The 114,904-nt window shown below is 63.3% G+C and carries 103 protein-coding genes, 1 tRNA gene and 1 pseudogene (1 of these 105 cut by a window edge); 50 read left to right on the plus strand and 55 right to left on the minus strand.

Annotation, left to right across the window (positions count from 1 at the left end):
* Both AC2TC0_RS13360 and AC2TC0_RS13365 read left to right on the plus strand, forming a co-directional pair.
* Window positions 1–528, plus strand: partial view of a PEPxxWA-CTERM sorting domain-containing protein gene (locus AC2TC0_RS13360; RefSeq protein ID WP_484718005.1) — the 3' portion only. 300 nt of this gene lie to the left of the window's left edge; 528 of the gene's 828 nt are visible here — the last part of the coding sequence; its start codon lies beyond the left edge, outside the window; the stop codon is at window positions 526–528.
* 64 nt (window positions 529–592) lie between these two features.
* A complete protein-coding gene (locus AC2TC0_RS13365; protein ID WP_484718006.1) occupies window positions 593–2,062 on the plus strand; it encodes a lipopolysaccharide biosynthesis protein in 1,470 nt (489 codons plus the stop codon).
* On the opposite strand, the gene AC2TC0_RS13370 is transcribed toward AC2TC0_RS13365, so the two are convergent.
* Complete coding sequence (locus tag AC2TC0_RS13370; RefSeq protein ID WP_484718007.1) at window positions 2,047–2,472, minus strand: CBS domain-containing protein; 426 nt, start codon at window positions 2,470–2,472, stop codon at window positions 2,047–2,049. The genes AC2TC0_RS13365 and AC2TC0_RS13370 overlap by 16 nt on opposite strands.
* Window positions 2,473–2,593: 121 nt before the next feature.
* On the opposite strand from AC2TC0_RS13370, the gene AC2TC0_RS13375 reads away from it, so the two are divergent.
* Together AC2TC0_RS13375 and AC2TC0_RS13380 are read left to right on the plus strand one after the other, a co-directional pair.
* Window positions 2,594–2,890, plus strand: a complete 297-nt coding sequence (locus AC2TC0_RS13375) for a hypothetical protein (protein WP_484718008.1) — start codon at window positions 2,594–2,596, stop codon at window positions 2,888–2,890.
* Window positions 2,890–3,270: an acyl-CoA thioesterase gene (locus AC2TC0_RS13380; protein ID WP_484718009.1), complete on the plus strand. Its 381-nt coding sequence runs from the start codon at window positions 2,890–2,892 to the stop codon at window positions 3,268–3,270. The genes AC2TC0_RS13375 and AC2TC0_RS13380 overlap by 1 nt, the downstream gene beginning before the upstream one ends.
* Window positions 3,271–3,334: 64 nt before the next feature.
* Here the strand turns inward: AC2TC0_RS13380 and AC2TC0_RS13385 are convergent, their stop codons facing one another.
* The 4 genes from AC2TC0_RS13385 to hisS all read right to left on the minus strand — a co-directional run bounded on the left by AC2TC0_RS13385 (window position 3,335) and on the right by hisS (window position 7,658).
* Window positions 3,335–4,153 carry a DUF4167 domain-containing protein gene (locus AC2TC0_RS13385; protein ID WP_484718010.1) on the minus strand — a complete coding sequence of 273 codons (819 nt, stop codon included), beginning with the start codon at window positions 4,151–4,153 and terminating at the stop codon, window positions 3,335–3,337.
* A gap of 285 nt (window positions 4,154–4,438) precedes the next feature.
* On the minus strand, window positions 4,439–5,272 hold the full coding sequence (gene prmC, locus AC2TC0_RS13390) for a peptide chain release factor N(5)-glutamine methyltransferase (RefSeq protein WP_484718011.1): 834 nt from the start codon (window positions 5,270–5,272) through the stop codon (window positions 4,439–4,441).
* Entirely contained in the window at window positions 5,269–6,336 is a 1,068-nt protein-coding gene (prfA, locus tag AC2TC0_RS13395) for a peptide chain release factor 1 (protein ID WP_484718012.1), read from the minus strand. Before prfA ends, prmC begins: the two co-directional genes overlap by 4 nt.
* Window positions 6,333–7,658 carry a histidine--tRNA ligase gene (gene hisS / locus AC2TC0_RS13400; protein WP_484718013.1) on the minus strand — a complete coding sequence of 442 codons (1,326 nt, stop codon included), beginning with the start codon at window positions 7,656–7,658 and terminating at the stop codon, window positions 6,333–6,335. The genes prfA and hisS overlap by 4 nt, the downstream gene beginning before the upstream one ends.
* Window positions 7,659–7,755: 97 nt before the next feature.
* Here hisS and ppa point away from each other — a divergent pair, with 97 nt between their 5' ends.
* The gene (gene ppa / locus AC2TC0_RS13405; RefSeq protein ID WP_484718014.1) at window positions 7,756–8,292 is read left to right on the plus strand and encodes an inorganic diphosphatase; all 537 of its coding nucleotides are present in this window, start codon (window positions 7,756–7,758) and stop codon (window positions 8,290–8,292) included.
* A gap of 90 nt (window positions 8,293–8,382) precedes the next feature.
* Here ppa and metC read toward each other — a convergent pair whose 3' ends face one another.
* Window positions 8,383–9,591: a cystathionine beta-lyase gene (metC, locus tag AC2TC0_RS13410; protein ID WP_484718015.1), complete on the minus strand. Its 1,209-nt coding sequence runs from the start codon at window positions 9,589–9,591 to the stop codon at window positions 8,383–8,385.
* Between the two features lie 68 nt (window positions 9,592–9,659).
* Here metC and AC2TC0_RS13415 point away from each other — a divergent pair, with 68 nt between their 5' ends.
* Together AC2TC0_RS13415 and AC2TC0_RS13420 are read left to right on the plus strand one after the other, a co-directional pair.
* On the plus strand, window positions 9,660–9,887 hold the full coding sequence (locus AC2TC0_RS13415; protein WP_484718016.1) for a hypothetical protein: 228 nt from the start codon (window positions 9,660–9,662) through the stop codon (window positions 9,885–9,887).
* Window positions 9,888–9,889: 2 nt separating this feature from the next.
* Complete coding sequence (locus AC2TC0_RS13420; RefSeq protein ID WP_484718017.1) at window positions 9,890–10,054, plus strand: hypothetical protein; 165 nt, start codon at window positions 9,890–9,892, stop codon at window positions 10,052–10,054.
* On the opposite strand, the gene sseA is transcribed toward AC2TC0_RS13420, so the two are convergent.
* On the minus strand, window positions 10,055–10,897 hold the full coding sequence (gene sseA / locus AC2TC0_RS13425; RefSeq protein WP_484718018.1) for a 3-mercaptopyruvate sulfurtransferase: 843 nt from the start codon (window positions 10,895–10,897) through the stop codon (window positions 10,055–10,057).
* 187 nt (window positions 10,898–11,084) lie between these two features.
* Window positions 11,085–11,921 carry a hypothetical protein gene (locus AC2TC0_RS13430; RefSeq protein ID WP_484718019.1) on the minus strand — a complete coding sequence of 279 codons (837 nt, stop codon included), beginning with the start codon at window positions 11,919–11,921 and terminating at the stop codon, window positions 11,085–11,087.
* 540 nt (window positions 11,922–12,461) lie between these two features.
* Between AC2TC0_RS13430 and queF the strand changes: the two genes are divergently transcribed.
* Window positions 12,462–12,932, plus strand: coding sequence for a preQ(1) synthase (gene queF / locus AC2TC0_RS13435; protein WP_484718020.1), 471 nt, complete (start codon window positions 12,462–12,464; stop codon window positions 12,930–12,932).
* On the opposite strand, the gene AC2TC0_RS13440 is transcribed toward queF, so the two are convergent.
* Window positions 12,929–14,149: an argininosuccinate synthase gene (locus tag AC2TC0_RS13440; RefSeq protein WP_484718021.1), complete on the minus strand. Its 1,221-nt coding sequence runs from the start codon at window positions 14,147–14,149 to the stop codon at window positions 12,929–12,931. The two genes, queF and AC2TC0_RS13440, sit on opposite strands and share 4 nt — an antisense overlap.
* 66 nt (window positions 14,150–14,215) lie before the next feature.
* Between AC2TC0_RS13440 and AC2TC0_RS13445 the strand changes: the two genes are divergently transcribed.
* Both AC2TC0_RS13445 and bdcA read left to right on the plus strand, forming a co-directional pair.
* Entirely contained in the window at window positions 14,216–14,659 is a 444-nt protein-coding gene (locus AC2TC0_RS13445; protein ID WP_484718022.1) for a DUF1801 domain-containing protein, read from the plus strand.
* Window positions 14,660–14,680: 21 nt separating this feature from the next.
* Window positions 14,681–15,394, plus strand: a complete 714-nt coding sequence (bdcA, locus tag AC2TC0_RS13450; protein ID WP_484718023.1) for an SDR family oxidoreductase — start codon at window positions 14,681–14,683, stop codon at window positions 15,392–15,394.
* Between the two features lie 6 nt (window positions 15,395–15,400).
* Here bdcA and AC2TC0_RS13455 read toward each other — a convergent pair whose 3' ends face one another.
* The 3 genes from AC2TC0_RS13455 to AC2TC0_RS13465 form a co-directional block, all read right to left on the minus strand.
* The gene (locus AC2TC0_RS13455; protein WP_484718024.1) at window positions 15,401–16,159 is read right to left on the minus strand and encodes a molybdopterin-dependent oxidoreductase; all 759 of its coding nucleotides are present in this window, start codon (window positions 16,157–16,159) and stop codon (window positions 15,401–15,403) included.
* Window positions 16,156–17,049 carry a cytochrome b/b6 domain-containing protein gene (locus tag AC2TC0_RS13460; RefSeq protein ID WP_484718025.1) on the minus strand — a complete coding sequence of 298 codons (894 nt, stop codon included), beginning with the start codon at window positions 17,047–17,049 and terminating at the stop codon, window positions 16,156–16,158. The genes AC2TC0_RS13455 and AC2TC0_RS13460 overlap by 4 nt, the downstream gene beginning before the upstream one ends.
* A gap of 130 nt (window positions 17,050–17,179) precedes the next feature.
* Entirely contained in the window at window positions 17,180–18,865 is a 1,686-nt protein-coding gene (locus AC2TC0_RS13465; RefSeq protein ID WP_484718026.1) for a class I adenylate-forming enzyme family protein, read from the minus strand.
* A gap of 77 nt (window positions 18,866–18,942) precedes the next feature.
* Here AC2TC0_RS13465 and lgt point away from each other — a divergent pair, with 77 nt between their 5' ends.
* The 6 genes from lgt (at window position 18,943) to AC2TC0_RS13495 (ending at window position 24,916) form a co-directional block, all read left to right on the plus strand.
* Window positions 18,943–19,824 (plus strand): prolipoprotein diacylglyceryl transferase, encoded by an 882-nt coding sequence (lgt, locus tag AC2TC0_RS13470; RefSeq protein ID WP_484718027.1) that lies wholly within the window; start codon window positions 18,943–18,945, stop codon window positions 19,822–19,824.
* Complete coding sequence (locus AC2TC0_RS13475) at window positions 19,817–20,863, plus strand: class I SAM-dependent methyltransferase (protein WP_484718028.1); 1,047 nt, start codon at window positions 19,817–19,819, stop codon at window positions 20,861–20,863. The genes lgt and AC2TC0_RS13475 overlap by 8 nt, the downstream gene beginning before the upstream one ends.
* Window positions 20,860–21,387 carry a GNAT family N-acetyltransferase gene (locus AC2TC0_RS13480; protein WP_484718029.1) on the plus strand — a complete coding sequence of 176 codons (528 nt, stop codon included), beginning with the start codon at window positions 20,860–20,862 and terminating at the stop codon, window positions 21,385–21,387. Before AC2TC0_RS13475 ends, AC2TC0_RS13480 begins: the two co-directional genes overlap by 4 nt.
* Window positions 21,384–22,148 carry a peptidoglycan editing factor PgeF gene (gene pgeF, locus AC2TC0_RS13485; RefSeq protein WP_484718030.1) on the plus strand — a complete coding sequence of 255 codons (765 nt, stop codon included), beginning with the start codon at window positions 21,384–21,386 and terminating at the stop codon, window positions 22,146–22,148. The genes AC2TC0_RS13480 and pgeF overlap by 4 nt, the downstream gene beginning before the upstream one ends.
* Entirely contained in the window at window positions 22,145–23,545 is a 1,401-nt protein-coding gene (locus AC2TC0_RS13490; protein WP_484718031.1) for an SLC13 family permease, read from the plus strand. Before pgeF ends, AC2TC0_RS13490 begins: the two co-directional genes overlap by 4 nt.
* A gap of 69 nt (window positions 23,546–23,614) precedes the next feature.
* Entirely contained in the window at window positions 23,615–24,916 is a 1,302-nt protein-coding gene (locus AC2TC0_RS13495) for a cystathionine gamma-synthase family protein (protein ID WP_484718032.1), read from the plus strand.
* On the opposite strand, the gene AC2TC0_RS13500 is transcribed toward AC2TC0_RS13495, so the two are convergent.
* On the minus strand, window positions 24,913–25,620 hold the full coding sequence (locus tag AC2TC0_RS13500; RefSeq protein ID WP_484718033.1) for an HAD family hydrolase: 708 nt from the start codon (window positions 25,618–25,620) through the stop codon (window positions 24,913–24,915). The genes AC2TC0_RS13495 and AC2TC0_RS13500 overlap by 4 nt on opposite strands.
* Before the next feature lie 87 nt (window positions 25,621–25,707).
* On the opposite strand from AC2TC0_RS13500, the gene AC2TC0_RS13505 reads away from it, so the two are divergent.
* Genes AC2TC0_RS13505 through AC2TC0_RS13520 form a run of 4 tightly spaced genes read left to right on the plus strand, consistent with a single transcriptional unit; the run spans window position 25,708 to window position 29,184 of the window.
* Complete coding sequence (locus AC2TC0_RS13505) at window positions 25,708–26,805, plus strand: ABC transporter permease (protein WP_484718034.1); 1,098 nt, start codon at window positions 25,708–25,710, stop codon at window positions 26,803–26,805.
* A complete protein-coding gene (locus tag AC2TC0_RS13510; protein ID WP_484718035.1) occupies window positions 26,805–27,629 on the plus strand; it encodes an ABC transporter ATP-binding protein in 825 nt (274 codons plus the stop codon). Before AC2TC0_RS13505 ends, AC2TC0_RS13510 begins: the two co-directional genes overlap by 1 nt.
* Before the next feature lie 9 nt (window positions 27,630–27,638).
* Window positions 27,639–28,586 (plus strand): MlaD family protein, encoded by a 948-nt coding sequence (locus AC2TC0_RS13515; RefSeq protein WP_484718036.1) that lies wholly within the window; start codon window positions 27,639–27,641, stop codon window positions 28,584–28,586.
* A gap of 4 nt (window positions 28,587–28,590) precedes the next feature.
* Complete coding sequence (locus AC2TC0_RS13520; protein WP_484718037.1) at window positions 28,591–29,184, plus strand: ABC-type transport auxiliary lipoprotein family protein; 594 nt, start codon at window positions 28,591–28,593, stop codon at window positions 29,182–29,184.
* Window positions 29,185–29,187: 3 nt separating this feature from the next.
* Here AC2TC0_RS13520 and pepN read toward each other — a convergent pair whose 3' ends face one another.
* Window positions 29,188–31,785, minus strand: coding sequence for an aminopeptidase N (gene pepN, locus AC2TC0_RS13525; protein WP_484718038.1), 2,598 nt, complete (start codon window positions 31,783–31,785; stop codon window positions 29,188–29,190).
* A gap of 46 nt (window positions 31,786–31,831) precedes the next feature.
* On the opposite strand from pepN, the gene AC2TC0_RS13530 reads away from it, so the two are divergent.
* Entirely contained in the window at window positions 31,832–32,641 is an 810-nt protein-coding gene (locus AC2TC0_RS13530; RefSeq protein WP_484718039.1) for a Rossmann-fold NAD(P)-binding domain-containing protein, read from the plus strand.
* Here the strand turns inward: AC2TC0_RS13530 and AC2TC0_RS13535 are convergent.
* From AC2TC0_RS13535 to AC2TC0_RS13595, 13 genes are all read right to left on the minus strand, one after another.
* Entirely contained in the window at window positions 32,635–33,906 is a 1,272-nt protein-coding gene (locus AC2TC0_RS13535) for a DUF445 domain-containing protein (RefSeq protein ID WP_484718040.1), read from the minus strand. The two genes, AC2TC0_RS13530 and AC2TC0_RS13535, sit on opposite strands and share 7 nt — an antisense overlap.
* A gap of 48 nt (window positions 33,907–33,954) precedes the next feature.
* Entirely contained in the window at window positions 33,955–37,035 is a 3,081-nt protein-coding gene (locus AC2TC0_RS13540) for an efflux RND transporter permease subunit (protein ID WP_484718041.1), read from the minus strand.
* A 26-nt stretch (window positions 37,036–37,061) separates the two neighbouring features.
* The gene (locus AC2TC0_RS13545) at window positions 37,062–38,282 is read right to left on the minus strand and encodes an efflux RND transporter periplasmic adaptor subunit (RefSeq protein WP_484718042.1); all 1,221 of its coding nucleotides are present in this window, start codon (window positions 38,280–38,282) and stop codon (window positions 37,062–37,064) included.
* A 251-nt stretch (window positions 38,283–38,533) separates the two neighbouring features.
* A complete protein-coding gene (locus AC2TC0_RS13550; RefSeq protein WP_484718043.1) occupies window positions 38,534–38,803 on the minus strand; it encodes a GlsB/YeaQ/YmgE family stress response membrane protein in 270 nt (89 codons plus the stop codon).
* Window positions 38,804–39,718: 915 nt separating this feature from the next.
* Window positions 39,719–40,708, minus strand: coding sequence for a quinolinate synthase NadA (gene nadA / locus AC2TC0_RS13555; RefSeq protein ID WP_484718044.1), 990 nt, complete (start codon window positions 40,706–40,708; stop codon window positions 39,719–39,721).
* A 78-nt stretch (window positions 40,709–40,786) separates the two neighbouring features.
* Complete coding sequence (locus AC2TC0_RS13560; protein ID WP_484718045.1) at window positions 40,787–41,566, minus strand: hypothetical protein; 780 nt, start codon at window positions 41,564–41,566, stop codon at window positions 40,787–40,789.
* A 25-nt stretch (window positions 41,567–41,591) separates the two neighbouring features.
* Complete coding sequence (locus tag AC2TC0_RS13565; RefSeq protein WP_484718046.1) at window positions 41,592–42,206, minus strand: DUF4230 domain-containing protein; 615 nt, start codon at window positions 42,204–42,206, stop codon at window positions 41,592–41,594.
* The gene (locus AC2TC0_RS13570; protein ID WP_484718047.1) at window positions 42,203–43,132 is read right to left on the minus strand and encodes an MBL fold metallo-hydrolase; all 930 of its coding nucleotides are present in this window, start codon (window positions 43,130–43,132) and stop codon (window positions 42,203–42,205) included. The genes AC2TC0_RS13565 and AC2TC0_RS13570 overlap by 4 nt, the downstream gene beginning before the upstream one ends.
* A gap of 75 nt (window positions 43,133–43,207) precedes the next feature.
* Window positions 43,208–44,869: a M56 family metallopeptidase gene (locus AC2TC0_RS13575; protein ID WP_484718048.1), complete on the minus strand. Its 1,662-nt coding sequence runs from the start codon at window positions 44,867–44,869 to the stop codon at window positions 43,208–43,210.
* Window positions 44,866–45,234 (minus strand): BlaI/MecI/CopY family transcriptional regulator, encoded by a 369-nt coding sequence (locus tag AC2TC0_RS13580; RefSeq protein ID WP_484718049.1) that lies wholly within the window; start codon window positions 45,232–45,234, stop codon window positions 44,866–44,868. The genes AC2TC0_RS13575 and AC2TC0_RS13580 overlap by 4 nt, the downstream gene beginning before the upstream one ends.
* Window positions 45,235–45,567: 333 nt before the next feature.
* The gene (gene grxD / locus AC2TC0_RS13585; protein ID WP_484718050.1) at window positions 45,568–45,897 is read right to left on the minus strand and encodes a Grx4 family monothiol glutaredoxin; all 330 of its coding nucleotides are present in this window, start codon (window positions 45,895–45,897) and stop codon (window positions 45,568–45,570) included.
* Between the two features lie 19 nt (window positions 45,898–45,916).
* Window positions 45,917–46,150 (minus strand): BolA family protein, encoded by a 234-nt coding sequence (locus AC2TC0_RS13590; protein WP_484718051.1) that lies wholly within the window; start codon window positions 46,148–46,150, stop codon window positions 45,917–45,919.
* Between the two features lie 13 nt (window positions 46,151–46,163).
* Window positions 46,164–46,487, minus strand: a complete 324-nt coding sequence (locus AC2TC0_RS13595) for a DUF1476 domain-containing protein (RefSeq protein ID WP_484718052.1) — start codon at window positions 46,485–46,487, stop codon at window positions 46,164–46,166.
* Between the two features lie 227 nt (window positions 46,488–46,714).
* Here AC2TC0_RS13595 and AC2TC0_RS13600 point away from each other — a divergent pair, with 227 nt between their 5' ends.
* The 8 genes from AC2TC0_RS13600 (at window position 46,715) to AC2TC0_RS13635 (ending at window position 66,210) form a co-directional block, all read left to right on the plus strand.
* On the plus strand, window positions 46,715–49,783 hold the full coding sequence (locus AC2TC0_RS13600; RefSeq protein ID WP_484718053.1) for a CHAT domain-containing protein: 3,069 nt from the start codon (window positions 46,715–46,717) through the stop codon (window positions 49,781–49,783).
* 29 nt (window positions 49,784–49,812) lie between these two features.
* A complete protein-coding gene (locus tag AC2TC0_RS13605; protein ID WP_484718054.1) occupies window positions 49,813–51,849 on the plus strand; it encodes a CHASE2 domain-containing protein in 2,037 nt (678 codons plus the stop codon).
* Window positions 51,836–52,603: a hypothetical protein gene (locus AC2TC0_RS13610; RefSeq protein WP_484718055.1), complete on the plus strand. Its 768-nt coding sequence runs from the start codon at window positions 51,836–51,838 to the stop codon at window positions 52,601–52,603. Before AC2TC0_RS13605 ends, AC2TC0_RS13610 begins: the two co-directional genes overlap by 14 nt.
* 180 nt (window positions 52,604–52,783) lie before the next feature.
* Window positions 52,784–54,598 carry a ShlB/FhaC/HecB family hemolysin secretion/activation protein gene (locus AC2TC0_RS13615; RefSeq protein ID WP_484718056.1) on the plus strand — a complete coding sequence of 605 codons (1,815 nt, stop codon included), beginning with the start codon at window positions 52,784–52,786 and terminating at the stop codon, window positions 54,596–54,598.
* 1 nt (window position 54,599) lies between these two features.
* The gene (locus AC2TC0_RS13620) at window positions 54,600–63,191 is read left to right on the plus strand and encodes a hypothetical protein (RefSeq protein ID WP_484718057.1); all 8,592 of its coding nucleotides are present in this window, start codon (window positions 54,600–54,602) and stop codon (window positions 63,189–63,191) included.
* A 37-nt stretch (window positions 63,192–63,228) separates the two neighbouring features.
* Window positions 63,229–64,695, plus strand: coding sequence for a cysteine--tRNA ligase (gene cysS / locus AC2TC0_RS13625; protein ID WP_484718058.1), 1,467 nt, complete (start codon window positions 63,229–63,231; stop codon window positions 64,693–64,695).
* Window positions 64,696–64,834: 139 nt separating this feature from the next.
* Complete coding sequence (locus AC2TC0_RS13630) at window positions 64,835–65,275, plus strand: endonuclease domain-containing protein (RefSeq protein ID WP_484718059.1); 441 nt, start codon at window positions 64,835–64,837, stop codon at window positions 65,273–65,275.
* Window positions 65,272–66,210, plus strand: coding sequence for a D-2-hydroxyacid dehydrogenase (locus AC2TC0_RS13635; RefSeq protein ID WP_484718060.1), 939 nt, complete (start codon window positions 65,272–65,274; stop codon window positions 66,208–66,210). Before AC2TC0_RS13630 ends, AC2TC0_RS13635 begins: the two co-directional genes overlap by 4 nt.
* On the opposite strand, the gene AC2TC0_RS13640 is transcribed toward AC2TC0_RS13635, so the two are convergent.
* Window positions 66,204–66,743 carry a hypothetical protein gene (locus AC2TC0_RS13640; RefSeq protein ID WP_484718061.1) on the minus strand — a complete coding sequence of 180 codons (540 nt, stop codon included), beginning with the start codon at window positions 66,741–66,743 and terminating at the stop codon, window positions 66,204–66,206. The two genes, AC2TC0_RS13635 and AC2TC0_RS13640, sit on opposite strands and share 7 nt — an antisense overlap.
* 90 nt (window positions 66,744–66,833) lie before the next feature.
* On the opposite strand from AC2TC0_RS13640, the gene AC2TC0_RS13645 reads away from it, so the two are divergent.
* Window positions 66,834–67,844, plus strand: a complete 1,011-nt coding sequence (locus tag AC2TC0_RS13645; RefSeq protein WP_484718062.1) for a winged helix-turn-helix domain-containing protein — start codon at window positions 66,834–66,836, stop codon at window positions 67,842–67,844.
* On the opposite strand, the gene AC2TC0_RS13650 is transcribed toward AC2TC0_RS13645, so the two are convergent.
* The 6 genes from AC2TC0_RS13650 to pyk form a co-directional block, all read right to left on the minus strand.
* A complete protein-coding gene (locus AC2TC0_RS13650; RefSeq protein ID WP_484718063.1) occupies window positions 67,822–68,670 on the minus strand; it encodes a metallophosphoesterase in 849 nt (282 codons plus the stop codon). The two genes, AC2TC0_RS13645 and AC2TC0_RS13650, sit on opposite strands and share 23 nt — an antisense overlap.
* Before the next feature lie 40 nt (window positions 68,671–68,710).
* Complete coding sequence (locus tag AC2TC0_RS13655) at window positions 68,711–70,594, minus strand: cytochrome c3 family protein (RefSeq protein ID WP_484718064.1); 1,884 nt, start codon at window positions 70,592–70,594, stop codon at window positions 68,711–68,713.
* A 10-nt stretch (window positions 70,595–70,604) separates the two neighbouring features.
* The gene (locus tag AC2TC0_RS13660; RefSeq protein WP_484718065.1) at window positions 70,605–71,489 is read right to left on the minus strand and encodes a hypothetical protein; all 885 of its coding nucleotides are present in this window, start codon (window positions 71,487–71,489) and stop codon (window positions 70,605–70,607) included.
* The gene (locus tag AC2TC0_RS13665) at window positions 71,489–73,951 is read right to left on the minus strand and encodes a cyclic nucleotide-binding domain-containing protein (RefSeq protein ID WP_484718066.1); all 2,463 of its coding nucleotides are present in this window, start codon (window positions 73,949–73,951) and stop codon (window positions 71,489–71,491) included. Before AC2TC0_RS13665 ends, AC2TC0_RS13660 begins: the two co-directional genes overlap by 1 nt.
* 222 nt (window positions 73,952–74,173) lie before the next feature.
* Window positions 74,174–74,947 (minus strand): arginyltransferase, encoded by a 774-nt coding sequence (locus AC2TC0_RS13670; protein ID WP_484718067.1) that lies wholly within the window; start codon window positions 74,945–74,947, stop codon window positions 74,174–74,176.
* 143 nt (window positions 74,948–75,090) lie between these two features.
* A complete protein-coding gene (gene pyk / locus AC2TC0_RS13675) occupies window positions 75,091–76,551 on the minus strand; it encodes a pyruvate kinase (protein ID WP_484718068.1) in 1,461 nt (486 codons plus the stop codon).
* 121 nt (window positions 76,552–76,672) lie between these two features.
* Between pyk and AC2TC0_RS13680 the strand changes: the two genes are divergently transcribed.
* The 15 genes from AC2TC0_RS13680 to pal all read left to right on the plus strand — a co-directional run bounded on the left by AC2TC0_RS13680 (window position 76,673) and on the right by pal (window position 87,256).
* Entirely contained in the window at window positions 76,673–76,975 is a 303-nt protein-coding gene (locus AC2TC0_RS13680; RefSeq protein ID WP_484718069.1) for a DUF1244 domain-containing protein, read from the plus strand.
* 22 nt (window positions 76,976–76,997) lie between these two features.
* Complete coding sequence (locus AC2TC0_RS13685) at window positions 76,998–78,299, plus strand: metal-dependent hydrolase family protein (protein ID WP_484718070.1); 1,302 nt, start codon at window positions 76,998–77,000, stop codon at window positions 78,297–78,299.
* Between the two features lie 66 nt (window positions 78,300–78,365).
* Window positions 78,366–78,611, plus strand: a complete 246-nt coding sequence (locus AC2TC0_RS13690) for a DUF2312 domain-containing protein (protein ID WP_484718071.1) — start codon at window positions 78,366–78,368, stop codon at window positions 78,609–78,611.
* A gap of 23 nt (window positions 78,612–78,634) precedes the next feature.
* Window positions 78,635–78,952 carry a heavy metal-binding domain-containing protein gene (locus AC2TC0_RS13695; RefSeq protein ID WP_484718072.1) on the plus strand — a complete coding sequence of 106 codons (318 nt, stop codon included), beginning with the start codon at window positions 78,635–78,637 and terminating at the stop codon, window positions 78,950–78,952.
* Between the two features lie 56 nt (window positions 78,953–79,008).
* Window positions 79,009–79,755, plus strand: a complete 747-nt coding sequence (locus AC2TC0_RS13700) for a YebC/PmpR family DNA-binding transcriptional regulator (RefSeq protein WP_484718073.1) — start codon at window positions 79,009–79,011, stop codon at window positions 79,753–79,755.
* Window positions 79,752–80,222, plus strand: a complete 471-nt coding sequence (gene ruvC, locus AC2TC0_RS13705) for a crossover junction endodeoxyribonuclease RuvC (protein ID WP_484718137.1) — start codon at window positions 79,752–79,754, stop codon at window positions 80,220–80,222. Before AC2TC0_RS13700 ends, ruvC begins: the two co-directional genes overlap by 4 nt.
* A gap of 112 nt (window positions 80,223–80,334) precedes the next feature.
* Window positions 80,335–80,934, plus strand: a complete 600-nt coding sequence (ruvA, locus tag AC2TC0_RS13710) for a Holliday junction branch migration protein RuvA (protein WP_484718074.1) — start codon at window positions 80,335–80,337, stop codon at window positions 80,932–80,934.
* Window positions 80,931–81,665 (plus strand): ParA family protein, encoded by a 735-nt coding sequence (locus tag AC2TC0_RS13715; protein ID WP_484718075.1) that lies wholly within the window; start codon window positions 80,931–80,933, stop codon window positions 81,663–81,665. The genes ruvA and AC2TC0_RS13715 overlap by 4 nt, the downstream gene beginning before the upstream one ends.
* A complete protein-coding gene (ruvB, locus tag AC2TC0_RS13720; protein ID WP_484718076.1) occupies window positions 81,662–82,684 on the plus strand; it encodes a Holliday junction branch migration DNA helicase RuvB in 1,023 nt (340 codons plus the stop codon). The genes AC2TC0_RS13715 and ruvB overlap by 4 nt, the downstream gene beginning before the upstream one ends.
* 80 nt (window positions 82,685–82,764) lie before the next feature.
* On the plus strand, window positions 82,765–83,214 hold the full coding sequence (locus AC2TC0_RS13725; protein ID WP_484718077.1) for a YbgC/FadM family acyl-CoA thioesterase: 450 nt from the start codon (window positions 82,765–82,767) through the stop codon (window positions 83,212–83,214).
* Between the two features lie 2 nt (window positions 83,215–83,216).
* On the plus strand, window positions 83,217–83,912 hold the full coding sequence (tolQ, locus tag AC2TC0_RS13730; protein WP_484718078.1) for a protein TolQ: 696 nt from the start codon (window positions 83,217–83,219) through the stop codon (window positions 83,910–83,912).
* Window positions 83,912–84,364 (plus strand): ExbD/TolR family protein, encoded by a 453-nt coding sequence (locus AC2TC0_RS13735; RefSeq protein WP_484718079.1) that lies wholly within the window; start codon window positions 83,912–83,914, stop codon window positions 84,362–84,364. The genes tolQ and AC2TC0_RS13735 overlap by 1 nt, the downstream gene beginning before the upstream one ends.
* Before the next feature lie 9 nt (window positions 84,365–84,373).
* Window positions 84,374–85,150, plus strand: a complete 777-nt coding sequence (locus tag AC2TC0_RS13740) for a hypothetical protein (RefSeq protein WP_484718080.1) — start codon at window positions 84,374–84,376, stop codon at window positions 85,148–85,150.
* Window positions 85,151–85,249: 99 nt separating this feature from the next.
* Window positions 85,250–86,605 (plus strand): Tol-Pal system beta propeller repeat protein TolB, encoded by a 1,356-nt coding sequence (tolB, locus tag AC2TC0_RS13745; protein WP_484718081.1) that lies wholly within the window; start codon window positions 85,250–85,252, stop codon window positions 86,603–86,605.
* A 135-nt stretch (window positions 86,606–86,740) separates the two neighbouring features.
* Window positions 86,741–87,256 (plus strand): peptidoglycan-associated lipoprotein Pal, encoded by a 516-nt coding sequence (pal, locus tag AC2TC0_RS13750; RefSeq protein WP_484718082.1) that lies wholly within the window; start codon window positions 86,741–86,743, stop codon window positions 87,254–87,256.
* On the opposite strand, the gene AC2TC0_RS13755 is transcribed toward pal, so the two are convergent.
* The 15 genes from AC2TC0_RS13755 to AC2TC0_RS13825 form a co-directional block, all read right to left on the minus strand.
* The gene (locus AC2TC0_RS13755) at window positions 87,246–88,019 is read right to left on the minus strand and encodes a prepilin peptidase (protein WP_484718083.1); all 774 of its coding nucleotides are present in this window, start codon (window positions 88,017–88,019) and stop codon (window positions 87,246–87,248) included. The genes pal and AC2TC0_RS13755 overlap by 11 nt on opposite strands.
* On the minus strand, window positions 88,016–88,729 hold the full coding sequence (gspN, locus tag AC2TC0_RS13760; protein WP_484718084.1) for a type II secretion system protein N: 714 nt from the start codon (window positions 88,727–88,729) through the stop codon (window positions 88,016–88,018). Before gspN ends, AC2TC0_RS13755 begins: the two co-directional genes overlap by 4 nt.
* Window positions 88,726–89,196 carry a type II secretion system protein GspM gene (gene gspM / locus AC2TC0_RS13765; RefSeq protein ID WP_484718085.1) on the minus strand — a complete coding sequence of 157 codons (471 nt, stop codon included), beginning with the start codon at window positions 89,194–89,196 and terminating at the stop codon, window positions 88,726–88,728. The genes gspN and gspM overlap by 4 nt, the downstream gene beginning before the upstream one ends.
* Complete coding sequence (gspL, locus tag AC2TC0_RS13770) at window positions 89,193–90,311, minus strand: type II secretion system protein GspL (protein WP_484718086.1); 1,119 nt, start codon at window positions 90,309–90,311, stop codon at window positions 89,193–89,195. The genes gspM and gspL overlap by 4 nt, the downstream gene beginning before the upstream one ends.
* Window position 90,312: 1 nt before the next feature.
* On the minus strand, window positions 90,313–91,287 hold the full coding sequence (gene gspK, locus AC2TC0_RS13775; RefSeq protein ID WP_484718087.1) for a type II secretion system minor pseudopilin GspK: 975 nt from the start codon (window positions 91,285–91,287) through the stop codon (window positions 90,313–90,315).
* A complete protein-coding gene (locus AC2TC0_RS13780; protein ID WP_484718088.1) occupies window positions 91,284–91,901 on the minus strand; it encodes a type II secretion system protein GspJ in 618 nt (205 codons plus the stop codon). The genes gspK and AC2TC0_RS13780 overlap by 4 nt, the downstream gene beginning before the upstream one ends.
* Window positions 91,898–92,254 carry a type II secretion system minor pseudopilin GspI gene (gene gspI, locus AC2TC0_RS13785; protein WP_484718089.1) on the minus strand — a complete coding sequence of 119 codons (357 nt, stop codon included), beginning with the start codon at window positions 92,252–92,254 and terminating at the stop codon, window positions 91,898–91,900. The genes AC2TC0_RS13780 and gspI overlap by 4 nt, the downstream gene beginning before the upstream one ends.
* Window positions 92,247–92,720 (minus strand): GspH/FimT family pseudopilin, encoded by a 474-nt coding sequence (locus tag AC2TC0_RS13790; RefSeq protein WP_484718090.1) that lies wholly within the window; start codon window positions 92,718–92,720, stop codon window positions 92,247–92,249. Before AC2TC0_RS13790 ends, gspI begins: the two co-directional genes overlap by 8 nt.
* Window positions 92,692–93,153 carry a type II secretion system major pseudopilin GspG gene (gene gspG / locus AC2TC0_RS13795; protein WP_484718091.1) on the minus strand — a complete coding sequence of 154 codons (462 nt, stop codon included), beginning with the start codon at window positions 93,151–93,153 and terminating at the stop codon, window positions 92,692–92,694. Before gspG ends, AC2TC0_RS13790 begins: the two co-directional genes overlap by 29 nt.
* Window positions 93,154–93,190: 37 nt before the next feature.
* A complete protein-coding gene (gspF, locus tag AC2TC0_RS13800; RefSeq protein WP_484718092.1) occupies window positions 93,191–94,405 on the minus strand; it encodes a type II secretion system inner membrane protein GspF in 1,215 nt (404 codons plus the stop codon).
* A complete protein-coding gene (gspE, locus tag AC2TC0_RS13805) occupies window positions 94,398–95,870 on the minus strand; it encodes a type II secretion system ATPase GspE (RefSeq protein WP_484718093.1) in 1,473 nt (490 codons plus the stop codon). Before gspE ends, gspF begins: the two co-directional genes overlap by 8 nt.
* Window positions 95,867–98,074, minus strand: a complete 2,208-nt coding sequence (gene gspD / locus AC2TC0_RS13810; protein WP_484718094.1) for a type II secretion system secretin GspD — start codon at window positions 98,072–98,074, stop codon at window positions 95,867–95,869. Before gspD ends, gspE begins: the two co-directional genes overlap by 4 nt.
* A gap of 8 nt (window positions 98,075–98,082) precedes the next feature.
* Window positions 98,083–98,901 carry a type II secretion system protein N gene (locus AC2TC0_RS13815; RefSeq protein WP_484718095.1) on the minus strand — a complete coding sequence of 273 codons (819 nt, stop codon included), beginning with the start codon at window positions 98,899–98,901 and terminating at the stop codon, window positions 98,083–98,085.
* Between the two features lie 120 nt (window positions 98,902–99,021).
* Entirely contained in the window at window positions 99,022–101,730 is a 2,709-nt protein-coding gene (locus AC2TC0_RS13820; protein ID WP_484718096.1) for a TonB-dependent receptor domain-containing protein, read from the minus strand.
* Between the two features lie 88 nt (window positions 101,731–101,818).
* Entirely contained in the window at window positions 101,819–103,393 is a 1,575-nt protein-coding gene (locus AC2TC0_RS13825; RefSeq protein ID WP_484718097.1) for a hypothetical protein, read from the minus strand.
* Window positions 103,394–103,680: 287 nt separating this feature from the next.
* On the opposite strand from AC2TC0_RS13825, the gene AC2TC0_RS13830 reads away from it, so the two are divergent.
* Window positions 103,681–103,767: transfer RNA gene (locus tag AC2TC0_RS13830), tRNA-Leu, on the plus strand.
* Between the two features lie 189 nt (window positions 103,768–103,956).
* On the opposite strand, the gene AC2TC0_RS13835 is transcribed toward AC2TC0_RS13830, so the two are convergent.
* The 3 genes from AC2TC0_RS13835 to AC2TC0_RS13845 are packed head-to-tail and all read right to left on the minus strand — an operon-like array spanning window position 103,957 to window position 106,362.
* Window positions 103,957–105,660, minus strand: a complete 1,704-nt coding sequence (locus AC2TC0_RS13835; RefSeq protein ID WP_484718098.1) for a recombinase family protein — start codon at window positions 105,658–105,660, stop codon at window positions 103,957–103,959.
* Window positions 105,653–106,093, minus strand: a complete 441-nt coding sequence (locus tag AC2TC0_RS13840; protein ID WP_484718099.1) for a DUF2924 domain-containing protein — start codon at window positions 106,091–106,093, stop codon at window positions 105,653–105,655. Before AC2TC0_RS13840 ends, AC2TC0_RS13835 begins: the two co-directional genes overlap by 8 nt.
* Window positions 106,093–106,362 carry a DUF3489 domain-containing protein gene (locus AC2TC0_RS13845; protein WP_484718100.1) on the minus strand — a complete coding sequence of 90 codons (270 nt, stop codon included), beginning with the start codon at window positions 106,360–106,362 and terminating at the stop codon, window positions 106,093–106,095. Before AC2TC0_RS13845 ends, AC2TC0_RS13840 begins: the two co-directional genes overlap by 1 nt.
* 195 nt (window positions 106,363–106,557) lie before the next feature.
* Here AC2TC0_RS13845 and AC2TC0_RS13850 point away from each other — a divergent pair, with 195 nt between their 5' ends.
* The 3 genes from AC2TC0_RS13850 to AC2TC0_RS13860 all read left to right on the plus strand — a co-directional run bounded on the left by AC2TC0_RS13850 (window position 106,558) and on the right by AC2TC0_RS13860 (window position 111,369).
* Complete coding sequence (locus AC2TC0_RS13850; protein ID WP_484718101.1) at window positions 106,558–106,770, plus strand: hypothetical protein; 213 nt, start codon at window positions 106,558–106,560, stop codon at window positions 106,768–106,770.
* A 317-nt stretch (window positions 106,771–107,087) separates the two neighbouring features.
* Window positions 107,088–109,604, plus strand: a complete 2,517-nt coding sequence (locus tag AC2TC0_RS13855) for an ATP-binding protein (RefSeq protein ID WP_484718102.1) — start codon at window positions 107,088–107,090, stop codon at window positions 109,602–109,604.
* Between the two features lie 4 nt (window positions 109,605–109,608).
* On the plus strand, window positions 109,609–111,369 hold the full coding sequence (locus AC2TC0_RS13860; protein WP_484718103.1) for a hypothetical protein: 1,761 nt from the start codon (window positions 109,609–109,611) through the stop codon (window positions 111,367–111,369).
* On the opposite strand, the gene AC2TC0_RS13865 is transcribed toward AC2TC0_RS13860, so the two are convergent.
* From AC2TC0_RS13865 to AC2TC0_RS13875, 3 genes are all read right to left on the minus strand, one after another.
* Window positions 111,366–112,613 (minus strand): DNA methyltransferase, encoded by a 1,248-nt coding sequence (locus AC2TC0_RS13865; protein ID WP_484718104.1) that lies wholly within the window; start codon window positions 112,611–112,613, stop codon window positions 111,366–111,368. The genes AC2TC0_RS13860 and AC2TC0_RS13865 overlap by 4 nt on opposite strands.
* A gap of 10 nt (window positions 112,614–112,623) precedes the next feature.
* Window positions 112,624–112,971 (minus strand): hypothetical protein, encoded by a 348-nt coding sequence (locus tag AC2TC0_RS13870; RefSeq protein ID WP_484718105.1) that lies wholly within the window; start codon window positions 112,969–112,971, stop codon window positions 112,624–112,626.
* Between the two features lie 329 nt (window positions 112,972–113,300).
* Window positions 113,301–113,870, minus strand: coding sequence for a hypothetical protein (locus tag AC2TC0_RS13875; RefSeq protein WP_484718106.1), 570 nt, complete (start codon window positions 113,868–113,870; stop codon window positions 113,301–113,303).
* 206 nt (window positions 113,871–114,076) lie between these two features.
* On the opposite strand from AC2TC0_RS13875, the pseudogene AC2TC0_RS13880 reads away from it, so the two are divergent.
* Window positions 114,077–114,904: pseudogene (locus AC2TC0_RS13880) on the plus strand (IS3 family transposase); the annotation flags it as partial.

Here is a 114,904-nt window from a genome sequence, read left to right on the forward strand (position 1 = left end):
ACCATCGACAACAAGACCAATATCGATTTCCTGATTTTCCAGTTTGATCAGGCGGTGGAACTGTTGTCGGGCAAGCTGACCACCTACCGGTTCGACAACACCAAATTTGATAGCGACGTCACGGTGGCCTACGGTACGACCAATACGGCGTGGAATGCCGGGCTCGGGCTCAACAATGCCACCTTTGCGACGCTCGACGCGATGTTTGCTGGCCCCTTTACGACCATCAGCAATGCGTCGACCAATGTCCAGACCGCGAACACGACCTTGTTCAACACCGCTGGCAACACAGGTAACATCTGGCTGATCGGTGCGGCATTTGCGAACAGTGCCGAAAACTGCCGATCTTCAGGCAGCGGTACGGGCACCAAGCCATGCACCGACGGTTTCAAACTGTCACAGCTGAAGCTGGAGACCGTGTCGATGGTTCCCGAACCCGGCACCTGGGCGATGATGATCTTTGGCTTCGGTGTGATCGGCGGTGCACTGCGCTTCAAACGCAAAGGGCAATTGGTCGTTCACGCCTGACCGCGGCAGCGGTGAAATTCGCCGTAGGGGCTATTTTCACCATTTTCGCACATAGCGGTTCACCATGACCCCGGCTTCGGACCTTCAAGGCTTTGCGCAACGCGTGCGCAGCGCGCTGATTTGGCGTTCGGGCAGCCAGATTTTGGCTCAGGCCATTACCTGGGCCTCCACCTTCATTGTCATCAACCTGCTCGATCCAGCCGACTATGGGCTGTTTGCGCTGACACAGGTCGTGCTCGCCTTCCTCTCCTTCCTTAACGGCTATGGCTTTGCCAATGCGCTCGTGCAGGGTGAGACGGTCGAGCCGCGCCGGTTGCGCCAGGCTTTCGGGATGCTGTTGCTGCTGAATGGCGGGCTTGCGGCGCTGCAACTGGCGGGTGCGCCGCTCGCCGCGGCCTATTATGGCCAGCCGCTGGTTGCCGACCTGCTGCGGGTGCAGGCACTGATCTATCTCGCAACGCCCTTCATCGCGCTGCCGGAAGTATTGCTCAGCCGCCGCCTCGATTTCCGACGCCAAGCATTGGTCAACCTGCTTGCCGCGCTGGTCGGGGCCGGCACCGCGCTTGGCTGCGCGCTGGCGGGGCAAGGGGTCTGGACGCTCGTCTATGCTCCTATCGCGTTGTTCTGGACCCGCGCCATCGGTTTGACGCTAATCGCGCGCGTCCTGGTTTGGCCCAGCTTTGATTTTCGCGGGTCCGGCAATCTGCTCGCCTTTGGCGGGGCTGTGCTAGCCAGCCAGTTTTTCTGGCTGATCCAGACGCAGTCCGACGTCTTAATCGCGGGCCGCCTGTTCGACCTCGGCGAACTTGGCCTTTACACCACCGCGCTGTTCCTGACGCAGATCATCGCCACCAAATTTGTGCCTCCGCTCAACGATGTCGCTTTCCCCGCCTTTGCCCGGCTGCAGGACAACCCCGGTGCGGTAAGGTGGAATTTCCTGAAAGCCGTCCGGCTGGTCATGCTGGTCACCGCGCCGCTGTTCCTTGGTCTGGCCGTCAGCGCCGAACCGATCGTCGACACATTCCTGCAACCGAAGTGGCACGCCATGGCCCCGCTGGTCCAGTTACTGGCCTTCGCCATGCCTTTCACCACTATGCAGATATTGTTCGCGCCGGTAACCAACGCCATGGGGCAACCCCGGATCGCCGTCGAATGCGCCCTGGCCGGGGCGATTATCTTCCCCGCCGCCTTTTTGATGGGCGCACCTTATGGAGTCACCGGTCTGGCCTGGGCGTGGCTGGGAGCAGCACCAACGCTGTTGCTGATCACGGTGCAGCGGTCACGCCGCGCGACCGGAGTTGGGCTAACCGACATTGCGCTTGCCGCATTGCCCGGCATCGGCTGCGCGTTGGGGATGGCCGGACTGGTTACGGCGCTCGATTCGCTGTCGCCGGTGGGGAGCTGGGTCGCGCCGCTGCGCCTTGCCGCCCTCGTCAGTTTTGGCGGGCTTAGTTATGCCGTCCTCCTTGCCGCGTTCGAGCGCGAAACTTTGGACGAGCTGTGGCGACTCGTGCGGCGTCAGCCGGCAATGTAATCGCGCATCGCCGCCGCCTCGGCCTCGATTCGGTCGATGCGATATTTGACCAGATCGCCAATCGATACGAATCCTGCAATTTTGCCATCATCAACGATGGGCAGGTGGCGAATGCGCCGCTGCGTCATCAGCGACAGCGCGCCCAAGACGTTGGTCCGCGAATCACAGGTCACCGGCGAGCGCGTCATCACCTCGTCAATCGAACGATCGAGCGATTCGGGGCCATAGGCGGCCAGCAGCCGCACCAGATCGCGTTCAGAAAAAATACCTACCACCGTGTCGCCATCAAGCACCGGGACCGCGCCGATGCGGTGTTCGGCCAGCAGATCAACCGCCGCGCGCACGGTGTCGCCGCGCGCCGCCGCGATAACCTTGACCGTCCGACCTTCCAGAATTGCCGCGATGGTCATCTCGCACTCCCCTCTTCCGCTGCTGTCGTTGCCGAACGCTATCATGATTCGCGGCCAAGCCGAAATATCGCTCAACGCGAATCGCTTGGCCTTGCCGCGGCAATGGTCCAAAGCAGCGCGCATGACGCGTCCCTCGCCCCTCGACGATCCCGGCAACGCCCGCAATGCGTGGGCGCGCTATCGGCGGTTGATGGCGTGGATGGCGCTGTTGTCGGTCACGGTGGCAGTGATTGGCATTGTCGCCTTGCGCCTATCTGTCGGAGAATCGGTCACCATCCATATGATGATCGCGACAGCCGCAGGCATGGGCGGCGCGGTGATGCTGACTGCCGCGCTGATGGGCCTCGTATTTTTGTCCAGCGGCACCGGGCACGACGAGAGTATTGAAGACCCCTTTGCCGATCTGGTTGACCGGTGATGAGCGAACAACTGCCCCGGGATGCCATTTTGCGCGTGGTGCCGCAGCCGGCGGATATCAACAGCAACGGCCATATTTTCGGCGGCTGGGTGCTGGCGCAGATGGACATTGCCGGCGGCATCGTCGCCGCGCGTACCGCCCAGGGGCCGACGGCGACCGTCGCGATCGAGGCGATGAAATTTCACGCCCCTATCCTGCTGCGCGATATTATTTCCGTTTACGCAAAGCTCGAACGGCGCGGGCGGACGTCAATGGGAATCAAAATCGACGTTTATGCAACGCGCGGGCGCGGCGAAATGCATGTAAAGGTGACCGAGGGTCTGTTCACTTTTGTGGCACTTGATGAGAATCACCGGCCAAAACCGCTGCCCGTGATCTAGAATCCGTCGCCTGCCAAAATATCGTCATCCCGGATCAAGCCCGGGATGACGACTCTATCCTATCCTACTCCGCTGCTTCGTCGGCTGCCACTGGCTTCGTCAGTGTGCGGCGCGGGCGGCGCACTTTGGGTGCGGCTTCGGGGGCTGGCGCATCGTCGTTCGCTTCCACATCGACCGGGCGCGCGATCGCAGGCGGCAAGACGGCCGTGTCGATGGCCCCGTCCATATCGGCATGGCGGTCCGCACCATTACCATCACGGCGCGGGCGGCGACCCCGGCCCTGATCGTCGGCGCTGCGCTCCGGACGCTCGGCGCGTTCGGCGCGCTCCGGGCGCTCGCCGCGATCGTCGCGCTGGCGATTGGCGTCGCGATTACCGTTGAAATTCCGATTCTCGCGTGGCTCGCGGTTGCCGCGACCATCACGACCATCACGCGGTTCGCGTGCGTCGCGGCGCGGTGCCTCGCTGCGCTCATCGCCTTCATCGTCGTCAGCGGCGTAAGCGTTGCCACTGGTGCTGGCTTCGGGCTCTGGCAAATCCATGTCATCGCGGCCGTCGAAATTCTCGACGCCTTCGTTGCGGCCCTGCCAGCGTTCCTGCCCTTGCGGACGGCCCTCGTCCTGCCGTGCGCGGAAATCAGAGAGCACGCGGAAATAATGGTCGGCGAATTGCAGATAATATTCGGTCTGCACCCGGTCGCCCGACAATTGGGCATCGCGCGCCAGATTCTTGTATTTCTCGATCATTTGCGCCGCATTGCCGCGCGTACGGCTGTCGATACGATTGCCGCTATCCTGACCGCCGCGACCATTGCCCTGAGGACGATTGCCGCCACCACCATTATTGTTGCGACCGCGACGGCGGCCGCTTTGCCGGATGTTCATATGGACCCTTTTGTTCCGTAGCTTATGTGCGAAAAATCATCCCCGCCGGTCGTTGACCCCTATGGCAATCGACCCTGCCCGGTATCCACCGGACCTGTTCCCGATGACATGTACAAGGCGTTGGCCGATGCCGCTGTTCGCGCGGCCGTGGGGCCGACGAACTGCGCTGTCAGGGAACCAGCCACTCGCCGGTCTCCATCGCGTTTGCGGCTGGACCTGTCGGCTGGCTGATACAACGGCTCTAGCCCGCCTCGCCGCCAAAACCAAGCGAATTATGTGTCGTCATTAACTTCTCATCAGCAGGGCGCGGTCGCGCCCGCCCAGATCGCGGTGCGTGGTAACCGTCAAACCGGCGGCTTCACCGAGTGCCGTAACGGCAGCACGCTGTGTCCAGCCGATCTCCACGATCGCCGCGCTGCCGGGGGCGAGCAACCTCGGCAAATCGGGCACTATGCGCCGATAATCGTCCAGCCCGTCCGCCCCGGCAAACAACGCCTCAGCAGGCTCATACTCGGCAACGTCGCACATTAACGGCTCGTCGGTCCCGATATAGGGCGGGTTGCACAGGATCAGGTCAAAACGTTCGTCCAGCCCCTCTCCCCAATTACCCACCTGGAAGACCGCCCGCGCCGCCAGCCCCAGCGCCGTAGCGTTGCGCCGGGCGTAATCCAGCGCCGTTTCAGATGCATCGACGCCCACCCCGCTCGCCTCGGGCCACTCGACCAGTGCCGCCAGCAGCAATGTTCCCGGCCCCGTGCCCAGGTCGAGGATGCGGCGCGGCGGCGGGCACTGCGCCACCGTCACTTCCAGCAATGTTTCACTGTCGGCGCGTGGAATCAGTACGCCCGGCCCGACGCCGATGCGCACGGTCCAGAAATCGCGGTATCCGACGATGTAAGCCACCGGTTCGTGATCCAGTCGCCGTGCCACCAGCGACGCAAAAACGTCCGGCACTGCATAGCGTTCGGGGTCCAACAGCAAGTCGCCGCGCTCAATCCCCAAGGCATGCGCCAGAAGCAGTTCGGCATCGAGGCGGGGGGTGTCCGACACGGCCGCGAGCAGCTTGGCCGCCACCGCCAGCTGGCCCCGCGTTTGCGGCGGGTGATAGGGAACGCTCACGCGTCGAGGCCAGCCAATCGCTCGGCCTGATCGGCGCTGATCAACGCGCCGACCAACTCGTCCATCGCACCCTCCAGAATCTCGGGCAGGCGGTGCAGCGTCAGGTTGATACGGTGATCGGTCACGCGCCCCTGCGGGAAATTATAGGTGCGGATGCGTTCCGACCGGTCGCCCGACCCGACCATCGCCTTGCGCTCGCCCGCGCGCGCGCTGTGCAATTTTTCTCGCTCCAGATCATAAAGCCGCGTGCGCAGCACCTGCATCGCCTTGGCGCGGTTCTTGTGCTGGCTGCGCTGGTCCTGCTGGATGACCACCAGGCCGGTGGGCAGGTGGGTGATACGAATGGCGCTGTCGGTGGTGTTCACATGCTGCCCGCCTGCGCCCGACGAGCGATAAATGTCGATTTTCAGGTCGCTGTCGTTGATCGCGACATCGACCTCCTCGGCCTCGGGCAGCACCGCGACCGTCGCCGCCGAAGTATGGATGCGCCCGCCGCTCTCGGTCACCGGCACGCGCTGGACACGGTGGACGCCGCTTTCGAACTTCAGCTTGGCGAACACGCCCTGCCCGGTCACGCTGGCAACCACTTCCTTATAGCCGCCGACCTCGGCCTCGTTGGCGCTGACGATCTCGACCTGCCAGCCATTATTCTCGGCAAAGCGCGTGTACATACGCAGCAGATCGCCCGCGAACAGCGCGGCTTCGTCGCCGCCGGTCCCGGCGCGGATTTCCAGCATCGCGCTGCGCTGGTCAGCGATATCTTTGGGCAGCATCTCGACCGCGAGGGCATGCTCGGCCTCGGGCAAAGCCACGCGGACTGCGCCGATTTCCTCCTCGGCCATCGCGCGCATTTCGGGATCGGCGAGCATGGCCTCGAGCTCAGCGAGCTCGCCCCGCAGTTTGACCACACCGCGCGCCGCACCGACGACCGGCTCCAGCTCAGCCAGCTCCTTCGACAGCGCGACGAACTCCGGCGGCGCCAGCGTCCCCGAAGCCAGCCGCGCCTCGGCCTCGGCATGCCGCGAGAGAATGGCGTCGATTTTCTGGGGGGAGATGGGGGTCACGATTTGACTTTTGTGAGCATCACTGTGGCATGAGGGACCAAGCCATCATCGAGATCGATGACAAATTGCCTCTTCATTATTGCGTCCAGTTCGTCCCACTTCATGGCAGTAGCTTGGTCGTCACGCCCAAAAGCCAAGCGAGCGGTGACCGCGTCGTGAGGGGCGTTACTCGGCAGTTGAGTCTTGATGATCCAGTCGGCGTTTAGGGCGCGCGCACGTTGGTATCTTTTCTTGATCGGACCGGACAGCACAGGCTCCACTACGACCCCGACACGTCGAAACAACGAAACGATCTGAAGAGCGAAATGCACGGACATGTCGTCGTCTGCAACCACAGCGAGGGCAGGTCGAGCCTGTTCAACCTCCCCCACCAACATCGCCAACCGCTCAATCCCGGCCGCCCAGCCCACGGCTGGGGTCACCGGCCCGCCCAGCGCTTCGACCAAGCCATCGTAACGCCCGCCGCCCAGCACCGTCCCTTGTGCGCCGAGCCGGTCGGTGACGAATTCGAACGCCGTGTGGCGGTAGTAATCCAGACCGCGCACCAGCCGCGCGTTGCGTTCCCATGCGACGCCCGCCGCATCCAGCCCCGCGGTCACCGCGCCGAAGAAATCCTGCGCCTCGCCGATCAGAAACGCATCGATATCGGGCGCGCTGTCGGCGATCGGGCGGTCGCGCGGGTCTTTGCTGTCCAAAATCCGCATCGGATTCTTTTCGAGCCGCGCCACGCTGTCCTCGGACAGCTCGCCCCGGTGCGAGGCAAAATGCTCGACCAGCGCCGCGCGCCAGGCATCGCGGCTCGGCGCGTCGCCCAGCGTGTTGAGCGTGGCGGTCACGCCCTCGGCGATCCCCAACTCCTTGAGCAACTGGTCGGCAAAGCACAGCAATTCGACATCGGCGAGCGGGCTGTCGCTGCCCAGCACTTCGGCGTCGAGCTGGTGAAACTGGCGATAGCGCCCCTTTTGCGGGCGTTCATAGCGGAACAGCGGCCCGTGTGTCGCCACTTTAAGCGGCGCATGCTGCTGCCACCCGTTGGTAATATACGCCCGCGCAATCCCCGCAGTAAATTCGGGGCGCAGCGTCACCGAATCGCCGCCGCGATCCTCGAACGAATACATTTCCTTCGACACGACATCGGTGGTCTCGCCCAGGCTGCGCGCGAACACCGCGGTTGGCTCGATCACCGGCACTTCGATCCGTTTGAAACCATAAAGCCGCCGCACTCGCTCGAACGTTTCGACCACATGGGTGAAACGGTCGGCGAAATCGCCGAGCATGTCCTGTGTGCCGCGCACCGGCTGGGGGGTCTGGATTTTCGCCATGGTGCCGCGCCTCTAAAGCCATTCATCGCGGTTGGCAAAGGTGGACGCATGGCCGCGCGCGTGGCAAGGGCGCGCCAACCAACCCAAGGAATCAATCATGCGTATCGACCTTGTCCCCGCCGGCGATGATCCGCCGCACAGTCTGAACGTCCTCATCGAAGTCCCCATTGGCGGCGAGCCGGTGAAATATGAATTCGACAAGGCGAGCGGAGCGCTGTTTGTCGACCGCTTCCTCCACACGCCAATGCGCTATCCCGCCAACTATGGCTTCGTGCCGCACACGTTGGGCGAGGACGGCGATCCCTTGGACGCGCTGGTCGTTGCCCGCTCGCCGATCATGCCCGGCGCAGTGGTGAAATGCCGCCCGGTCGGCGTGCTGTTGATGGAGGATGACAAGGGCGGCGATGAAAAGCTGCTATGCGTCCCCGTCAATGCAACCTTCCCTTATTATGCCGACGTCAAAAGCTATCGCGACCTCAAGCCCATCACATTGCAACAGGTCGAGCATTTCTTCACCCACTATAAGGACCTCGAGCCGGGGAAATGGGCGAAGCTCAATGGCTGGGGCGATGTCGATGATGCCAAGCGCATCATCATGGATTGTGTGGCGCGGGCGAAGAAAGTGGGATTCTAGTTCCTTCGCCATTGCGAGGTACCGCAGGCAACGAAGCAATCTCGGGTCAGAACCGCTCTGGATTGCTTCGCTGCGCTCGCAATGACGCTTTTAGATTGCCCCCAACGCCTGCTCCAAATCCGCAAGCAAATCGCCCACATCTTCTAGCCCAATCGACAGCCGCACCAGCGGATCGGGGTCGGTCCACGGCACCGCGGTACGCAGGCTCGCCGGGTCGGCGGTGACCACCAGGCTTTCATAGCCGCCCCAGCTATAGCCAATGCCGAAATGCGCCAGCGCGTCGATGAAGCGCGCGCGGCCGGCCGTATCGGCACCCTTGAGCGTGAAGCCGAAAAGCCCGCTCGCCCCCTTGAAGTCGCGCTGCCACAGCGCATGCCCCGGATCACCCGGCAGCGCGGGGTGCAGCACGCGCCCGACCTCCGGCCGCGCGCTCAGCCATTCGGCCACCGCAAGCGCGCTTGCCTGATGCCGGGCCATCCGCACATCCAGCGTACGCAGCCCGCGCAGCGCCAGCGCGCAATCATCGGGGCTGACCGCCTGCCCCAGCTGATAGGCGGTCGCGCGCAGCTTGGGCCATAAGGCGGCATTGGCGGTGACCGACCCCATCATCAGGTCGCTGTGCCCGCCAACATATTTGGACAGGCTCATGATGCTGATGTCGATGCCATGCGCCAATGCCGGGAACAGCAACGGCGTCGCCCAGGTATTGTCGATCAGCGTGACGACGCCCGCTGCCTGCGCCGCCGCGACAATTGCGGGCACATCCTGCACCTCGAAGGTCAAGCTGCCGGGCGATTCGAGGAAAATCGCGCGCGTGGCGGGAGTAATCAGCCTCGCAATTCCTGCCCCGACTGCGGGGTCATAATAGGTTGTCGCGATTCCCAGCCGCTTCAGCAACCCGTCGCACAGGCTGCGCGTCGGGTCATAGGCGCTATCGACCATCAGCAATTCGTCGCCGGGCGACAGCAGCGCCAAAAGCGCCCCCGCAATCGCGGCCACGCCCGAGGGGTAAAGCAGCGTCCCCGCAGCCCCCGGCTCCAACTCGGTCAGCGCATCGGCGAGCGCCCACACCGTCGGCGTCCCGCGTCGCCCGTAAAACAGCTTGTCATGCGTATCGCGCCCGCGCGTTTTGAGGTCATGCGCATTGTCATAAAGGATGGTCGATGCGCGCCAGACCGGCGGATTAACGATGCCGCCGCCCAGCCGGGGGTCGCCAGTCCATTCTGGCCGCCGCCCACCTTGCACAATTTTGGTTGCCGGGCGGAGATCATCTTGGTCGGACGGAGTGTTTTTGGCCATGCCCATCCGTAACCCAGCTTTTCTGCCAAGCCAAATGTCGATAAACCGATCGGGCGGGGGTGCCGTCCATGATCGCGCGGGCAGGATTGCAATTCGGGCTGTTCGCCTTTGGGCTGGGCTTCGCACTGGGCACAATCAGGGTGCTTCTGATGGCGCCGCAGTTGGGCGAAGCGGCGGCAGTCGGGCTCGAATTGCCGGTAATGCTTGCGGCGTGCTGGTGGTGGTGGGCCGCATTGTGCGGCGTTATCAACCAGCCCCACTCAGCGCCGCACTGGCCATCGGTGCAATTGGTTTAGCCGTGGTCCTGCTCGGCGAATTTCTTGTCGGCATATCGCTGTTCGGCATGACCCCGGCAGGCTGGCTGGCCAGCTTTGCCAAGCTTAGTGCAAGGCTTGGCCTGTTGGCACAGCTGTCGCTCATCATCATGCCCGTACTGCAAACACGGCGGATGCCGCGCAGCTGATCAAGCTGGGCCGGTCGCTTTCGGCGTGGACGGGTCTGCGCCCCATTCGGTCCAGCTGCCGTCGTAAATGGCAACATCTTCCTTGCCCAGCAGATGCGCGCCAAAGGCGACGACGCACGCCGTCATGCCCGATCCACAGGTCGCCACCAACGGCCGGTCCATATCAACCCCGGCAGCGGCAAAGGCGGCTTCGAGTTCGTCGCCCTGTTTCCATGTACCATCGGCATGGAACAACTCGCTGAAGGGCAGGCTGCGCGATCCCGGAATATGACCCGGTGCCAGATGCGGACGCGGGTCGCGTTCGACACCGGTAAAGCGCGCTGCGCCACGTGCATCGACCAGCTGCTCGGCCTTGCTGTCAAGGTTTGCCAGTACCTGTTCCTTGGTCCGCACCTGCTTGGCATCACGCCACACGGTAAAGTGGCGGTGGCGCAGCGTGTGCTTGCCCATTTCCAGCGGACGCCCTTCGGCCTTCCATTTGGCGAGCCCACCATCAAGCAGCGCAACATCATGCGCACCGAACAGCTTCAGCAGCCACCAGCCGCGCGCCGCGCTTTTGATCGGGCTGTCGTCATACAGCACGATGCGGCTGCCATCGCCCAGGCCAAGCGAGGCCATGCGGCTCGCAAACTTCTCGGCCGGCGGGGCCATATTGTCGATCGGATTGCCGCCATCGACCAGATCGGCCAGGTCCATGAACACCGCACCGGGGATATGCCCGCTTTCATATTCGGTGCGCGCGTCGCGTGCATCGCCGGGCATCAGCCAGGTGGCATCGACCACCCGCAGGTCCGACGCCCCCAATTCGCGTTGCAACCATTCGGTCGAGACCAAGGCGTCCATGCTTTACTCCTGCTGCGGGCCGCTGGCGCTGGCCGGGTCTGCTCGCCCGGTCCGGTCATCCATCGGCCTTCCCTATTGTTGCGGTTCGGCTTTCCGGGGAGGAGGTAAGCCTAGGCAAGCGCCCGGCGTCTTTCAACCGGGTTGGTCGAATTAAACGCCATTCTGTTGCACCGCAACATGCAATCGGTCAGGCCACTCGCTGCATTTCGGTAACGCGCGCCGAAGGCGACGCCAGACGGCGGGGCGGCAAGTCGAGCCGCACCGGCGCAATTTTGCCATCGGCCGCGGTGAGCGATCCCAGCACATAGGCCGCCGCGACCTGACCAAAGGCGTCGCCCTCGCCATCCCAATGATAAGTGACATCAAAGCCGATGACCGGAATCAGCGAAGGGTAGCCCGCAACCAGCATCGGTTCGACCTGCGCCAGCGGCAACAAGGCATTGCGCGCTATGGTGCCGACGTCACCCGGGGCGATTTCAACGTCTTCGGCCAGCACCGAACCGCCAGCACCATCAAAAAAACGTTCGAGCAATTCGCTTTGCTGCCGATTCGCCTGCTGCAGGGCGATTCGCACCAACCCACCGGTTGCGACCCGATCCCCCTGGTTGGCGAGCAACAGAGCAAAGCGGATACGCGCCTGGTCGGCCAACATCTCGATAGCTTCAATTTGCAGCGTCATGGTCAGCCGCGCGCGGCCAGTGACGGATATCGGCGCAGCCGATAGCGCCGGCGGATACGAATCAGATACTGCGCGCGCGGTCGGCGGTGGCGCCGGGGCGCGGACTGGCGGAGCGGTTGCCTTCTCCAAAGCTTCGGGAGCAGCAACGGCGACTTCGGCTCCATCCGCCAGCGCAGGTTCGGCTCGCTCGCGGCGTAGCCACCACAGTCCGGCAACCAGCGCCGTCACAAACGCCAAAGCCCAAGGCCACCAGACTGGGACCCACGGCAATGTGTCGGGTGAAGTGACCGGCAGGGTCGGCGGCGGTGCAGACTGGCCAGGCGTCGCCGCTTCGGGCTCAGCCAACGGCCGCGTTTCGGCCCCAGCCGGTTCGGTTGGCAAAGGCGGCGCAATAATCGGCGCTGTGGCGCTGCTTAATGGCGAGGCTTGAGCCGGAGCCGGGGCCGGGGCAGTCACAGCACGCGGGCGCGCAGGAACGGGCTGCGTCGTACTCCGCTGCGCTGATGGTTGGGCTGGGGTAGCAATCGTCGGCGCTGGCTGCGGGGCCGGCGCCTGGGGCTGCGGCTGCGGCTGCGGCTGCGGCTGCGGGCGGGGTACGGCAAGAGGCGGAATGCCGCCATCATCAGGTCCCTGCGCCGGCCGCGGTGTGGGCGTGCGCGCAGGTGCTGGGGCGATAAAGCCATCGGGCGGCCCTTGCGCCTCTTGCGCAGCGAGCGGCGGCGCAGCCAACAGCGCGCCGCTAGACAGCAGGCAAGCAACAACAGCAATAATCTTCACACGATCAAACATGCACGGTCCGGGGTGAACGGGGGCTGGCTCATGACCCGTTTGGCGGCAGCCAACAACGGGCATGACATGAACCGTGCGGCGCATTAGACGAACGGGATGACCGATACCAGCCAAGAAAGCCTGCGCCCTGTCCACCTCGGCCAAAGCTCGTCGCTGCCTGCACGGCCCGAGGATGCGGTGCTCGACTATGTCCCCAACCCGCGCCGCGGCGAACTTTACCTCGTACGCTTTGCTGTACCGGAATTTACGTCGCTCTGCCCGGTCACCGGTCAGCCCGATTTTGCGCATCTGGTGATTGATTATGCGCCGGGGGCGACCATCGTCGAATCCAAGTCCCTGAAGCTGTTCCTTGGCAGTTTCCGGAATCACGCCGGGTTTCACGAGGATTGCACCGTCGGCATCGGTCGCCGCCTGTTTGATGAAATGCAACCGCAATGGCTGCGCATTGGCGGTTACTGGTATCCGCGCGGCGGCATCCCGATCGACGTTTTCTGGCAATCGGGCCCACCGCCTGCTGGGCTGTGGCTGCCCGACCAGGGCGTCCCGGGCTATCGCGGGCGCGGTTAGCCTCGGTCGCGCTTGCCCAGCAGTTTCAGCCGCAGCGCGTTCAGCCGGATGAACCCTGCGGCATCCTTCTGGTCATAGGCCCCCGCATCATCCTCGAAAGTGACATGGCGCTCGCTGTACAAGCTATGCGGTGATTTTCTGCCAACAACGCTGGCCAACCCCTTGTAGAGTTTCAGCCGCACCGTGCCTGTCACCTTGGCCTGGCTATGGTCGATGGCGGCCTGCAGCATCTCCCGCTCGGGTGCAAACCAGAAGCCATTGTAGATGAGCTCGGCATATTTGGGCATCAGCTCATCTTTGAGGTGCGCCGCACCGCGATCAAGCGTGATGCTTTCAATGCCGCGATGCGCGCGCGCATAAATTTCGCCGCCCGGCGTCTCATACATGCCGCGCGATTTCATTCCGACAAAGCGATTCTCGACCAGATCGAGCCGACCGATCCCGTGCTTGCGCCCCAGATCGTTGAGTGCAGCGAGCAACGTGGCCGGCGACATCGCCTGCCCGTTCAGCGCGACCCCGTCGCCGCGTTCAAAGTCGATGGTGATATACTCAGGTGCATCGGGCGCATCCTCTGGATTGACGGTGCGCGAATAGACATAGTCAGGGGTTTCCTCCCACGGATTTTCGAGCACTTTCCCCTCGGACGAGGTGTGGAGCAGGTTGGCGTCGGTGGAAAAGGGGCTTTCGCCGCGCTTGTCCTTGGGCACCGGGATCTGGTGTTTTTCGGCCCATTCGATCAGCGCGGTGCGGCTGGTCAGATCCCATTCGCGCCATGGGGCGATCACCTTGATATCGGGATCCAGCGCATAGGCGCTGAGCTCAAATCGCACCTGGTCATTGCCCTTGCCCGTCGCGCCATGCGCCACCGCATCGGCCCCAGTCATGTGCGCGATCTCCACCAGTCGCTTGGAAATCAACGGGCGGGCGATGCTGGTGCCGAGCAAATAATCGCCCTCGTACCGCGCATTGGCGCGCATCATCGGGAACACGAAGTCGCGGACAAATTCCTCGCGCAGATCGTCGATGAAAATATGCTCGTCGGGCACGCCCATCAGCTTGGCCTTGGCGCGCGCGGGCTCCAGTTCTTCGCCTTGCCCCAGATCGGCAGTGAAGGTCACGACTTCGCAAGCATAGGTGACCTGCAGCCATTTGAGTATGACGCTGGTGTCCAGTCCGCCCGAATAGGCAAGGACGACTCGTTTGACGGGGCCTGACATGGGCGACATACTCCTCGACTGGACAACGCGGCGCGCCTATCAGCCGCATCGGCGGGGAGCAAGGCCATGGCCGGTTACGAGCTGAAGACCAAGGTAAACGATGCCAACGTCAATGCGTTCATCGCTGCCATCGACCATCCGGTGCGCCGCGCCGACGCAGACCAGCTGCTTGACCTTTATGCTGATGTGACGGGCATGGAGCCGCGCATGTGGGGGCCGAGCATCATCGGCTACGGCCAATATCATTACAAATATGACAGCGGCCACGAAGGCGACATGTGCCGCGCAGGGTTCAGCCCGCGCAAGGCCAACCTCTCTATCTATCTGATGTGCGGTTATTGCGATGATGAATATGGCGCGCGCATGGCGGCACTGCGCGAGCGGCTGGGCAAGCACAAGATGGCCAAAAGCTGTCTTTACATCAACAAGCTGGCCGATGTGGATATGGCGGTGCTCAAGGACATGGTCGCCACGGACCTGTCATGGATGGATGCGAACTATCCCCGTTGAGATTGCGAAAGGATTGAACAAATGGGTGATTTTTCGGGTAAATCGGTGATGGTGCTGGGCGGCAGTCGTGGCATTGGCGCCGCGATCGTGCGGCATTTTGCCTCCGCCGGCGCAAATGTCGCTTTCACCTTTGCCGGATCAGCCGACGCTGCTGCTGTCCTGGCCAGCGAAACCGGGGCCACCGCAACCAAGGCCGACAGTGCAATCCGCGACGAGGTGGTGAAGGCCGTCGCCGACGCCGGGGCGCTTGATATCATCGTCATCAATGCCGGGGTGGCCATGATGGGCGATCCGCTGGAGCTAGACGCGGCCGGCGTAGAGCGTTTGTTCGATATCAATATCCGTGCGCCCTATTTTGCCGCCGTCGAAGCCGGTCGCCGGATGAACGACAATGGGCGGATCATCATCATCGGGTCAGTCAATGGCGACCGCGCGGGCTGGCCAGGGGTGACCGCCTATGCCGTGTCCAAATCGGCGATGCAGGGATTGGCGCGCGGGCTGGCGCGCGATTTCGGGCATCGGGGGATTACCGCCAACACGGTGCAGCCGGGCCCGGTCGACACCGACATGAACCCCGCCGAAGGGCCGCTCGCGTCGATGATGCACGCTGCAATGGCGATCAAGCGTCACGCGCATGCCGATGAAGTGGCCGATCTGGTACTGTTCCTCGCCAGCCCAAAGGCGGCGATGATTACGGGCACGACGCACACAATCGACGGCGGGTTCGGAGCTTAGTTGCTCTTATATCCCCGCATACCATTCATAATCGATGCGGTCTTCCCAATAGCCGCCCTTGCCCGCACCAATGCCATCAAGGCTGGCGACCGCTTCGATACTTTCGATGAACTTGGCCTGCTTATAGCCCAGATGGCGCTCGACGCGCAGCCGCAACGGCGCGCCGTTGGCAACCGGCAGCGCCGCGCGGTTGAGCATCCAAGCCAACATGGTTTGCGGGTGTAGCGCGTCGGTGAGGTCGATGCTTTCATAATATGGTACGCCGCCGATCTTGTCAGCGCAGCGGAACACCAGATATTTTGCGCTGTCTTTGAGCTGCGCAGCAGCCAGGATCGGCGCGAGCCGCGCGCCCTGCCATTCGCCAATCGCGCTCCACCCCTCGACGCAGTCGTGGCGGGTGATCTGGGTGCGCTGTGGTGCGCTGCGGATATCGGCCATGCTCAGTGCCAGCGGCTTGTTCACCAATCCGCCGACCCGCACCCGCCAATCGCGAAAGCCGGTCGCGACATGCGCGCTATAGCTCGGGCCGTCGCCCATGCGCGAGCCATTGGCGCGAAAGATGGGCGACAGGTCGGCGCGTGTAAATTCGGGTGCGAGCGAATCGCGGTTCATCAGCGCGCGCTGGCTGTGCTGATGCATCGTCTCGCCCATCGACAAAATCTTGCGAAATTCAGGATTGGCGTTGAGCGCATCGCAGCCCGACAGCAACGGCAACGCCGCCATGCTGCCGATGAGCGACCGGCGATTGACAATCAATTGGCTCATGCCGCGTCTCCCTTTGGCGCTTTGGGCTGCGGCAGGGTGAACCAGCCGGTCAGCATCGATCGCACCTCGTTAATCGGGCCCGCCAGCAACACCATCGCCATATGCACAAAGAAAAAGCCGATTAGCGCAAGCATGGTGAGGAAGTGGATCGAGCGCGCCGATTGCCGCCCCCCCAACAGGTCCAATATCCACGGCGCCGCCGCGTTGAACCCCGGCGACATAGCGAGGCCGGTCAAGATCATTAGCGGCAGCATCACGAAGATGACGCTGATATACGCTAGCTTTTGCAGAACATTATAGCGCGCCGCCGCCTCGCCAGTCGGAAAGCGCAGCCGCGCATGCTCCTTGATGTCGTGCCATAAATGGCTGGGTGACCATTCACCGCGCGTTACGTGCAGATCACGGCGGACATGGCCCGAGAACAGCGACCACAGCATGTAAAGCGTCATTGAAATAGCCAGCACCCACGCAAAGAACAAATGCCAGCGGCGCCCATCGGCCAGGCTGTAGCCCGACGGAATCGTTGCCCAAGACGGGAAAGCCCAGTGTTTGGTTTCGCCCGCTTCATTCTGCCAATGTCCAAGCACGCCGGTGGTTTTCACCTCGACGCTGCCGACGCGCAAAAATCCGTCGGTGGCGGTCGAGCGGATTTCCATCCACGCGGGATCATTGATCGCGCCATAAGCCCCCCAATGCAGCCGGGGGTACGCGTTGAAGATCATCAACCCGCTCATGATCATGACCAGCAGCGTGAGGGCATTGGTCCAGTGCCAAAGGCGGGTGGCCCAGCGGTGGCGATAGACGCGCGGCGGCGGCAACACCGATGCCGCATCACCCGGCACCGGCGGCGCGGTCAACACCTCGCCCAAGTCGGCCTGTGCCGTTGTCATTGCAAATTCCCTCCAAGCGCCGGAGCCCTGCCACTCCTGCGTCGGAAGCTATAGCAACATCTTGCAATCACAAGCGCGCGGCCTGCATCACTTTCATGCACGGCGAGCATTCAGCCCCTCGCCCGCCCCGTCATGCCATCACATAAGCCTCGCGGTAGCGCGTCCGCAAACTCACCTTGTCGATCTTTTCGGTCCCCAATTTGGGCAACGCATCGGGCGAAATCCAGATCACTTGTGGTACTTTGAACGCAGCGAGCCTGTCACGGAGGAAGGCCTTAAGCTCGTCGGCATCGACGTTGCTGCCAGGTTTCATCCAGACCACCGCGCCCGGCACCTCGCCCAGCCTATCGTCGGGCAGTCCGAACACCGCGCATTCATTGGCGTCGGGATGTTCGTAGATCGCTGCTTCGACTTCCTGACAGCTGATATTTTCGCCGCCGCGAATGATGATGTCCTTCTTGCGGTCGACGATGAAGAGATAACCATCCTCGTCCAGATAGCCCAAATCGCCGGTCCGGAAATAGCCATCGTCAGTGAAGGCAGCCTTCGTCGCAGCCTCGTTGTTCCAATAGCCTTCGAAATTGGCGATCGAGCGGATGCAGACCTCCCCAACCTCTCCCTGCGCCAGCGGCGCACCGCTTTCGTCCAAGATGGCCAAATCAACCAGCGGCTTGGACGCGGGGCCTGTCGACAGCGGCTTCGCCAGATAGTTTTCGTTAATGTTGCCGCACCCGACGGCATTGGTTTCGGTGAGGCCATAGCCGAGCAGCGGCTTGCCCCCACCCATACCGTCGGCGAGGCGCTTGACATGTTCGGGCGGCCGGGGCGCGCCGCCGGCGGCAAAGCCGGTGCACGACGACAAATCATATTTGTGCCGGTTGGGGTGGGTGAGCATTTCATAGCTCATCAGCGGTACGCCGGTGAAGTTATTGACCTTTTCATCCTGGATCAGCTGCATCGCATGTTCGGCATTCCATTTGGGCATCAGCACCAGTTTGCGGCCCAAGGCAAAGCTTTGCAGGAACACGGGCACTTCGGCGGTCACATGAAACAGCGGCGTGCATACCAAAGTCGCGGGCTGGTTGCCGGTCATCAGCCCGTCCTGCGTCAGCAGATGGACAATGCCAAGTGTCTGGCAGATATAGTTGAACGTCCCCTGGATGACGTTGACGTGCCGCGAATAGGCCCCCTTCGACTGGCCGGTCGACCCTGACGTAAACAATATGGTGGCCAGGTCATCGCCCGCCAGCTGGGGCAGGTCGGCCGTCGCGCCGGTCAGCGGCGCGATAGCAGCGTCAAGCGGCTGGGCAATATTCAGTGTCACCACGGTTGCGCCATGGTCAATAGCCGCGAGGCGTTCGGCGCGCTGCGGGTCGGCGATGACCAAAGTCGCTCCGGTCATGCGGATGCCGTCGGTCAGTTCGCCCGACTGCCACCAGCCGTTAAGCAGGGTGGCGCACCCACCCGCCATCAAGATTCCGGCATAGACCACGCACCAGCTGGTGGCGTTGCGCATCGCAATGCCGACGCGGTCGCCCTTTTGCACGCCATGTTTGGCCACCAGCCCCATCGCCACCGCGCGCGCGACGGCATAAAATTGCTTGTAGCTGAGCCGTTCGTCACCTTCGACCAAAAAGGTCGCGTCGCCGTGCATGTGGCAGAAATAGGTCATATAGTCGGCCAAGTTGCCAGGCGCGTTGGCAATGAAGGGCATTTCCCGCCCATATCGCTGGGTCGTGCCCACCGTAATCATGCCGCCCGGGCCGGTGATCGATTCATAAGCAGCTTGCAGGCGCAGGTCGAGCGCAGACGGCATTCACATCTCTCCTCTTGGTCTCTTGTTCCTGCCCCGTTATGGGGAGGGCCTTCCCGGGGTCGAAAGCGCGAGAACTTATGTCATTTTTTTCCCTGTTAGCCGAAGTTTCTGCCCATGTGAACTTCAATGAATTGATGGGGGAAAATCCGGAAATCGCAGTGTCGGTCTTCGGCTTTCCGATCCGTTGGTATGCGCTGGCCTATCTGGCAGGTATCTTCATTGGCTATTGGTATCTCACCAAAATGATTGCGCAACCCGGTGCGCCAATGGCGCGGCGCCATGCCGACGACATGATCTTTTATGCGATGCTGGGCATCATCGGCGGCGGGCGACTGGGCTATGTGCTGTTCTACAATTTGCAGGCCTATCTGGCCGACCCGATCAAGATATTGAAGCTGTGGGACGGCGGCATGTCGCTGCACGGCGGGGTCATCGGCGTGATGATTGCCATTTGGTTTGTGACACGGCGCGAGAAACTCAGCTTCCTGCGCTTTTGCGACTATATCGCCTGCGTTGTGCCCTTTGGCCTGTTCTTTGGTCGCCTTGCTAATTTCGTGAACGGCGAGCTGTGGGGGCGGACCACTGACGTCAGCTGGGGTATCATTTTCCCCGACAGCGGATCGATGGAACCGCGTCACCCCAGCCAGCTCTATGAAGCGGGGCTCGAAGGCGTATTCATGATGGCCATCCTTGCCTGGCTCTTCTGGCGCACCGACGCGCGCTACAAGCCCGGATTTCTGTTCGGGATGGCGGCCCTCATCTATGGGTTGTCGCGCTTTGCGGTCGAATTTGTCCGCGAGCCCGATGTCCAGCTGATGTGGCTGGCCGAGGCGACTGGTCTGTCGATGGGCCAATGGCTAACCGTGCCGATGATCATCATCGGCTTGTGGGCCATTGCCACCGCCAAAGGTCGCCGCCAGCGGGTAGAGCCTGTGGCCGGGCAAGAGAGCGTTGCGTAACCCACCGCCGGTACATGACCGGTTGCTGGCGACCATAGCCGCGCACGGCCCCATCCCATTGGCCGACTATATGGCGCAGACTAACAGCCACTATTACGCCACCCGCGATCCGCTGGGCGCGGACGGCGACTTCACCACGGCACCCGAAATCAGCCAGATGTTCGGCGAACTGGTGGGTTTGGCGATAGCGGACATGTGGGACCGCGCTGGCCGTCCTGATGCCGCCTACGTCGAACTTGGGCCGGGTCGCGGCACGCTGGCGCGCGATGCGCTGGGCGCGATGGCGGCGGCTGGGCTGAACCCTAGCGTGCATCTGGTTGAAACCAGCCCGACGCTGGCTGCCAAACAAGGGGCGCTGGTGCCGCAAGCAACCCATCACGCCAGCCACAACAGCTTGCCATCCGACCGCCCCTTGCTGATCGTGGCCAATGAATTTTTCGACGCGTTGCCGGTACGCCAGTTCGTTCGCACCGACGCGGGCTGGCGGGAAATGATGGTCGGGTGTGATGGGGACGTGCTGGTCCGCATGGCTGGCAACGCGCCGCGCGAGGCCGATGTGCCCCCTCCATTGCATCATGCGCCTGTCGGCAGCATCCACGAAATCAACGGTGATGCGCAAGCCATCGTCGCGGCTTTGGCCACACGCATCGCCGCGCAGGGCGGCGCGCTGCTGATCATTGACTATGGCTATGTTGGCCCGGCGCTGGGCGATACGTTGCAGGCCGTGCGCGGGCATGGCTTTGCCGACCCGCTCGCGAACGCGGGGGAGGCCGATCTCACCGCGCACGTCGATTTCAGCGCGCTTGCCGCCGCAGCAGCGCAGCTCAGCATCGCTGGGCCGGTGGGCCAAGGCGACTGGCTGACGAGGCTGGGCATCGACGCGCGCACCGCCGCACTGGCAGCGCGCAACCCTGATCGCACCGCCGACCTAACCGCCCAGCGCGACCGGCTGGTCAAAGCGGACGCAATGGGGCAGTTGTTCCGCGTGCTTGTGCTCTATCATCCCGAATGGCCGACCCCGGCAGGCTTTGCGTCGTGAGCGCGGCGGTATTGATCGAGCGGCCGGGTGCGAAGGTGGCCAGCCAATTGTCTGAGTTCGCCGTCGACGCCTTTGTCACGACCTTTGGCCATATCTACGCGCCCCAGGATCTGGCTGCATTTCTGGCCGAATGGAACACGCCAGCGTTGCTCCATCAGCAGTTGGCTGACCACGCCTTTGCATTTGCGCTGGTGCGCGACGAAGGCAGGATTGCGGGCTTTGCCAAGCTGGGGCCTATCGATTTTGACCTGCCGCAGGGGCACCCCTTGGAAGGCGCGATCGAGCTGCACCAACTCTACCTCGCCGAAAGCGCCAAGGGGACCGGCATTGCCGACGCGCTGATGCACTGGGCCATCGGCGAGGCGCGGGCGCGCGGCAACGCCATTCTTTATCTGTCGGTCTTCACCGAAAACCCTCGCGCGCAGGCCTTTTACCGGCGCTATGGCTTTGTCGACATTGGCCGCAATCCGTTCCGCGTCGGCAACCATATCGACGAAGATCGCATCTGGCGGCTGGATCTATGACGCCACCTTTCCGCACCGCTGTTGCCCTCGCCAACACCCCACACGGCTTTTTCGGACGGCGCGGCGGTGTGTCAACCGGTGAACTGGCCAGCCTGAACACCGGCATCGGATCGGGCGATGATCCCGCTGCCATCGCCGAGAACCGCCGCCGCGCGGGCGACGCCGTGTTGCCCGGCGCGACACTGGTTGGCGTCTTTCAGGTGCATGGCCGCGACTGCGCCACTGTCGACGCGCCATGGAGCGACATCGAGCGCCCGCAGGCTGACGCGATTGTCACTGACCGGCCCGGCCTATTGCTGGGCATATTGACCGCCGATTGCGTACCCGTGCTGCTCGCCGACCGGCAAGCCGGTGTCGTCGCGGCCGCGCATGCGGGGTGGAAAGGGGCGCTGGCCGGGATCACCGATGCGACGATCGCGGCCATGCAAGGCAAAGGCGCCAGCCCCGCGCGCATCGTCGGCGCCATTGGCCCATGCATCGCCACCGCCAGCTATGAGGTCGATATGGCCTTCGTCGATCGCTTTGTCGCCGAAGAGGTCGCCAACGATCGCTTTTTCCACGACGGCCGCCCGGGCCACGCGCATTTCGACATTGCCGCCTATGTCGCCGCGCGGCTCGCCGCTGTCGGGGTGACGCAGGTCGAGATACTGGGCGAGGATACCTATGCGCAGGAGGCAGACTATTTCAGCTACCGCCGCGCCTGTCATCGCGGCGAGGGCGGCTATGGACGCCAACTGTCGGTTATCGGCTTGCCTGTATGAAGGCGCAGCGCTTTGGCCTGTTCGGCGGACTTGCTATCTTCCTGCTGATGCTGGCGCTGCCTGCCCCCGCTGGGATGGAGCCCGGCGCGTGGCACATCGCGGCGCTGACCGTGTTGATGGCGGTGTGGTGGATGACCGAGGCGCTGCCGCTAACCGCAACCGCGCTGCTCCCCTTCCTCTTCGCGCCGCTTTTCGGCGTGATGGAGGCCAATGCCATTGCCAAAGAATATTATTCGCCCATTTTGTTCTTGATTTTGGGCGGCGCTTTTCTCGCGCTCGCCATTGAACGCGTTGGCTTGCACCGGCGGCTCGCGGTGGCGATATTGCGGCTGGCCAAGCCCACATCGGCGGGACTGCTGTTCGCCTTCATGGCCGCAACCGCGCTTTTGTCGATGTTCATTTCCAACACCTCGACCGCGCTGATCATGATGCCGATTGCGCTCGCCGTGCTGGCGGCCGGCAATGTGGCGGAAGGCGAAACCGGCGGCTTTGCGGGCGCAGTGATGATGGGTATCGCCTTTGCGGCCTCGATTGGCGGGCTGGGGACGCTCGTCGGCTCGCCGACCAATGCCATTGCCGCCGGCCTCATTGAAAAGCAGCTGGGGCTGACCATCGGCTTTCTCGACTGGATGAAATATGGCGTGCCTGTGGTGCTGTTCGCCATCCCCATTGCCATGCTCATTTTGATGCGGGTGCAGCGGCTCGACCGCGATAGTTTCGACGCACAAGGCGCAGCGCGGGCGCTGGGCGACAATCCTGCGTGGACCACGGCCGAGCGCCGCCTGGTCCCGCTGATTGCCATCGTCTTCGCCGCCTGGGTAGCGCAGCCATGGGTTGAACCGCTGCTGCCCAAAGGCGCGCTGACTGATGGAACAATCGCCATTGCCGGGGCGCTATCGCTGTTCGTGATACCCGATGGCAGCGGTCGACCCCTGCTGAATTGGAAAGAGGCGGATCGTGCGCCGTGGGGCGTCATCATGATGTTCGGCGGCGGACTGGCGCTGGCTGCGGCGATGACGGCCAGCGGGCTGGCTGCGTGGCTGGGCAATATCCTCGCGCCGCTCGGCACTTTGCCCCTTTTCTTGCTCGCCGCCGCTATCGTCGCGCTGACCATCCTCATCACCGAGTTTGCCAGCAATGTCGCCACCGCCAGCGGCATCATGCCCGTGCTCGCCGCGCTGATCGCCACCACCGGCATCGACCCCATTTTGCTGGCGCTGCCCGTCGCCTTTGCTGCCAGCTGGGGCTTCATGTTGCCCAGCGGTACCGGGCCCAACGCCATTGCTTGGGCGACAGGCCATATCGCGCTGCCAAGGATGCTGGGCGCGGGTCTTGCGCTCGATATTGTCGGCGTGCCGCTGATCATCCTGACCATCTGGGCAGTCGCGGGGCTCTAAAGCGGTTTCACTTGTAACTTTATTGCGCTAGGGTTGCGGCCCGTCCAGCCTTCCGAGGGAAACACCCGCATGTCCGACGCCACCCCGCCGCGCAAACCCAAACCTTCGGTGCGAGCGATCGGTAACCGCCAACTTTCTCCGGCGACGCTGATGATGGGCTATGGTTTCGATCCCGTGCTGTCGGAAGGGTCGCTCAAGCCGCCAATTTTCCTGACCTCAACCTTCGCCTTTGAAAGCGCGGCAGCGGGCAAGCGGCATTTTGAGGGGATTACCGGCAAGCGCCCGGGCGGGGCCGATGGCCTGGTTTATTCGCGCTTCAACGGCCCCAATCAGGAAATTTTGGAAGCGCGCCTCGGCGTGTGGGACGATGCCGAAGATGCGCTGGTTTTTTCCAGCGGCATGTCGGCCATCGCCACGCTGCTGCTCGCGCACGTCAGCATGAAGGACGTAATTGTCCATTCGGGCCCGCTCTATGCCGCCACCGAGACGCTGATCGCGCGCATCCTGTCGCGCTTTGGCGCGACCTACCTCGATTTTCCGGCTGAAGCGTCGCGCGCCGAGATGGATGACATCCTCGACCGCGCCAAAACGATGGCAGCGGCGCAAGGCGGCAAGGTGGCGATGGTCTATCTGGAAAGCCCCGCCAACCCCACCAACGCGCTGGTCGATGTCGAAGCGATGCGCGGCGCGGTCGACGCCGCCTTTGCCGCTGACGCGCGCCCGCCAATTGCTATCGACAACACCTTTCTGGGGCCGCTTTGGTCCGCGCCGCTGAAGCATGGCTCCGACATTGTCCTCTACAGCCTAACCAAATATGCCGGCGGGCACAGCGATCTGGTCGCGGGCGGCGTGCTGGGGTCCAAGGCTTGGCTCGCCCCCATCCGCATGATGCGCAACACCATTGGCACAATTTGCGATCCCAACACCGCCTGGATGCTATTGCGCAGCCTCGAAACCGTCGAATTGCGCATGAGCCGCGCGGGCGAGAATGCCGAGAAAGTGTGCGAATATCTGCGCAGTCACCCCAAGGTGGAGGGCTTGGGCTATCTGGGCTTTCTTCCCGAAGGGCCGCAGCGCGACATTTTTGAACGCCACTGCGCTGGCGCAGGCTCCACCTTCTCCTTGTTCATCAAGGGCGGCGAGGAAGAAAGCTTCCGCTTCCTCGACGCGTTGCAAATTGCCAATCTGGCGGTCAGTCTGGGCGGCACCGAAACACTTGCCAGCCATCCTGCCGCAATGACGCACCTTTCCGTGCCGCAGGAGCGCAAGGACCGATTGGGCATTACCGACAATCTGGTGCGCATTTCGATCGGCATCGAGGACGCAGGCGATCTGATTGCCGATTTTGCGCAGGCGTTGGACGCGGTTTAGCGCGCCGGACGTTTTGGCCGCCAATCGACCACTTGCCAGCCCATTTTGGGGGCGAGCTTGCGCAGGCCGCGTGATGGCGTAGTTGCCACCGCTTCATGGGCAAAATGCAGCATTGGCCGGTCGGACACATGGTCGGAATAGGCGCGGATGTGCGATCCGTCGCGGGTCAACGCATTGCTGTCCATCCACCCCGAAATGCGTGCGAACTTGGCATCGCCATAGCAATTGTCGCCTGCCAGACGCGCGCGGATATGGTCGGGACCCACGCCTTCATCAAGCTGTGTTGCCAGCACATCGTCGATCCCCAGTCGCGCGGCAATCGCATCAACATAAAGATGAAAGCTCGCGGTGGCGAGCAGCACGCGGTAGCCCGCCGCCTTGTCGGCCGCGATTTGTTCGACCGCTTCATCATAAAGCCCGCTCGCCACCAGCTTGTCGGCATAGCTTTCGGCAAGCGGGGCAATCTCGTCCCGGCGAAAGGTCGGGCCAAGCATCAGCCGCAGCGTTATTGCCTTAAGCCGCGCGCGACTGACCAGGCCGGTCAGATGCAGCAGACTGGCAAGCATCACAAACGGGGTTAGCAGCACCCGCCAGCGCTGGCGCCGTCGCACCACATGCATCAGAAAGCCACTATAGGTCGCGCGCCGGGTAATGGTGCGGTCCATATCGTAGATTGCAATGCGCGAAGGGACGGCGTCGCTCATGTCGCCGTCCATACCGGCTTGGCGCGCCGGTGAGAAGTGCTTGCCGCGCCACGCAAAGTGCGCAACTGTCGGGGGGTTATGTTGGCCTTGGCAAGTCATGCAATAGTCCCCGGCGATGGGGGCGACGAGCTGCGGCTGGCGGGGCGGCTGACTTTGGCGCGCCTCGGCGAGCTGCCGCAGATATTGGAAAGCGTCGGCCCCATAGCTCGCATCGACCTGTCGGGCATCGAGCGCATCGATACCGTGGGCGCATGGCTAGTGCTGCGCACTGCCGATGTCCATGGCGCCCAGATCGCCGGAGCCAGCCGAGATGCGCAGCGCCTGCTCGACGCGGTGCGACGCTCGCGGCAGGAACCCGCCGCCGAACATTTCGTCCCCGGCGGTTGGCAGCGGCTGGCTGGCGAGGTCGGTTCCGGTTTCATGACCGCCTGCCGCGAGTTGATCGGCATCATCGGCTTTTTCGGGGCAACCATCGTTTCTTTTTTCCGGATGTTGCTGGAAAGACGGCCGGTGCGCTGGACCGCGGTCACGATGCGCATCCAGAATGTCGGTATCGACGCGTTGGCCATCATCGGACTGATGAGTTTTCTGATCGGCATCGTGATCGCGCAGCAGGGCGCCGTGCAGCTGGAGCAATTCGGGCTAGAGGTGTTCACCGTCAATCTGGTCGGGCGCGCGTCAATCCGTGAACTTGGGCTGCTGATGACCGCGATCATGGTCGCGGGCCGCTCGGGCAGTGCTTTTGCCGCACAAATCGGCACCATGAAGTTGACCGAGGAAATCGATGCCATGCGCACGATCGGCGTGTCACCGATGGAGGCCATCGTGTTGCCGCGCGTCATGGCGGTGACGCTGATGATGCCACTGCTTGGCTTTTACGCCAGCATGTGCGCCATTATCGGCGGGGGCGTGTTTTGCTGGGTTGGGCTGGAAATTCCGCCGCTTACCTATATTGAGCTGTTACGCCAGATCATCCCCTTTACCGATTTCTGGATCATGCTGATCAAGGCCCCGGTGTTCGGCATGCTGGTTGGTGTTACTGGCTGCTATGAAGGTATGCAGGTGGAAAAGGACGCTGAAGAGGTCGGTCGCCGCACTACCTCTGCTGTGGTCGCCGCCATTTTTCTTGTCATCGTCCTGGACGCCTTTTTCGCCGTATTCTTCTCTGGGCTTGGGTGGAACTGATGGCCACCATGATTTTCCCCGAGCAGCACCAGGTGGCAATCCGCGTGCGCGGACTAACCAATGCGTTTGGCGATGCTGTGATCCATGAAGATCTGGATCTGGAAGTTCTGCAAGGCGAAGTATTGGGCGTGGTTGGCGGGTCGGGCACGGGAAAATCGGTGCTGATGCGCTCGATAATCGGATTGCAGCACCCTCAAGCCGGGTGCATCGAAGTCTACGGTCGCACCCATATTGACGTTGAAGACACTCCCGCTGCCCGCGACCTGCGGCGCCGCTGGGGTGTGATGTTTCAGGGCGGCGCGCTGTTTTCCACACTGACTGTATCGGAAAATATCCAGGTGCCGCTGCGCGAATATTATCCGCAGCTGTCCAAACCGATGCTTGATGAAATCGCCGCCTATAAGGTCGCGATGGTTGGCCTGCCCCCTGATGCCGGCCCAAAATATCCCGCCGAATTATCGGGGGGTATGGTCAAGCGTGCCGGGCTGGCCCGCGCGCTGGCGCTCGACCCCGCCTTACTGTTTCTCGACGAACCAACCGCCGGGCTTGATCCTATTGGCGCGGCCAAATTTGACCAGCTGATCCGCGAACTTGCCGATACGCTGGGCCTGACCGTCTTCCTTATTACCCACGATCTGGATTCGCTTTATGCCACTTGCGACCGGGTGGCGGTGCTGGCCGAGCGCAAGGTGATCGCCATCGGGACCATCGACCAGCTGCTGTCTACCAGCCACCCATGGATTCAGGATTATTTCATGGGTCCGCGCGGGCGGGCAGCAGCAAAATCGCGCGAAGCGGTCGCTTCCGCCAAATCATTGGGCTAGAGACGCTTTATGGAAACCCGTTCAAACAATGTGCTGGTGGGGGCTGTGGTGCTGCTGATGATGCTGGCACTGGCTGGGTTCGTCGTCTGGCTGGCCAATAACAGCGGCGGCACCAAGCGCGAGTTTGACATTTTTTTCAAACAGTCGGTCGATGGCCTCAACCGCGGTTCGCAGGTCACCTACTCCGGCGTACCGTCAGGACAAGTCAAGGAAATCGCGCTGTGGCCCGACGACCCCGCCTTTGTCCGCGTCCGCATCGAGGTGAACGAAGATACGCCGGTGCGACAGGGCACCACCGCGACCCTGTCGGGTGTCGGCTTTACTGGCGTAACGCAGGTCGCGCTGGAAGGCGCGGTAAAAGGTGCGCCGCCGATTGCCGATGCCGGGCCCGCTGGTCGCCCGGTGATCCCGACGCGCGTTGGTGGACTGGGCGAATTGTTGAACACTGCGCCGCAGCTGCTCGAGCGGCTTTCGACACTTACCGAACGGCTGACCGAGCTGGCCAATGACCGCAACCAGCAAAGCATCGCCAATATCCTCGACAATATCGAATCAACCAGTGCCACGCTCGCGCGCAACGGCCCCGCCATCACCGCCGCGTTGGCCGAAACCCGGATTGCAGTGCAGCAGACGGGGATCGCGGCCGAGCGCGTCGGACTGCTCGCCCAAAGCGCGCAGAGCACAGTCGAGCGCAATATTGACCCCGCCATGGCCGATCTGCGTAAGGCATTGCGCAGCGCCGACGCATCGATGGCGCAGCTCAACAAGGTGCTGGCCGCTGCCGAGCCCGGCTTGCAGAATTTCAGCGACACGACAATTCCAGAAGCCAATGCGCTGATCCGCGACTTGCGCCGCACCTCGGCCTCGCTATCCAGCCTGACCGACAAGCTCGACCAACAGGGGGCGGGCGCAATTCTCGGCGGCACCAAATTGCCTGATTACAAGGATGGGAACTGACCGCATGATCCGATCTCGCGCCATCCTCGCCCTGAGCACCGCGTTAAGTCTTGCGGGCTGCGTTAATCTGGGCGGCGGGGAAGCTCCGCCCTTCCTCCTGACGCTCAGCCCCGACGCTGTGCCCGCCGCCGGAACCCCGCGCAGCAATGCCGAGGCGAAGACGCTGACCGTGCTGATCCCCACTGCGCCGCAGAAGTTGCGCACCCAGCGCATCCCGGTGCAGCAGGATGAGGGCAGCATTGCCTATATCGTCGAGGCGCAATGGGTGGAGGCGCCGCAACGCTTGTTCCAGCGGCTGCTGTCCGACACCATCAGCGCGAGCAGCGACCGGCTCGTGCTCGATGAAGGCCAGTATTTGACGGCGCCGGGCGAGCAGCTCGCCGGGCAATTGCTGGAATTCGGCATCGACGCCCGCACGAACGAAGCGGTCGTCACCTATCAGGCGATGATCGTCGGCGCGGGCGGCAAACAAGTGCGCCAGCAACGCTTTGAGGCGCGCGAGGATGTGGGCACGGTGGAAGCGCGCAGCGCGGGGGCAGCGCTGTCGCGCGCCGCGAACAAGGTCGCGGGTGACGTTGCTAAGTGGGTGGCGGGATAACCTTTAGCCCGCCAAACTCTTGCTCGCCTGTTCGGTCGTATCACGCGACAAGCCGGGGGTGCGCAAAATCCGCTCCAGCTCGGTTCGCATCATGGCCTGCCGCGCGCTGTCAAACCGCTTCCAGCGGCCAAACGGCGGAATCATTTTGGCGGCTGTCTGGGCGTTGCGTGGATCCAGTTCGATGATCAGGTCGGCCAGCAAGCGGTAACCCGCGCCATCGGTTTGGTGGAAGGCCGCTTGGTTGCCCGAAAACGCCCCATAGAGCGAGCGCACCCGATTGGGGTTCGACAAGGTGAAATCCGGATGTTTTGCGAGGCCAGCAACCGCCTCGACCGTGTCAGAGCGCAGCGACCAGGCCTGCACCTGGAACCATTTGTCGAGCACCAGCCCATTGTCGCGGTAGCGCTGATAGAAGATGTCGAGCGCGGCCTCGCGCTGGTCGCTGTCGCCATTCGCTAGCGTGGTCAGCGCGCTCATCCGCAGCGTCATGCCATCGGCACCGGCAAAATGGTCAAACGCCAGCGTCGCTGCATCGGGCAAACCGGCGGCGCCTAGCAGCGCAATCGCCTGCCCGGCCAACCGCCGTCCGCCTTTCGCCGCCGGGCTATGGTCGCTTGACGAGGGCACCGGCTGTGCCAACAGCGCGCGCCATTCGCCCTCGAGCGCTGAACCCAACGCCGCCTGCAAAGCGATGCGCGCGCGACGGATAGCATCGGGGTCAACCACCAACATCTGGTCGCCGATAAAGGCTTCGCTGGGCAGCAGGATTGCCTCGGCAACAAAGGCTGGATCACGCGCCGCCTCACGCAGCAAATTGGCAACCGCGTCGACCACAGGGGCAACATCGCCGCCGCCCGCCACCGCCGCAACCAGATGGTCTAGCATCAATTGCTGCAATGCTTCGTATCGAGCGAAAGGATCGTCATCATGCGCGGCGAGCCATGCCAATTCGCCCGGGGCGCGATCAACTTCGGTGATCACCGGGGCGGTAAAGCCGCGGTTGATCGACAATACAGGGCGCGCTGTAAATCGCCCCAGGGCAATGCGCTCGACCGGTTCGCGCAGTTCGACCAGTGTGTCGGGTAGCACGCCATTGTCGCCGCCAGCGCCAAATGCCGCAATCCGCAGCGGAATGTGCATGGGCAGTTTGTTGGGCTGCCCTGGCGTCGGCGGCACGCTTTGCTGCGCGACAAGCGTCCATTCGCCTTGCGCTTCCTCGACCGACAATTTGAGGCGTGGTGTCCCCGCCTGTTCATACCAGCGACGGAACTGGGTCAGGTCGACCACTGCACCATCCTCGATCGCGCGAACAAAATCCTCGCACGTCACGGCCTGACCGTCGTGGCGGTCAAAATAAAGGTCGGTCCCGGCGCGGAACCGATCGGGCCCGATCAGCGTCGCCATCATCCGGATGACCTCGGCCCCCTTGTTGTACACTGTGGCGGTGTAAAAGTTCGAGATTTCCTGAAAACTGTCGGGGCGGATGGGATGCGCCAGCGGCCCGGCATCTTCGGGGAATTGCGCCGCACGGAGCAGGCGCACATCCTCGATCCGCTTGACCGCCGCTGATCCCTGATCGGCCGAGAAACATTGGTCGCGATAGACAGTAAAACCTTCTTTCAGGCTCAGCTGGAACCAGTCACGGCAGGTGACGCGGTTGCCCGACCAGTTGTGGAAATACTCATGCGCGACGACGCCTTCGACCCCGTCAAAATCAATGTCGGTCGCGGTGTCGGTGTCGGCCAATATGTAACGGCTGTTAAAGACGTTCAGCCCCTTGTTTTCCATCGCCCCCATGTTGAAATCGCTGACCGCGACAATGTTGAAGACGTCCAGGTCATATTCGCGGCCATAGACGCGCTCGTCCCACGCCATGGATGCCTTGAGCGCCGCCATCGCATGGCCGGTTCGCGGCACATCGCCGTCGCGGACAAAGATATTGAGCGCGACTTTGCGCCCCGACATGGTGGTGAAATGGTCGCTGTTGGCGACCAGATCGCCCGCGACCAGCGCAAAGAGATAGCTGGGCTTGGGCCACGGATCCTCCCAAACGGCCCAATGGGTGCCATCATCATTTTCGCCGCTATCGATGCAGTTGCCGTTGGATAACAGCACCGGAAAAACCTTTTTGTCGCCCGTCATAGTCACGCGGTAGCGACTCATCACATCGGGCCGGTCGGGGTGGAAGATGATACGCCGGAACCCTTCGGCCTCGCACTGGGTGCACAACATGCCGTTCGAGGCATAGAGGCCCATCAACTGGCTGTTTGCACTGGGGATAAGGCGGGTAGCGATGCTGACGACGGCAGCGGTGCGTTCGCCAAGATCCAGAAGCAAATCAGCTCCCTCCATCCGCCAGTCGGCAAACTCTTCGCCATCAACGCGTACCGCCAGTGAGGTCAGCCCGTCGCCGCGCAGCAACAGCTGCGCGCCCGCCTTTCCTGCCGGATTACGCGTCACGGACAGGGTCGATGTGACCTGCGTCGCGTCGATACCAAGCGCAAAGTCGAGCGCCACTTCGGGAACCAGCCATTCGGGCGGGCGATAATCACCACGATGGACGGTGACGGGAACAGCGGGCGTGGAGGAGAGGTCAGCCATAGCATTAACTCTATGCGCCGACGCGGGGGTGCGCAATAAGCGCGGCATGGGACAGATGCTGATATTCGGGCTCGGTTATAGTGCAGCGCATCTGGCGGATCGGCTGGTCGCCCGCGGATGGAACGTTATCGGCACCACGCGCGACGGGCGCGGCGGGACGCTGCGGTTCGATGACGAGCCAGCGGTGCGCGCCGCCATTTTGTGCGCCGACCATATCCTCGCCTCGGCTCCGCCCGATGGCGGGCGCGATCCGGTGCTGGCGCATTATGGCGAGGCGCTCGCGCTCGCCCCGGCGCGCTGGGTTGGCTATCTGTCCTCCACCGGCGTTTATGGCGACACCGGCGGTGCGTGGGTGGACGAAGCATCGCCCGTCGGCACCGGCAACCGGGCCGCGCGCGCCGCCGCCGATCAGACGTGGCTGGCGCTGCGCAGCGAGGTGCGCGTTTTCCGTCTGCCCGGGATCTATGGGCCAAGCCGCAGCGCGCTTGACCGCGTCCGTAGCGGCGACGCGCACCGCATCAAATTGTCCGGTCAGGTCTTCAGTCGCATCCATGTCGACGACATCGCCAGCGGCATCATCGCCAGCTTTGCCGGACCGCCAGGGGTCTATAATCTGGCCGACGACCATCCCTGTCCGCAACTGGAGGTTACCGAGGGCGCGTGCGACCTGCTCGGCGTACCGTGGCCGCCGCTGGAAACATTGGAAGAGGCGAATCTTTCGCCGATGGCGCGCACCTTCTATGCTGAAAACCGCCGCGTCGCGAACGGCAAGGCCAAGCGGCTGCTGGGGTGGGAGCCGCGCTTTCCGACCTGGCGTGAGGGGCTGGCCAACTGCCTCGACACGGATCGTCAGTAAAGCACCTCGATCGCGTGGATCAGCGTGCCGACCAGCCCGCCGACCAATGTGCCGTTGATGCGGATAAATTGTAAATCATCGCCGACCTCGCGCTCCAGCCGGTCGGTAATGGTGCGTGCATCCCAGCCACGGATCGTGTCCGACACCAGCTTTAGTGCGGTTTCACCGTAGCTGTCGGCCATGCCTACCACGGCGCGGCGGGCGTAGCGGTTGACCGTGCGGCGGATCGCCGGATCCTCGCCCAGCGTGGTGCCGAGCTGGCGCACCAGCTCGCCGATGCGGCCCGCGAGCACCGTGTCGGGGTTGTTTGCCGCGCGCAGCAATGCGCCGCGCCCTTGCTCCCACAGGCCGTCGAGCCAGCGCTTGACCGCCGGATTGGCCAGCAGTTCATCGCGCACGCGCGCCACCTGCGCCTGCCTCTCCGGGTCATGTTGCAGGTCATGAGCCAGCCGCTCGAGGCTTTCCTCGACGCGCTGGCGCAAGGCATGCTCGGGCTGCTCGGCCATATCGGCGAGCAATTTCTGTAAGCCAGCGACGATGCGGTTAGAGATGGTTTCATCCAGACCCGTCAGCCGCACGATCGTCCCGCTATTGTCGTGCACCATCTGGTGGATCAGCTCGGCGTTCAAATCCAGCGTCTTGGAACCCCATCTGACCATGCCGTCGAGGAGCGGCTGGTGCCGCCCCTCCGCCAGCGCCGCGGACAGTGTCTGCCCCAGCAGCGGGCCCACGTTCAGCTCGCGCAGCCGGTCGGCGAGAGCCGTTTTGACCATGCCGCCCAGCCGATCCTGATCGAGCGCGCCCAGCGCTTCAGCAAGCATGCGCGATGCGCCCCGCTTTAGCCGCCCACCGCCCTCAGCCGGTTCAGCAAGGAAACGCCCCACCGCGCCCGCCACATCGACATGGCGCATCCGCTTGGCAATCAGCCGCGGAATCAGGAAGTTTTTGAGCAGGAAGGCCGCCAGCGCATTGCCAATGCGTTCCTTGTTGCGCGGCACGATGGCGGTGTGCGGGATGGGCAGGCCCATGGGGTGGCGGAACAGCGCGGTCACCGCGAACCAGTCGGCCAGCCCGCCGACCATGGCGGCTTCGGCGAAGGCGCGGACAAAACCGATGGCCGGATGCAGATCATCCCACGGCTTCAGCCCGAAAAAAACGATGGCCATGAGGATCAGCAGACCGGTCGCGACCAGCCGCACATCGACGCCCTGCCGGACCGGAATGGAAACGCCGGCGGGACGCGCCGCTTTGGCTGATTCGTTCATGCCCTTGAAATGGGGAAGGATGCGCGGCGGCGCAACCGCCGCGTCCCCTTATTCCGCCGGCTGCGGGACAGCCTTGTCGGCTGCATCATCGCCCTCGCGGTAACTGATGAAGCGGCGCGAGAATTTGCCGATGCGCTTTTCGATACTGTCCGCCAGGCTGAAACCCGCGGGCACAATCAGCAGCGTCAGCAGCGTTGACATAATCAGCCCGCCGATGACGACCACGCCCATCGGCGCGCGCCATGCCCCGTCACCCGACAGCGACAGCGCCGTCGGCACCATCCCAGCGGCCATCGCCACCGTGGTCATAACAATTGGCTGCGCACGTTTGCGCCCGGCGTCAATCAGCGCGGTATACTTGTCCACGCCGCGCTCCATTTCCTCGATGGCAAAGTCGATCAGCAAGATGCTGTTTTTGCCGACAATGCCGAACAGCATCAGCAGGCCGATGAACACCGGCATCGAAATTTCCATCCCCGCAATCGCCAGGCCAATGAGGCCGCCCAGCGGCGCGAGCAACAGCGAGAGCATATTGACCAGCGGCGATAGGAAGCGGCGGTAGAGCAGCACCAGCGTCGAGAAGACCAACAGCATGCCCGAAACCAGAGCGATGGCGAAATTCACCAGCAATTCCTGCTGCCATTTCTGGTCGCCCTGCACCACTTTGCGAATGCCGTTGGGCATGTTCTTGACCGCTGGCAGTGCGTCGATCTTGGGCTGGGCATCGCCGGTAACAAGGCCCGGTGCGAGATCCGCGCCCAGCACAATGCGCCGCGTCTGGTTATACCGCCGCAGCTCGGTTGGCCCCGCGCCAAAGCTGATTTTTGCCACCGATTTCAACGGCACGGTGGTCCCGCGCGATGTCGGCACCGGCAGATTCTCCAGGGTGGACAGGCTGCGACGCGAATCCTCGGCCAGCAGCACGCGGATCGGGATCTGCCGGTCCGACAGCGAGAATTTGGCGGCATTCTGGTCGATATCGCCAATGGTGGCGATGCGGATCGTCTGCGATAGCGCGGCCGTGGTCACGCCCAGATCGGCGGCGAGGTCGAGCCGCGGTTCGACGATGATTTCAGGCCGCGGAATATCGCCTTCAATGCGCGGGTTGCGCAGTTCCTTCAGGCCTTCCATCTGCTTGACGATGGTGCGCGCGTGGGTTTCGAGTGCTGCCGGATCATCGCCGCCGATGATGAAGGTGATGTCACGGCCCGAAAAGCCGCCCGACTGGCTCTGGAAGCGCACCCGCGCATCGGGAATGGCAGCGAGCTTCGGCTGAACCGAACGCTCCCATTCAACGCTCTTCAGCGCACGATCCTTCTTCAGCGTGATATAGATGTTGCCGTCGTTGACGTTCACCTCGGCAAAGGCGTCCTGCACCGTTGGGTCGGCATCCAATATGGCGGTCACCTGATTGGCAATCCCCTCGCTCTGCGCCAGCGTTGATCCGGGCGGCAATTCAAACGCGATCTGGCTATAATCGCTGTTGATCGTCGGTTGGAATTGCTTGGGCAGCAGCAAGAACAACGCGATGCTAGCGGCAAAGGCGCCAACACCAATGCCCACCATCGTCCAGCGGTGCTTCAACGTCCATTTCAGCAGGTTGGCATAGCGCTCGATCATCGGCCCATTGGCATGGTCCGCCTCGCCAAAAGCTTTGAGGAAATAGGCCGCGATCATTGGCGTGATCATGCGTGCGACCGCAAGGCTCAGCAGCACGGCGACAACCACGGTCATCCCAAACTGGACAAAGAATTGCCCCGAGATACCGGGCATCAGCGCAACGGGCAGGAACACCGCGACAATGGTCATCGTTGTCGCAACCACCGCCAGGCCGATTTCGTCAGCGGCATCGATGGACGCCTGATAGGCGGATTTGCCCATCCGCATGTGCCGGACGATATTTTCAATTTCCACAATAGCGTCGTCGACCAGCACCCCCGCGACCAGACTGAGCGCCAGCAGCGACAGGCTGTTCAGCGAAAAGCCCATCAGGTCCATGAAGAAGAAAGTCGGGATAGCCGACAGTGGGATGGCAATTGCGCTGATTACCGTCGCGCGCCAGTCGCGCAGGAACAGGAACACCACGATCACTGCGAGCACCGCGCCCTCAATCATCGCCAGCATCGCCGAGCTATATTGCTCTTTGGTATAGACTGTCCGCGTGAACAGGATTTTGAAATCAACCTTGGGGTTGTTCTTCTTGATCTCGGCCAGCTTTTCCATCGCCGCATCGTGCACCGACACGTCCGAGGCACCTTTCGCCTTTTCGATGGCAAAGGACAGCACCTGTTTGCCGCGCATCTTGGCCAGATTGCGCTGCTCGGCATAGGCGTCCGTAACTGTGGCCACATCGGTCAGGCGGATGGTGCGGCCATTGCCCAGCGACAGCCGTTGTTCGCCCAGCTGATAGGCGCTGCCGGCGTTGCCCAGCACGCGCACAGCTTGCTCGGACCCCGCAATTTCGGTACGGCCGCCGGCGGCGTTCAAGTTGGTCTGGCGCAGCTGCGCGTTCACTTGGGACGCAGTAATGCCATAGCTTTGCATGCGCGCAGGGTCGAGGATGACGCGGATTTCGCGGTCTACCCCGCCCGAGCGGCGCACCTGCGCCATGCCCTCGATACCCAGCAATTCCTTCGCCACCGTATTGTCGACGAACCAGGACAATTGCTCCAGCGTCATGTCCGACGTTTCGACCGCGAAATAGGTGATCGGCCCGCCCGCAATATCGACGCGTATGACCTGCGGTTCCAAAATGCCATCGGGCAAATCGCCGCGGATCTGCGATATCGCCTGATTGACGTCGTTGAATGCGCGGTCAATCGGCGTACCAATGTCGAACTGGATGAAGGTGCGGCTGTTGCCTTCGCCCACATAGGAGGACAGCTCGTCCACCCCGCTGACCGAGCGGACAGCGGCTTCGACGCGCTGGGTGACCTGCGTCTCCAGCTCGGATGGGGCAGCCCCCGGCTGAGAGACAATCACCTGCACAGCGGGAAATTCAATTTCCGGATTGTCGTTCACGTCCATGCGGTTGAAGCTGACGATTCCCGCCAGCAGCAACAGCACGAAAAACACAATCGGCGGCACCGGGTTGCGGATCGACCAGGCGGAGATATTGCGGAAATTCATGGCTTCGATCCCTTACCCGGCGCGCCTCAGCGCGCCGCCGACTTCTGCAGCACCGGTTTCACCTTGTCGCCGGGGTTGAGGAACGACCCCGCCAAGACCACGACGCGTTCATTGCCAGTCAGCCCGCTGGCAATGGCCACACCGCTGTCATTGACTGACCCGATGGTCACCTTTTGCCGCTGCACGACATTGTCCTTGCCGACGACATAGACATAGTTGCCCTCGGGGCTGGATAGCACCGCGCTTTCGGGCAGCAGCGGCGATCGGCCGCGGCCCGCCACCAGCTTGGCGTCGGCAAAGCCGCCCGGGCGCAGCGCCGCCGAATAGGGTACGGCGATGCGCACCGTGCCCTGACGGGTTTGCGGGTCGATGACCGGCGAGACTTGCCACACGCGGCCTGCGATACTGAGGTCGCTGCCCACCGGCGTGACCGTCGCAGCCGTGCCCACCGGCAAGTTTTGCAAATCGGCTTCGGCGAGCTGCGCCAGCAATTCCATTTCGCCGCCGCGTGCCATGCGGAACAGCACACCGCTGCCCGCGCTCACCACCTGCCCCGGCTCGACCTGACGCGTCAGCACCAGGCCGGCGGCGGGGGCCCGAATATCAAGGCGGCTGTTGCGTGCGCGCGCCTCGCTCACCTGCGCCTCGGCCACGCGCACGCGCGCCACGGCAGCGTCGCGCGTCGCGGTCTTGCGATCAAGGTCAGCCTTCGAAATAAAGCCGCGATCAACCAGCGAGCGCGCACGGTCGAGTTCGGCCTGCGCCAAATCGGCATCAGCCTGCGCCACGCGCACACTGGCTGCCAGCGAGTTGAGCTGCTGGACCTGCACCGCACGATCAACCGTCGCCAATACCTGTCCTGCGGCGACCCATTGGCCTGGTTCGACCAGCACGCGCGTCACCTGCCCGCCCTCGCCCGACACGCCAACCGGCATTTCGCGCCGCGCGGCAATGGTGCCATTGGCAGAGATAAGCTGTTCCACGTCCTGGCGGCCGGGAATAACCACGGTCACATTCGGGGCAGCGCCTGCGGCCCCTTTCTCGCCGCCCGCTGCGCCGCTTGCCGCTGCCTGACCGTCGGCGGACTTGCCCGCCGAAAATGCGTACCATGCCCCGGCAACAACCAGCGCTAGCAGTACCAGCGCGCCGATGAAGATCCGGCGCCGCTTGCCGCTCTGGTCGGCTTCATACCCATAGCCCGTCCCGCTGAGCTGATCCATCGGTGCCACCTTGGTTTCGTAGTTCACGATCATTCCCCATTGCTGCCGCTCGGTGCGGGCAGGCTTGAGCGATGGAGGTGTATTACCTGATTAAATCACTCGAAGCAAGCGCAGTTTGTTCGATTGGCGCTAAACCGAGTGTCCTGCCAGCGCCATAGGCACCCCCGCCGCTCGCCGAGCGCCAAGGGGCGTTCGCCGAAATATTTCACGCTGACCAGAAAGGGCAGCTGCGCCCGAACAGTGCAGCTGCCCTGTAATTCCGGCGCGTTGGCCGGTGGCTAGCGCACCTTTCCGCGCTTCACCAGATTGACGATCCCCAATAGGACCACCGCGCCCAGAAAGGCCGTGAGCAAGGTCATCGGATCGAACGCGTCGCCACGCAGATGGCCGCCGCCCAGAAAGCGGCCGAACAGGAAGCGTCCCAGAATCGAGCCGATGCAGCCAACGATGATGTTGAGGAAAATCCCCTGCTGCGCATCGGTTTTCATCACGATGCTGGCCAGCCAGCCGATAACGCCGCCCATTATGAGCGCGATGATAAAGTCCATGATGCTGTTCCTCCATGCTGGCGACGGGCCACGCCCCGCCGTTTTCGCTATCGCCAGAACATTGTCCGCGACGGCATGAGGCCATCTTAATGGCAAGAAACGGAAATACGAGTGCAGACTCGCCTGTCCGCCAGTGACAAAAAATGCCCCGGTGCGGTTCAAAAACAGGCACCGGGGCAGTGGGAACGGTTCCATGCGGAAACCACTCCGGGTCGCATGGGGTTGTTAGCCACAGAAATTGGAAGCTGCTGTGACAGACCGCACAGCTGCGCAGAATTTTTTGCAGGGGGCCGTGGACGGCCAAGGGGGCGCCGCGCACAAACGAAATGGGGGCCGGCATCGCTGCCAACCCCCACTGATCCGGTTCCGTTGGCAACCGACATCGTCCTGATCCGCCTCGACTGGCCCAGCTTTCGCTGCCCCTGTCGCGCATGACCGATAGACCATCGGCGCCGCCCGTTCCGGCGGCGGTTCGGTCGGCCCCCTCGCGGGGGCCGGCCTCACCTGAAATGCCCTTCGTCCTTTGTCCTGCGCCTGATCTTTCGACCTTCGCTGACCTCAAGTCCGGTCTGCATCTCGTCCCTGCTCGGGCGGGCTGCTCTTCGTGGGAATCGCTACCTGCCGTTTGCCGGGTATCGCTTGCTGCTCCACCGTTCCGTGCCACATTCAGGCGACTGACCTTGCGGTCCTGCGACGTCTCGTGGCGGGTCCGCGCTTCGCTGCTCCCGATGATTTGAAGGTCTCACGACCGCCGCGATTCACCAAAAAGAATCGTCATCAAATTGCCCAAAATGCGAATCCGGCTGTGGATAAATCGGGCAGATGCAAGATGCGGATTCGGGCAGGAAAGATTCGGATTCAAGGGTGGAATCTTGTGACGCGACTCGGGGCAGGTGGCGTCATAGAGAGCGCGACTCACCACGCCCCCAAATCACCCTTCCCCACACTTCCGCTCGCCATTTCGAGCATGCGGTCTAAGCTTCGCTTCGCCTTCACCTGCAATTCCTCGTCCAGCTCGATGCGCGGCTGCAAATCGCGCAGCGCCAGATAGAGTTTCTCCATCGTGTTCAGCGCCATATAGGGGCAGATGTTGCAGTTGCAGTTTCCGTCCGCCCCCGGCGCGCCAATGAATTTCTTCCCTGGCACCGCCTTTTCCATCTGGTGAATGATGTGCGGCTCGGTTGCCACGATCAGCGTGTCGCCGCCCATTTCCTTGGCGAATTTCAATATGCCGCTGGTCGATCCGACATAATCGGCGTGGTCAATAATGTGCGGCGGGCATTCGGGGTGCGCGGCAACCGGCGCGCCCGGATGCTGCGCTTTCAGCTTCAAAAGCTCAGTTTCGCTAAACGCCTCGTGCACAATGCACACGCCCGGCCACAACAGCATGTCGCGCCCGGTCTTGCGGTTCATATACCCCCCCAGATGCCGGTCGGGGCCAAAAATGATCTTCTGGTCCTGTGGCAGCTGGTTGATGATGGTCTCGGCGCTCGACGAGGTGACGATAATGTCGCTCAAAGCCTTCACCGCCGCCGAGCAGTTGATATAGGTCAGTGCAATATGGTCGGGATGCGCCGAGCGGAAGCGCGCGAACTGTTCGGGCGGGCAGCTATCCTCCAGACTGCAACCTGCGTCCATGTCGGGCAGCACAACAATTTTCTGCGGGCTGAGGATCTTCGCCGTTTCCGCCATGAATTTGACGCCGCAAAAGGCGATGACATCAGCATCGGTTTCGGCCGCCTTGCGTGACAGCGCCAGACTGTCGCCAACAAAATCGCTAATCTCCTGAATCTCGGGCCGCTGGTAATAGTGGCCAAGGATGACAGCGTTGCGCTCTTTCTTCAGGCGCTGGATTTCGCCGACAATATCGACGCCAGACAGATTTTCGCGGATCGGGGCAGTCATGGCAGCAGGGCTCCATTGGCAGGATAGTCTGCGCTGCAAATGGCCCTGTCCTGCCCGTGCCGCAAGCGGCTTTGGCGATTAATTCGGTGCAAACCCCGGTGGCGGCGGCGGAAACTCCAGCCCCGGCACTTTGGCACCGGGCGTCCCGGCCGTGACCGCCGTATAGATGGACGTCCCCAGCGGCGATGCTGACAGCAGCATGGCCGCGAGCAGCGCCACAGGCAGCGGCGCCATCCCCCAAACCCATGCCGGATGAACGCCGCCGGCGCGCGCATCGCGGACCATCCCGGCCAATGGGAAAAGCAGCCCTGCCAGCGCGCTAATCTCGAAGGTGTAGGGGATCATCAGCGGTGCCGGCAGCAACCGCCCGAATGCCGGGCCCATGATCATCGCCATCGCACAGATGTGCAGCCGCCGGTGCCAGTCGCTGCGCCGTCGCATGCCAATTGCGGCGCTCAGCACGATGATGAACGACAGCAAGGTCAGCGGATTGGCAATCAGGAAATGCTGCGGCGTGAAGAAAAACGGTGCCTGCCCGCGCTGGACCATCGCTACCGTCACGCCGGTGCCCAACACGGCCATCACCGCCACCAGCGGCAGCGCCAGCCAGCCCAGGCGGCGATGATATTGCCCCCGCCCGCTCGCCATCAGCCAGCTTTGCAGCACAAAAAAGCCGGTCCAGACCATGAAGGCGACGGCGTGCGCGTGGACAATCATCGGCGCGCCGAACGACGATCGGCCCATTGCAAAGTGCAAGGAAAAGGCGATGGCGATCGTAAGCCCCATCGCCGCCGCCAGTTTGAAGAAAAAAGACGCGTCATCGCGCGCCGCACCTGTCGCCAATGCTGCTGTTGCCATCACCCCAACCCCCCAATTGCGGATATCAACGGTTAAAGCGAACGTCCACCTTGGCGTCAACGCTCGCGGACTTCAGCGGCAGGGCGAAATTGCCGCGCACCGCGTTGATCGCGGCGGCTTCGGCCAGCCGCATCGGCGTCGCGCCCTTGGCCTGGGCGACAATCTCGGCGCGCGCCGCTTTCCAATTAGCCTCGTCGAGCCGTTTTTCGGCGTCTGTCACAGCGAGCACCAGTTCACCGTCGCGATATTCGACCGCGCCCGCCGGGTCCATTTCGGGCGCCGAAACGCGCAGCGGTGGCAGGCTGACGGTCAGCAACTGCGTTTCCGCGTCCCAATCGAGATTCTTCGCCGACAGCGCCCCCAGATCCAGCTCGTACCGTACCGTCCCCGGCACGATCAGGGTCTTTTGCGCGGTCAGTCCCAAAGTGCGCACACGGCTGGTCGGATCGGCGACAAAACGGGCAGTGAAGGGCACCAGCACATTTTGTTCCTTCAGCGATTCAAGGCTGGCAGAAACGATGGTTTCAGGCGCAGCAGGTGCAAAGTTGGCACGCAGCTGGTTCCAGCCAACCAACAGCAGGGCGCCAAAAATGGCAATCAGCAACAACACAATGATCAAACCGCTGCGATTGCGGGTCATGGCGTCAAACTCCAGATATCGCCGCCATCGGCGACCAAGCCGCGCGCCTTTAGGTCGAGCAGATGAGCCAGAACTGAACGACCCGCCGCACCCACCAGCCGCGGGTCGAGACCTTTATACATCACCGCGACCATCGCTGGGATGGCGCGCGGTCCCTTGCCCAGCTCGGTCAATATCTGGCGCTCACGCTGTTTGCGGTGGCCCAGCATGCCGCGCACTAGCTGCTTGGGCTTCGTCACCGCTGGGCCGTGCGCGGGATAATAGACGCGGTCAGCGCGATCATAGAGCTTGGCGAGGCTCGCCATATAGGCCGCCATGTCGCCGTCGGGCGGGCTGACCACGCTGGTCGACCACGCCATCACATGATCGCCGGTGAACAGCGCACCGCTTTCTTCCAGCGCATAACAAAGATGGTTTGACGTATGCCCCGGTGTCGCCACGGCGGTCAGCGTCCAGCCATCGCCCGCCACCTGTTCGCCATCGGCCAGCACATGGTCGGGCGCGTAATCGGGGTCGAACGCCGAATCGGCACGCGGGCCATCGTCCTTCAAAGCCAGTGGCGCGCAGCCGATGATCGGTGCACCCGTGGCGGCCTTTAGCGGCGCGGCGGCGGGCGAATGATCGCGGTGGGTGTGCGTACACAGGATGGCGGTGACGCGCGCGCTAGCCACTGCCCGTAAAATCGCCTCGACATGACCGGCGCCATAGGCATCGCCTGGGTCACCGACACTCTTGCCGCTGCCGGTCGGGCCGGGATCGATGACGGCGACGTCGGCGCCCGCCCCCACCAGCCACGTCTGCGTGCCCGTGAAAGTATAGGGCGACGGATTGGGCCCAAGCACGCGGCGGACGAGCGGCTCGTGCTGCTCGGTTTCACCAGCGCGGATGCTGTCGGGCCAGGGGCGGGAGTCGGTCACCTGCCTCATGTGGCACCCACATCGCCAAAGGAAAAGGGGCCGGTTGCCCGACCCCTTTCCCAGCCAACCGCGAAAGGGCGTCGGTCAGCTATCTGGCTGTGCCTCCAGCTCGGCAATCGCCTTGTCCAGGTCGGCCACAACCGAAGCGCGAATTTCGGCACCCATGCCTTGGCCATCCTTCTGCGCAGCTAGCCGGTCGCGTGCCTTTTTCATCGCCTCAACCTGCTTTTCTTTCGAGATTTCCGCACCGTTGCAGCCAATCATGCGAACGTGCGGTGAATCATCACCGGCGCTGCGCAAGGTGTCGATGCGCACGCGTTGCCCCTCTCCCGGCGGGCATGGGGCGATGGCAAAGGCCGCTGCGCGTTTGGCATGCGCCTCAGCGCGTTTGGCTTGTGCTTCGGCAAATTTGGCGTGCCCCTCAGCCCAGCTGAACTGCTTGCGCATCGCCTCAGCGCGCTTTTCGCGCAAGCGGCTAATGACCGCATCGGCCTTCGCACCCTTGATCCCCTGTTCGGCAAGCGTTGTCCGCAGTTCATCCTCATCAAGGCCAAAAAAGGGCATCGCCAGCTGCACGCTGCGGGCAATTTCGGCGCCATCGGGCAGCGGGATTTCTTCGCCATCGAATATCATAACGTGCGGCTTGCCTGCGCCGTCGGCATGGTCACGGATGATGATCTGGCGCACTTCGCGCTTCTTTCCATCGGCGTCCGGCGCCGCGCTGTCATCGTTGGCATCGACCAACACCACCCGCGAAACCCGCTGCTCCACCGGCGCGGTGGGCGCAGCGGCCGCAGGTTCGGCGGCGAACACCACCTCGTCGGGCAGAGTCGAAATCGTCAGCGCCAGCGCGGCCACCGCGCTGCCCCCCAACAGCATGCGGCCCACTATCGGGCGCACGCCGCCTTGCGGTTCCTTGGTCAACATTTGCAATCGCTCCTTCACTTCTCTCCCCGATGTCATGGGCGCGGCGAGCAGCAGCCGGGGTCCGGCCAGGCTTTTCGCAATCGCGCGGGCATAATGATGCGCCTGCACCGGACGTTCGGGCGCGGCAACGGCGCCCAAAATCCGCGCGTCGCAGGCGGCTTCCTGATCGAAGCGGAACGCAGCCAGACCCCACCAGGCCAGCGGATTGAACCATTGCGCCGCAAGCACGACCAATGCAGCCGCGTTGGCCCACAAATCACCGGCGCGGTGGTGCGCCAGCTCATGCTCAATCGCCAGCTTTCGCTCGGCCTGGCTGTAGCGCGCAAAAAAATCTTTGGGCACCGCGACCAGCGGGCGCACGAGCCCCGTGGCCACCGGACCGTCGACCGCGGCGCTCATCACCAACTGCACCCGACCGATCGGCTCCAGCGGCGTCGCATCGGCCAACATCGCGCGCAGCCAGTTGCGATGGCGGTACAGAGCAACCCCCAGCACCGCGACAAAGCCGGCAAGCCAGAGCGCAGGAAGCAGCTGCAACAGGTTCGTCCAGTCGACCATCGGCACAGCCGCATTCGCGTCCGCCATCGACGCGCCAACCTCTACCGCCACAGTCGGCGCGGCCGGTTCGGCCACAACAATCCTGACGTCGCCGGGCAACGGCGGCAGCAACAGCCGTAGCAACGGGATCAGCCACAGCGCATAGGCCATGCGCGCACCCAACAGCGCCGCCACCGGTCGCCGCACCAGCAGCACGGCCGCGATCAGCAGCGCGGTCATCCCCATGGCCTCCAGCCACAGCATCACCACCGTATCGGTCATGGCTTTAACCCCCGAATAATTTCCTCAATTTCGGCAATGTCCTCGGCGCTCAGCGCTTCGCGCGCAGCCAGATGCGCGACCAGAGGGCTGACCCGCCCGCCGAGCAAGCGGTCTACCAGCCGCTCGCTTTCCAGCGCCACGACCGCGTCGCGGGCCAGCAAAGGAGAATAAAGGAAACGGCGGCCATCGGCGGCGGCATCAACCGCGCCCTTTTGCACGAGCCGCGCAATCAGCGTTTTAACCGTGGCGAGCGTCCACCCGTTGGCGGCGCCCACAGAATCCGCCAGTTCAGTCGCGCTTTGTGGCGCGCGATCCCATAGCGCGGCAAGCAATTGCAATTCGGCTTCGCTGACACGGTCGGCCATGCACCTTCCCCTTCACGACTACAGATGTAATCGTCTCGCTGAACGGATCATGAATGGATTTTGGCCCGCGATTGTCGGTTTCGCTTACACCTGACGATGGCATTTACCTTTTGCCAACCATCGTCACCCGCCGCAAAGCTGGCTTCGCCCCATTTGGCACGGCGATTGTATAGTAGAAGATGTTCCTGAGTGATCCGCTCAAAACAAGCGGCGGGTGGTAACAGTCTGGTCCCTGGGACCACCCGCCATCACTCGCACAGGAACATCCCACTTACCCCCATGATGTGAGGGGGGACGGTGCGGCCCAAAGGCCCCGTCCCCCTCAGCATTTCCTCACGCAGCCTTGGGCAAATCCGCTACCAGTGCTTGCAGTTCGCCGGCTTCGTACATTTCCATCATGATGTCCGAGCCGCCGACAAATTCGCCCTGGACATAGAGCTGGGGGATGGTCGGCCAGTCGGAAAAGGCTTTGATGCCCTGCCGCACTTCCATATCCTGCAGCACGTCGACGCTGTCATAGGCGACGCCCAGATGGTCGAGTATGGCAACCGCCGTGCTTGAAAAGCCGCACTGCGGAAACAGCGGCGTGCCTTTCATGAACAAGAGCACGGGTGAGGCAGCGACCATCTCGGCGATGCGGGTGTTGGTGGCGGTGTCGGTCATGTAATTCTCCAAACAAAGTTCAGGCCGGGGCGGCCGTGGTCAGTTTCAGCGCGTGCAACTCGCCGCCCATCCGCCCGCCCAGTGCGGCATAGACGGCCTTGTGCTGCGCGACGCGCGGCATCCCTGCAAAGGCGGCGCTGACTACGTGTGCGGCATAATGGTCGCCGTCACCGGCGAGGTCGGTGATCGTGACCACAGCGTCAGGCAACGCAGCGCGGATCATCGCTTCAATCGTTTCGGCGGCCATGGCCATGCGGCAATTCCCGTCAGACAATGTCCATGAACTGGCGGCGCGCCTCGACCGTCTTTGCTTCCAGCGCGGCGCGGATTTCGGCGTCAGTCACATCAATTTGCGCACTGGTCAGGTCGCCAGTGACCTTGCGGATTACGTCCTCATCGCCAACCTCTTCAAAATCGGCCTGAACCACCGCCTTGGCATAGGCATCGCGCTCTTCGGGGGTCAGCCCCATGCGGTCGGCTGCCCATTCACCCAGCAGCCGGTTGCGCCGCGCGATGATCTTGAACTGCAATTCCTGATCGTTCGCATATTTGGCCTCGAAAGCGCGCTCGCGGTCGCTGAAACTTGTCATGTCCGTCCTTTGGTTGGGGCAAATTTGCGTCTGTGAGAAATAGGCGCTGGCTACCCGGCGCGCAAGGCGCATCCGTCACGCCATAGTGGCTGTGCGGCAGATCACTTCCCTTCGCTTCAAACCCGCGCTAGTCTGAAAAGAAAAATCGGGTTGCATCCCCTTGGCGCGCTTGCCGCGCTAGGCGGGATTGATGCGTGTCTATCAGCCTGTTCAGGGGGACAAACGCCATGCCCGGCCGCCGCCATTTCGCTTTCACTGCGCTGTTTGCTGCCATGGCCGTCGCCGCCGCCCCGCCAGCGTTGGGGCAGGCCACGGGGCCATTACTGCGCGACAGTTTCCCGATCGGCGATTCGTCGGGCACGCTGTGCCAGGTACAAACGACCCTGCGCGATACGGTGGCCACCGGCATGTTCGAGCGCGGCTGGCTGATCCTGTGCCGCGATGCGTCGCAGCCGGTCGGCTATGTCCGTCTGCTCCGCGATGACCGCGCTGCGGCCGAGGCGCGCATCGGCGAGGCCCGGCCCGCCGCCTTCAATTGCCGCAGCTTCACCGACTGCAGCATTGGTAACAGCGAAACGGGCTGGACTGCCGAATTTGCCGAGCGCGGCGAAGACCTGTTCGTGGTTGAGGGCTATGCTGCCTATGGCGACGCACTGAAACTGGCCCTCGCCTCGGTGGCCGACAACCGTATCGCCAGCGGCCCGATCCGCGTCGCCACCACTTCGGCCGGTTCCAGCGATGGTTTTGCCCGCGATCTGGCGGGCAACATCGACATCGATCAGGCGCTGGGTGAGGGGTATCGCCGCAATCACAGCGGCGATTATGCCGATGCCGCCGAATTTTTTGAGGCACTTGGCCGCCGTCCTGAGCTCGCCGACGCCGACACCGCTGTCGATCCAACCGAATTCGTCCTAAACCGGGCGCTCCAGCGCTCGAATCTGGGCGAATTTGCCGAAGCCGACCGCCTGTTTGCCGAGGTTGCGGCCATCCCCACCGCCGACATTGTCCAGCAACGGCTGCGCCGTAACTACCGCGCCATCCACGCGCTCAACCAACGCAAGTTGGACGAAGCGGCGGCGATCCTGGCTGCGCCTCTGCCGCCCATTCCGTCAGCGGTGATTCCAACCGACACCGGCATCGCGCTCACCTCCATCGCCGTCGCCGGGCTGAACAGCGGAACGGCGGGGCGCGCGCTGCGGCAGAATGAGGATGAGGAAAAGCTTACCCCGCTCGAACGCGCGCAAATCATCGATGCGCAGGCCTTGCACCTCGGCGGCACTACCGACCGACTGCGGGGAAATCCGACTGCAGCCAAAAATGCTCAGATAGCCGGGTTGAACGACGCGCTGAAAGTGCGCGACGGGCGCGTCACCTCGATCATCCGCTTGCGCAGCCAGATGCTGGGCGAAATTGCGCTCGCCGAAGAGGCGCTGGGCAATGTTGCCCAGGCCGAGGCACGCTTTGTCGAATCGGTCAATTTGCTCGGCACCGAATATCCCGAAACCGCCGCGCTCGCCTCGGCCCGCGCGCGCCACGCCGCCTTCATGGTGCGTCAGGGCCGCGACGATGAGGCTTTGGCCCTTTATCGTACTGTCGTAGGTGCAATGGCGGCGCAGCGCCGCACGCTGACCGGCATGACCAACCAGATGGCGCCCTATTTCCGCCTGCTGACCGAACGTGCAGCCAGCGACCCCGCCGCCATCGGCGATTTCTTTGTGGCCAGCCAACTGCTGGTACGCCCCGGCGTGGCCGATACGCAGGCAATCCTGGCGCGCGAGCTGTCAAGTGGCACCACCGAGGGCGCGCGACTGTTCCGTCAGGCGACCAACCTTGCCCGCGACGTTGAACGCGCACGCGTCGAAGAGGCCCGTCTGGCCCAGCTGCCGCCAGGCGATGATGTGCTGACGCTGCGCCGCGAAGTCGCTGCACGGATCGAGGGGCTGGCACGGCAACAGACCGAGACGCTCACCGCGCTGTCGGCCTTCCCGCAATTCCGCGCTATCGAACAAACCAGCCTGACACTGCCCGAATTGCAGGCGATGTTAACCGATGGCGAGGCCTATGCGAAAACGCTGGTCGTTGGCGACGCCGTCTATGGCCTTTATGTTGACAAAGGCGGCGCGCAAATCTGGACAGCTGGGCTCAGCACGACGGCGCTGGAAGCGCGCGTCGCTGCACTGCGCAGCACCATCGCGGCGCGCGAAAATGGCCGCGTCGTCACCTATCCCTTTGATGCCGAGGCGGCCTTTGCGCTGTTTGGCGAATTGTTCGGCCCCGCCGCGCCGCAAATCGCCGCCACGCGCCACATCATTTACGAAGGTGACGGGCCGATGCTGCAACTGCCGCTTGGGCTGCTGGTCACCAACAATAGCGGCCTTGCCGCCTATAACGCGCGGCTCGCCGATCCCGAGGCCGATGCGTTCGACGCGCGCGAGCTCGCCTTCCTAGGCCGAACGGCGCGCACCAGCACGGCGGTATCACCGCTTGCCTTTCGCAATGCCCGCCGCGCCGCGCCTTCGCGCGCGACGCGGCAATATTTCGGCGCGGGCGACAATGCACCGATCAGCGCGCGGCCGGAAACCGCCCGCACCCGCTCCGCAAGCGGCGGCGTGTCCGAAAGCTGCGCCTGGCCGCTGGCCGAATGGAACAAGCCGATCGCTCCGCGCGAGCTGATCCGCGCGCGCAGCGTCATTGGCGAAGATCAGGCGACACTGTTGACCAGCAGCGGCTTCACCGATTTGGCGGTGAAGAGCTATGACAACCTCAACGATTATCGCGTGCTCCATTTCGCTACCCACGGCCTCGTCACTGCACCGCGCCCCGATTGCCCGGCGCGCCCTGCGCTGCTGACCTCGTTTGGCGGCGAAGGATCGGACGGCCTCCTCAGCTTTGACGAGATTTTTGACCTCAAGATCGACGCCGATCTGGTCATCCTGTCGGCGTGCGACACCGCTGGCGCAGCGACCGTCGCAGCGACGCGCGAGGCCGGGGTGACCACCGGCGGAGGCACCGCGCTCGATGGGCTGGTGCGCGCCTTCATCGGTGCGGGCGGACGGTCGGTCATCGCCAGCCACTGGCCGGTGCCCGACGACTATAACGCCACCGAGCGGCTGATTGGCGGACTGTTCAGCGCGCCGCCTGGCACCGGCATTGCCGATGCGCTGTGGGCCGCGCAGGGCGATCTGATGCGCGACGTTCGCACCTCGCACCCCTATTATTGGTCGGGCTTCGCTATCGTGGGCGACGGCCAGCAGGTGCTGGTCCCCGGTACCGCCGCCATGGAAAGCGCCCGCTGATCGCCGACATGGACGCCAATGAGGACAGCATGGCCGCCCGGCGCGAAACGCTGACGCGCAACGTGTCACGTCTGGTGGGCCAGTTGGGCGTTGGGCGGCTGGTCATTACGCTGTTGTTCCTCGCGCTTGCGGTGCTGCTCGCGCGCTTCACTTGGCAGGTACCACTGCTCAGCGATGCCGAGCGCGCGCTTTATGATGCGCGCGCTGCTGTGATGGCACCGATTGTCGAACAGGATCCGCGCATCCTGCTCGTCACCTATGATGACCAAACACTGCTCAACACCGGAATTCGCTCGCCGCTCGATCGCGCCATTTTGACCCGCGCGCTGGCCAACCTTGACCGCATGGGAGCCAAGGCGATCGGCATCGACATCTTGTTCGATTCTCCCCGCCCCGACGATGCGGCGCTGCAAGCGCAATTGCGCGCGATGCGAACACCGACCTGGTTGGCTTATCTGGAACAGGAAAACACGCCCAACACGATATTGTTCGAACAACAGGAAATTCTGAAAAATTTCATCGCGGCGGTGCAGACCGCACAGGTTAAGCCCGCCAGTGTCCTGTTTATTACCGACGAGGACGGCACCATGCGGCGTTGGCCGGTGCGCCCACGCGGATTGCCGCCGCTTCTGGCCAATGCAATGGCACCGGTTTCAGCCGAAGGCCAAAACTTTGGCGGCGCGATCCGCTACCACATTCCGCTCAAAGCCCAACAAGGGGACGAGGTCGGCGTTTTTTCCGAACTGGTCATCGACAATTTTGGTTCGGAAATGGACGACGAAATGATCGCCGCCTTCAGCGAATCGGTAAAGGGGCGCTATGTGCTGATTGGCAGCAATGTGTTTGACGTCGACCAGTTCGAAACGCCGTTGTCGCGGCTCCCAGACCTGCAGGTCGGCGAACGCACCACAATGTTCGGGATGAAAATCCACGCACATATGCTGAAACAACAGCTCGACAACGACTGGCCGGCCCCACTGTCATCGGGTGCATTGTGGGCGACAGCGTTACTGGTGGTTGTTGCTGGCGGCCTCAGCAGTCTGATCGATGCTCGAGCGTGGCTGGTGACAGGAGCAATGATTGTGCAGCTCGCCGGCTTTCTCGCCCTGCCCTTCTGGCTCCAGTCGGTTGGAACCGACACGCTCGAGCTGCCTGCCTTTGGCTGGGCGCTGGGCTGGCTGTTTGCTTTTGCCGCAATTGGGTCCGCTTCGCGCACGATCGGCGCGCAGGAACGCGCCTTTGCCCAGTCGGCGCTGGGCAAATATCTGCCGCGCGACATTGCTGCCGAAATTTTGCGCGACCCCGAACGCCTTGCACTCCATGGCGAAAAGCGTGAGATTTATTGCGTCTTCACCGACCTTGAGGGCTTTACCAAATTGAGCCATGCCGTGACGCCGGAAACCGTCGCGCGCCTGCTGAACAATTATCTCGACCGTTTGAGCGACGTGGTACTCGCCTACGGCGGCACCATCGACAAGTTCGTCGGCGACGCTGTCGTGGCCTTCTGGGGCGCGCCAATCAGCCGTCCCGACGATGCTGCCAATGCGGCCGCCGCCGCGCGCGCAATGTTCGAAGAGGGCGAAGCATTCCGCTCTGAAATGGGCGCGGGCGTCCCGCCCATCGGCAAAACGCGCGTGGGCCTGCATTTTGGTGAGGCGATTGTCGGCAATTTCGGCGGCGAAGGACGTATCCAATATACCGCTCTGGGCGACAGCATGAACACGGCAGCGCGGCTGGAGGCTGCCAACAAGCAGCTTTTTTCCAGCGTGCTGTTCAGTCGCGAGGCGGCGGAACGCGCGGGGCGCGAAGATCTGGTGCCGCTCGGCCGCATCACGCTGCGCGGGCGCAGCCAGCCGGTCGATGTGTTTGAACCGCGACCCGATCTGCCCGCCTATACGCGTGCCCAAATTGCCGTCATGGTTACTGCGCATGCCAATGGCGATAAAATCAGCTATGTGACCGCGGCCACAGCGCTGCGGGCAAATCTCGGTCAGGAACCAGCCATCATGTTCCTGCTAGACCGTCTGGAGCAAACCGGAGATGGAGAATCCTATGTCCTGTCCTAAGTCTCGCCTGATCGCCGCCGCCCTTGTGGCTACGGCCGCCTGTGTGTCGACGAGCGCGCTCGCCCAATCGATGGTGGTGCGCTCGTCGGGTCCGTCTGCCGCCAAGTATCCGGTTGGCAAGAAACTGGCCGCGAATGAAAAGATTACGCTGGTTGCCGGCGACCGCGTTGTGCTGCTCGACAAGGGCAAGACGCGCACGCTGGCGCGGCCCGGCGTCCACAACAGTTCGGTCAATGTTGCCGCCAACCAGACGTTGAGTTCCACCATGTCGCAGATGATCTCGCGCGATGGCGCGCTGCGCCGCCGCGGCGGGGCGACCCGCGGGCCAGGCGACGTCGAAACGGCATCCGCCGAGATTCGTGCGCCCAACCTGTGGCTGATCGATGCCCGCAAGGGCGGCAATTTCTGCGTCGCCGACCCGGCCACGCTGCTCTTCTGGCGGCCCGACATCAATGGTGACACCTCGCTGCGCGTCGAAGCCGAGGGCAACGCGGGCAAGGCTGAAACCATCGCTTTCCTCGATGGCCAGGCTTATCGCCGCTGGCCGGGTGCCACACTGCCTTTGGCGGCTGGCGCGGGCTATCGCCTCAGCGGCGCAGGGCTGGCGCAGCCGGTGTCGATCAAATTCCAGCTGCTGGACGCCCTGCCTGATACACCAGAAGCCATCGCGGCAACCCTGCTCGAGCGCGGTTGCACGGCACAGCTCGATCGGTTGGTCGACACGATGGCCGAAGACGAAATGGGTGCCGTTTAAGGACATAAGCCCAGCATTGAACGGGCCGAATGGCTCTGCTAGCTTTTAACAAATGCCGGACCACCGCCGCGAGCGCGGGGCCGGACACCCTTTTTGGGTCGCGCTGCCACCAGCCGGTTTTTTAGCCGGCCGGAATTGGATCGAAGATGCGACGCCCCGGGTGGGGCCAAAGGGGGATAGATGACCAACGACGCGGCCACATCGGCGTCCGGATGGAGGGCGCGGCAGCGCGGCGGTTTAGCTTTGCTGGCCAGCACTGCCATTGCCGCTCTGACGTTGCCGGGCACGGCCCACGCTTGGCAAGCTGCCCCGACTCGCGAAGAAATCCTTCGCCCGGCTCCGCCCGCCCCGCCGCCCCCGACCGAGTCGGCCATCACCGCCGAGGACGAGATTGAACGCTCGCCCTGCCCGCTCGCCAATCCCGAATTTGCGGCCATCCGCTTCACGCTGACGCGTGTCGAATTTTCGGGCGGCGGCCCCATTGATCCGGCCATGCTCGACGCCAGCTGGCGCAACCTTGTCGGAACCGAAGTGCCGGTGTCGGCGATCTGCGACATTCGCGACCGCGCCGCGACGATGCTGCGCGGACAAGGCTATCTTGCCGCAATCCGCGTCCCCGAACAGACGATTGAGGGCGGGGTCGTCAAGCTCGACATTTTGGCAGCAAGGCTGGCTCGGGTGCAGGTGCGCGGCGACGCCGGTTTAAACGAGGCCTTGCTCGCCCGCTACCTCGCCAAACTGGAAGGCCAACCGGTCTTCAACCTGGTCGAAGCCGAGCGTGCGCTGCTGCTCGCGCGCGAAATACCGGGGTTGGACGCGCGGCTCACGCTGCGACCCAGCGCGATCGCGGGCGAAGTGATTGGCGAAGTCGTCGTCCGGCGCACGCCCGTGCTTATCGACTTTAACGCGCAAAACTATGGCACCAAGGATGTGGGTCCGCTTGGGCTGGTGGCGCGCGCCCGCTTCAACGGGCTGACGGGCCTCGGCGATCAGACCAGCGCCAGCCTTTATGTGTCCGGCGACGCGCGCGAGCAGCGCATTCTGCAACTCGGTCACGAAATGCGGCTCGGCAGCGATGGCTTTCGCATCGGTGCCAACTATACCAAGGCATGGACCCGGCCCGATATCGCGGGTCTGCCGCTCCGGTCCGATACGCAGATTATCAGCGCCTATGCCGCCTATCCGATCAAGCTCAGCCAGGCCGAGCGCTGGACAATCACCGGCGGCATCGATTTCATCGATCAGGATATCCGCCTGCCGGGCACGCCGCTCAATCGCGACCGGCTGCGCGTCCTAACTTTGCGCAGCGAGCATAGCCAGATCGATAAAGCATCGGTGACGGGCCGCAACGGTTATAACAGCGCCGAGCCGCGCTGGTATTGGGGCAGCAGCACGGAATGGCGCAAGGGGCTGAGCGGTCTTGGCGCGAGCGACCGCTGCCCCGGCCCACTCGGCGCCGGTTGCCTTGCACCTGGTGTCGTGCCGCTGTCACGGATCGAAGGCAAGCCTGATGCCTTTCTGGTGCGCTGGCAGGGACAGGCGGAGTTCCGCCCCAGCCCCGGCTTCGCACTCGCCCTGCTGCCGCGCGGGCAATGGACCGACGACCCATTGCTGGCCTATGAGGAATTTTCGGCGGGCAATTTCACCGTCGGCCGCGGCTATGATCCCGGCACGCTGATCGGCGACCGCGGCCTCGCCTTTTCAGCGGAAGCGCGACTGCGTTCGCTGATCCCCGAAAATCGCACCGCCATCGCGGCCCAGCCTTTTGCCTTTTTCGACGCCGCATGGGTGTGGAACCGCGATTCGACCTTTGCCGGGGTTGGCGCGCAGAGCATCTATTCGGCCGGTGGCGGCGTGCGCGTGGCCTATGGCGATCTGGCGCGCTTCGACTTCGCGCTCGCCGTTCCGCTGAAACGTGCTCCCTTTGCCACCAGCAAAGGTGATGCCCGTGTCCTGATTTCCCTGACGACTGCCTTTGGCGTTGGAGCCCGCTGATATGACCTATGCCCGCACGCAAGCCACGCGCACCGACCGGCTGCACCGTCGCCTGATGACCAGCGCGGCGGTTGCCGCCAGCCTCTCCGCGCTCGCGCTATCGCCATCGGCCCATGCGCAGGGTGTGGCGGGCACCGGCGTCGTCAACAGCGGCACCGCCAGCATCACTGCGCCCAATGCTTCAACTACGCAGGTCAATACCACCAGCACTCAGACAGTCATAACCTGGAGCCCGACCGACACTGCACCGACCGGTGGCCCCATTAACTTCCTGCCGTCGGGCAACACGCTGACGTTCATCGGCACGGCGCCCGGCTACACCGTACTCAACCGCTTCCTGACCAGCGGCTTACCCATCAACCGCCAGATTGCGCTGAATGGCACGGTCCAGAGCTTCCAGAATGTCGTCGGTGCCAATGTCGCCGGTGGTAATATCTGGTTCTATAACGCAGGCGGCATATTGATCGGATCGACCGGCGTCATCAACGTCGGCAGCCTGGTACTAACCGCCAATGATATCGACACCACCGGCGGTCTGTTTGGCGTCGGCAATGAAATCCGCTTCCGCGGCGCATCGGGCAGCACTTCGACGGTGCAGGTCGACGCAGGCGCGTCGATTACCGTCGCCAATACCAACCCCGGCAGCGCCTATTTTGCCATGGTGGCGCCGCGCGTGGTGCAGCGCGGGGTCGTGTCGACCGATGGTTCGACCGCCTATGTCGCCGCCGAACAGGCTGACATCCGTATTAACCAGGGGCTGTTCGACATCAATGTGTTGGTGGGGGCCGAAGGCGGCACGGTAATCGACCACAGCGGCACCACGACCGGGCCATCGGCCAACGACGGTGATCCCAACGACAATCGCATCTACATGGTCGCCATTCCCAAGAATGACGCGGTGACGATGCTGGTGTCGGGCCAAGTCGGCTACCAGGATCCGGTCAGCGCGCAGGTCGATCCCAACGGCGCGATCCGGCTGTCGGCGGGCTATGACATTGTGAATGGGGAAATTGCTGCCAACCCCAATCCGGTCAGCACCGCTGCCGCCAATATCGGCGTGCAGGATATCATCTTCAACAGCGGCATCATCGCGCGCGCCAGCAATGATTTCGTCGGCGCGCCCGTCAACACGATCTATAACGGACCGCCAATCTTTGTCCCGCCGCCGCAGCAGGGGCGCATCCGCTTCAACGGCTCGGCATTGCTGCAAGGCGACAACAGTGCCCGGCTGTCGATTGGCAACCAGCAACAGATATTGGCCTTTGGCGGCTTGCAGCTGGTCGCACCAGGACGCGCTGGTGACCCGGGATTGGCCGAAATCAACCTCACTTATAATCCAGCAGCAGCCGGAGCGCGGCCGGGCTTGGGCGTTACCGGTGGGGCGCTGACCATCAGCGCACCCGGTTTTACCGATCCCCTCACCGGCAACGCACTGGGGGGAACCGCGCGGCTCAATGTCAACGGCGGCTTGGTGTCCGCGACTGACATCAACATCAGCGCCAACGGCACCGGCAGATATTTCGGCACAACCAATGGCGCAACCGGCACGGGCGGCACCGCCGAATTGATCGTCAACGGCGCCGGCGCAGTGGTGCAAGCCGTGTCGATTACAACCTCTGCCACCGGCACCGGCGATGGCGACGACTTTAACGTCAATGCCAACCAGTTTGTCTTTGCCGCCAATGGCGCGGCCGCCGTAGGGGGCAGCGCCAGCGTAACGGTCAGCGGCGGCGCGGCACTCTCTGCACTGCAGGCGCTTACCATCAACGCGGGTGCCACCGGTGGCACCGGGTCGGTGACCGGCGGCAATGCGACCGGCGGCAACGCCTTCCTTGCGGTGAACGGCGCGACGAGCAGCGTCACCAGTCCGGTCACCATCGTCGATGCCAATGCCGTCGGCGGCGGTCCCGTCAGCACCGGTCCGTCCACACAATCGCTGGTTTCGGTCGGCGGCATTGCGCTTGGCGGCAATGCGACCATCACCTCTTTCGGCCAACTCAATACCGGCGCGACCTTCATCAACGCATCGGCCTCCGGCGGCGCAGCGAACAACAACTTCAATACCGGCGGCAATGCCTTTGGCGGCAATGCGCGCCTCGCTGTGCTGGGCGGCGCGGCGACGCTGGACCGGCTCACACTCAGCGGCGCTGCGCTGGCAGGCGGCGGCATTGAAACCCAGCCCGCCGACGATGTCGGCGGCACGGCCTTCGGCGGCAATGCGTCGATCGAGGTCACGGGCGCTGCTGTCACCATAAGCGATGTTGTGAACATCGACGTCCAGGCCAATACGACTGGGGGATCAGCCGACATCACGCGCGAACGGCGCGGAGGAAATGCGAGTGTTGTCGCCAACGTTGGGGGCAGCTTTACGGTCGCCAATGCCTTCACCGTGAACGCTACCGGAGGCTTTGATTCCAGCAGCGGCAACGACGCCCAATTCAGCGAGGACGCGACCGGAGGCAATATCACCCTTGATGCAAACGGCGGAACGATTGATCTGCCGGATACCAACTTGCAGGCTGACGGACTGACCAGCAACGCGTCAAACTCTACCGGAGCCGGCATCGGCGGGACCATCAACCTCACCGCAACCAGCGGCGGCTCGCTGGGCGTAGATGGCGGTTTCAACAATATCTCAGCGATTGGTTTTGCAGGGTCGGGCCCGGTTGGCGGGACAGGCACCGGCGGCAACGTTTTGATCAGGGCCGATAACGGCACCGTAACGCTGGGCGCCTTTACCTCGGTCGACGTCGGCGGCACTTCTGGTACCAGCAGCACGGCGACTGCACCGACATCGGGCCAAGGCGGCACCGTGACCATCGAATCGACTGGGGGATTGGGCACTAACTTGGCGCTCGGCACCCTGTTCGTCTCGGCACAGGGCCAGACGGGCATCATTAACGAGGGCGGCTTCACGGTCGGCGGTGAATCGGCAGGCGGCGGCATTGGTGGCACCATCGACGTCATCATCAGTGGCGGCACGGTGACGGGAGATGGTCTGTTCCTGTCGGCCGAAGGTCTCGGCGGTGGCGCAGACAATGGCGCGGGCGGGACGGGAACCGGGGGTACGGTTACCTTTACGCAGTCGGGTGGCAACGCCACGCTGAACAATGTGAATATCGGCGCCGACGGCACCGGCGGGCTGGGTGGAGCAGGCGCGCAAAGCGGCGTTGGCACAGGTGGCACCATATTGCTCAACTTCGAAGGCGGCACGCTGACCGCCGCCACTTTCTCAGCCGACGCGGACGGTGAAGGCGGACAAGGTAGCACCGGCTTCATCGATGAAACTGGTCCGACATTGCGCCCGGCTGGCACGGGCGGCAACGGGGTTGGCGGGGTGGTGAACGCCAACTTCAATGGCACCAACGTCAATTTCGGCACGCTGGACTTGGAAGCCGATGGCCAGGGTGGGGATGGCGGTGCCTATGACGGCTCGGACAGCACGTTGAATGATGTCGGCGCTGGGGGCAACGGAACCGGCGGCAATGTTCAGCTCAACATCAATGCTGGCGTCTTGCTGGCAGACGCTATCCAGGTCAGTGCGGCCGGCGACGGTGGCGATGGCGGCAACCTCTTTTTCAGTTCCCCTTCCGCAATCTTGACCGGCATATCGCGCGGCGGCAACGGCGGCTCCGGTAACGGTGGCACCGCAACAGTAAACCTTGCAGCGGCCTTCAGCTCGGGCGGCAGCGTCAACCTTGACGTGTCTGCCGCGGGCGGGGCCGGCAGCAGCGGATTTAATGCCGAAAGCGGATCTGGCGGCGATGCCAATGGCGGCACCGCCTTTGTCAACCAGACCAATGGCTTCAATCAGCTCATTGGCCTGCGCGTAAATGCTCGTGCTGATGGCGGCGCTGGCGGCAGTGGTCAGGTTGGCGGCGCTGTTGGAGCGCTGACCAGCCTGGGCGGCGTCGGAGGTAACGCTGTTGGCGGACAAATAAAGTTTGAAAGCACCGGCAGCGCCGCGCTCGAAATCGATACGCCCGACATCGACGCCAGTGCTCGCGGCGGTGCAGGCGGAGCAGCCGCAGGGACCAACCCCCAAACCGGCGCTGATGGCGGCACCGGCACTGGCGGAACGATCAACTTCATCGCGACAGACAGTTCGCAGCTGACCATAACCGCACCGCAAGGAATTTCGGCAACCGGCGCCGGAGGCTTTGGCGGGGCTGGCAGCTTTGGTGCTACTGCTGCCAGTTTCGAAAACCCTGCCGGCGCAGGGGCGGACGGTGCCAATGGCATTGCAGCCGGGCAATCGGGCGGGAACGGCGGCGCGGGGGCCGACGGCGCAACGGGTCAAGTTGGCGGACGCGGCGGCGATGGCGGCAACGGCGGCAATGGATTTGGCGGGACGATCAACCTGATTGGCCAGCAAGGCGGCATTCTGACCAGCAATGTCAATTTCTATTCGGTGGCGGGCTTCGGCGGGCGCGGCGGCATCGGCGGCAGAGGCGGCCTCGGCGGCACAGGCCAGACGGGCGGCAATGGCGGGAACGGCGGCGCGGGCGGTCCGGGCGGCGCCGGTGGCAACGGCGGAAACGGCGGGCGCGGCGGCGATGGCGGCGCGGGCGGCGACGGCGGCAACGGTGGCGTTGGCGGCGAAGGCTTTGGCGGAACCCTGCTGGTTTCCGCCGATAACGGCAGCGTCAGCCTGGGCTCGGTCGAGGTCGATGCCGGCGGTTTTGCAGGTTTCAATGGGGATGGTGGTGAAGGCGGGTTCGGGGGCTTCTTTGGCGAGGGCGGATCGGGCGGCTTCGGCGGTGCCTCAACCGTTTCGGCGGGGGTCGACGGTGTTGCCGGTCTGAACGGCCAGTTTGGTATACGGGGTAATCGCGGCGCCATTGGGTTCGATTTGGCGCGTGGCCAGGGCGGCAATGTTTTGATCCAAACGGCGGGCGAAACCGCCTTCATTTCCGCTGGCGACGTTTCGCTGCGGGCGAGCGCGTTCGACCAATTCGGCAATCCCTTTGGCTCCGGCGGGTCCATCCGCTTCGATTTGCAGGTTCCTGGCGTTGAAGGGCCGTCGGTCAGCCTGAACTCGTTGCTCGCCGAATCTTTTGGCAGCGACACCAACAGCAGCCTGCTCGGGATTGATTTCGATTTTGGCACCGCCGAAATTGAAATATTGAACGGCATGCAGTTGGGTGCGACCGACGCCATCCGTGTCGCCGGAACCGGCCCGGGCCGCCTCGACGTCGGCGGAATTGCGGATATCTCCTCAGCGACCAATGTCGAAGTAGCAATGGTCGGCGACGCCACCCTGGCCGTCAATGGACCCTTGTTCATTACTGCGGGCAATACCATTAGCTTCAGTCACGACGAGCGTCCCGATGGCACGGCCACGGTGTCGGCAACGGGTGACATCTTCCTGAATGCGTTCCTCTCTATTGAGAGCGATGATGGAGCCGAAGTGGCGGCAGGCGCCAACCTGTCACTGACGACGTCAAGCTTTGGTTCGATCAACATGAACCGTCTGATTGCTGACAATGGCAGTTTGTCGGTTTCGTCCGGGCTGATCCGGGTGGCCGACGGCCGCGCCAACAATCAGATCACGTTGGATGGAACTCAGATCAGTTTCGACACGCTGGATGCGGGCGGAAATCTGCTGTTGACCACGGCCAACGCCCCGCCATCGCCGGTGGGCGACCGCAGCATTAGCGGGGGCAGCCTGACCAGCGGCGGCAACACGATCATTGACACAAGTGGCAGCGGAAACATCGACAGCATTGACGCAGGCGGCAATGTGCAGGTTTATGGCGTGCCCGGCAGCTCGGCCATTACGGCAGGCTTGGTAGCCGCAGGGGGCTATGTCGAGGCGCGTGCTGGCAGTCTGAATTTCGGCGATGTTGTCGCGGGAACCGACGTGTTGTTGTCAACCTTCAACGGCGCCTTGGCTGTTGGCGATGTGACGGCGGGCGACGATATCTTCCTGACCGTCAATGGCTCTAACGCCAATCCCGCCACTATCGCCGCGGATTCCCAAACCGGGGTGGTCAGCACGACGCAATTTGCCCTCACTGCGGGCAATCTGACCTCGACGGGGCTGGGCAGCGGCACCGCTGCAAGCGGCCCGCGTACCTTCAGCGGGGCAGGTCCGGCGGGCAATGTCATCCGCGTGCGCGCCTCTGGTGCGGTGCAGACGGGCAACCTGACGACCAGCGGCAATGCCATTCTGGCGTCGGATCTTGCCAGCGTCACCGCAGGCAATGTGACCGGAACGGCGGCTGTTGGCGTCTATGTGCGCGGCAATGCAACGCTCGGCGACGTCACGACGAACGGCCTGTTCTGGCTGGGCAATTCGTCGCAGATTTTCAGTGTCGTTCCTGCTTACACTGTAATCAATTTCGCCTCGTTCCAAACGCCGACCAGCGGCAGCGCGACCATCGGTGATATCCGCGCCGGATTGGTCCGGGGTTCAACGCCGGGCGGGCTGACCTATGACTCGTTAACATCGACCGGCGACGTGCTTTGGACCACCAACAGCGCGGGCGCGATCGGCGGACCGATCGCCGGCGGCCCGACCACGGTCGACGGCAGCCTGACGCTAACGGCTGGCGGCAGCATCGGCCTTGGCACCACCAACGTGGGTCAGTCGGTGCTATTGTCGAGTTTTGCAGGGACAATCTCGGCACCATCGATCACCTCTAACGATGGCAGCATCACCGCATCGGCCGGGACTGGCCTGGCGCTGGGCACGGTGACGGCGGACGGTGACATCACCCTCGGCACCGCTAGCAATAACGCCGTCACGGGCGTTCTGACAGCGGGCAACAACCTGCGCGTCGATGCGGCGGCCGGTGATACCACGATCGCCCGCATCGTTGCAGGTGGAAACGCCTTCATTACGGCGGGCGGCAATGTGCAGATCCAGCAGAGCATCCAGAACCCGCCGTTGAACACGGTCGGCGGCAATCTGGATATCATAGCGCGTGAAATCGCGCTGCAACGCACTTCGGTTACCGGCAACGCCAATTTGGATGCTGCCGCGTCGCTGACCGGACAGGTTGAAGTTGGCGGCACGACAACGCTCGATGCCGATGGCGGCTCGATTAACCTGGACCTCGCCTCGACCGGGGTGGTCACGGCGAGCGCCAACGACATCATCATCCGTGGCATCAATAACAATCCGCTGACCTTTGCGCAGCTGACCACCGATGTCGGGGGTGCGATCATCAACGGCAGCGGCACCGTGACGATCCAGGATGCGACGCTGGCCAACGCCAGCGAGGTGCGCTCGTCCGTCGGCAACGTCATCATCAACCAGGCGACGGTCACGTCCGGCAATTTGTTTGTCGAGGCCAACAATGATGCGCGCCTCGGCCGAATTACCGCGTCGGGCAATCTGGATGTCGAGGCCGACGACGATATCGAGGTCAATGACGTGCTGTCGGCCGCAGGCATTACCCTGCGCTCGGGCGATATCACCATCGCCAGCGCTGGCCGCGTCGGCGTGCTGGGCACGACCGACGCGGTGCTCGTCGCAAACAATAATCCCGATGTACAGACCTTTGTCGGCGGCACCGGGACGCGGGGCGGCTGGCACCTCGACGCCACCGAAATCACCCAGCTGTTTGGCAGCGACATCACCGTGCGCGGCATCCGGGTGCAGGTGGCGCAGGCCACCGCTGTCGGTTTCACGCGCGATCCCGATGTTGTCGTCGATGACTTCACCATCAACGCGGCGCAGCAATTTGGCGCGACGGGCACTTTCCGTGTGGTAACGCCGGGCACCGGGCGCGTACTGGGCGATGTCAGCTTCACCAATACCGGTGCCGGTCAAACCTTTGACCTAGAGGCCAGTGGCGGGGTGCAGGTCATTCTGGGCCAAGGCTCGATCCGCCTAAGCGGCAGCGCGCCCGACCAGCTTTCCGGCACATTGTCGCTGCGCGGTGAAGACATCACCGTCGCCACTGCGCAAGCGATCACCGACATTTCGGGCCTGATCGGCAGCGGGGCCAATGTCGATGCGGTCGATGCCCGGCTGGCGCAAAATGACGGCATTACCAGCGACATCGGCGCGCTGGCGGCGGATACCGTTATCCTGGATCATAGCGACGACGACAGCATCTATATTCAGAACAGCGGCGCCGGGACCGCGTTCGACCAGCGGCGCGGCATCAGCTTTGGCGCGGGAGGCTTGTTCATCAATGGGCCGAATTCGGGCGATCGGCTCGTCATCAATGCCGTGCAGCGCACTGCGGCGGGCGTGGTGACCGGGCTGGCGGTGATCCCGCTGGTGACCATCAACGGCCCGCTGCCAAATGCGTCCCCCACCGGCTCGCCGACGACGGGTCCGCGCGTGCAAACGGGTTTCAACCCGCTGTCGACCATCAACGGTTGTCCGCTGGGCAATATCGCCTCGTGCAGCCCGGCCCCGCCGCCGCCGACCACCCGCGATCCCGACTTCCCGGTGCAGGATGTGATCGAAGAGGAAGTCGAGCGGGAGGGCAGCGACGAAGATGGTACCGGCGACCAGTCGGTCATCTCGCCGCTGATCACGCTGCGCGGGCTCGACCCGCTGACCGGCGAACCGCTGATCGACGATCCGGTGACGGGCGCGGGCAACGAAGATCTGTGGGTGCCCGACGAATAGTTGACGCACATAAGCAAGGCGGGGCATGGCGCGCGGCATGACCGAGCCTGCCCCGCTGATGCTGTTCAACAGCCTGACCCGCCAGCTTGAGGAATTCAAGCCGCTCCACGACGGGGAAGCGCGCGTCTACAGCTGCGGCCCGACCGTCTATAACTACCAGCATATCGGCAATATGCGCGCGTATGTGTTCGCCGACACGCTGGGCCGCGTGCTGTCGTACAAGGGTTACAAGCTGACCCATGTCATCAACATCACCGATGTCGGCCATCTGACCAGCGACGCCGATGCGGGTGATGACAAGATGGAGCGCGCGGCGGCGCAGCAGGGCAAGACCGCGTGGGACATTGCGGCCTTTTATCAGGCCGATTTTGAAGCGGATCTGGCGCGCCTCAACATCCGCAAACCCGCCCACCCCCGCGCGACCGAATATGTCGAAGCGATGATCGCATGGGGCCAGTCAATCGCCGACAAGCATTGTTACCTGCTCGACAGCGGCCTTTACTTCGACACCTCGACCGTGCCCGATTATGGCCGCCTCGCGCGCGCCAGCACCGACGAAGGCGAAAGCCGGATCGACCCAGTCGACGGCAAACGCCACGCCGCCGACTTCGCCATCTGGCGCAAAACGCCGCCGGGCGAGACGCGCCAGATGGAATGGGACAGCCCTTGGGGCAAAGGGGCGCCGGGCTGGCACCTGGAATGCAGCGTGATGAGCAAGGAATTGCTCGGCCACCCGTTCGACATCCACACCGGCGGCATCGACCACCGCGAGATTCACCACCCCAATGAAATCGCGCAGAACCAGGCGCACGCCGGGTGCGATCATTCGGGTGCGCGCATCTGGATGCACAACAATTTCCTGATCGACCGGCGCGGCAAAATGTCGAAGAGCGCGGGCGAATTTCTGCGCCTGCAAACGCTGGTCGACAAAGGCTTCCATCCGCTGGCCTACCGCCTGATGTGCCTGCAGGCGCACTACCGGTCCGAGCTGGAGTTCAGCTGGGAAGGGTTGCAGGCGGCGTTTGTACGGCTGAAGCGAATGGTGATGGCGCTGCGCAAATGGGAAGAGCGGCTGCTCGAACGCATGCCGCTTCGCGAGGTTCCGGGCGACAGCTGGGAACGGGAGGTCGTTACCCGCGGACTGGTCGAACGCTTTGTTGCGGCTGTCGCCAACGACCTCAATACCGCCGACGCGCTGACGATTTTCGACGAATTGCTTGGACAAAAGCGAACCGCAGCTGAGTGCATAGTTACGGCTGCCAGCCAAATGGACCGCGTGCTGGGCCTTGGGCTCGACCAGCTGCACCGCACCGACCTGCGCATCCGCCCTGCCACCGCGACCATCACCGAAACTGAAATCGAAGCCGCCCTCGCCGAGCGCAAGGAAGCCCGCGCAGCCAAAGACTTCGCCCGCTCCGACGCCATCCGCGACGACCTCATCGCGTGCGGGGTTGAGGTGATGGACGGCGATCCGCTGGGTTGGGATTGGCGGATTGAGGTTTAGGGCGGCCGTCCTCTGGCGCTTCGCGCCACCTCCCCGAAGCAAGTCATTGGGGAGGACAAGGGCGCGACATTTTCTACTTCCTCCCCATCGACTTGCGATGGGGAGGTGGCCCGGCGAAGCCGTGACGGAGGGGCCAGCAGTGCGTCCGAATAAGCCCGCAGCATCGGTCCAACGCGCCAAACGCTTTCGCCGCGCGCTGACCAAACCCGAACTCATGCTCTGGCCAATCTTGAGCACGTCACCCGGCAACCACAAGTTCCGCAAGCAGCATCCCGCCGGACCCTATGTGCTCGATTTCTTCTGCGCGCGCGCCAATCTCGCAATCGAGGTCGACGGCATCGCGCACGACATGGGCGACAATCCGGTGCGCGACGCACGCCGCGATGCGTGGTTGGCCGAGCATCGCGTCGATACGATGCGGATTGCGGCAACCGATGTGCTGCGCGATCCGACTGCCGTTGTGTGCGGGATTGTCGCCGCAATTGACGACCGACTGAGCCGATTTGGGAAGGCCCCTCCGTCATCGCTGCGCGATGCCACCTCCCCATCGCAAGTCGATGGAGAGGAAGATAAGGAATGACCAAAGCCGTCCTGTCGGGCCTGATGTTCCCGCTTTTGAACGACCGCCTGCCCGCTTGGGTTGAGCCGCACTTCTTCATGACCAAGGAAGAGGCGCTTGCCCTGGCGCCGACTGCCGAAATCGGCTGGTTCGACATGTATGACAAGGACGACATGGCGCACACCATTGCGGCGGCGACGAACCTCAAATGGCTCAACACCATTTACTCCGGTTCTGACCATATGCCGCTGGATCTGCTGCGCGAGCGCGGCACGATCCTCACCAATGGCGCGGGCATCAACGCCATCACCATCGCCGAATATGTCATCATGGGCATGCTGACGGTCGCCAAAGGGTATCGCGAGGTGGTGCGCGCGCAGGACCGGCGCGAATGGCTGATGGATTCGCCCGGCAAGGTCGAACTTTACGGGTCCAAAGCCCTGCTCCTCGGCTATGGCGCGATCGGCAAGCTGGTCGAGGAGCGGCTCAAGGCCTTCGCGGTCGATGTCACCGTCGTCCGCCGTTCGCCTGGCCCAAACACGCTGACCCCCGACCAGTGGCGCGCGCGGCTGGGTGATTTCGATTGGGTCATCCTCGCCGTCCCAGCCACCCCCGAAACCGACGGGATGATCGGTGCAGGCGAACTCGCCGCGATGAAGCCGACCGCAACGCTTATCAACATCGCGCGCGGCAGCGTGGTTGATCAGGCCGCGCTGGTAACCGCGCTCCAGACGGGCCAAATTGCCCACGCCTTCCTCGACGTCACCACGCCCGAACCGCTGCCCGCCGATGACGTCCTCTGGACGCTGCCTAACGCGCATATCACCATGCATTTGTCGGGGCGCGCGCAGGACAAGATGTTCGTCCGTTCGGCACAACGCTTCCTTGACAATCTGGCGCGCTGGGAGCGGGGGGAACCGGTGAGCCCGCAGGTCGATTTGGCGCTGGGCTATTGATCCTGCGCCGCGCGGTTGAACAGCGCGGCCGAAAAGCTCCAGATCATGGCCATGGCAATCGTGAACGGCCAGATGTTGTGGCCTTCAAAGGTTGCGATCAGCCCAACCACCAGCTGCGCCACAGCGGTAGCAACCAGCGTATGTCGCATGCCGCGCGCGCGAAACCCGACAAGAATGGTGCCCACTAACGCCACGCCCAGCACGCCCGCAAACATGGCGTTCAGGGGGTTATCCTCACTGCCGATAATGCCGACCGCGAGATTAACCCAGATCATGAAAAAGGACCCGAGCAGTGCAAGCAGACCGCCTGCACGATATGCCCAGTTGCCCGACAGTCTAACGGTGACCTCGATCAGAAACCCAGTCCCGCCAATCAGCGCGCCTGCGACAATAAAGTCGCTCAGGGTCCAATTTACCTCGGCGGTGAAACGCATGGCGACGGCAGGCAGCGCCAGCAGCGCGGCGGCAAAACTCCATGCAGCGGGACGAACCCAACCGAGCGCACGGGATGAAGGGACGGCTTCGTTTGACATATCGCTCTGCTTTCGCTGTTGATGACGACAGCAGCCCTGCCAGCGCTGCACCCTGAGGGGCATGAGCAAAAGATGAGCAATCGCTGAAAAATGACCGAAACACCGCTCCGCTTTGGTCCTTTCACGCTCGACCGCGCCCAACGACGGCTGCTGAAGGATGGCGCATTGGTGGAGCTGAACCCGCGCTATTTTGACGCGCTCGTGGTGCTCGCTGCTGCACCCGGCGAGCTCGTCACCAAGGATCGCTTTATGGCCGAGGTGTGGGCAGGCATTCCAGTGACCGACGAGGCGTTGACCCAGTGTATCCGTACTTTGCGCCGCGCGCTTGGCGATGATGCCGCGGCACCGCGCTTTATCCAGACCGTCCCCAAATACGGATATCGCTTTGTCGCGGGTGAACCGGCAGCAACAGTGCCCACCCTTATTGCGCCGACCTTGCAGCCGATTGTCGTCGGCGGCACATTGGGCGGCGCGTTGGCGGGCGGTATCGGCGGCCTGCTCTATGGCCTTATTGCCACTGCTATCACCCCTGCGAACATAGGCGGCGCATCGCTGCTGTTGGTGCTGTTTGGCATTGCTGTCACCATTGCTGCGCTCGGTGCGGCCGGGGTCAGCCTGGGAATGGCGCTGGCGCAGCGCCGTGTGTCCAGCGGCGGTGCGGCACTGTCGCTCGGCGGCGCGGCAGGCGGATTGACGATTGGCGCGCTGACCGAGCTGATTGGTACTGACGCCTTCACCCTGCTGATCGGCAGCGCGCCCGCGCATATGACCGGCGCGGGCGAAGGCGTGCTGATCGGCGGCGCAGTGGGACTGGCCCTGTGGCAATCTCCGCGCGCACGTCCAGGCCTGCGCACTGCGCTCTCCGCGTTAATCGGCGCGCTAGCGGGCTTGCTGGTCACGCTGATGGGTGGCCGAATGCTGGCAGGCAGCCTCGACAGCCTCGCCGGATCGCGGCTCAATCTCGATCGCATTGGTGCTATGCTGGGCGAAAGCGGTTTCGGCCCGATCAGTCAGGCATTGTCAGCGATGCTCGAAGGTGCGCTGTTCACTGCGGCCATCGTTTGGACCATCCGCCGTTTCAGCGCGGCCGCTCGCCCTTAAGCTCGCGCACCAACGGCTGCAAATTGCGGTCATATTTGGCCAACATCGTGTGCTGTCCCGCATGGTCAAAGAAACTCACCAGCTCGCGGCCGTTCCAGCGGTGGAGGGCATAGGCGGGGTCCTCCGCGACGATCATCGGGCGGTCGTCGGGTCGGTTTTCGTCGATGGGCCTGAGGTCGAGCGACACTTGCGGCGCGGTGGATGAACAGATCGCCACCGTGCGTCCGTGCCAGTTGATCGTCACCGAACGGTGGAGATGCCCACAAATCAGCCCGCGCACTTGGCTGTGCCGGTCGAGCACTTTGGCAAAGGTTGCTACCCAAGGCTCGCGGTGATCGGTGTTCATCCACTCGATGCCAGTTTCCACCGGAGGGTGGTGCATGACGATATAGGTGGTCTTGTCGGGCTCCTTCGCCAGTTCGGCGTCGAGCCATGCCGCGCGATCGGCGCAAAACGCCCCGCCGTGCCGCCCTTCCTCCAGCGTATCGATGGTCACCAGCCGCAGCTCGTCCAGCTCGATGCAATATTGCGCGTAACCTTTGCCATCATCGAAACCCGGGAACTGGGCGTGAAAGGCGCTGCGCACATCATGATTCCCGACGCTGGGCCACACCGGAAATGGACAGCGCGAAAATGCGTTGGCGAGGCGGCGGTAACTCGCAGCATCTCCCCGGTCGGTAATGTCGCCGGTGGCGAGCAGCAGGTCGGGGCGGTTGGGCCCGCTGATCAGCAGGTCGAGCACATCGTCGAGCCGCTTGCGGTTATATTCGGCCGGATTGTCGGGGTCGAACCCGATGTGCACGTCGGTGATCTGGGCAATCAGCATCGGTGACCCCTCGCTCCGCCGGCAGGTTGCGACCCCGCCTTCATCCCCCGGTTCCGCGCGCGCTGCCCGACCCGAAGTCGACAGTGTAGAGGGAGAATCGCGGCTTGGCTGTGATCGCCGTCACTTGGCCTTGTTTCTTCTTGGGCTTTGGCGACCAGGGTGGCCCCCCATCCATATGATATTCGTGGCACATGGCACAGGATGATTTGACCGGATCATCAACGCGAATGCTAGCCAGCTGCGCACCATCCTCGCCGACATGGCAATCGCGGCATTGCTTCACACCTGGGATCAGCAGGTCCGTCGCCAGCTTCGATTCCGGCGCTGTCTTGTGGCAATCGGCGCATTTGGTCTCCTCATGCGCCTTGTGGTCGAACCAGCCCTTGCTGAAATGAACTTCAGTCTGCTTGACCGGCAGCACGCGCCAATTGTTGCCGTTCGCGGGGGCGAAAATGGTGTGACAGTCGTAACAGGCCCCGCCCTTGGAAAAGACCGCGGCGATCGCTTCGCTGGCACGCGACGGGCGCACTGCCACTTCGCGGAAATAGATGTTGTAAACCTGGCCTTCGGCATATTGGCCGGGCCGCCGCCGCGCCATACCGCCAAGCTGGAGCGGACGCGACGGCGCGGTCGAGCGATAATAGGCCGTCAGGTCGGCAATAACCTGCGCCGGCTCGCCGTGGCGCAGCGTGCGCGTGACCCCGCCGACCTGTTCGAAAGCCAAGCTGTGGCACATGGCACAGTCGGCCTCCATATCGACAGGCTTGAAGCTGACCCCGTCACGCTCGACGCTGTGGCAATCAGCGCATTGCAGGCCCGCGCGCGTGAAGCCGTAGCGTCCGGCAAAGCTCGCCGCCATGCGCGCGACCCCACCCTTTTTGTCCATATGTACATCGTGCGGGAATTTGAGGCCGCTGATATCGACCGGATTGCGGTCGAGCGAGGCGCGCACCAGCTTGGCCTCCACCGCCGGGCGCACCAGGGGGCGGAATTGCGGGTGATCGACCCCGAAATCGGCGGCATCGCCCAGCCCGGTTTTGATCCGCCCGCTCATCCCATCGTGGCAATCCGCGCAAAAGGCTTGCGGTGTCGCGGGCATTGGCCCTGCGCCTTCATGCTCGGTATGGCACTGGGTGCATCGGCCCTGCGGCTTGTTGAAAGCCTCGCCGACGCTCGCCAGAAACTTCTCGCCACCCGACAAAGGTGCGCGCGCGGCAAGCAACGTCGCGGTGCTGGCATTGGCATGCGCCGCGCTCAGCTTCTTATGCTCGCCGGTGTGGCAATTCACGCAAGCGCTGTCGGTCACGGTAACGAACGGCTCGACGTGGCAGGACTGGCAATCATCCTTCAGTGACGCGTGCGCGCTCGACAAGGGACCCGAGGACCAGCTGCTGTCCGCATGAAACCCCGCTTTGCGTTCGTCGACGCCTTGATAGCTCCACCAGCTCCAGATGGGCGCAATCAGGAAGGCCGCGAGCATCAGTGCGGCAAAGCCCCACGCTCCCACGCGCCGCCCGGGCAGCAGGCCGCGCAACGAAAAGGCCTTGATTTCGTCGACATCCTTGGCCGATTGCGAAAGTTCCTCCACCCGCTCCACTAACAGGATGATCGCCGCGCCCTCGCGCTGTACGGTCAGGCGGTGCCCGCCAAAGCGTAGCTCGGCGCCGCTGGCGCTATCGAATTCGGCATTGTCAACATTGCGGCCGTTGAAATCGAAGCCCAACCCCTCCGCGGCGTCCACGCGCACACGGCGACCGTCTGCCGATGTCAGCGTCGCATGGTGCGGATTGACCGCCAAATCCTCGACATGAATGTCATTGCTGCTGTCGCGGCCGATGCGGATGCTGCTGCCCGAAAAGGGGCGATCGCGGACGATCGACTTGCCCGCGCGTGTAACCGAAACCCGGCGGAGGATGAATGCCATGCCCCAGCCCCTACCAGTAAAAGAACACGCTGATGATATGCGCCGATAACGCCGCAATCAGCGCAAACGTCATCGGCACATGCACATAGAGCCACGCCTCGAGAATTGCCCGGATGCGCAGATGGCCGCGCAGCCGTGCGAGCGCCGCCTGTTTCTGGTCCAGCAGGTCGGTCAGGCGCGGGATGCTCTCGCCCGGCACTCCGGCCAGCGCGCGGCGCGCCGCTGCAGTCGCACAGCCAGGATAGCGGCCCGTGAAGCGGCTTGCCACCGAGCCTGCGAATGGGTCTTGCTCCAACGACGCCTGCACCGGCGCGCTGATTGCGGGCGGCAGCGCTAGCGCAGCGACGTGCAACTGGCGGTCAAAGGCGCGGATCGCCTCCAACATTTGCATTTGCGTCATTTGCTCGCGGTTTGCAGCCAAAGACTGCGGCAGCGTCGCGTAAACGAAAATCCCGAACAACCCCGACAATATGACGATCATCATTAGCGCCCAGGCCAGCGTGTGGACATTCCACCCCAGCTGGAACCCGGTATGCCAGGTGCCGATCACGATCAGCGACAGTCCCAGGTAAACATGCGCCGAAGTCCATGCCTTGAGCGACCACGAGCCGCTGGTCATCTTGCGCTTGCGATAGCCAAGCGCGGTCAGCCACAGGATCAGCGCCGCACCTATTGTCCCCAGCGTATAGCCATACCAGCTGCCGCCATTGTGGCGCGGCGTGATGTCGATCAGCATGTAGGAGATGATGACCAGCAGCATCACCCCGCCCGAAATTTTCGCCCAGCGAAAGCCCGCGTAAGAAAGGAAGCCTTCGTGCGCGCTTTGCCGCACGCGCCCCGTTTGCGCGGCGGCAGCGCGGGTGCGACGTCGCAAAATGCCGGGACCCAGCGCCATCAGTCGTCACCCTCGCCCAGTTTGGCAACCGACAGAAACTCCTCGGGCGTCACGCGGATCGCGGCGCCGGTCGGGCAGGCGCGCACGCAGGCCGGACCGCCCTCTATCCCCTTGCACATGTCACATTTTACCGCGATTTTCTTGGGCTTGGTGCCTTCGGGCAAATTCGCCTTTGTCCATTTGGGCGACGGTTCACCTGGGCCGGGGCCAAATCCGAACAACAACCATTGCAACAGGCCCGGCTTCTTCGGCGGCTTCGCCTCCATCCGGATGACGCCATAGGGGCAGTTGCGCATGCAATTGCCGCAACCGATGCAGCCATCCTCCATATAAACTTCGCCATCAGGGCCACGGTGAATGACGTTGGGCGGACAATCCGCCATGCAATGCGGATGCTCGCAGTGGCGGCAACTGGTGGGCACGTGCAGATGGGCAAAGCTCTTGCCCGCTTCGCGGTCGAGCCGAGAGAGCCCATCGTGGCTGTCCGCACAGGCTTTTTCGCAATTGTCGCAGCCGACGCACAGCCGCTCGTCGATCAGCAGCGCATCGGTCGCCTCGCCAATCCCCTGTTTGATGAGAAAGCTCGCCGTATCCGAATAAAGATCGACCGCGCTGTAATAGCTGCCCTTGCGGCTTTCGATGAAGTCGTTGATCGCGGTGCGCTTCTGCATCGCCTCCAGCGTGTCGAGCTTGATCGCCGATTTGCGATCCAGGATGCGGCGGAAATCCTCGCCGCGCAGCTTGATGACCTCGCTCTTGACTGCCGCCTTAACCGTCGCGGTCCGCTGCCCTCCCCCCAGAACTGCCATCTCGCCGAAGAAGGCACCGGCAGGCAAGTAGGACAGGAAAATCGGCCGCCCGCCGATCATCTTTTCGACCGCCATCGAACCTGACCGGATGACGTAAATGTCATCGCCGGTGTCGCCCTCGGCCAGCACGGTCTCGCCAATCTTGACGGTCAGCACCTCGGCATTATCGACTGCGTCGACCAGGTCGGCCGGGGTCAACCCACCGCGGAAAATCTGCATTAACTGGCGTTCCAAGCTGATGCGGTTGATCACCCGCTTGGCCCCGGGCACGGCGGCCATCAGCTTCAGCGCGGCAGTGCGCGACACTTCGACCAAGATGCTGTCGGTACCGGCGCGCACGGTCGCACCGCGCTTGCGCCCCGAAATCAGGCCAACCTCACCAAAGATACTCCCGGTTTCGATCGGCACGACGCGGGTTGCATCATTGGGATCAATCTGCACCAGCACGCCGCCATCAGCGACAGCGAACAGCGAGGTGCCAGGCTCGCCGCCTTCGAACACCACTTCGCCCGCGCGCACAAAGCTGACCTGCGAATCGAGCATGAATTCGCGCATCTGCAGCGGCGAGACATCGTTGAAAATGCTCACCCGTTCGCGCAGGAATTCCAACCACTCGGCAACGCTGCGATTGCCGGGCAGCCCTTCAAACACTTTAACGAGCAGCCCCTCGTCTGCGGGCGGCAGGGTGAAGGGCTCGCCCCTGATCTGCGTCTTTACATATTCAACGACATCATAGCCCTGGTTCATGCAATGTTTGATCAGCGGATAGCCCGCGAGCGCGCCGATGACGAAAATGCCGGGCGCGGTGCTTTCGAACTGCGGCGACAGCTTCGGGAATGCCTCGCGGTCAGGGCTCGAAAACTCGATGCCCAACCCCTCGACAAAGGCACGCGGCGCGACCGACCCCAACCGCGCAATAATCGCGTCGCACTCGATCCGCACATCGCCCGTCGGCGTTTCGAGCGTCAGCCAGCCTTCCTCGACCAGTTTGGGCGATGTTTCGGTGCGCACAATCATTGCGCCCGTCGCCCCCGCTTCCATTAGGTCAGAGACATTCTTGGCCTTGGCCCGGGCGAAATCTTTAGACCGGTTCAGGATGGTAACGGTGTTTTCAAGTGCCGACTCGGCCAGCCCCAGCGCATTTTCAATACCCGCGTCGCCTGACCCGACGACGGTGACATGCTTGTCCTGATAATCTGCCGGATCGTCGAGCTGATAGACCACATGCGCCATGTCGCCGCCGGGACAGCGCATGCGGTTGGGATTGCCCTGAGTGCCGATGGCCAATACGATATATTCGGCCCGAAATTCGGCGCCTCGCGCGGTGCGGATGGTGAAATCGCCTTGTGCGCCTTCGACCGCAGTGACTTCGGCATAATAGGCGATATTCACCCTGTGCTCGGCCATCTGCCGATCCCAGGTCGCCAATATATCCTCGCGAATCCCCTCGTCAAAATCGCAGTCAGACCGCAGGTCCAGCCGCGTCGGGGTCGCCATCACCAGCTTACCCTTCTGATATTTGAAAATGGTATCAGAGAGATGGTCGGTTTTTTCGAGAAGTACATGGGACAGCCCCAGCGCTGCCGCGCGCGCAGCGGCGCTCAGCCCGGCCGGGCCCGATCCGATGATGGCGATCTGAACCTTATCGTTCATGCGCTGTCGCCCGCCCGGCGCGGATCCCGGCGCTCGCAGACTGGTTCCAACCCCGCCGACCGCTCGCCGCGCATCAGCATCCCCCAACTATGGCTGCCGGCCCGAAACGGCAACCTTCCCCAATGGATGCGACCCGGACTTGTCAGGCGTCCGATAAGCTTGGGTTATGGCGGGGAAAGGCAGGGGGCGTCAACCATTGTTGACGCTGAAATCGTGCGTCAATCAGGCGGTTTCGACCTGCCGGTCCATTACCGCTACTGGCGGATTATAGGCATGCCAGCCGTCGGGGCCCAGCCTTTCGAGCGGGCGGAACTTGGCCTTATACGCCATGCGCCGCGAACCTTCGATCCAATAGCCCAGATAGACATAAGGCAGGCCCGCAGCACCAGCGCGCAATATGTGGTCGAGGATGATATAGGTGCCCAAGCCTTCACGTAATGGATGTTCGGCATCAAAGAAGCTGTAAATCATTGACAGTCCATCATTCTGCCTGTCGGTCAAACAGCAGCCCACCAGCTTGCCGGGGCGGCCGTCGGCTTGCGCGGGTTCGCGATATTCGACCAGATAGCTGTCGACCGGGGTCTGCTCGACCATGTCGGCAAAATCCTGCTCGTCCATATCGGCCATGCCGCCTTCGGGGTGACGGCTGCGCAGATAGCGGCTCAGCAGATTAAACTGTTCCTGCGTTGCCCACGGTTTGCACGCGGCAACCACCAGATCGCCGTTGCGGCGGAGGTTACGTTTCTGGGTTGCCCCCGGTTCAAAATCATTGGCGCACACGCGCACCGACACGCACGCGCTGCACCCGGTGCAGCTGGGGCGATAGGCAACAGACTGGCTGCGGCGGAAACCGATGCGTCCCAGCGCGTCATTCAATTCCGCCGGATTGCTTCCGCCCAGTTCGGTGAACACTTTTCGTTCGGTCTTGCCCGCCAGATAGGGGCATGGTGCCGGGCTGGTGACAAAGAAGCGGGGGAAGCGAAATGGTGCGCTCACGCTGCGGCAAATCCTGTCTAGTCCACGCTGGCGACTCCACCAGCGCGGCCGACTATGCCGCGTCAAAATCATGGTGCAAAGAGTGTTTACCAAGCCGTCCTGATTTGAATCAATTCGACCCGAATTAACCACGCAGCGGCGCGTCAATCTCCCTTATAACCGCGCAGCTCGTCGCCAGTCATCGTGGCGACGTGCAGCACGTTGGTCGAACCCGGTGTACCGAAAGGGACGCCTGCCATCATCACGAGCTTGGCACCGGCGCGGCCAACGCTGTGGCGCAGCGCCATGCGCTTGCCCTTGGCGATCATCTCTTCAAAGCTGCCAATGTCCTTCGTCCGCACGGCATGCGCGCCCCAGAGCAGGCCCATTCGCCGCGCCGCGTCAAGTTTGGGGGTGAGCACCAGCAGCGGCGCACCCGGCCGCTCGCGTGCCACGCGCCGCGCGGTCGATCCTGACGCCGTGAAGCAAATGATGGCATCGGCATCGATCGTCGCAATAATGCTGCCCGCCGCCTCGGCCAGTGCGTCGGCCGTCGTCGCGTCGGGTTTGGTTTCGGTAAAGTGCAAGCGGCGGAAATAATCGGGGTCGGCCTCCACCGATTTGGCGATGCTATCCATCATCGTCACCGCCTCGATCGGCCAAGCGCCCGCCGCCGTCTCCGCCGATAGCATGATGGCGTCGGCACCATCGTAAATGGCGGTCGCAACGTCGGACACTTCGGCACGCGTCGGGGTGGGCGACTGGATCATGGATTCCAGCATCTGCGTCGCCACCACCACCGGCTTGCCCATCCGGCGGGCGGTCGCGACGATGCGCTTTTGCAGGGGTGGGACGGCCTCAGGTGGGAGTTCGACGCCCAGATCGCCGCGCGCCACCATCGCCGCATCGGCCAATTCCAATATTTCTTCGATACGCTCGACGGCGCTGGGCTTCTCAAATTTGACCAGCAGCGCCGCCTTGCCGCCAATTAACGTGCGGGCCTCTGCGACATCCTCGGGTCGCTGGACAAATGAAAGCGCGACCCAATCAACCCCCTGCTCCAGCGCGAAGGTCAGATCGCGACGGTCTTTCTCGGTCAGCGCCGCCAATGGCACCACCACGTCGGGCACATTGACGCCCTTGCGGTTCGAAATGCGACCGCCAATCTCGATGCGTGTGTTGATGCGCGTCGGCGTTACCGCCTGCACCCGCAACACCAGCTTGCCGTCATCCACCAGCAACCTTGTGCCGGGCTTTAAAGCCGCGAACAATTCGGGGTGCGGCAGATGGACGCGCGTTGCATCGCCCGGTGCCGGATCGGCATCAAGGATGAAGTCGTTGCCGGAAACCAGGTCAACCCCGCCATCAGCAAAGCTGCCAACGCGCAGCTTCGGGCCCTGAAGGTCGGCCAAGATGGTTGTCGGGCGACCCGTATCCTTTTCCAGCGCGCGGATCGCGGCGATCACCGCCGCATGCCCCGCATGCTCGCCATGGCTCATGTTAACGCGAAAGGCATCTGCCCCGGCGAGCGCAAGCGCGCGCAGCATCTCGGGTGTGTTGCTCGCCGGACCCAAAGTGGCGAGGATCCGCACCTTGCGCGCACGCGGGCTGTAAATCTGCGCCACAATCAATCCCCTCGTCGCTCGTTCGTCCGGCTCGCAAGGCAATTGCCACGAGCCCCTTGCCGCTGGCAAGCGTTGCGGGCATGCGCATAGCTATTCATTGGTGGCAACAGGAAGACAGCTGATGACCGATCCCCTCGACACGCTCGATGACGCAGTGGCAGCGGCTGCCTTCCGCCGCCTTGTCCGCTTGCTTCGGCACCGCACCGATGCAGCCAATATCGACCTGATGGGGCTGGCCGGGTTCTGCCGCAATTGCCTGGGCGACTGGGTCGCCGAGGCCGGCGAGATGGACAAGGAGGCGGGGCGCGCCATTGTCTATGCAATGCCCTATTCCGACTGGAAGGCTGCGAACCAGACCGCGGCGTCGCCCGAGCAGCTTGCAGCCATGGAAGCCACCATCGCAAAGAATCCATCGCATTTCTGAAGTTGAAGGGGAGAGAAAACAGATGCGCCTGATCCTGACCGCCGCCTTGCTGTTGGCATCATCGCCGCTGGCCGCCGAGACCACCTATATCCATGCGGGCCGCCTGCTTGCCGATCCCGCCGCAACGCCGCGCGGCCCCTCCACTATCATCGTCCGCGACGGCAAGGTCGCCGAAGTGCGCGACGGCTTTGTCGTGCCAGAAGCGGACGCGCGCATCATCGACCTGAAAACGCAGTTTGTTTTGCCGGGTCTGATCGACATGCACGTTCATATTGGCAGCGACGACAATTTGCTGCGCAGCCGACTCGAAGGGCCAAGCCGCGATGTCGAGGATGGCTTTGTCATCGCGCAGGCCAATGCGCGCAAGACGCTGGAGGCCGGGTTCACGACGGTGCGTGATCTGGGCGGTGAGGGGCGAACGACCACCACCTTGCGTGACGCCATCAACAATGGCGTCATCGTCGGCCCGACCATCATCCCGGCGGGAACGATGGTGTCGGTCACGGGAGGCCATGGCGGCGTTAACGGGCTCAATCGGACCTTTACGCGCGCCGTAGCCGAAGAGCGCACCAATGTGTGCGACGGCCCCGATGGCTGTGCCAGCGCCGTGCGCGCACAAGTTTCCATCGGAGCGGAAGTGATCAAATTCGCGGCTACCGGCGGGGTGCGTTCCAACGTCGCAGGCGGGCTGGGCAAGCAGATGACCGACGCCGAAATGAAGAGCATCGTCGACACCGGCCACAGTTTTGGCCGCAAGGTCACCGCGCATGCGCACGGCAAGGAAGGGATCGATGCCGCACTGCGTGCAGGGGTTGACAGCATTGAGCATGGCAGCTTCATCGACGATGAAACGGTCAAGCTGTTCAAAGCGAGCAATGCCGCGCTCGTCCCCACTGCCGTCGCCCCCATTGCCGCACTGGCGCAGGCGCGGCGCGGCGACGCGCCAGGACCTCAGCTCGCCAAGGCCGAAGAAGCTGCCGCCGCACATGCCGCCAGCTTTGCCCGCGCGGTGAAAGGCGGGGTGCGCATCCTCTTCGGTACCGACAGCGGCGTCGCGCCGCACGGCGACAATGCCAAGGAATTTGCGCTGATGATCAAGGCGGGGATGACCCCGGCGCAGGCGATCAAGGCAGCCACCAGCGACAATGCCGCCGAGCTCGATCGTCCCATCGGAGCAATCTTGCCCGGGCGCGATGCCGATATCATCGCGGTCGCGGGCGACCCGCTGGCCGATGTCACCGCGCTGGAAACGGTCAGTTTCGTAATGCGCCGTGGCGTTGTCCACAAGCTGGACGGCAAGCGCCAACCCTTTCCGCCCGAATAGGGCTTGGCGAATCTGCTACGTCCCAGCTAGGCGCGTCGGTCAAACATTACCCAGCGGGAGTTATCCATGTCCGACGAAGCCAGCGTTTCCGACCAGCAATTGCGCCTGTTCATCGAGCGTATCGAGCGGCTGGAGGAAGAGAAAAAGGGCATCGCCGATGACATTCGCGACGTCTATTCCGAAGCCAAGGCCAACGGCTACGACGCCAAAATCATGCGCCAGATCGTCCGCCTGCGCAAAATGCCGGTGAACGACCGCAAAGAAATGGAAGCCATTCTCGACGTCTATAAATCCGCCCTCGGCATCGCCTGATTTCCCCAGCAAGGAGCACAGCCATGATCCTGACCACCACCACCAGCATCGAAGGCCATCCCGCCAAAGACTATCTGGGCATCGTTACCGGCGAAGTGATTGTCGGGGCCAACATCTTCAAGGATTTGTTCGCAGGCATCCGCGACGTCGTAGGCGGCCGGTCGGGCAGCTATGAATCGACGCTGCGCGACGCGCGCGAAGCGGCGCTGAAAGAGCTGGAAGGCGAAGCCCGGTCGCGCGGCGCCAACGCCGTGATCGGCGTCGATTTCGATTATGAGGTGCTGGGTCAGGGCGGATCGATGCTGATGGTCACCGCTAGCGGCACCGCCGTAGTTGTCTGACAGGGCACCACGCGCTAGGGGCGGCCACCAGTTTGTCATAACCACGGAGGACGGCGGTGGCCGGCCATAGCAAGTTCAAGAACATCATGCACCGCAAGGGTGCGCAGGACAAAAAGCGCAGCGCCCTGTTCAGCAAGCTCGCGCGCGAAATCACCGTTGCGGCCAAAATGGGCCTGCCCGATCCCGACGCTAACGCCCGCCTGCGCGCTGCTGTCAACGCGGCCAAGGCGCAGTCAATGCCCAAGGACAACATCCAGCGCGCGATCGACAAGGCGTCGGGCGGCGAAGGCGAGAATTATGAGGAAATCCGCTACGAAGGCTATGGCCCCGGCGGCGTTTCGCTGATCGTCGAGGCGCTGACCGACAACCGCAACCGCACCGCGACCAACGTTCGCACCGCATTTAGCAAGAACGGCGGCAACCTCGGCACCAGCGGCAGCGTAAGCCATGGTTTCGATCGATTGGGCCAAATCCTTTATCCCGCCAGCGCAGGCGATGCCGACACCGTATTCGAAGCCGCTTTGGATGCAGGCGCCGATGACGTCGAATCGTCCGAGGACGGCCACGAAATCTGGACCAGCGTCGAAAATCTCCACCCCGTCGCCAAAGCACTCGAAGCCAAGCTGGGCGAAGCCGAAGGCGTGAAGCTCGCCTGGCGGCCCACGATGAAGAGCGAAATTGCCGACGAAGCGACCGCACAAAGCCTGTTCAAGCTGATCGACACGCTGGACGATGACGATGATGTGCAAACGGTGTGGGGGAATTACGAGATTCCCGATGCGGTGATGGAGAAGCTCGGCTGATCATCCTCGGCCTCGACCCGTCGCTCTCCTGTACCGGCTGGGGTATCGTCCGCATCGACGGCAGCCGGATCAGTCACATTGCCAACGGCCAGATCAAGACCGATGCGAAGGCCGCGCTGCCCAGCCGGTTGGCGCATCTCGACAGCGCGCTGGCAACGGTAATCGCCGACCATGCACCGGCCTGCGCCGCCGTCGAGGAGGTCTTCGTGAACGACAATCCCCAATCGACGCTGAAGCTGGCGCAAGCGCGCGGCGTGGTCCTGCTCGGCTGCGCGCGCGGCGGATTGCCCGTGACCGAATACGCCCCGCGTCTGGTCAAAAAAGCGCTGGTCGGCACCGGCGGCGCGGCGAAGGAACAGGTGCAAGCCATGCTGCGCGTGCTGCTGCCCGGGGTGACGGTGGCGGGGGCAGATGCCGCCGATGCGCTGGCGGTGGCGATTTGCCATGCGCATCACAAGCCTCGCTAGCCCCTTAATGCCGTGCGCCCTGCGCTTGTCGAAGGGCTGTCCTTTCTTTAACCCGCTGGAAAAGGAAGAATGGGGCTTCGACAAGCTCAGCCCGGACGGGTAGGGTATAGAAATGATCGCCAAACTCACCGGACGGCTGGACTCATCAGGCGCAGGCCATGCCGTGATCGACGTCGGTGGCGTTGGCTATCTGGTCGAAGCCTCAGCGCGCACGCTCGATGCGCTCGGCGCGGTGGGCAACGACGTCACCATCCACACCGAAATGCTGGTGGGCGAGGATTTTCTGCGCCTTCTGGGCTTTGCCCGTGCCGAGGAGCGCGACTGGTTCCGCCTGCTCGTCAGCGTGCAGGGGGTGGGCGCGAAAATGGCGCTGGCGATCCTTTCCGCACTCGAAATCGCCGATCTCCAGCGCGCGCTGGCTAGCGGTGATGCGGCGATGGTGGCGCGCGCCAATGGCGTGGGGCCGAAACTAGCGCAGCGCATTTGCAACGAGCTGAAGGACAAGGCCGGTGGCCTTGCGGGCATTGCGGGCACGGGCAGCGTCGGGCCCGTTGGTGGCGGCCCGCTCGCTGATGCGGTCGCGGCGCTGACCGGGCTGGGGTTCAAACCCGCCGAGGCGAGCGCAGCGGTGGCGGCGGCGAATGACGATTTGGGCGCAGGCGCAAACCTCGACGCGCTGGTGCGCCTCGCACTTCGAAAGGCAGCCAAATGAGCGGCAAAGTGATTGCGGTGTACAGCCTGAAGGGCGGCGTCGGCAAAACCACGCTGGCGGTCAACCTCGCTTGGGCCGCCGCCACGCTGTCGAGCCGCCGCACCCTGTTGTGGGACCTCGATGCGCAGGCCGCCGCCAGCTACATCCTCGGCCAAACCACCAAAGGCAAGAGCGCGCAGTCCGCCATCCTGAAAGAAGTCGCGCCCGACAAGCTGATCCGCGCGACCGCCATCGACCGGCTCGCCATCCTGCCCGCCGACGCGTCGCTGCGCACGCTCGACATTGATTTTCATGAACTCGACAAGAAAAAACGCCTCGCCAAGATCGCCGAGGGGCTGGCCAAGGACTATGACCGCATCATCATCGATTGTCCGCCGGGCCTGACCGACACATCGGACCAGATTTTGCGTGCCGCCGACCTGGTCATCGTCCCCGTCATCCCCGCACCGCTCGCCCAGCGCGCACTCGACACCATCGCCGAACATCTGGGCGGCAAGACGGCGAAGGCGGTGCTGATGCCCGTCTTTTCAATGGTCGACCGCCGCCGCAGCCTGCACCGTGCGGCGGTGGCGGGCGCCCCCGACTGGCCGGTGATCCCTGCCGCCAGCGCGTACGAGCGTATGACCGAAGCCCGAGCACCAGTGGGGAAGTTAATGGGGCCACGCGGCGCGCCGGTGCAGGCGGTGGCGGGGCTGTGGCAGGCAGTAGAGAAGAGGTTGGCAAAGTCTTGACCGACGCCCTCACCACGCCCACCCGCACGCCCGAGGACGCCGACGCCGCGCTGCGCCCCAAAACGCTCGCCGAGTTCGTCGGGCAGGCCGCGGCGCGCGAAAATCTGCGCATCTTCATCGAGGCAGCCAAATCGCGTTCCGACGCGCTCGACCATGTGCTGCTCTACGGCCCGCCCGGGCTAGGCAAAACTACGCTGGCGCAGATTGTCGCACGCGAACTCGGCGTCGGGTTCCGCTCCACCTCCGGCCCGGTCATCGCCAAGGCGGGCGATCTGGCGGCGCTGCTCACCAACCTCGAGGACGGCGATGTGTTGTTCATCGACGAAATCCATCGCCTGTCGCCTGCGGTCGAAGAAATCCTTTATCCGGCGATGGAGGACCGCGCGCTCGACATCATGATTGGCGAAGGGCCGTCGGCGCGGTCGGTGCGCATCGACCTGCCTAAATTCACGCTGGTCGGTGCGACGACGCGGCAGGGGTTGCTCACCACCCCCTTGCGCGACCGCTTCGGCATTCCGGTGCGGCTGAATTTTTACAGCCATGGCGAGCTGGAGCAGGTGATTACTCGCGCGGCGCGGTTGCTCGACCTCAACATCGCCCCCGATGGCGCGCTGGAAATCGCCAAGCGCTCGCGCGGCACGCCGCGCATCGCCGGGCGGCTGCTGCGCCGCGTGCGCGATTTTGCCAGCGTCGCGGGGGCAAGCATCGTCGATGCCAAGGCCGCCGATGCCGCGCTCAACCGGCTGGAGGTCGATGCGCTGGGCCTCGATGCGATGGACCGGCGCTATCTGACCATGATCGCTGACATTTATCGCGGTGGGCCTGTGGGCGTTGAAACGCTCGCGGCGGGCCTGTCCGAACCGCGCGACACGATCGAGGATGTGATCGAGCCCTATCTGCTGCAAGCCGGGCTGATCGCGCGGACGGCGCGGGGGCGCTGCCTCAATCCGGCCGCATGGAAGCATCTGGGGCTGAACCCGCCCGCCGGTGCGCAGGACGGGTTGTTTGACGGCGAATAGCCGACCAGCCGAGTCTGTAGCGCGATAAAGCGCCCTTACCCCCTTCCCGCCGAGTCCCCCGCCCGCTATCGCATTGGTTAATGTCCCCGCCCCCTTTCACCCCCGGCTATTTCGATGGCCCCGCGCATATCTTTCGCGTGCGCGTCTATTTCGAGGATACCGACCTGTCGGGCATCGTCTATCACGCCAATTACCTGCGTTATATGGAGCGCGCGCGGTCAGACATGCTGCGGCTGGCGGGCATTGACCAGCGCGCGGCGAATGACGCGGGCGAAGGCGCATGGGCGGTCACCGACCTAAATATCCGTTATCGCCGCCCGGCGAAACTTGATGACGACCTTATTGTCATCAGCACGGTCGAGGCGGTGCGCGGTGCGAGCGTCATCATCGCCCAGCGCGTGCTGCGCGGCGAGGAGACACTGACCGAAAGCCGCGTTACCGCCGCCTTCATTACCCCCGATGGCCGCCCGCGCCGGCAACCCGCGGGCTGGGCCGAACGTTTCACCGCCATCATGACCGGAGTGAACTGACCTTGCTCGACGACATCAAATTGGCCACCGACGCCGCCACCCTGTCACCTGTCGCCCTGTTTTTGCAGGCCGATATTGTGGTGAAGGCGGTGATGGTCGGGCTGCTGATCGCTTCCGTCTACGTCTGGGCGCTGATTTTCAGCTTCGGGCGCGGGACTGGCCGCGCGATCCGCGAGTCCGAGGCGTTCGAGCGCGATTTCTGGCGGGCGGGCGACATCGACAAGTTTTTCAGCGAAAATGGGCGCGAGGAATTGCCCTCCGCGCGCGTGTTGGCGGCGGGGATTGGCGAGTGGCGGCGCTCGACCAAGGGCAAGGCCATCGACCGCGACGGCACGCGCGAGCGGCTGGGCATCGCGATGCACGCTGCTGTCGATGCCGAAATTGACCGGCTCGCCGAGCGCATCGGGGTGCTCGCCACCATTGGTGCGGTCGCGCCCTTTGTTGGCCTGTTCGGCACAGTGTGGGGCATCATGCGCAGCTTCACCGCCATTGCCGCCGAACAGAACAGCAGCCTGGCCGTCGTTGCTCCGGGCATTGCCGAGGCGCTGTTTGCGACCGCCATCGGCCTGTTCGCGGCGATCCCGGCAGTGATTGCCTACAACAGTTTCTCGCAGCGGCTGAACCGGCTCGACAGCCGCTTGTCGCGCTTTGCCGACGGGCTGCACGCCACCTTCAGCCGCGAGCTGGAGCACGACTGATGGCGATGACGATGCCTGGGGCTGGCGGTGGCGGCGGGAGGCGTAACAAGCGCCGCCGCGCGCCGATGGCCGAAATCAACGTCACCCCCTTTGTCGATGTGATGCTGGTGCTGCTGATCATCTTCATGGTCACCGCGCCGCTGATGGTCGCGGGCGTACCGATCAACCTGCCCGACAGCCGCGCCAAACCCGTCGATGCTGAACAACAGGAGCCAGTGCAGCTGAGCATCGACGAGGCCGGACGCATATTTATCGGCGAAGAGGAAGTGCGCAGCTCCGACTTGCCCGCGCGGCTCGCCACCCTGGCCGAGAGCGACACGCCGCCGCAAATCCAGCTGCGCGCCGACCGCAGCCTCGATCATGGCCGGGTGATGCGCGTGCTGGGCGAGATTAACCGCGCGGGACTCACCCGCATCGCGCTGGTCACCAGCGGTTCAGATGCCGAGCCCTAGGCGGGAGTTATGGCCGAAACGCTGATCAGCCGTCCGGACCAGAATCTGCGTGTTGCCGTTGGCGCGGCGGTGGTGCTGCATGTGGCGCTGCTTGCGCTGCTATCGGTGCAATGGACACGCGGCGAGCGGCGGTTCGACAATCCGCCGATGGAGGTCGACCTGATCGCCGATACCGGCCCCACATCTACCGCGCCCGAAATTTCCGAAACGCCGCCGGCCGCTAAGCTGGGCGAGGAAGAGGCGCTGTCGCGCGAGGCGCAGACCGCGCCGCCCGAGCCCGCACCTCTCCCCAAACCAACGCCAAAAGCTCCTGCGGCCAAGCAACCCCCCAGCAAAGCCCCGCCCGCCAAAGGACCGCCCACGCGCCGACCCAACACCCCCACCGGACGGCTCGATGGCATCGCCGAAGGGCTGGGCAAGGAAGCAACCAAAGCCCCCGGTCGGGGCGTGCCCGCCGCCCAGACGGCAGCCGAGGTGCGCAAGTCGATTGATGTTGCCATTGATGGCAAAATCCTGCCTTTCTGGCGGCGTAACGTGCCATCCGGCGTCGATATCGACCAGCTGCGCGTCGTCATCGAAATCCGCTTGAACCCCAACGGCTCCATTGCCGACGTCCGGCAGAAAGGCGAGCTGGCAGGCAAGACGGACAGCAATGTCCCGCAACAAGCGCTGTTTGTGGAACGTGCGATCCGGTCGGTGCGGCAAGCCGCACCTTTTGACCTTCCCGCCGAATATTATGACCAATGGCGCGTCTGGGACGTGACCTTCCGCGCAAAAGGGATTTGAACGATGGATGCTGCCGTCCCCCAAACTTTTACTTCGTCATTCCCGCGCAGGCGGGAATCCATCTCCCAATGCTGGCGATGGATTCCGGCCTGCGCGGGAATGACGAAGGGGTTGGTTGCAGCCGCGCTATTGGCCGCACCAACGCTGACGTCGGCCCAAACGCCTGCAACCGAAACATCAACCGAACAGCCGCGCACCGCCGAGGTCGTTGCCGAGGTCGCTGCTTCCAAGTCGATCATCATCCTGCCACCCTTCACCACGCCCACCAACACCACCGTCGCGGGCCTATCGACCAACAGTCTGGGCGGCCAGATCGCCAGCGTCATCGCAGCCAACCTGGAACGCAGCGGGCTTTATGCGCCCATCGGCCCCTCGGGGCTGCGCCAGATCAGCATGGGCGAAGTCACCGCGCCGCAATTTGATGGCTGGGCCGGGCGCGATGCCGAAAATCTGGTACATGGCTTCGTCCGCGCCAATCCGGACGGCAGCCTGACGGTCGGATGCTATCTTTACGACGTCGCGCTGAAAACCGAGCTGGTCCGGCAAGGTTTCGTTATCCAGCCTGGCGATTGGCGCCGCGCCGCGCACAAATGTGCCGACGCCATCTATTCGCGCCTGTCGGGCGAAGCGCCCTTTTTTGACAGCCGTATCGCCTACATTGCCGAGCGCGGGCCCAAGAATAACCGCATCAAGCAGCTCGCCATCATGGATTCGGATGGCGGCAACCACCGCTTTATCACTTCAGGCCAAGCGCTCGCCATTTCCCCGCGTTTCTCGCCCGATTACAAGCAGATCGTCTATGTGTCCTACCTCAACAACCGCGTCCGCGTATTCGTCTATGACGTGGCAGCGGGCAGTCAGCGGCTGGTGCATGAATCAGCCAACGCAACTTTCGCTCCGCGCTGGTCGCCCGATGGCAAGACGATCCTGTTTTCGATGGCTACGGGCGGCAATACCGACATCTACAAGGTCGCAGCCAGCGGCGGCACGCCGGTGCGACTGACCAACACCCCCGGAATCGACGTCGGGGGCAGCTTTTCGCCCGACGGTAGCAAGATTGTTTTTGAAAGCGACCGGTCGGGCAGCCAGCAAATCTATGTCATGAACGCCGACGGGTCGGGCCAGCGCCGCATCAGCTTTGGCGGCGGGCGCTATGCCACACCCGAATGGTCACCGCGCGGCGACCTCATCGCCTTTACCAAGATCGGCGGCGGCGAATTCCGGGTCGGCGTGATGACACCGGCGGGCGGCGGCGAACGCCTGCTGACCAACGACTGGCAGGACGAAGCGCCGACTTGGTCGCCCAACGGCCGCGTGCTGCAATTCTTCCGCACATCGCCAGGGCGCGAGGGACGGTCAACCATCTGGCAGGTCGATCTGACCGGGGTTAATCTGCGCCGACTTCAAACGCCACAGGATGGCTCCGATCCGGCCTGGGGGCCGGTGCTGCCCTAACATTTCAACCCGCTTTTGCCCCGCTTGCCGGAACGGATGGGGCGAAAGCGGGTTGATTAACCGGGTTCAACATGGGTTAATCGCCGCATCAGCAGCACTAGCATTCCACGACAAGCGCCAAACAGGAGTAACACCATGACGCTTCGCCGCACCGCTCTTCTCACCCTTTCCGCCGCGGCACTCGCGCTGGGCGCCTGTGCCAAGAAACCGCCCACAGAGCTGCCGCCCCCCCCCGACGGTAGCACCGTGACCGGCGACACCGACACCGGCACCGCTCCGGGGATCATTCCCGGATCGCAGCAGGATTTCGTCGCAAACATCAGCAATGACCGTATCTTCTTCGATTACGACCAGTTCAACGTCGATGCCGAAGATCAGGCAACGCTGCGCAGCCAGGCCACCTGGCTGCAGCGCTACCCGGCCGTGCGTGTGCTGGTCGAGGGCCATGCCGACGAGCGCGGTACGCGCGACTATAATATCGCGCTGGGCGAGCGCCGCGCCAATGCGGCCAAGAACTATCTCGCCTCGCTGGGCATCGATCCTTCGCGCATCGACGTCATCAGCTATGGCAAGGATCGCCCCGACGCAATCGAATCGAACGAAGCCGCCTGGGCGCGCAACCGCCGCGCGGTGAGCATCGTCATCCAGTGATGAAATAGGTCCAGACCGGCACGGTTGCCCAGGCTGCCGCCGCCATAAACGCACCAAAGGGGATGTGCCGGTCACGCACCGGTTCGTCCCCTTTTTGCAGCAAGGCCCAGATAATCCCGCCGAAGCTGGCCATGGCAAACATGAAGGGCAGCGGCATCCAGCCGATCCAGCACCCAATGGCGGCCGCCAGTTTGGGATCGCCGCCGCCCATGCCGTCACGCCCGCGCGCGCGCGCGAACAGCCACGCCAGCACCCCTAAGGTCGCGCCGCCCGCAATTGCACCGGTCAGCCGCGCGGGCAGGCTGCTGTCCAACATCGGCCCGGCCAGCACCAGCCCCGTGCCCGCGAGAACGCCGGTCAGAACATCGGGCAGCCAATAGTGGCGCAGATCGAGCAGCGCGAGCGGCAGTAGTAGCCAACCGAATAGCGCCAAACCCCAGCCGGCCGCGCCGGGGAGCAACAGCACTGAAACCGCGCCAATCGCCGCGCAGCCCACCTCGACGCGCAGGTGCAGTGGGTCGATGGCCGTGCTGCAGGCCGAACAGCGCCCGCGCCGCGCCAGCCAACCGATCAAAGGGATAAGGTCCAGTAACCCCAGTGTCCGCCGGCAACCGTCGCAGACCGAACGCCCCAAAATGCTGCGCCCAGACCCCCAACGCAGCACTAGCGTGGCAATGAAACTGCCAGCGATCAGGCCGAGCAAAGCAGCGAATGGCAGCACGGTGACCAGCGGCAACTCCGCCAGCCACCCAAGCAGCGTCATAGCCGCCCTTCGTGCAGCAGCACCAGATCGCCCCCGGCGGGCAGAAATCCGGCGGCGCGCAACAGGCCTTCGGCGGCGGCATCATCGCTTGCCCGCACCGACAGGCGCGCGCGATATTGTCCCGCGCCATCGAAAGCTAGCGTAAGCCGTTCCATCCCTGATTGGCTCGCCAGCGCCGCCTCGGCGCGTCCATCGCGGCAGGTGAGCGGTCCTGCCATGCCATTGGCAAGGTCAAGCCCCGGCACCGGCAGCGCGATGCTCAGCCGCGCCTGGCCTGCAGCCTCGACGCAGCGTCCCGCGCTGTCAAAGCGCGCAGCTACAGCCGCCAGTTGCAGACTGTCCAGCGGCACGCCCGCGAGGCTCGCCCCCAACGATACGCTGCCGTTCATATCCTTGACCCCGCGCGCGCCATTGAGCAGCAGCGCACCAGTCAGCTTGCCGAGCAGCACATCGTCACGCGCGATTTCCAGCCGCACCTCTCCCCGCAGCAGCGCCAGAGGGGCAAGGCCCGCACCAATGCTGCCCAGGCGCGCACCGCGCCAGCGCGCATCAATCAATTGCCCCGACCAGAGGCTGCCCGTCACCGCCCGCGCAGTCAGACCAGCATCGCCCGCGCCAGCCATGCCGAGCACCAGCCGCAGCGGCAGCGTGGCAATGATCAGCACCGCCGCGAGCAGCGCCGCTGCAATCCAGATCCTCGGCCGCGTCATGGCCGCCGCACTTCCGCCGTGACCCCGACAGAGCCGTCGGTGCCGGGCGAAATGATCAAGCGGTCGATGACCAGCCCCTGCGCCTCGAGCTGCGCCATCCAGCCGATAACGGCCGGTGCGCGCGCCGACGCAATCGCCAGTGTCGCCGCGCCATCTCCACGCGCCTCATTGCGATCGAGCGTCAGGCCGGTGTCGCCCGCGCTGACCGCGAGCCACTGGTCAAGCGACCCGCTGATGGCCGACGCCGCTGGCGCCGCCGCGCCCTTTACCAATGCCGCTTTGGCCTCCACTCGCGCCGCGCGTTCGATCGCAAGCTTGTGTTCCTCGCCCAACCCGCCAAGATAGGCGACGAAAGGCCGCAGGATCAGCCACAGCAGCACCGCTGCCGCTAGCACCGCTGCCACGCCCACCAGCCGCTGTTCGCGCAGCGACAGCGCCTGCCACCAGCGGGTCAGCGAAGCAATCATGGTACCGCCCTCACGGTGATGGCGCCCATAGTCATGCCGTCGTTGCCCTGCATCGCCTGCGCGGTGACGATGAAGTTTCGCGCCTGCAAAGCCAGCAGGACATCGTCGATGTCTTTCTTACGCGGCGCGGCTAGCGTCACCGACAGCGTGCCATCGCTGCCATGGCCCAACGTCCGAACCGCGACCGCCGGATAGTCCTGCAGGCTTTGATACAGTCCACCCAGCGGGGCCGACAGCGCCAGCGGCCCACCGCCACGCTGCGCCAGCAGTGCGTCGAGCGCGGCCTCGGCCGCCGCCGCATCGTCGCCCTTGGCCCCGACCGCCGCCGCCGCTGCGACGCTGCGCGCATTAGCCGCGCTGGTACTGCGCGCCAGTTGCACCGCCTGCACCAGCGGCACCGCCAGCGTCAGCAGCACTAGGGCCGCTGTGAGCCGCACCAGCCATTTGCGCATATCAGGCGACAGCGCGCTCTTACGGCGCGGCGCATAAGCGCCGGTCAAAAGGTCGATCGGTACGCACTCTGCTAGCTCGGCGAGCCAACCGAAGACAGCCGCGTCGTCGGCGGTTACAGGCTGCAAGCCAGACAGACGCATTGGGTCAATGACTTCGTCGGCCTCGGCACACAACGCCGCTGTGCGCAACAATGTTTCTCCACCTATCGCCGCACGCGTCGCCTGCCCTTCGGCGGGTGCAGGCACCAGCGCAGCAATCGGCACCAGCGCGCGGGGGGTTACTTCGGCGAGCGCCAGCTGCGCCAGCCACCCGTCCATCGCGCCGCGCGATACGGCGGCAACCGGAACCACACCATCATCGCCCGCCAATCCGGCGGCAACATGCTGGTCCGCCGCATCGCCCAGCGCGGCATCCGCCAATTGCAGGCGCGCGGCGGCGGCCGCCTGCGGCGGCGTCAGCCCGGGCAACTCGAGCCAACGGACGGGAGCATCGGCCGCGGGAACCAGCGCGACGACATCCGCGCCTTCACCCAGCAACGCAGTCCATCCGCCGTCGCTGCCACTTTCGGCAACCTTACCGTCAGCGATGGCCCACCACTGCCGAATGCCGCCACCCGCATCCGTGCCCGGTGCGGGCAGCATTAGAATCAGCATATCGGCCATGTCAGTCAGTGACCCCAAACTGCCGTGCCACGACCATCGGCACCGCCTGCGGGCGGTCACGCCGCACGTCGATCAGGCTGCGCACATCCAAGCTGCTGTCCCCCATCTCCACCCGGCTGGTCAACATGATCCAGCGCGGCGCTACCACAATCTGTTCGGCGACGTCCTGCGGCGGGTTCAACCCCTGAAAGGCCGCGGCCTGCCAGAATCGCGTCGCGCTGCCATAGCCGCCGCGCGGGCGGCCTGCCAGCGCCGAACGTACCTGGCCTACCGTCAGCCGCTCGGCCCAAAGGGCTGCTACCAGCGCAGCTTCGGTGGGGCGTAGCGTGTTCACATTGACGCGCAGTGGCTCGGCCACCGGCAGCGCGCAGATCAGCGGCTTCAGCCGCGCATAATGGGCCGCTGTCACTCCGCGCACCGCCTTCAGCTCGCTGGCATCGACCATCAGCGTGTTGGCGGGCAGATAGGCGGGAGTCATGCCGCGATAGGCGCCGTCTTCGGCCCCAAGCGGGCTCTCGTTGGCGTCGCTGTCGATCCAGTCGGCGGTTGCGGCGGCGAGCGCACTCGCCTCCCCCTCATTGATACCCGCAAGCCGCGCCAGCGCCGCAAATTGCTGCACCGCCAAGGGCCGCTGGGTAAAGCGGCCTGGCGCCGTTTCGGCGACCAGCGCATTGAGGTTGAAACAATTGGTCGCGTCCGTCAGCCGCCCCGTCGCGCGACCGCCGGGCAGCGGCAAGGGATAGTCGCGCGCCAGCCAAGCATCGTCGCGACTTTGCGCAATGTCGCCCGCACGGCGCAGCACCAGCGCCTCGCCCGCCGCGCCAAAGGCACGCGCCTGATCAATCGAAGCCGCCGCACCCGCAAGACGCGTCGCCAGCATCAGCCGATCGAGCGCCGTCGCCGCAATCACCGCCATCACCGCGACGAGCAACAACACGCTGAGCAGCGCTGCACCACGTTCCGAGGCCGTTCTCATGGCTGCGCCGCCGGGACCGGGGGCAGCAGCACTGGCCCTGTCTGAAAGCGCAGCAGCAGTGGCGCCCGGCTACCACGCGTCAACGCCACCTCGACCGCCAGAGGCAAGCGCTGTTGCTCATCGGAATTCCAGTTCTGCTGCCATTCGCCGCGCACATCACGATAACGGACCGTTACCGTGCTTACCTCGCGCGCCAGCGCATCACCTTCGCCGAGCGCGATACCATCGGTGCGCAGCGCGGTCGCCCGCCGCCATTCGCTACGCGCCAGCCGATACTCGACGCGCTGCACGGCCGGCACGCCATCGGCATCGAGCGCGGCGCGCCCGCGATGGACAAAAGCAAAGCCCTGCCCATCGCCGCGAAAGGCGGGGAGCATAGTGCCATCGGGTCCGCGCGCCGGGCGCAGCGCGGCTTGCGCGAGATCGTTGGCCATAATCGACCGCAAACGGTTGACCGCGCCCATCGCCCCCAGCCGGTCCTGTACCGACCCTTGCGTGTTGACCGACGCGCGCAGCAGGCCCACCCCGATGCTGGCAATGACCGCAAAAATGCTGAGCGCTACCAGCATTTCGACCAGCGTAAAGCCGCGCTCCTTTGGGTGGGCAGACATCATCGCGCTGGCCGGATGAAGGTGAGCGCCGCCTGCCCAGGCCCCGGTTCGGCGCGGACAATCAGATCGATGCGCAGCAAATTGGCATCGGCAGTGCGCGCGACACGGCGCTCGATACGGAAGCGCTGGCCGGCATTGTCGGCCGCGCTGACGCTCGTACCAATCGTCGGTGGCGCCGGATCGGTCGACAGCAGCACCGCTTCGTTCTGGGCCACCACCTGCGCCAGCGTGCGCGCGTCGAGGTCAGCTGCGCTGCGCACCGCAAAGGCATCGAGCCGCACTAGCGTCAGCGCCGCCACACTCATCACCGCCAGCGCGACCAGCATTTCGAGCAGGGTAAAGCCGCGTTCATTCACCGCGCACCACCTCGCCGGTGGTGCTGACGCGTAGCTGCGCGGCAGTGGTGCCATCACCAATTGTCAGCGACGTGCTCGCGCTGATGGTGCCGATGTTGTCGAAGGTGACGCGTAGCGGTGCGCCGTCCGCGGGTTGGGTCAGGCGGATCCCGGTCGGCCAGTCGCGGCGGGCATAGGCGCGCCCGGGCAGGGCGCTCCACCCGTCGGCCCCGTGCCGTTCGAAGGCATAGCCCGAAGGTGACACCACCACCGCCATCGGGCGTCCTTCGACGATGGCAAGGTCGCGCAGGCTGGCGATCCGCACGGCCAACCGGTCGGCCTCATTGCTCACGCGCGCGTTGCTGCTCGGGATAGTTAGCACCACCACGGTCGCCGCGAGCGCCAGCACCGCCAGCACCACCATGAGTTCGACCAGGGTGAAACCCCTTTGGCGCGGTTCAGGGGGCAGAGCTGCGGATGTCCGCATTGTCCTCGGTCCCGCCGGGGGCACCATCGGCACCGAATGACCAGACATCGAACGGCGCGCCACCGGGTGCCGGGGCTTGATATTGATAGGGACGGCCCCAGGGGTCCTCGGGCAAGCGTTTGACATAGCCGCCACGGCGATAGCGCGCCGGATCAGCCAAGGTCGCCGGCGGACTGACCAATGCGTTCAACCCTTCGCTGGTCGCGGGATAGGCCAGATTGTCGAGCCGATATTGTTCCAGCGCGGTTTCCAGCGTGGCAATATCGGCCTCGGCCTTGGTCACCATCGCGCGGTCCTGGCTGGGCAATACGTTGATGAGCACGACCGTGGCGAGCAGGCCGATGATGAAGATGACGACCATCAGCTCGGTCAGCGTGAAACCCCTTTCGCCGGATTTGCGGCGGGGCAGCTGCGGGCGCGTCATGTCGGTCATCAGGCGGAGCATAAGGCGGAATAAAGTCATCGGAAAGCTATAACCCCGTCAGCGATTGTAGTTGAAGAATTGGCAGCAAGATCGCGAGAATGATAAGCGCGACCAACGTCCCCATTATGACAATTATGACAGGCTCGAGTAACGCCATGGATGCAGCCGTGAATCGATCGAATTCGCGTTCCAGATAGTCAGCGGCGCGCTCCAGCATCACCTCCAGCCGTCCCGCGCTTTCACCGCTCGCGGTCATATAAACGAGCAGCGGCGGAAACACCCCGGCATCGCGCAGTCCCGCCGACAGGCTGCCGCCCGCGCGCACCTGTTCGACCAGCGTTGCGGTCGCCCCCGCCAGCGCCTGATTGCGCACCGTCGGCACGGTCAGCCGCAGTCCTTCGACCAGCGGCAGGCGGCTGCCCACCATCGTCGCCAGGGTGCGGGCAAAGCGCGCGGCGTTAAGGTCGCGCAGCAAGCGCCCCAACAGCGGCAGCCGCAGCAGGCGCGCATCAAAGCGGCGGCGAATGTCAGGGTTGCGCAATAACTGCGTCACCAGCGCCGCCAGCGCCGCGATCAGCAGCAGCAGCGCCCACCACCAGCCCGCCAGAAATTCCGACAGGCCAATGACCGCGCGGGTCAGAAAGGGCAGCTGCGCGCCGGTATCGGAAAATTGTTCGACCACGCGCGGCACCACAAAAATCATCAGCGCTGCGACCACGCCGATTGCCACCAACGCCAGCACCAGCGGATAGGCGAGCGCGGCGATCAGCTTACCGCGCACCTCGGCCTGCCGTTCGAGCAACTGCGCTAGTCGCGCCAATATCGGCGCCAGCGCGCCGGTTTGCTCGCCTGCGGCGACCATCGCGCGGTATAGCGGTGGAAAGCTTTTGGCCTCGCGCGCCATGGCTTCGGCCAGCGGGCGGCCTTCGACCAGCCCGCTATGCACCGCGCCAATGATGCGGCGCGCATTTTCGCCCTCCGATTGCCGACCCAACGTGCGCAGGCTTTCCTCCAGCGGCGCAACCTCGCTCAAGGTCGCCAGCTGGCGCGTGAACAGGGCGAGCTCCTTGGCCGACAGCGCCTTGCCACGCCGCCATGCCGCAAGCAGACCCGGCGACGCCGCGTTTCCGGGCGTGAGCGCCAATATGTGCAGTTGGCGCGCCACCAGCGCCTGCCGTGCGGCCGCTTCGTCGGCGGCGGTCAACGCTCCCTTGGTCTCGCGGCCCTTGGCGTCGATGGCGCGCCAGGCAAAATCAGGCATCGATTTCCTCGCGCCGCGCAATGCGGATCGCTTCTTCGGGAGTCGTCAGTCCATCGCGCACCATCGCGCGCGCAGCGCCCGCCAGCGTCGGCGCGCGCAGAAAGGCATGGCGCGCAATCATCGCCTCGTCGCCGCCATCATAGATATAGCGGCGGATGGTGTCATCGATGCGCACCGCCTCGAACACCCCGACGCGGCCCTTGAAGCCGGTGTGCCCGCAACTGTCGCAGCCCGCCGCGCGCCACACCACCGACCCCGCGTCGATGCCCAGCAGCGCCGCGACCTTTTGGTCGGCCTGCACCGGCTCGCGGCAATCGGGGCACAGCCGCCGAACCAGCCGCTGCGCCACCACAGCGCGCAGTGTCGACGCCAAAAGAAACGGCTCAACTTTCAGATCCTTGAGCCGGGTAATGGCGCCCACCGCATCATTGGTGTGCACCGTCGATAGCACCAGATGGCCGGTCAGCGAGGCTTGCACCGCAATGTCCGCCGTCTCGCGGTCGCGAATTTCGCCGACCATCACGACATCGGGATCCTGCCGCAGGATAGCGCGCAGGCCATTGGCGAAGGTCAGCCCGACCTTGGCGTTGACTTGTGTCTGGCCGATGCCCTCGACGGCGAACTCGACCGGGTCTTCGACCGTCAAAATATTGCGTTTGCCATCGTTAAGTTGCTTCAGGCAGCCATAGAGCGTCGTCGTTTTGCCTGACCCCGTCGGCCCGGTAACCAGGATAATCCCATTGGGCTCGGCCAGCGCATCCTGCATCACCTCGGCTGCGCTACCGGTCAGCCCCAGCACCTCCAGATCAATTCCCGCGGCATCCTTGTCCAAGATGCGCATCACCACGCGTTCGCCGGCGCGGCTGGGTAGCGTGGACACACGCACATCGATGGCCTTGCCCCCCAGCGTCAGCCCGATGCGCCCGTCCTGCGGAACGCGCCGTTCAGCAATGTCGAGCCGCGCCATCACCTTGATGCGGCTGACCACGACCGGGGCGACGTGGGGCGGCATGCGCAAATGTTCGCGCAGGACGCCATCGACGCGCATCCGCACCACCAAACCGGTTTCATAGGGTTCGATATGGATGTCGCTGACGCCCTGCCGCACCGCCTCGGCGATCACCGCGTTGATCAGGCGGATCGCGGGCGCATCGTCGCTGCTATCCAGCAAATCCTCCGCCGTTGGCAGGCCGCCGCCCAGCAGATCGCCGGTATCCACCGACCCCGCCATCGCCGCCGCGTCGGCGTCGAGCGCATAATGGTCTGACAGCAGCCGGTCGAATTCCGCTACCGTTGCCGACTCCACCGCAATCGGCCGCGCCAGATAGCGCTTCACTTCCACCAGCGCCGCCGGATCTCCCCCTTCGCGGAAAGTGACCGTCCAGCGCTCGTCACTGTCACCAGTCACCACCACGCCGTGCCGGCGGGCAAAGGCATAGGGAATATCGAGCGCGTTGCTGGTCATGGCCGAGGCTCCGGATTTGACGGGGGCACGTCGGTCGGCGTCACCACGCCGCCTTCGGGCCGCAGCGCAGGCATATTGACCGGACCCACGGTGACATCGCCGGGCTGCGGCGGCAGGGGGGCTGGCGGCACTGTGCCCAGATAGTCGCGCACCAGCGCGTCAATCGCGGGTTCGCTATCGGGGTTACGGCGCAATTGTTCGTTGCGGACGATGGCATAGCGCTGCGCCGTCATGGCCGCATTGTCAGCACGGCTGCGCAAGATGCGTGGGCGGATGAACACCATCAAATTGGTCTTGGTGCGGCTGCGGCTGCGCGATTTGAACAGTTCGCCGATCAGCGGAATATCGCTCAGCAGCGGAATGCGCTCAATCGTGCGCCGCTCATCGTCATTAAGCAGCCCTCCGATGGCGAGAATATCGCCGTCGTCGACCGTCAGCACGGTTTCAAAAGTGCGCTTGTTGAGGATGAGGTCGCTGGAGCGTGATGACACCGGCCCTGCGACGCTCGACACTTCCTGCTTCAGGAACATCTTGATCTCGCCCGCGGCATTGACCTGCGGCGTGACCTCCAGCTTGATGCCGACTTCCTGTCGCTGCACGGTGCGGAAGGCATTGTCGAAATTTTCCGACAATTGCTCGCCGGTCGATACGGGCACTTCCTGTCCCACCAGAAACTTCGCCTGCTGGTTGTCCAGCGTGACGATGTGCGGCGTCGCCAGCAGGTTCGATTCGGTGTCGCTGCGCACCGCGTTGATCACCGTTGCAAAAATGCCGTCGCCACCCAGCGAGGTGATGATGCCGCCGATGCCGCCAGTCGCCGCACTGATCGAATCGACGGCAGCCTGCTGCAATGCATCTTGCAGGCCGCTGTTGGTCGTCGTGCGCGTGGTGGTCCGCGTGCCGTCAGGGGCCACGACCACCGTCTCGGTGGTACCCAGTTCATTGGCCGCGACCGCGCCCGCCAACGTCAATATGCTGGGCTGCGCGTTCGAATAATTGGTCGCACCAAAGCCGACGTTGGTGTCGCCAAACAGGAATTGCACGCCAAGCTGCTTGGCGGCAGCATCACCGACTTCGACAATGATCGCCTCGACAAGCACCTGTTCGCGCCGCGTATCGAGCTGGCGGATGAGTTCGCCCAGCATGCGCTGCACCTCGGGACTGGCCGCCACGATGATGGCATTGGCCCCTTCATAACGGGTGACGGTCACCGGCCCGCGCGCGCCGATGCCGGTCGTGCCATTGGCCCCGGGAACCGAAACCGTCGTCGGGGCGGTTGGGGCGGAAGAGCCATTGCCGCTATTGCCGCCTTCGTTGTCACCGCTGCGCGCCGGTCCGCTTGCCGGCGTAGGCGTCGCCCCGGCGTTGCCGCCGCCGACCAACGACTGCAACGTCGGCAGCAAAGTCTCGGCATTGGCATGTTCCAGCCAATAAACCCGCAGCTCGGTTCCCGCCGCCGCGCGCTGGTCGAGTTCGCCCGCCATCTGGACAAAGCGCGCGACCTGCGTCGCATCACCGCGCAGCGCAATGGCGTTGCTCGAATCAATTGCGACAATTGTGACCGGCGGGCCGACACCCTCGGCCCCGGTGCCGGCCAGCGCCTGCAGCGCGGTGGCAATCTCGCGCGCACCGGCGTTGCGCAGCGTCACAATCTGGCTGCGGCTGTTGTCCTTGTCGATCTGCGCCACCAGCGTGCGGATGCGGCGGATATTGTCGGCGAAATCGGCCACGACCAGGCTGTTGGCGTTGCGGTTGGCCGTGAGCGAACCCTGCGCACTGACCAGCGGGCGCAGCGTTTCGATCGCTGCCGCCGCATCGATGTGGCGCAGGCGAATGATCTCGGTAACAAATTGGTTCTGGCCCGACTGTGCGCTGCCAATCCGGCCTGGCTGCGTCGCCGCGCCGTCCAGCGGCTGGATGCGATAGGCCCCGCCGCGCACCGGCACCGCGACAAGCCCGTTGGCGCGCAATGTCGAGAGGAAAATTTCGAAATATTCGGACCGGCTCAAAGGTCGGTCGGTCACCACCGACACTTTGCCCTGCACGCGGCTGTCGATGATGAAGGTGCGGTCCATCACCCGCGCCGCGTCCTGAATGAAAGCGCGCACATCGGCATCGCGCACGTTCAGCGTGTATTGGCCCAGCACCGGGGTCGCGGCGAACAGGGTGGCGGTAACGAGCAGGGCGGTTGAACGCATGCGCATGATAGAGATTACTGCTTTCCAATAAACAGGGGGACGGGGACGACCGCGCTGCCGCGCTCGACCTCGAGGCTCAGCCGCGCACCCGGGGTGATTTGCGCGGCAATGTCGGCGGGGGCCGCGATAGGGCGGCCGTTTACCGTGCGGACAACATCGCCCGGCCGCAGACCGGCGGCACGAAAGGCCGCCCCGTCGCCGCGCGGCTGGACGGTCAACCCGGTGACGCGGCCATCTTCGCTGCGCGGCGCAAACTCGACGCCGTTTTGCAGGGCTTGTGGCGACAATTCACCGCCGCCGCTGTCAGTGGCAGGTACGGAAGTGGCAGGGGCCGCTGGCGTTGCTGGTGCGGTGGGCGCCGCAGGCACGCTTTGGTCGAGGAACAGCGTCTCGCGCGACCCGCCGCGATCGAGCGTCACATGATCAAAGGCTACCGCGGCCAGTTTGACGCCCGGCTGCACTTCATCACCAATGGCAAAGCTCGATTGCACGCCGTCGGGCCCGGCAATGATCGCCGAACCGGACCCCGCCGCTTCGTTCACATTGACGCCAAACAGCGTCAGGTCGAGCGCGGTGACCGCAACGCTGCCCGCCGTTACCGGCCCGCTGCGGAAAAAGGGATCGAAGGAAGCAAACAGCGTGCGCCCCTCGGCTGGTGTCAACAGCCGCGCGCCGCCATGCCGCCAGTCGCCGAGCGGACCAGTCGGCACCGCGACCGCCCACAGCAGCCGCACCGCCTGCACCAGTACCAGCGCCGCGAGCAGCGCGACCAGCACATGCGGCCAGCGCAAGTCGATCCCGCGTAACTTCAGCCTGTCTGCGAAACCCGGCACCCGCTGTATTCCCCCGCTCCGTCCACCGATTGGCGCGACTCGCGTAAGCGGCGGTCGTGACAATCGGCAGACGGTCAGGTTACATTTTTATTTCATTGTCACCAATGGGCGCGCGGAGCCTCAGAATTTGATCGAACCACCAAGCGAGAAGGTCGTGCCCTGATCATAACGGTTCAGGAACACGCGCTGGTCACCCGAACGCTGGACTTCCTGATATTTGGTGCCGGTGATGTTGCGGACTTCGAACTTCAGCTCAAATTCTTTGCCGAACACCGGGAAACCCTGGCGCGCGACAAAGTCGAGGCGGAAGCCCGGGCGCTCCTGAATGTCGGGCTGGCCCGACGGACCGCGGCTGGTGACGCGCGGGCTGGCATAGCTCAGCAGCAAGGTCTGCTGTGACAGCGCATCCTGATCTTCCAGGCCCAGTTGCAGGTTCACCAGATGATCCGACTGGCCAGTCAGCGGCGAGCCATCGAAGAAAAAGTCCGAAGCCGCCAGCGTCTGCCCGTTCACGACCGTGGTATCACCCGCACCAACCGAAATATCGGACTTGGTATAGGTATAGTTGGCAATCACGACCGCGCGGCGGCTGGCGAAAAAGGCCTCATCCGACAGCGTGTCGAGCGGGAAATATTTCTGCAGCTCGAGCTCGATGCCGTAAAGCGTCGCCTTGGGTGCGTTGGCAAAGCTGCTGTTGGCGACCGAGTCGGTTGAAATGCTGGTAAAAGTTTCGATGGGGTTGTCGATCGACTTGTAGAAACCCGCTGCGGTGAAACGTTGGCCGCGGTCGAAATACCATTCGTACCGCACTTCGGCGTTCCACAGCTTGCTGTCCTGCAGCGACGGGTTGCCGCGGAACTGGCGGTTCGAATCGGGGTCGAAATAAACCTGCGCGATCAGCTCGCGGAACTGCGGACGCGCGATGGTGCGCGACCCGTTGACGCGCAGCTGCATGTCGGGCGCGACTTCCCACGTTAGCGTGATGGCCGGCAACCAATAGCTGTTGTTGATGTTGGTCTGAGCAATCGCGCTGCTGCCAGTGTTGAAGATATCGACCGGCACCACCGTCTGGCTGCCGTCTTCATAGCGCACACCGGCGTTCACATTGACGCCCGACACAATCTCGGCCTGCACCTGGGCATAAGCGGCATGTGTGGTCAGCGCCGCTTCAAATGCCGCAGTGCCGTCCTGCGCCGATGCTTCGAGCAGCGCGACATCGAACAGCTGGATTGTCGTGTCCGATAACAGGAAATCGGGCCGCTGCTGCTGCACAGCAACGGGCAAATTCTGCGCACGGTAAAAGAAGGCGCGCCGCACGGCCGTCCGTTCGGTATCGGTGAAGGCATATCCCACCGTCGCGGTGATCGACGGCGCCAGTTCATAGCTGAAGTCACCGCCGGCCGAGACCAGATCTTCGTTCAGATCCGAAAAGGCAATGCTGGCCTCACCCAAATTGCCGCCCAAATCGTTGACGAATTTGTCGCCGACCGGGTCCTGCGTCAGCGGCAGGTTGGTGCGGATATAGGTAAAGCTGCGCTCATAGGGCGCTTCGCGCTGCGAATTGGCATAGGAAGCGCGGAAATCAATCTGCACCTCGTCATAATCAAATTCGGCCACCACCTGCGTGTTGATCAGCTGGCGTTCGAACCATGCCGTATCCTGCTGCATGATGTCGCGCGATGCGTTGTTCTGATCGACGCCGAGGCCAAGCCGTGCCTGCTTCAACGTGTCGCGGATATAGAGGTTGGTCCAGCGGAACTGGTGATCGCCTAGCTCGAGGCCGACGCCAAGCAGACCGTTCACGACCACCCGGTTATCCGTAATCACCCGCTGGAAGCTGGTCTGCGGCGGCCCTGCCAGATCGGGGTCGAGCGAGGTTTGCTGCAGCGTGTCGCGCGTGCGCCATTTGTTGTCGATGCTCGCCGTCGCAATGATGCCCAGCTCGCCATCGGCAAGGGGCCAGCTCTTGCCGCCCGACAGGCCGAACGACCAGTTGACGGGAATATTGTTGTTTTGCTGCAGCAGCGTCGTTTCGGCGTTGACCAGTTCGATGGCAATTTGCTCGATCTGGTCCTGCGTGAAATCGGCGCCCACCAGCACCGGCCGCCCGCTGTTGAGCGCGGCCTGTAGCCCGGCGGGAATGTCGCGCGTGCCGTCATCGAAACCGGTCCAGTCGGTGTCGCTGCCATAATAGGTATAGCCCAGCTGGTTGGTCGTTTCGCTGTCCCAGCCGATGCTGCTGCTAACTTCGAAAAAGCCTTCGCGCGGGGTCGATTTGGTGGTGAGGTTGATCACGCCGCCACCGAATTCGCCCGGGAAGTTCACCGAGAAGCTCTTTTGCACCAGCGTCGAATCGATGATGCTGGTCGGGAACAGGTCAAGCGGCACAACGCGCTTCAGCGGCTCGGGGCTGGGCAGCGGCGAACCGTTGAGCAGCGCGAGCGAATAGCGATCGCCGAGGCCGCGAACGTAAACGAAGCCGCTGCCGACCACCGACAAGCCGGTCACGCGCTGCAGCGACCCCGCGATGTCGCCTTCGCCGGTGCGCGCAATGTCGGCCGACGACAGCACCGACACAACCTCGGGGGTGGCGCGGACGACGTTGGGGGTATTGCGCCCGGTCACGACGATTTCGGCATCACCGCCGCCTGGGATCGAAACGTCCGCCTCTTCTTCCTCGGGCACGGCCTCTTCGGCAGGGGCTTCTTCTGCCGGGGCCGCTTCTTCCACTGCGGGCTCAGGCTCGGCGGTCGATTGGGCGAAGGCCGACGGCGCAACCAGCGCTGTCGTGAGGAGCAGCATGCTGGCGAAAAGCGGCCGCTTGGTCATGATCGAAACCCCTGTCTTGACTTATGGTAAGCGGGGCGGAGCGCGCCGTGCTGGTGCGCTCCGCCCCGGTTCAACTGGTGCGAGCGCCTCAGGTCGTCGGGATGTCGGTGCAGTTGCGCGTCGTACCCGTGAAGGTCGCTGTCGAGCTGTTGCACGTCCAACCCGAGAAACGCGTGTCACTCGCGCCGCTAACCGCACCGATATAGGCGGTGTTGGTGAAGAAGGCATTCACCGTGCTCGCGTTGAACGGCGTGCGCGCCGTCTCGTTCGCACCGTTAATGAACCCGCCCGTCAACGTCGGCGTGAAGGTCGACGTATTGTTCGTGCCCGCCTCGAAGATGGTTTGCACTTCGGCATTGGTCACACCGCTCGTGCCGGAGAACGGCGTCGCCGAACACTGCATCGCTACCGAGTCAAAGCGCGGCGGCCCAAGCTCGTCCAGCGCGGCGTTGGCGGCCTGAACCGTCGTGGCCGAGTTGAAGCGCAGGCAGGAGAGGCCCGGGCTGGCGACCACACCGTTCATCATGCGATAGTCGGCGCCACCGCGGATGAACATCAGTGCTGCGTTCGGTGCAGCATTGTTGCGCTGAACAAAGGTGAAGTTCGACAGGTTCACGGCCTGACGCGGAATGGCGTTCTCGTTGCCGTTCGAGTCAACTTCGAGCATCGAGTCACCCACCGAGCCGCCAGCACGGTGGACGCCGAGCATGAACTGCACATTGCCCTTGTAGCCGACGTCGGTGTCGAGCCCGTCGTCTTCAAAGCCAGTAATGGCCAGGTTGCGCATATTCACGCGGCCGCCGAACACTTCGATGCCGTCGTCCGAGCTGTTGTGGACCTGAATATTTTCGATGGTGGTACCATTGCCCGCACCCGACGGGGTCAGGCCCTGCAGCTCGCTGTTCGCCGACAGGACGAAGCCCGAATAGCGGATCTGGACAAACTGCATGCGGCCCGAGTTATCGGCCACCTGCGCGCCGCCATATAGCGCGTTCGACGTGCCTTCGGTGTCGCGCTCGCACGCCACGGTGCCTTCGGCTGCGCCCGGTGCAAGGCAATCGGTGACCGGCGCGCGGCCAGCGAGCACGATGCCGCCCCACAGCTGCGAGGTCTGGTCGGTTGCCGTGCCAACCACGTTGCCGCGGCCGGTAAAGACGATCGGCTGCGAGGCCGAACCCACCGCGTCGATGCGGTTGCCGCGGTTGACGACCAAGAAGGACACACCGGTCGCACCAAACACGGTCACGCCGGGGTCGATCGTCAGCGTGACGACATTGTTGGTGCTCGCTGCGCCCTGGTCGGTGCCGACGTCAACGCGGCCGGGCAGCGAGTAAAGCACCCCGGCAACGCGCGGAATCGCGGTCGTCGCGGTAAAGCGTGCAGGGAAGCCGCAGTTGCGCCATTCACCCTGCGGGCCCGAAATGGTGCCAAGGTTGGTCAACTGGTCGGGTCCAGCGATGGTCGGGCAGTTGGCGGCCGGCGTCACGGCGGTCGGCGTCGGAGTCGGCGTGGGGGTCGGGGTCGGCGTGGGGGTCGGGGTCGGCGCGGGCAGGACGATCACGCCTTCACCCGGCGAAGCAACGCCATCGGCACCACAGGCCGAAAGGATGGAACAGGCCACGCCCGCAAGCATGACCGAACGAACGCGTGAAAAAGCCGCCATTATGATCTCCGTCCCCGCTGCAAAAGGCAGGCGTGCTGAAATGATTAACCGTGTCGGGCGCGCAGTCTTGCGGCGATTCGCACCGCATCTGCCCCCCGAACGAGGGGGCAAATAGGGGGAGTAGATGACGCCCCGACGCAGCTTCGATGACACAGTGGTGACGAGTAAAAGTAACTTTGGCGACACTGTCCCAAGGCGGCGCACTGCACCGCTTGCATCGCCGCAGACGCTTTGCTAAGCGCCCGCTCCTGCCAGGCGCCGGTCCCGACCGGCCCTCTTCATGATGTGCGGTCGTGGCGGAACTGGTAGACGCGCAACGTTGAGGTCGTTGTGGCCGAAAGGCCGTGGAAGTTCGAGTCTTCTCGACCGCACCATACAGTCCGCATGGACTCCAAAATTCAACCCGACAGAGTGGCCGCCCCGCAAGGGCGCGCCTTTCTGCGCGCTTGCGACGACCGCAAGTTCCGGCCGCAGTCAGAGACATCAAAATCTTCCAGTCAGAACGCCAAAAATCAGGCCCGGTCTCAGCCGGGCCTTTTGGTAACTGCAGTGGATATCGCGGCTCAAAACCCAAGCGCCACACGCTGCTCGCGCCAGCACAGCGGCAGGTCGATTGAGGACAGCAGCTTGGCGTTCAGCGTCGCTGGCTGACGACCTTCGACGATAGCTGTCACAATGTCGGGGGCGAGGCAGGACAACCCGACCAGCTTGGTGAGCCGCGTCCGGCAGCGACCACGCTCGGCAGCGATGGTCGCGATGGCCTTCGTGGGATGCTCCATGACCAGCGTGCGAGCGGCATGGGCCTCGGAAACCAATTGCACCAACTTGTCGTCGCGCTGTTGCGGCAGGGCTGTTGGTGCTGAGGGCGGCAAAATGAGCCGCAGCGCATGGCCGCGCCTAACCTTCATGACCGGGTTATGTAAGACGATGTCTTTGTTATCTTCCTCTTGGTTCGCCGGTTCAGCAAGCCCGAGCTGGGACCTCAGTCCTTTGGGGTTGATGCGGACGGCGATGTCATCCTGCGCAAGGTCGATGCGCTGCACGATGGCTTTTAGGATAGTCTGACAGTCGCTGACAGCATTCGACCGTAGCGCCGTCGCCATGGCAGCCGCCGAACCCAATGCGGCTTGGACGGTGCTAGCATCCCGGTCTTCGACAATCGCGATGATGGCTTGCTGGTCTTCAAGGAAAGTGGCGAGCCGACCAAGCACCAGCGGCTCAATGTCCGACGAGGTCACGCGCCACGCTATCCCGCCCTCGGCATCGGGCCGGGTCTGATAGTAGCGATACCGCAAGCGCTGTGCGGGCCCAGCTTTGCTGGCCGACATTCTTGTCGAGTGGCTGGGCGTCATCAGACGGCCCTCGCCATCGTAGAGGATACCAATCAGCAAGCTCGGACTTGGGACGCGTTGGCTTGTCGACCCGCCATGCGACCGGTCGGCGAGCGCGCGTTGGACCTGGTCCCACAGTTCCTGCGATACTAACGGTTCATGCTCGCCGCGAAAGGCTTCACCCTTATGAACAATATCGCCGCGATAGATGCGGTTCGATAGCAGATGGTAAAGCGTGCCGCGCCGATAGAGGCCCCCACCCTTGTGCGGTCCGCTGGTCCGGTTCTGCACCTTGGTGCGATAGCCATCTGCATTGAGCTCCGCCGCCAGCGCCTTGACCGAGCCGAGAACCAGATAGCGCTGCATGATATGCCGGACCTGCCCGGCTTCCTTGGGCTCGATGATGAGCTTGCGGTCGCGCACCACATAGCCCAGCGGCACCGGTCCCCCCATCCAGATACCCTTGCGCTTTGATGCTGCAATCTTGTCGCGGATGCGTTCGCCGGTCACCTCGCGCTCGAACTGCGCGAACGACAAGAGCATGTTCAGGGTCAGCCGCCCCATGCTGGTGGTGGTGTTGAACGACTGGGTAATCGACACAAAGCTCGCCTCTGCCTTGTCGAGCACATCGACGATGCGGGCAAAATCCGACAGGCTGCGGGTGAGACGATCGATTTTGTAGAGCAGGATGACATCGACCTTCCCTGCCGCCACATCGGCGAGCAAACGCTTGAGCCCTGGTCGCTCCAAGTTACCTCCCGAGTAGCCACCATCATCATAGCGTTCGGTAAGCAGCTTCCAGCCTTCGTGGCGCTGGCTCACCGCATAGGCCGCGCAGGCCTCATATTGGGCATCGAGGCTGTTGAACTCTTGCTCGAGTCCATCCTCGGTCGATTTGCGCGTATAGATGGCGCAGCGGACAAGGCGGTCAGCCACGGCGCGAGCGCATCGCGAAGAAGCGTGGTCCTGACCAATGCGCGCCGGTCACCTCGCGCGCTATCTGGCTCAGGGACCGATAGGTGCGCCCTTCCCACTCAAAGCCACTGTCGCGGACCATGACCTCGATGGTGCGGCCGTTCCACTCGCGGATGAGACGCGTGCCTTCGGACAGGCGGATGGGCAGCATCGGTGGTCGGCTGGAGCTTTCCGCCGATGCCGCTGGTTCCTCGCTGACCCGGACAAGCTCGCGGCGAATGATGGCGGGCAGCGCGCCATAGTGGCGCTCCTGCACTAGCTGGGCGGTCAGGCGGCGGAGCAGCGGGTCGGGGAGCCGCGGCAGCGCCCCTGCCCCGAGCTTGGCCCACTGTACCTCGACATCCGCACGCGGCAGGCTGGTCAAGGCCGCGATGATGGTGTCGACCTTGGCCATTAGCTTTGCGCCGGTTTAGCAACAGTCGGCGCGCGTCCGGTCCAGACGGTCGTGCCGTCCGCGCGACGGCTGCGTTCAATGGTCCAGCCTTTCTTGCGCAAGCCGGTAAGGAACGCGCGGCAGCTGTGCGGCTGCCAGCCGGTCGCGGCGGTGAGCTCATCGAGCGAGGCACCGCCTTCGCCAGTGAGAAGCTGTTCGAAGGCTGCGGACTTTTTGACGTCGGTGGACGGCTTGGCGGCCGCTTTGGTCGGTGCGGTGGTTTTGCGCATGTCGGATCTCCTATGTGGGTCCAGTCCATCCGGTCCCACCGATCCGAGGCCAACTGCGCGCCCGCGCATTGGCCTGGCCCGCGCTTCGCTGGCACCAACAGCAATGCTTGGCGTCGCTACCAAGTCCAGTCGAATATCGCTCAATTACAGAAAGATGCTTATCGACTTGGGCGGCGTGTCGAGCATGGTCGGCGTATGGCGGAGAATGGCAATATTGACGAGCGGCGCGACCTACCGGGGCTGTTTGCTGAGATCACCGCGCTGCTTGAGGATGGGCATGAGATTGCGGTGCGGGGGCAGAATGCGAAGCTGGGGCTGGCGGCACCCATCGAAGCGGTTGAACGGCTGGAGCTCATGCTGGGGGAAATTCAGTTGCACATGAGCGCGATCCGGCGCGTCATTCGATAATGTCAGCTTTGCGCCCCAATCTACGTCATAGGCGAGAGCAATATAGCCTCCTCAAACCCGCCGTTCGCATTTGTCGAAAATGGACGTGGATTGGGTCGTGGAGGATAAGTTGCTCGCCTCCAGAACGTGTCGATTTCCTGGAGGCGCTGCGTCGGGACATGCACAATCTCTCCAAAAGAGCGCGCCAAACCTCTAAGGCAATGTTGCCACGGTCCCGCGTCGGCGCGATCGAGAGCAATCTCTCATTGGTTGAATCGTTGCGGATCCGATATTGCGTGGCTAGTTAACAACAATGAATGATCAAGAAATGATGTTGAGTGACTGATCAGCGCGGCGAACTACGCGTCGGAGCGCATGTTCTTGTCCAGCTTGGCAGCGAACTCGTGACAGACGTCGAGCAGGCGCTGCTGGAATGCGTGAAGAACGCCTATGATGCCGACTCACATGGTTGCCGAATCGTCATCGACACCGAAGCGACGGGAGCATTGGACGAGACAGCACCAGCAGGTGAGTTATTGAAATTCAATGTGCCGGCCGAAAATGTCGCTGTCCGCTTCGAGACGGAAGAAGGGCGCCAGCTTCGGAAAGACCACGCCGACGATGAACTTGTGCGCCGGACCTTGGAATATCGGGGTCGAATTTCCATCGAAGACACGGGCGTAGGAATTCCTTTCGAAAACTTGAGCAAATCTTGGTTGGTAATAAGTGCGTCGTTGAAGCGTGGCGATGAAGACGGACCTAAGAAGAAGACCTTGTTGGGACGGACCCCTCTTGGCGATAAGGGACTGGGCCGCCTGGGAACGATGAAGCTGGGCGATATTTTGCTCGTGGAATCGGCCACCGCGGCGACAGCGGAAATATCTTCGGCCTGGTTTCGATGGGCGGATTGCGAAAAAGCAAGGACCGTCGACGAAATTCCGGTGAAGCTCTCGCGCAACCCAAATAGCCAAGGATTCAAAGGCACCCGCGTATCTGTTTTGGGCATCCGCGATCTGCAAGAATGGAAGCGAAAGGACCGGCTCAGCGAAATCACCCGCAGCATGGCTCGACTCATCTCACCGTTCGAGGCCGCTACGACGTTTCCGGTTACCGTCCAGCTCGATGTTGGTGAGCAATCGCTTGCTCTCGTGACTGACGAGCTTCTGTCACGTGCGATGGCCGATTTTTCTTTCAAATGGCAGACCGTCGAGGGCAAACCTGGCCTGACGGTTCGGGCGCGATTGCGTCGTCGTCTTCTTACGTCGCAGCGAACGCGGGCTTTGCGCGATCGTACCACGCGCGTCTTCGGCCAAGATGGCGGAAAAGCGTTTGCAGAGTATTTGAAGAACAGTCCGCGGTTGAAGGGGTACGATGAGACGCGCATCGACGCTGAAGGGGCTTGGTTCGCGGAAGTTGAGCATCACTTTGATGGAACTCAGCTCATGGCCAAGCAAGAGCAGACATTTGAAAATCCCGGTCCCTTTTCCGGAGCGTTTTATTTTTTCCATTTCGTTGGAGACGAAGAAGAAGAATCGAGCGCGGCAACCGGGACCGGCGCAAGTCTTCAAGCGGTCCGAGACTTAGCAGGAATATCCATTCTCCGAGACGGTTTCCAAGTTCGGAACCGTGGAGATTGGCTCGGCCTCTCCGTAGGGATGACGTCAGGAAGTACGTATAACCTGCGTCCTGAGAATACGCTCGGCTATTTCGCGCTATCTGGTGAACGCAATTATAAGCTCGTTGAAAAGTCCGATCGGGAGGGATTCGTTGACAACGCGGCTTATCGCGGGTTTTTAAATCTTGCGCGCACCTGCCGAGATTTCGCAAATGGTGCGATCGTGGCTGTGCGTCGATCTTTAGACGAGTACGATAAAAAGTCGCACCCGAAGGATGAGGCAAAAGGTAAAACACTAAGTGGAGATCTCGAGCGCGTGGGCTCCATGGCGGCCGCTACTTTGGAAGCTGGAAAACTTGCAGAAGCGCTCAGCGACGAGTTGAAGAATCTAGGTGATGCTGTCGACGCAGATCCGGAGCGCCGCGAACGTGTTGCGGCACTAACCGACCAGCTCGTCCAAGTCGCGAGCCAGAGCATTGACCTGGGCGACACACCCGCCGTTCTGGTCGATCGGATCGAGCGCGAGATAAATGATGGACGGGAACGATCCGCTGCATTGGTCGAGAGCGCCGCAATCGGGCTTGCGTCGCGCGGTCTCATGCATGAACTGCGCGCCCATCTTGCCGAGATTCGGCACAGGGTTACATCGTTGGAACGGAGCGGAGAGCTGGGACGCGATGCGGTTGTGCATCTCACCGCGATAAGGCGATCTTGCACAGCCATCGCCCAAGCTGCTGCGCAAGTCGATCCGATGATGCCGCGGTCGCGGGATCACAAAAGCAATTTCGATGTTCTTGAGATCGTGAGTTCTTACTTTGAGCAGCGTGCTGGTGTTTTCAGTTCTACGGACATTGATGTGGAGGTCGGCGGCCAGAGCCTGATGGTCCGTATGAACCCTGCACGACTTTTACAGACACTCGACAATCTTACGAGAAACAGTATTTTTTGGCTTGGTCGGCTCCCTAAAGGGAGGAAGAAAAAGATAGAGATTATAGTGTCGTCGTCTGGATTGATCTTCTCAGACACAGGACCTGGGGTTGACCCCATTGTCGAAGAAACGCTTTTTGACCTATTTGTAACCTCGCGCCATCATGAAGAGGGAGGGCAAGGTTTGGGGCTATTTATATCCAGCGAGCTTCTTGCTCTTGAGAGTGCGAGCATCGCGCTCTTGCCCGAGCGTAACAAGGGCGGCCGAAAATATCGGTTTGTGATCGATTTATCGGCTGTTCGTCAGGGGTAGGGACATGGCTCTGGCTGAGATAAAGCATGCTCTCGGCGTAGAGCGGGTGATCTGGATAGATGACGTATTCGGAGAGCCCGTCGTCGATCTCGCGATGCTTGCGCGTGAGCATCCCGAGATTCAGGAGACTTTCCCCGAATTGTCGCCTGCGTTCGCAAGCGAGGAGTTCGGCGACATCGATACCGAGCTTCAGCAGGTGGTGAGCGAAATGGAGGCGAAGCGCCGGGAAGAGCTCCAGCTAAGCTTGCTGCAAATTGACGCGGAAAAATCTCCCGCGGTTGAGCTCGAAAAGGCGATGATAGACGATATATGCGGACAACTGGGCGTATTGGACGATGACCGCTGGACATTCGAGAAAGCCGACGCGCAGCTGAAAAATGGCGACGGTCAGGACGCAAATACGGCCTATTTGATCGACTTGAAGGAGGGCAAAGTTTCTAGCCGGCGCGGACTCGATGTGTTGTCGCAGTTGAGAAAGAATAATTCAAACGGCGTCGCGTTCATCCTGACCCATGAGAGCACCGCGGCAAATGAGGCGGAACTCGAAAATGCGCTAGAGGGTGAGATCGAAGAGGCAGCGGATTTCTCACCGTGCATCACTGTGATCTCGAAGGAACGTCTTTCCGGGAATTCCGCAGATGTTGAGGCATCTCTATCCATTGCGCTAAAGCGCGCTGGTCTTCGAAAGGTCTTGTATAAGGTTCTCAGCACCGCATCGTCACGGGCGGCAAAAGCCTATGAAATTACGGCAACATCGCTCGCTAAAGTCGAACCCGAAAGACTGGAGCAGTATGTTTATGACCGAGGGCGGAGAGAAGGTGTTTCTGAACTGAGCGTTGTCGAGCGAGCTTTGACCGCTGGCGCATCGGCGGAGATGCGTAATTTTTTCGCAACGGATGCTGTAATCGACCAAGCGGTTAAGTCGCTTCGTGCTCTCCAAACTATCGCGCTGGACAATAAGCCGCTTGATGCGGGGCCCATTCTCACAGAATTGCACAATGCCGAGATTTGGGACGGCGCGAGCGTCATCAACACCGCACTGTCGCCCTTGGCGAACGGCGATGTGTTTTGCTTTGACGATACGGAACCGGCCGCACCGCCATCGTCGAAGCTGTTTGTGCTGCTTGGCCAGCCCTGCGACATCATGCTGCGCCCAAAGGGGGAGCGGCAATCCGATATGGGCATGTTGGTGCCGTTGCATGAATATACCGATAATGCTGTGCCGATGCCAGATCCCGATGGCATGGATGAGGACGAGTCAAAAAAGATGCCCGAGCTACCGTTTCGGTTGAACGGCAAGCGTTTCAGATTCAATCTCCGGGATCTGGCGTATGTCCGGCTGTCCATCCTGGATTTGGCCTGCTTCCGTTCCGATGGATGCATCAAAGTAGACGCTGGCCACGGCGCTCCGGTAGGAATGTTGGCGGGCAGCTCGCTGATTTACGCGGACCGCACCGCCGCAGCTGACGTTTCATTGCAAGCACCGGTACCCGCGCCGCCGCAGCAGGGAGCTCGCTTGCCGCTAGACGATCGCCTCCTTCTTACAATGAGCGAAACAAGGACGTGGAACTCTGTTCGCTTGGGCAAACGTTTGGCTCCGTTCAACCCCGGTCCAGGACACGCGCTCCAGCCGCTGCCTGATCGCGTCACATGGCATTTGCGAAGAGAGGGTCGTATCCGCGCGCCATATTCATCCTTTCTTCTCGAACGCGCACTCAAAATGCTTGGTAGGCAGGCCTTCGATCTCGATTTCACTAAGGACTAGCGAGTCAGCCTGTGGAGCAGCACAACTTCTCGCGCTCCTCCCGTCTTGCCTCGAGACGTCGCATGCCATTTGCGGTTTGGAACGGCCCGCCACAGCCGGCCGTCTTCTCGTTCTCCAAGCGCCGATAGCTTGACCTCTTCCCATCCCGCCTCAGCCGCGACCGAGAGATATCGCGCCAGCTGCCATTCGGGTTCAGCGAATGCCACAACTTGGACAAGTGTCGTTTGGTAGTCGGCGATATTTGCAAGAGAACGAAGGCCTGCATGGAGTTGCGAAAAATATGTGGGCAAGCCTGGCTTACTCCGCCCACCCATGGTGTAATAGGTCTCACCAGAGCCATCGAGCGCTTTCGCGATGAAAAAGGGTGCCGGCGACTCCTTCCGGCCGTCTACTTGCCAACGGTGGTAGAGGACATGAACGCCAGGGTAAGGCGGACTGGTCACGATGAGACGCGGGGCGCCTGCTTTGATGACAGCAGCATCCTCGTCGACGCCGATGATAGACCTGTTCAGCACTTGCGGCGGGAGTGCGCGATGATCTTCCACGGCGTGATATAGCTGCACCGCGCCCCGCGCTATGATCCCCGCGCTACATTCCAACATCGCTCGGAATTCGTCGGTCGTGGGAAGCTTTTTTCGCCCATCCAACGCCCAGTGCGCCGTGCGCAATACGGCGCAACGAGCCAGTGCCTCATGGGACGGATCGTCAAGTTGCTCGATCGCTCCTACCGCCTGTGCGATGGCCTTCCGAAGACGCCAGCGGTTCTTGCTGCCTAAGTTGCGAAAGTATCCTAGCTGAGCCCAATCGTCGAACGACGGCTCGGGTAGATTCATATGTATTTTCGATGCCACGGTCCGGACGGTGGCTTTGAAGCGTTCTGCGTCGGTCGGATTGAGACTTACCAGTTTCGTCCGCGTGACGAATTCAGCTAAGGTACTAATATCACTTCCGATAGCTTTGCGACCGCGAGCAAAGGCCTCGACGAGCGTCGTGCCGCCGCCCACATACGGGTCAAACACGAGATCGCCTGGGCGCGTGAAGGTTTCGATAATCTGCCCAACCATTTGCGGAGAGAAGCGGGCGGGATAGTTATAATGGCAATGTGTCAGTCCCTCGACCGGCTTCGCGTCGCGAGCGCCGGCAATCAATGCCAATTGGGCATCATGGTCGAGCGGCAGCAGGGGCGCCGCAACGGGTGCCGGAATGGGTTGAATTATCGGTGCAGAGCGGACGGCCGGGGTCATTGGCTGCGGTTCATGAGGCATCGGTATGGCTTTCCGGCTCGAGGTCTCGTTCAACTGCGTCGGCCATATAACGTAACACCTGCAGTGCGACTTGAGGAACATCCCGTATTATCTGTATCACTTGTGTATCAGATAGATCGGTTGCGATGGGATCGACGCTGCTCGACAGCCGATGTATCCGTTGCCAGAGGTCGTGCCGAGTTGCTGGAACGGCGCCGCCTCCCTGCTTTCGGATGCGATTAATCCTAAGTCGCGTGACGCCCAATCGGCGGGCGGCCTCGGACTCATTGTGCCCTGCCTGCCGGACAACGGCCTCGATTGCCTGCAGCAGAGCGGAATCCTGTTCAACCTTTGGCATTTGTATCGTTTGTATCATTAAATGAAAACACATGCAACAATAGATACAGGAATTTGAACCAGCCCGCACTGGCCGCTCTCTTTACGCGCTGTAAATTCAATGAAGGAGCTACGATGATTGCCGACCAAAGTCTGGCATCGTCGATGCAAGCGCCTCCCTGAGTCGGGCTGCGCCTCCCGAAAGTGCGCGGCGCGCGCGGCGCTTGATCGTCTTTCGGTCATCCGCATTTGGCACGGTCGGTCAGATTTTCTCCGGCGTTTTTCCGACTGGGCCACTCGCCAGCTGCCCTTGTACGCGACTTTATCTGACCCCGCTGAATCGAACTTGACTTACCCCACGCGAAAAGATGGAAGCGCAGGAATGCGCGCTGCTGTAGTAAACGCGAAAGTGGCATCGCGGCGGAGATGTTCTTGGAGATTAACTTGCGTATCCAGAACGCGTCGCGTCAAATTTGACGGATCGTTGACATCCCGAAAATGGGTCAGCGGATTTCGCAACTCGCACAGCCGTCGCAAATCCTTGGCCAGCTCGTCGGATATAGTGCCGCGGGCGATCGAACGCTTAATCGTCTCGGAAAAGCTGATTTTCGGCGGTAACGACTGTGCATCAAATCGAAGCAAAAAGTTGCCGGCCAAAATATTCTCAACCAGCGCCTGAGCCAGCAATATGGCAGCTACGAGGTTTCCGTGGATGAAGCTTGAACGAAGCTCCTCCCATGCTGCAAACGTCGTTTCTCCGCCGGGCATGAGCGTGCCGCCTGACCCGAGTGACGAACATAGATCATCGAGCATCCGAAAGCGCCCGACCTTTTCAGCGAAGTCGCTTTCCAGATCGGCCAGCAGCAAATGGGCGAAGCCAACATCGCCTATGGGCGAAAACAGATCGCCGTTGTTAGTCATATCTTCGACCATCGCTATAGGACCTTATGATGTGGCGCATCTTTCGCTTGATATCCGCCATTGATCTGCCCCCTTCTGAGTGGTCCAAAATTGATGATATTTTGGATGACGAAGGAGACATGGAATGCCGAGCAAGAAGGATCGCCCGGAAGAGATTATCGGCAAGCTGCGNTTGATGATATTTTGGATGACGAAGGAGACATGGAATGCCGAGCAAGAAGGATCGCCCGGAAGAGATTATCGGCAAGCTGCGTGAAGCGGAGGTTGTGCTGGCGCAGGGCGCCACGACCGCCGAGGCGTGCCGTCGGATCGCGATCAGCGAGCAGACCTACTATCGTTGGCGCAAGGAATACGGCGGCCTGAAGACCGATCAGGCGCGTCGAATGAAGGATCTAGAGAAGGAGAATGCGCGGCTTCGTCTTGCGATATCCGACCTGACGCTCGACAAGCTGATCCTGCAGGAGGCTGCTCGGGGAAACTTCTGAGCCCCGCGCGCCGAAGGCGCTGTATCGACCACATCAGAATGATGATGCCGGTGTCCGAGCGGCGGCTCTGCCGCGTGCTCGGGCAGCACCGATCGACACAGCGCAAGGCGCCCCGCGGGGCGGATGACGAAGCAGCTCTGACCGAGGATATCATCGCGCTGGCCCGGCAATATGGTCGCTATGGCTATCGCCGGGCGACGGCGTTGCTGCGTCATGCGGGGTGGCATGTGAACCGCAAGCGGGTCGAGCGCATCTGGCGTCGCGAGGGGCTCAAAGTGCCGCAAAGGCAGCCGAAGCGCGGGCGGCTGTGGCTGAACGACGGATCATGCATCCGGCTCCGGCCGGAATATCCCGGGCTCGTCTGGTCCTACGACTTCGTCGAGGGCCGCACCCATGACGGGCGCAAATACCGGATCCTGTCGATCATCGACGAGGCGAGCCGGGAGTGCCTGGCGTTGCCGGTGGCGCGTAAGCTCAAGAGCGACGACGTGCTCGCGGCACTGGCCGAGCTGTTCGTCACGCGTGGGCCGCCGGCGCATATACGATCGG

Source organism: Sphingopyxis sp. sgz302558 (assembly GCF_057220455.1).

Excerpts from the sequence above, each read along its gene's own strand:
- AC2TC0_RS13365 (WP_484718006.1), top strand. The coding sequence starts at position 593 with ATGACCCCGGCTTCGGACCTTCAAGGCTTTGCGCAACGCGTGCGCAGC.
- AC2TC0_RS13370 (WP_484718007.1), bottom strand. The coding sequence starts at position 2,472 with ATGACCATCGCGGCAATTCTGGAAGGTCGGACGGTCAAGGTTATCGCG.
- AC2TC0_RS13375 (WP_484718008.1), top strand. The coding sequence starts at position 2,594 with ATGACGCGTCCCTCGCCCCTCGACGATCCCGGCAACGCCCGCAATGCG.
- AC2TC0_RS13380 (WP_484718009.1), top strand. The coding sequence starts at position 2,890 with ATGAGCGAACAACTGCCCCGGGATGCCATTTTGCGCGTGGTGCCGCAG.
- AC2TC0_RS13385 (WP_484718010.1), bottom strand. The coding sequence starts at position 4,153 with ATGAACATCCGGCAAAGCGGCCGCCGTCGCGGTCGCAACAATAATGGT.
- hisS (WP_484718013.1), bottom strand. The coding sequence starts at position 7,658 with ATGGCGAAAATCCAGACCCCCCAGCCGGTGCGCGGCACACAGGACATG.
- ppa (WP_484718014.1), top strand. The coding sequence starts at position 7,756 with ATGCGTATCGACCTTGTCCCCGCCGGCGATGATCCGCCGCACAGTCTG.
- metC (WP_484718015.1), bottom strand. The coding sequence starts at position 9,591 with ATGGCCAAAAACACTCCGTCCGACCAAGATGATCTCCGCCCGGCAACC.
- AC2TC0_RS13415 (WP_484718016.1), top strand. The coding sequence starts at position 9,660 with ATGATCGCGCGGGCAGGATTGCAATTCGGGCTGTTCGCCTTTGGGCTG.
- sseA (WP_484718018.1), bottom strand. The coding sequence starts at position 10,897 with ATGGACGCCTTGGTCTCGACCGAATGGTTGCAACGCGAATTGGGGGCG.
- queF (WP_484718020.1), top strand. The coding sequence starts at position 12,462 with ATGACCGATACCAGCCAAGAAAGCCTGCGCCCTGTCCACCTCGGCCAA.
- AC2TC0_RS13440 (WP_484718021.1), bottom strand. The coding sequence starts at position 14,149 with ATGTCAGGCCCCGTCAAACGAGTCGTCCTTGCCTATTCGGGCGGACTG.
- AC2TC0_RS13445 (WP_484718022.1), top strand. The coding sequence starts at position 14,216 with ATGGCCGGTTACGAGCTGAAGACCAAGGTAAACGATGCCAACGTCAAT.
- bdcA (WP_484718023.1), top strand. The coding sequence starts at position 14,681 with ATGGGTGATTTTTCGGGTAAATCGGTGATGGTGCTGGGCGGCAGTCGT.
- AC2TC0_RS13455 (WP_484718024.1), bottom strand. The coding sequence starts at position 16,159 with ATGAGCCAATTGATTGTCAATCGCCGGTCGCTCATCGGCAGCATGGCG.
- AC2TC0_RS13460 (WP_484718025.1), bottom strand. The coding sequence starts at position 17,049 with ATGACAACGGCACAGGCCGACTTGGGCGAGGTGTTGACCGCGCCGCCG.
- AC2TC0_RS13465 (WP_484718026.1), bottom strand. The coding sequence starts at position 18,865 with ATGCCGTCTGCGCTCGACCTGCGCCTGCAAGCTGCTTATGAATCGATC.
- lgt (WP_484718027.1), top strand. The coding sequence starts at position 18,943 with ATGTCATTTTTTTCCCTGTTAGCCGAAGTTTCTGCCCATGTGAACTTC.
- pgeF (WP_484718030.1), top strand. The coding sequence starts at position 21,384 with ATGACGCCACCTTTCCGCACCGCTGTTGCCCTCGCCAACACCCCACAC.
- AC2TC0_RS13490 (WP_484718031.1), top strand. The coding sequence starts at position 22,145 with ATGAAGGCGCAGCGCTTTGGCCTGTTCGGCGGACTTGCTATCTTCCTG.
- AC2TC0_RS13495 (WP_484718032.1), top strand. The coding sequence starts at position 23,615 with ATGTCCGACGCCACCCCGCCGCGCAAACCCAAACCTTCGGTGCGAGCG.
- AC2TC0_RS13500 (WP_484718033.1), bottom strand. The coding sequence starts at position 25,620 with ATGAGCGACGCCGTCCCTTCGCGCATTGCAATCTACGATATGGACCGC.
- AC2TC0_RS13510 (WP_484718035.1), top strand. The coding sequence starts at position 26,805 with ATGGCCACCATGATTTTCCCCGAGCAGCACCAGGTGGCAATCCGCGTG.
- AC2TC0_RS13515 (WP_484718036.1), top strand. The coding sequence starts at position 27,639 with ATGGAAACCCGTTCAAACAATGTGCTGGTGGGGGCTGTGGTGCTGCTG.
- AC2TC0_RS13520 (WP_484718037.1), top strand. The coding sequence starts at position 28,591 with ATGATCCGATCTCGCGCCATCCTCGCCCTGAGCACCGCGTTAAGTCTT.
- pepN (WP_484718038.1), bottom strand. The coding sequence starts at position 31,785 with ATGGCTGACCTCTCCTCCACGCCCGCTGTTCCCGTCACCGTCCATCGT.
- AC2TC0_RS13530 (WP_484718039.1), top strand. The coding sequence starts at position 31,832 with ATGGGACAGATGCTGATATTCGGGCTCGGTTATAGTGCAGCGCATCTG.
- AC2TC0_RS13535 (WP_484718040.1), bottom strand. The coding sequence starts at position 33,906 with ATGAACGAATCAGCCAAAGCGGCGCGTCCCGCCGGCGTTTCCATTCCG.
- AC2TC0_RS13540 (WP_484718041.1), bottom strand. The coding sequence starts at position 37,035 with ATGAATTTCCGCAATATCTCCGCCTGGTCGATCCGCAACCCGGTGCCG.
- AC2TC0_RS13550 (WP_484718043.1), bottom strand. The coding sequence starts at position 38,803 with ATGGACTTTATCATCGCGCTCATAATGGGCGGCGTTATCGGCTGGCTG.
- nadA (WP_484718044.1), bottom strand. The coding sequence starts at position 40,708 with ATGACTGCCCCGATCCGCGAAAATCTGTCTGGCGTCGATATTGTCGGC.
- AC2TC0_RS13560 (WP_484718045.1), bottom strand. The coding sequence starts at position 41,566 with ATGGCAACAGCAGCATTGGCGACAGGTGCGGCGCGCGATGACGCGTCT.
- AC2TC0_RS13565 (WP_484718046.1), bottom strand. The coding sequence starts at position 42,206 with ATGACCCGCAATCGCAGCGGTTTGATCATTGTGTTGTTGCTGATTGCC.
- AC2TC0_RS13570 (WP_484718047.1), bottom strand. The coding sequence starts at position 43,132 with ATGAGGCAGGTGACCGACTCCCGCCCCTGGCCCGACAGCATCCGCGCT.
- AC2TC0_RS13575 (WP_484718048.1), bottom strand. The coding sequence starts at position 44,869 with ATGACCGATACGGTGGTGATGCTGTGGCTGGAGGCCATGGGGATGACC.
- AC2TC0_RS13580 (WP_484718049.1), bottom strand. The coding sequence starts at position 45,234 with ATGGCCGACCGTGTCAGCGAAGCCGAATTGCAATTGCTTGCCGCGCTA.
- grxD (WP_484718050.1), bottom strand. The coding sequence starts at position 45,897 with ATGACCGACACCGCCACCAACACCCGCATCGCCGAGATGGTCGCTGCC.
- AC2TC0_RS13590 (WP_484718051.1), bottom strand. The coding sequence starts at position 46,150 with ATGGCCATGGCCGCCGAAACGATTGAAGCGATGATCCGCGCTGCGTTG.
- AC2TC0_RS13595 (WP_484718052.1), bottom strand. The coding sequence starts at position 46,487 with ATGACAAGTTTCAGCGACCGCGAGCGCGCTTTCGAGGCCAAATATGCG.
- AC2TC0_RS13600 (WP_484718053.1), top strand. The coding sequence starts at position 46,715 with ATGCCCGGCCGCCGCCATTTCGCTTTCACTGCGCTGTTTGCTGCCATG.
- AC2TC0_RS13605 (WP_484718054.1), top strand. The coding sequence starts at position 49,813 with ATGGCCGCCCGGCGCGAAACGCTGACGCGCAACGTGTCACGTCTGGTG.
- AC2TC0_RS13610 (WP_484718055.1), top strand. The coding sequence starts at position 51,836 with ATGTCCTGTCCTAAGTCTCGCCTGATCGCCGCCGCCCTTGTGGCTACG.
- AC2TC0_RS13615 (WP_484718056.1), top strand. The coding sequence starts at position 52,784 with ATGACCAACGACGCGGCCACATCGGCGTCCGGATGGAGGGCGCGGCAG.
- AC2TC0_RS13620 (WP_484718057.1), top strand. The coding sequence starts at position 54,600 with ATGACCTATGCCCGCACGCAAGCCACGCGCACCGACCGGCTGCACCGT.
- cysS (WP_484718058.1), top strand. The coding sequence starts at position 63,229 with ATGACCGAGCCTGCCCCGCTGATGCTGTTCAACAGCCTGACCCGCCAG.
- AC2TC0_RS13635 (WP_484718060.1), top strand. The coding sequence starts at position 65,272 with ATGACCAAAGCCGTCCTGTCGGGCCTGATGTTCCCGCTTTTGAACGAC.
- AC2TC0_RS13640 (WP_484718061.1), bottom strand. The coding sequence starts at position 66,743 with ATGTCAAACGAAGCCGTCCCTTCATCCCGTGCGCTCGGTTGGGTTCGT.
- AC2TC0_RS13645 (WP_484718062.1), top strand. The coding sequence starts at position 66,834 with ATGACCGAAACACCGCTCCGCTTTGGTCCTTTCACGCTCGACCGCGCC.
- AC2TC0_RS13650 (WP_484718063.1), bottom strand. The coding sequence starts at position 68,670 with ATGCTGATTGCCCAGATCACCGACGTGCACATCGGGTTCGACCCCGAC.
- AC2TC0_RS13655 (WP_484718064.1), bottom strand. The coding sequence starts at position 70,594 with ATGGCATTCATCCTCCGCCGGGTTTCGGTTACACGCGCGGGCAAGTCG.
- AC2TC0_RS13660 (WP_484718065.1), bottom strand. The coding sequence starts at position 71,489 with ATGGCGCTGGGTCCCGGCATTTTGCGACGTCGCACCCGCGCTGCCGCC.
- AC2TC0_RS13665 (WP_484718066.1), bottom strand. The coding sequence starts at position 73,951 with ATGAACGATAAGGTTCAGATCGCCATCATCGGATCGGGCCCGGCCGGG.
- AC2TC0_RS13680 (WP_484718069.1), top strand. The coding sequence starts at position 76,673 with ATGACCGATCCCCTCGACACGCTCGATGACGCAGTGGCAGCGGCTGCC.
- AC2TC0_RS13685 (WP_484718070.1), top strand. The coding sequence starts at position 76,998 with ATGCGCCTGATCCTGACCGCCGCCTTGCTGTTGGCATCATCGCCGCTG.
- AC2TC0_RS13690 (WP_484718071.1), top strand. The coding sequence starts at position 78,366 with ATGTCCGACGAAGCCAGCGTTTCCGACCAGCAATTGCGCCTGTTCATC.
- AC2TC0_RS13695 (WP_484718072.1), top strand. The coding sequence starts at position 78,635 with ATGATCCTGACCACCACCACCAGCATCGAAGGCCATCCCGCCAAAGAC.
- ruvA (WP_484718074.1), top strand. The coding sequence starts at position 80,335 with ATGATCGCCAAACTCACCGGACGGCTGGACTCATCAGGCGCAGGCCAT.
- AC2TC0_RS13715 (WP_484718075.1), top strand. The coding sequence starts at position 80,931 with ATGAGCGGCAAAGTGATTGCGGTGTACAGCCTGAAGGGCGGCGTCGGC.
- AC2TC0_RS13725 (WP_484718077.1), top strand. The coding sequence starts at position 82,765 with ATGTCCCCGCCCCCTTTCACCCCCGGCTATTTCGATGGCCCCGCGCAT.
- AC2TC0_RS13735 (WP_484718079.1), top strand. The coding sequence starts at position 83,912 with ATGGCGATGACGATGCCTGGGGCTGGCGGTGGCGGCGGGAGGCGTAAC.
- AC2TC0_RS13740 (WP_484718080.1), top strand. The coding sequence starts at position 84,374 with ATGGCCGAAACGCTGATCAGCCGTCCGGACCAGAATCTGCGTGTTGCC.
- tolB (WP_484718081.1), top strand. The coding sequence starts at position 85,250 with ATGACGAAGGGGTTGGTTGCAGCCGCGCTATTGGCCGCACCAACGCTG.
- pal (WP_484718082.1), top strand. The coding sequence starts at position 86,741 with ATGACGCTTCGCCGCACCGCTCTTCTCACCCTTTCCGCCGCGGCACTC.
- AC2TC0_RS13755 (WP_484718083.1), bottom strand. The coding sequence starts at position 88,019 with ATGACGCTGCTTGGGTGGCTGGCGGAGTTGCCGCTGGTCACCGTGCTG.
- gspN (WP_484718084.1), bottom strand. The coding sequence starts at position 88,729 with ATGACGCGGCCGAGGATCTGGATTGCAGCGGCGCTGCTCGCGGCGGTG.
- gspM (WP_484718085.1), bottom strand. The coding sequence starts at position 89,196 with ATGATTGCTTCGCTGACCCGCTGGTGGCAGGCGCTGTCGCTGCGCGAA.
- gspL (WP_484718086.1), bottom strand. The coding sequence starts at position 90,311 with ATGGCCGATATGCTGATTCTAATGCTGCCCGCACCGGGCACGGATGCG.
- gspK (WP_484718087.1), bottom strand. The coding sequence starts at position 91,287 with ATGAGAACGGCCTCGGAACGTGGTGCAGCGCTGCTCAGCGTGTTGTTG.
- AC2TC0_RS13780 (WP_484718088.1), bottom strand. The coding sequence starts at position 91,901 with ATGATGTCTGCCCACCCAAAGGAGCGCGGCTTTACGCTGGTCGAAATG.
- AC2TC0_RS13790 (WP_484718090.1), bottom strand. The coding sequence starts at position 92,720 with ATGCGGACATCCGCAGCTCTGCCCCCTGAACCGCGCCAAAGGGGTTTC.
- gspG (WP_484718091.1), bottom strand. The coding sequence starts at position 93,153 with ATGACCGACATGACGCGCCCGCAGCTGCCCCGCCGCAAATCCGGCGAA.
- gspF (WP_484718092.1), bottom strand. The coding sequence starts at position 94,405 with ATGCCTGATTTTGCCTGGCGCGCCATCGACGCCAAGGGCCGCGAGACC.
- gspE (WP_484718093.1), bottom strand. The coding sequence starts at position 95,870 with ATGACCAGCAACGCGCTCGATATTCCCTATGCCTTTGCCCGCCGGCAC.
- gspD (WP_484718094.1), bottom strand. The coding sequence starts at position 98,074 with ATGCGCATGCGTTCAACCGCCCTGCTCGTTACCGCCACCCTGTTCGCC.
- AC2TC0_RS13820 (WP_484718096.1), bottom strand. The coding sequence starts at position 101,730 with ATGACCAAGCGGCCGCTTTTCGCCAGCATGCTGCTCCTCACGACAGCG.
- AC2TC0_RS13825 (WP_484718097.1), bottom strand. The coding sequence starts at position 103,393 with ATGGCGGCTTTTTCACGCGTTCGTTCGGTCATGCTTGCGGGCGTGGCC.
- AC2TC0_RS13840 (WP_484718099.1), bottom strand. The coding sequence starts at position 106,093 with ATGGCCAAGGTCGACACCATCATCGCGGCCTTGACCAGCCTGCCGCGT.
- AC2TC0_RS13845 (WP_484718100.1), bottom strand. The coding sequence starts at position 106,362 with ATGCGCAAAACCACCGCACCGACCAAAGCGGCCGCCAAGCCGTCCACC.
- AC2TC0_RS13850 (WP_484718101.1), top strand. The coding sequence starts at position 106,558 with ATGGCGGAGAATGGCAATATTGACGAGCGGCGCGACCTACCGGGGCTG.
- AC2TC0_RS13860 (WP_484718103.1), top strand. The coding sequence starts at position 109,609 with ATGGCTCTGGCTGAGATAAAGCATGCTCTCGGCGTAGAGCGGGTGATC.
- AC2TC0_RS13865 (WP_484718104.1), bottom strand. The coding sequence starts at position 112,613 with ATGACCCCGGCCGTCCGCTCTGCACCGATAATTCAACCCATTCCGGCA.
- AC2TC0_RS13870 (WP_484718105.1), bottom strand. The coding sequence starts at position 112,971 with ATGCCAAAGGTTGAACAGGATTCCGCTCTGCTGCAGGCAATCGAGGCC.
- AC2TC0_RS13875 (WP_484718106.1), bottom strand. The coding sequence starts at position 113,870 with ATGACTAACAACGGCGATCTGTTTTCGCCCATAGGCGATGTTGGCTTC.